General features: G+C 40.6%; 93 protein-coding genes (1 of these 93 running past the window's edge). All 93 read left to right on the top strand.

The window, feature by feature from the left end; all coding sequences use genetic code 11:
* Positions 1 to 74, top strand: the final stretch of a protein-coding gene (sdaAB, locus tag LC091_RS06555) for an L-serine ammonia-lyase, iron-sulfur-dependent subunit beta (protein ID WP_226681234.1). It extends 589 nt beyond the left edge of the window; only the last 74 of its 663 coding nucleotides appear in the window; its start codon lies off the left edge, out of view; its stop codon occupies positions 72 to 74.
* A 60-nt stretch (positions 75 to 134) separates the two neighbouring features.
* The gene (sdaAA, locus tag LC091_RS06560) at positions 135 to 1,022 is read left to right on the top strand and encodes an L-serine ammonia-lyase, iron-sulfur-dependent, subunit alpha (RefSeq protein WP_226681236.1); all 888 of its coding nucleotides are present in this window, start codon (positions 135 to 137) and stop codon (positions 1,020 to 1,022) included.
* Positions 1,015 to 3,063, top strand: coding sequence for an ATP-dependent DNA helicase RecG (gene recG, locus LC091_RS06565; RefSeq protein WP_226681238.1), 2,049 nt, complete (start codon positions 1,015 to 1,017; stop codon positions 3,061 to 3,063). Before sdaAA ends, recG begins: the two co-directional genes overlap by 8 nt.
* Positions 3,064 to 3,620: 557 nt before the next feature.
* The gene (gene fapR, locus LC091_RS06570) at positions 3,621 to 4,187 is read left to right on the top strand and encodes a transcription factor FapR (protein ID WP_010193141.1); all 567 of its coding nucleotides are present in this window, start codon (positions 3,621 to 3,623) and stop codon (positions 4,185 to 4,187) included.
* Positions 4,188 to 4,206: 19 nt separating this feature from the next.
* Positions 4,207 to 5,226 carry a phosphate acyltransferase PlsX gene (gene plsX / locus LC091_RS06575; protein ID WP_226681336.1) on the top strand — a complete coding sequence of 340 codons (1,020 nt, stop codon included), beginning with the start codon at positions 4,207 to 4,209 and terminating at the stop codon, positions 5,224 to 5,226.
* Positions 5,226 to 6,182 carry an ACP S-malonyltransferase gene (gene fabD / locus LC091_RS06580; protein ID WP_226681239.1) on the top strand — a complete coding sequence of 319 codons (957 nt, stop codon included), beginning with the start codon at positions 5,226 to 5,228 and terminating at the stop codon, positions 6,180 to 6,182. Before plsX ends, fabD begins: the two co-directional genes overlap by 1 nt.
* Positions 6,175 to 6,915: a 3-oxoacyl-[acyl-carrier-protein] reductase gene (gene fabG / locus LC091_RS06585; RefSeq protein WP_226681241.1), complete on the top strand. Its 741-nt coding sequence runs from the start codon at positions 6,175 to 6,177 to the stop codon at positions 6,913 to 6,915. Before fabD ends, fabG begins: the two co-directional genes overlap by 8 nt.
* Positions 6,916 to 7,130: 215 nt before the next feature.
* Positions 7,131 to 7,364 carry an acyl carrier protein gene (gene acpP, locus LC091_RS06590; RefSeq protein ID WP_010193151.1) on the top strand — a complete coding sequence of 78 codons (234 nt, stop codon included), beginning with the start codon at positions 7,131 to 7,133 and terminating at the stop codon, positions 7,362 to 7,364.
* A gap of 243 nt (positions 7,365 to 7,607) precedes the next feature.
* A complete protein-coding gene (gene rnc / locus LC091_RS06595) occupies positions 7,608 to 8,351 on the top strand; it encodes a ribonuclease III (protein ID WP_404819666.1) in 744 nt (247 codons plus the stop codon).
* A 272-nt stretch (positions 8,352 to 8,623) separates the two neighbouring features.
* Positions 8,624 to 12,190, top strand: coding sequence for a chromosome segregation protein SMC (gene smc, locus LC091_RS06600; protein ID WP_226681243.1), 3,567 nt, complete (start codon positions 8,624 to 8,626; stop codon positions 12,188 to 12,190).
* Positions 12,191 to 12,209: 19 nt separating this feature from the next.
* Positions 12,210 to 13,208, top strand: a complete 999-nt coding sequence (ftsY, locus tag LC091_RS06605) for a signal recognition particle-docking protein FtsY (protein WP_226681245.1) — start codon at positions 12,210 to 12,212, stop codon at positions 13,206 to 13,208.
* Positions 13,209 to 13,770: 562 nt separating this feature from the next.
* Positions 13,771 to 14,109 carry a putative DNA-binding protein gene (locus tag LC091_RS06610; RefSeq protein WP_226681247.1) on the top strand — a complete coding sequence of 113 codons (339 nt, stop codon included), beginning with the start codon at positions 13,771 to 13,773 and terminating at the stop codon, positions 14,107 to 14,109.
* A gap of 12 nt (positions 14,110 to 14,121) precedes the next feature.
* Positions 14,122 to 15,468: a signal recognition particle protein gene (gene ffh, locus LC091_RS06615; RefSeq protein WP_010193421.1), complete on the top strand. Its 1,347-nt coding sequence runs from the start codon at positions 14,122 to 14,124 to the stop codon at positions 15,466 to 15,468.
* A 118-nt stretch (positions 15,469 to 15,586) separates the two neighbouring features.
* Positions 15,587 to 15,859: a 30S ribosomal protein S16 gene (gene rpsP, locus LC091_RS06620; RefSeq protein WP_148986534.1), complete on the top strand. Its 273-nt coding sequence runs from the start codon at positions 15,587 to 15,589 to the stop codon at positions 15,857 to 15,859.
* 8 nt (positions 15,860 to 15,867) lie between these two features.
* Positions 15,868 to 16,098, top strand: coding sequence for a KH domain-containing protein (locus LC091_RS06625; protein WP_060665873.1), 231 nt, complete (start codon positions 15,868 to 15,870; stop codon positions 16,096 to 16,098).
* A 113-nt stretch (positions 16,099 to 16,211) separates the two neighbouring features.
* Entirely contained in the window at positions 16,212 to 16,730 is a 519-nt protein-coding gene (rimM, locus tag LC091_RS06630) for a ribosome maturation factor RimM (RefSeq protein WP_226681250.1), read from the top strand.
* A 1-nt stretch (position 16,731) separates the two neighbouring features.
* Positions 16,732 to 17,481: a tRNA (guanosine(37)-N1)-methyltransferase TrmD gene (gene trmD / locus LC091_RS06635; protein ID WP_226681252.1), complete on the top strand. Its 750-nt coding sequence runs from the start codon at positions 16,732 to 16,734 to the stop codon at positions 17,479 to 17,481.
* Positions 17,482 to 17,602: 121 nt separating this feature from the next.
* Positions 17,603 to 17,947: a 50S ribosomal protein L19 gene (gene rplS / locus LC091_RS06640; RefSeq protein ID WP_010193413.1), complete on the top strand. Its 345-nt coding sequence runs from the start codon at positions 17,603 to 17,605 to the stop codon at positions 17,945 to 17,947.
* A 164-nt stretch (positions 17,948 to 18,111) separates the two neighbouring features.
* A complete protein-coding gene (gene lepB, locus LC091_RS06645; protein WP_226681253.1) occupies positions 18,112 to 18,663 on the top strand; it encodes a signal peptidase I in 552 nt (183 codons plus the stop codon).
* 99 nt (positions 18,664 to 18,762) lie between these two features.
* A complete protein-coding gene (gene ylqF / locus LC091_RS06650; RefSeq protein ID WP_226681255.1) occupies positions 18,763 to 19,620 on the top strand; it encodes a ribosome biogenesis GTPase YlqF in 858 nt (285 codons plus the stop codon).
* Positions 19,621 to 19,674: 54 nt separating this feature from the next.
* A complete protein-coding gene (locus tag LC091_RS06655) occupies positions 19,675 to 20,445 on the top strand; it encodes a ribonuclease HII (RefSeq protein WP_226681257.1) in 771 nt (256 codons plus the stop codon).
* A gap of 12 nt (positions 20,446 to 20,457) precedes the next feature.
* Complete coding sequence (locus LC091_RS06660; protein ID WP_226681258.1) at positions 20,458 to 21,504, top strand: hypothetical protein; 1,047 nt, start codon at positions 20,458 to 20,460, stop codon at positions 21,502 to 21,504.
* On the top strand, positions 21,501 to 21,797 hold the full coding sequence (locus LC091_RS06665) for an EscU/YscU/HrcU family type III secretion system export apparatus switch protein (RefSeq protein WP_226681259.1): 297 nt from the start codon (positions 21,501 to 21,503) through the stop codon (positions 21,795 to 21,797). Before LC091_RS06660 ends, LC091_RS06665 begins: the two co-directional genes overlap by 4 nt.
* A gap of 226 nt (positions 21,798 to 22,023) precedes the next feature.
* The gene (sucC, locus tag LC091_RS06670) at positions 22,024 to 23,184 is read left to right on the top strand and encodes an ADP-forming succinate--CoA ligase subunit beta (protein ID WP_010193405.1); all 1,161 of its coding nucleotides are present in this window, start codon (positions 22,024 to 22,026) and stop codon (positions 23,182 to 23,184) included.
* Between the two features lie 18 nt (positions 23,185 to 23,202).
* On the top strand, positions 23,203 to 24,105 hold the full coding sequence (gene sucD, locus LC091_RS06675) for a succinate--CoA ligase subunit alpha (protein ID WP_148978855.1): 903 nt from the start codon (positions 23,203 to 23,205) through the stop codon (positions 24,103 to 24,105).
* Positions 24,106 to 24,182: 77 nt separating this feature from the next.
* Positions 24,183 to 25,094 (top strand): DNA-processing protein DprA, encoded by a 912-nt coding sequence (dprA, locus tag LC091_RS06680; protein WP_226681260.1) that lies wholly within the window; start codon positions 24,183 to 24,185, stop codon positions 25,092 to 25,094.
* 400 nt (positions 25,095 to 25,494) lie between these two features.
* Positions 25,495 to 27,573 (top strand): type I DNA topoisomerase, encoded by a 2,079-nt coding sequence (gene topA, locus LC091_RS06685; protein ID WP_226681261.1) that lies wholly within the window; start codon positions 25,495 to 25,497, stop codon positions 27,571 to 27,573.
* A gap of 117 nt (positions 27,574 to 27,690) precedes the next feature.
* Positions 27,691 to 28,995: an FADH(2)-oxidizing methylenetetrahydrofolate--tRNA-(uracil(54)-C(5))-methyltransferase TrmFO gene (gene trmFO, locus LC091_RS06690; protein WP_226681262.1), complete on the top strand. Its 1,305-nt coding sequence runs from the start codon at positions 27,691 to 27,693 to the stop codon at positions 28,993 to 28,995.
* A gap of 64 nt (positions 28,996 to 29,059) precedes the next feature.
* Positions 29,060 to 29,968 (top strand): tyrosine recombinase XerC, encoded by a 909-nt coding sequence (gene xerC / locus LC091_RS06695; protein WP_226681263.1) that lies wholly within the window; start codon positions 29,060 to 29,062, stop codon positions 29,966 to 29,968.
* A 22-nt stretch (positions 29,969 to 29,990) separates the two neighbouring features.
* Complete coding sequence (hslV, locus tag LC091_RS06700; RefSeq protein WP_010193398.1) at positions 29,991 to 30,533, top strand: ATP-dependent protease subunit HslV; 543 nt, start codon at positions 29,991 to 29,993, stop codon at positions 30,531 to 30,533.
* A gap of 17 nt (positions 30,534 to 30,550) precedes the next feature.
* Entirely contained in the window at positions 30,551 to 31,951 is a 1,401-nt protein-coding gene (gene hslU / locus LC091_RS06705; protein WP_226681264.1) for an HslU--HslV peptidase ATPase subunit, read from the top strand.
* Between the two features lie 25 nt (positions 31,952 to 31,976).
* Positions 31,977 to 32,756: a GTP-sensing pleiotropic transcriptional regulator CodY gene (codY, locus tag LC091_RS06710; protein WP_223493318.1), complete on the top strand. Its 780-nt coding sequence runs from the start codon at positions 31,977 to 31,979 to the stop codon at positions 32,754 to 32,756.
* An 867-nt stretch (positions 32,757 to 33,623) separates the two neighbouring features.
* Positions 33,624 to 34,013 (top strand): flagellar basal body rod protein FlgB, encoded by a 390-nt coding sequence (flgB, locus tag LC091_RS06715; RefSeq protein ID WP_226681265.1) that lies wholly within the window; start codon positions 33,624 to 33,626, stop codon positions 34,011 to 34,013.
* Positions 34,013 to 34,465: a flagellar basal body rod protein FlgC gene (gene flgC / locus LC091_RS06720; protein WP_226681266.1), complete on the top strand. Its 453-nt coding sequence runs from the start codon at positions 34,013 to 34,015 to the stop codon at positions 34,463 to 34,465. The genes flgB and flgC overlap by 1 nt, the downstream gene beginning before the upstream one ends.
* Before the next feature lie 45 nt (positions 34,466 to 34,510).
* Positions 34,511 to 34,777 carry a flagellar hook-basal body complex protein FliE gene (gene fliE / locus LC091_RS06725; RefSeq protein ID WP_404819670.1) on the top strand — a complete coding sequence of 89 codons (267 nt, stop codon included), beginning with the start codon at positions 34,511 to 34,513 and terminating at the stop codon, positions 34,775 to 34,777.
* A 110-nt stretch (positions 34,778 to 34,887) separates the two neighbouring features.
* Positions 34,888 to 36,477 carry a flagellar basal-body MS-ring/collar protein FliF gene (fliF, locus tag LC091_RS06730; RefSeq protein ID WP_226681268.1) on the top strand — a complete coding sequence of 530 codons (1,590 nt, stop codon included), beginning with the start codon at positions 34,888 to 34,890 and terminating at the stop codon, positions 36,475 to 36,477.
* An 18-nt stretch (positions 36,478 to 36,495) separates the two neighbouring features.
* Positions 36,496 to 37,515 carry a flagellar motor switch protein FliG gene (gene fliG, locus LC091_RS06735; RefSeq protein ID WP_226681269.1) on the top strand — a complete coding sequence of 340 codons (1,020 nt, stop codon included), beginning with the start codon at positions 36,496 to 36,498 and terminating at the stop codon, positions 37,513 to 37,515.
* On the top strand, positions 37,508 to 38,278 hold the full coding sequence (gene fliH, locus LC091_RS06740) for a flagellar assembly protein FliH (protein ID WP_226681270.1): 771 nt from the start codon (positions 37,508 to 37,510) through the stop codon (positions 38,276 to 38,278). The genes fliG and fliH overlap by 8 nt, the downstream gene beginning before the upstream one ends.
* 2 nt (positions 38,279 to 38,280) lie before the next feature.
* Complete coding sequence (gene fliI / locus LC091_RS06745; RefSeq protein WP_404819667.1) at positions 38,281 to 39,594, top strand: flagellar protein export ATPase FliI; 1,314 nt, start codon at positions 38,281 to 38,283, stop codon at positions 39,592 to 39,594.
* Between the two features lie 9 nt (positions 39,595 to 39,603).
* Complete coding sequence (gene fliJ / locus LC091_RS06750; protein WP_226681271.1) at positions 39,604 to 40,053, top strand: flagellar export protein FliJ; 450 nt, start codon at positions 39,604 to 39,606, stop codon at positions 40,051 to 40,053.
* Between the two features lie 7 nt (positions 40,054 to 40,060).
* Entirely contained in the window at positions 40,061 to 40,636 is a 576-nt protein-coding gene (locus LC091_RS06755) for a MotE family protein (protein ID WP_226681272.1), read from the top strand.
* 13 nt (positions 40,637 to 40,649) lie between these two features.
* Positions 40,650 to 41,855, top strand: a complete 1,206-nt coding sequence (locus LC091_RS06760; protein WP_226681273.1) for a flagellar hook-length control protein FliK — start codon at positions 40,650 to 40,652, stop codon at positions 41,853 to 41,855.
* Complete coding sequence (gene flgD, locus LC091_RS06765; protein WP_226681274.1) at positions 41,852 to 42,505, top strand: flagellar hook assembly protein FlgD; 654 nt, start codon at positions 41,852 to 41,854, stop codon at positions 42,503 to 42,505. The genes LC091_RS06760 and flgD overlap by 4 nt, the downstream gene beginning before the upstream one ends.
* A gap of 42 nt (positions 42,506 to 42,547) precedes the next feature.
* Complete coding sequence (locus LC091_RS06770; protein ID WP_226681275.1) at positions 42,548 to 44,029, top strand: flagellar hook-basal body complex protein; 1,482 nt, start codon at positions 42,548 to 42,550, stop codon at positions 44,027 to 44,029.
* A 40-nt stretch (positions 44,030 to 44,069) separates the two neighbouring features.
* On the top strand, positions 44,070 to 44,288 hold the full coding sequence (locus LC091_RS06775) for a flagellar FlbD family protein (protein WP_226681276.1): 219 nt from the start codon (positions 44,070 to 44,072) through the stop codon (positions 44,286 to 44,288).
* A complete protein-coding gene (gene fliL, locus LC091_RS06780; protein WP_226681277.1) occupies positions 44,275 to 44,706 on the top strand; it encodes a flagellar basal body-associated protein FliL in 432 nt (143 codons plus the stop codon). Before LC091_RS06775 ends, fliL begins: the two co-directional genes overlap by 14 nt.
* A gap of 38 nt (positions 44,707 to 44,744) precedes the next feature.
* Positions 44,745 to 45,743 (top strand): flagellar motor switch protein FliM, encoded by a 999-nt coding sequence (fliM, locus tag LC091_RS06785; RefSeq protein ID WP_226681278.1) that lies wholly within the window; start codon positions 44,745 to 44,747, stop codon positions 45,741 to 45,743.
* A complete protein-coding gene (gene fliY / locus LC091_RS06790) occupies positions 45,733 to 46,965 on the top strand; it encodes a flagellar motor switch phosphatase FliY (RefSeq protein WP_226681279.1) in 1,233 nt (410 codons plus the stop codon). Before fliM ends, fliY begins: the two co-directional genes overlap by 11 nt.
* 18 nt (positions 46,966 to 46,983) lie before the next feature.
* Positions 46,984 to 47,346, top strand: a complete 363-nt coding sequence (locus LC091_RS06795; RefSeq protein ID WP_226681280.1) for a response regulator — start codon at positions 46,984 to 46,986, stop codon at positions 47,344 to 47,346.
* Between the two features lie 2 nt (positions 47,347 to 47,348).
* Positions 47,349 to 48,029 carry a flagellar biosynthetic protein FliO gene (locus LC091_RS06800; protein WP_226681281.1) on the top strand — a complete coding sequence of 227 codons (681 nt, stop codon included), beginning with the start codon at positions 47,349 to 47,351 and terminating at the stop codon, positions 48,027 to 48,029.
* Positions 48,026 to 48,691, top strand: a complete 666-nt coding sequence (fliP, locus tag LC091_RS06805) for a flagellar type III secretion system pore protein FliP (RefSeq protein ID WP_226681282.1) — start codon at positions 48,026 to 48,028, stop codon at positions 48,689 to 48,691. Before LC091_RS06800 ends, fliP begins: the two co-directional genes overlap by 4 nt.
* 13 nt (positions 48,692 to 48,704) lie before the next feature.
* Complete coding sequence (fliQ, locus tag LC091_RS06810) at positions 48,705 to 48,974, top strand: flagellar biosynthesis protein FliQ (RefSeq protein ID WP_010193366.1); 270 nt, start codon at positions 48,705 to 48,707, stop codon at positions 48,972 to 48,974.
* 4 nt (positions 48,975 to 48,978) lie between these two features.
* On the top strand, positions 48,979 to 49,755 hold the full coding sequence (fliR, locus tag LC091_RS06815; RefSeq protein ID WP_226681283.1) for a flagellar biosynthetic protein FliR: 777 nt from the start codon (positions 48,979 to 48,981) through the stop codon (positions 49,753 to 49,755).
* Entirely contained in the window at positions 49,756 to 50,844 is a 1,089-nt protein-coding gene (flhB, locus tag LC091_RS06820; RefSeq protein WP_226681284.1) for a flagellar biosynthesis protein FlhB, read from the top strand.
* 30 nt (positions 50,845 to 50,874) lie between these two features.
* Complete coding sequence (flhA, locus tag LC091_RS06825) at positions 50,875 to 52,914, top strand: flagellar biosynthesis protein FlhA (RefSeq protein ID WP_226681285.1); 2,040 nt, start codon at positions 50,875 to 50,877, stop codon at positions 52,912 to 52,914.
* Entirely contained in the window at positions 52,911 to 54,050 is a 1,140-nt protein-coding gene (gene flhF, locus LC091_RS06830) for a flagellar biosynthesis protein FlhF (protein WP_226681286.1), read from the top strand. Before flhA ends, flhF begins: the two co-directional genes overlap by 4 nt.
* On the top strand, positions 54,050 to 54,931 hold the full coding sequence (locus LC091_RS06835) for a MinD/ParA family protein (protein WP_226681287.1): 882 nt from the start codon (positions 54,050 to 54,052) through the stop codon (positions 54,929 to 54,931). The genes flhF and LC091_RS06835 overlap by 1 nt, the downstream gene beginning before the upstream one ends.
* A 26-nt stretch (positions 54,932 to 54,957) precedes the next feature.
* Entirely contained in the window at positions 54,958 to 56,040 is a 1,083-nt protein-coding gene (locus LC091_RS06840; protein WP_226681288.1) for a protein-glutamate methylesterase/protein-glutamine glutaminase, read from the top strand.
* 11 nt (positions 56,041 to 56,051) lie between these two features.
* Positions 56,052 to 58,085, top strand: coding sequence for a chemotaxis protein CheA (locus LC091_RS06845; protein ID WP_226681289.1), 2,034 nt, complete (start codon positions 56,052 to 56,054; stop codon positions 58,083 to 58,085).
* 131 nt (positions 58,086 to 58,216) lie between these two features.
* On the top strand, positions 58,217 to 58,666 hold the full coding sequence (locus tag LC091_RS06850; protein ID WP_226681290.1) for a chemotaxis protein CheW: 450 nt from the start codon (positions 58,217 to 58,219) through the stop codon (positions 58,664 to 58,666).
* Between the two features lie 10 nt (positions 58,667 to 58,676).
* Positions 58,677 to 59,303, top strand: a complete 627-nt coding sequence (locus LC091_RS06855) for a chemotaxis protein CheC (RefSeq protein ID WP_226681291.1) — start codon at positions 58,677 to 58,679, stop codon at positions 59,301 to 59,303.
* Positions 59,303 to 59,803, top strand: a complete 501-nt coding sequence (locus tag LC091_RS06860; RefSeq protein WP_226681292.1) for a chemotaxis protein CheD — start codon at positions 59,303 to 59,305, stop codon at positions 59,801 to 59,803. Before LC091_RS06855 ends, LC091_RS06860 begins: the two co-directional genes overlap by 1 nt.
* 37 nt (positions 59,804 to 59,840) lie before the next feature.
* Entirely contained in the window at positions 59,841 to 60,605 is a 765-nt protein-coding gene (locus LC091_RS06865) for a FliA/WhiG family RNA polymerase sigma factor (RefSeq protein ID WP_226681293.1), read from the top strand.
* A 67-nt stretch (positions 60,606 to 60,672) separates the two neighbouring features.
* On the top strand, positions 60,673 to 61,149 hold the full coding sequence (locus tag LC091_RS06870; RefSeq protein WP_226681294.1) for a hypothetical protein: 477 nt from the start codon (positions 60,673 to 60,675) through the stop codon (positions 61,147 to 61,149).
* A 158-nt stretch (positions 61,150 to 61,307) separates the two neighbouring features.
* Complete coding sequence (rpsB, locus tag LC091_RS06875) at positions 61,308 to 62,015, top strand: 30S ribosomal protein S2 (RefSeq protein WP_060665922.1); 708 nt, start codon at positions 61,308 to 61,310, stop codon at positions 62,013 to 62,015.
* Positions 62,016 to 62,124: 109 nt separating this feature from the next.
* On the top strand, positions 62,125 to 63,006 hold the full coding sequence (gene tsf / locus LC091_RS06880; RefSeq protein WP_226681295.1) for a translation elongation factor Ts: 882 nt from the start codon (positions 62,125 to 62,127) through the stop codon (positions 63,004 to 63,006).
* Positions 63,007 to 63,259: 253 nt separating this feature from the next.
* Positions 63,260 to 63,982, top strand: a complete 723-nt coding sequence (gene pyrH / locus LC091_RS06885) for a UMP kinase (protein ID WP_169292319.1) — start codon at positions 63,260 to 63,262, stop codon at positions 63,980 to 63,982.
* A 2-nt stretch (positions 63,983 to 63,984) separates the two neighbouring features.
* The gene (gene frr / locus LC091_RS06890) at positions 63,985 to 64,542 is read left to right on the top strand and encodes a ribosome recycling factor (RefSeq protein WP_226681296.1); all 558 of its coding nucleotides are present in this window, start codon (positions 63,985 to 63,987) and stop codon (positions 64,540 to 64,542) included.
* A 130-nt stretch (positions 64,543 to 64,672) separates the two neighbouring features.
* Entirely contained in the window at positions 64,673 to 65,446 is a 774-nt protein-coding gene (locus LC091_RS06895; protein WP_226681297.1) for an isoprenyl transferase, read from the top strand.
* Positions 65,447 to 65,464: 18 nt separating this feature from the next.
* Positions 65,465 to 66,256 (top strand): phosphatidate cytidylyltransferase, encoded by a 792-nt coding sequence (locus LC091_RS06900; protein ID WP_226681298.1) that lies wholly within the window; start codon positions 65,465 to 65,467, stop codon positions 66,254 to 66,256.
* A 37-nt stretch (positions 66,257 to 66,293) separates the two neighbouring features.
* Positions 66,294 to 67,445, top strand: a complete 1,152-nt coding sequence (gene dxr / locus LC091_RS06905) for a 1-deoxy-D-xylulose-5-phosphate reductoisomerase (protein WP_226681339.1) — start codon at positions 66,294 to 66,296, stop codon at positions 67,443 to 67,445.
* A gap of 13 nt (positions 67,446 to 67,458) precedes the next feature.
* Positions 67,459 to 68,718: an RIP metalloprotease RseP gene (gene rseP, locus LC091_RS06910; RefSeq protein ID WP_226681299.1), complete on the top strand. Its 1,260-nt coding sequence runs from the start codon at positions 67,459 to 67,461 to the stop codon at positions 68,716 to 68,718.
* A 243-nt stretch (positions 68,719 to 68,961) separates the two neighbouring features.
* On the top strand, positions 68,962 to 70,647 hold the full coding sequence (locus LC091_RS06915) for a proline--tRNA ligase (protein ID WP_226681300.1): 1,686 nt from the start codon (positions 68,962 to 68,964) through the stop codon (positions 70,645 to 70,647).
* Positions 70,648 to 70,782: 135 nt separating this feature from the next.
* Complete coding sequence (locus LC091_RS06920; protein ID WP_226681301.1) at positions 70,783 to 75,084, top strand: PolC-type DNA polymerase III; 4,302 nt, start codon at positions 70,783 to 70,785, stop codon at positions 75,082 to 75,084.
* Positions 75,085 to 75,621: 537 nt separating this feature from the next.
* Complete coding sequence (rimP, locus tag LC091_RS06925) at positions 75,622 to 76,092, top strand: ribosome maturation factor RimP (protein ID WP_226681340.1); 471 nt, start codon at positions 75,622 to 75,624, stop codon at positions 76,090 to 76,092.
* A 56-nt stretch (positions 76,093 to 76,148) separates the two neighbouring features.
* The gene (gene nusA / locus LC091_RS06930; protein ID WP_226681302.1) at positions 76,149 to 77,273 is read left to right on the top strand and encodes a transcription termination factor NusA; all 1,125 of its coding nucleotides are present in this window, start codon (positions 76,149 to 76,151) and stop codon (positions 77,271 to 77,273) included.
* A gap of 22 nt (positions 77,274 to 77,295) precedes the next feature.
* Complete coding sequence (gene rnpM, locus LC091_RS06935) at positions 77,296 to 77,583, top strand: RNase P modulator RnpM (RefSeq protein WP_010193317.1); 288 nt, start codon at positions 77,296 to 77,298, stop codon at positions 77,581 to 77,583.
* Complete coding sequence (locus LC091_RS06940) at positions 77,576 to 77,875, top strand: YlxQ family RNA-binding protein (protein WP_223493355.1); 300 nt, start codon at positions 77,576 to 77,578, stop codon at positions 77,873 to 77,875. The genes rnpM and LC091_RS06940 overlap by 8 nt, the downstream gene beginning before the upstream one ends.
* A 17-nt stretch (positions 77,876 to 77,892) precedes the next feature.
* Complete coding sequence (gene infB, locus LC091_RS06945; protein WP_226681303.1) at positions 77,893 to 80,043, top strand: translation initiation factor IF-2; 2,151 nt, start codon at positions 77,893 to 77,895, stop codon at positions 80,041 to 80,043.
* Positions 80,040 to 80,318 carry a DUF503 domain-containing protein gene (locus LC091_RS06950; RefSeq protein ID WP_226681304.1) on the top strand — a complete coding sequence of 93 codons (279 nt, stop codon included), beginning with the start codon at positions 80,040 to 80,042 and terminating at the stop codon, positions 80,316 to 80,318. The genes infB and LC091_RS06950 overlap by 4 nt, the downstream gene beginning before the upstream one ends.
* Positions 80,319 to 80,331: 13 nt before the next feature.
* Positions 80,332 to 80,697: a 30S ribosome-binding factor RbfA gene (gene rbfA / locus LC091_RS06955; RefSeq protein ID WP_223493358.1), complete on the top strand. Its 366-nt coding sequence runs from the start codon at positions 80,332 to 80,334 to the stop codon at positions 80,695 to 80,697.
* 229 nt (positions 80,698 to 80,926) lie between these two features.
* Positions 80,927 to 81,838 (top strand): tRNA pseudouridine(55) synthase TruB, encoded by a 912-nt coding sequence (truB, locus tag LC091_RS06960; RefSeq protein WP_226681305.1) that lies wholly within the window; start codon positions 80,927 to 80,929, stop codon positions 81,836 to 81,838.
* 49 nt (positions 81,839 to 81,887) lie between these two features.
* On the top strand, positions 81,888 to 82,859 hold the full coding sequence (gene ribF, locus LC091_RS06965; RefSeq protein WP_226681341.1) for a bifunctional riboflavin kinase/FAD synthetase: 972 nt from the start codon (positions 81,888 to 81,890) through the stop codon (positions 82,857 to 82,859).
* A gap of 102 nt (positions 82,860 to 82,961) precedes the next feature.
* Positions 82,962 to 83,231, top strand: a complete 270-nt coding sequence (rpsO, locus tag LC091_RS06970; protein WP_010193305.1) for a 30S ribosomal protein S15 — start codon at positions 82,962 to 82,964, stop codon at positions 83,229 to 83,231.
* 276 nt (positions 83,232 to 83,507) lie between these two features.
* Positions 83,508 to 85,625 (top strand): polyribonucleotide nucleotidyltransferase, encoded by a 2,118-nt coding sequence (pnp, locus tag LC091_RS06975; protein WP_226681342.1) that lies wholly within the window; start codon positions 83,508 to 83,510, stop codon positions 85,623 to 85,625.
* Positions 85,626 to 85,769: 144 nt separating this feature from the next.
* Positions 85,770 to 86,735 (top strand): polysaccharide deacetylase family protein, encoded by a 966-nt coding sequence (locus LC091_RS06980; RefSeq protein ID WP_226681306.1) that lies wholly within the window; start codon positions 85,770 to 85,772, stop codon positions 86,733 to 86,735.
* Between the two features lie 30 nt (positions 86,736 to 86,765).
* Positions 86,766 to 88,010, top strand: a complete 1,245-nt coding sequence (locus LC091_RS06985; RefSeq protein ID WP_226681307.1) for a M16 family metallopeptidase — start codon at positions 86,766 to 86,768, stop codon at positions 88,008 to 88,010.
* 80 nt (positions 88,011 to 88,090) lie between these two features.
* The gene (locus LC091_RS06990; RefSeq protein WP_226681308.1) at positions 88,091 to 88,333 is read left to right on the top strand and encodes a YlmC/YmxH family sporulation protein; all 243 of its coding nucleotides are present in this window, start codon (positions 88,091 to 88,093) and stop codon (positions 88,331 to 88,333) included.
* 421 nt (positions 88,334 to 88,754) lie between these two features.
* Positions 88,755 to 89,651 carry a dipicolinic acid synthetase subunit A gene (dpaA, locus tag LC091_RS06995; RefSeq protein WP_226681309.1) on the top strand — a complete coding sequence of 299 codons (897 nt, stop codon included), beginning with the start codon at positions 88,755 to 88,757 and terminating at the stop codon, positions 89,649 to 89,651.
* Positions 89,652 to 89,653: 2 nt separating this feature from the next.
* Positions 89,654 to 90,253, top strand: coding sequence for a dipicolinate synthase subunit B (locus LC091_RS07000; RefSeq protein WP_010193296.1), 600 nt, complete (start codon positions 89,654 to 89,656; stop codon positions 90,251 to 90,253).
* A 152-nt stretch (positions 90,254 to 90,405) separates the two neighbouring features.
* Positions 90,406 to 91,449 carry an aspartate-semialdehyde dehydrogenase gene (asd, locus tag LC091_RS07005; protein WP_226681310.1) on the top strand — a complete coding sequence of 348 codons (1,044 nt, stop codon included), beginning with the start codon at positions 90,406 to 90,408 and terminating at the stop codon, positions 91,447 to 91,449.
* Positions 91,450 to 91,612: 163 nt separating this feature from the next.
* Entirely contained in the window at positions 91,613 to 92,884 is a 1,272-nt protein-coding gene (gene dapG / locus LC091_RS07010; RefSeq protein ID WP_226681311.1) for an aspartate kinase, read from the top strand.
* Entirely contained in the window at positions 92,877 to 93,749 is an 873-nt protein-coding gene (gene dapA, locus LC091_RS07015) for a 4-hydroxy-tetrahydrodipicolinate synthase (protein ID WP_226681312.1), read from the top strand. The genes dapG and dapA overlap by 8 nt, the downstream gene beginning before the upstream one ends.
* Positions 93,750 to 94,125 lie beyond the last annotated feature (376 nt).

The following is a 94,125-nucleotide window of genomic DNA, read 5'->3' on the forward strand; positions in this document are numbered from 1 at the left end:
ATATAGATGATGTAGTGATTCAAGAATTATCAGCACTGCCAAACATCACTCAAGTTACAAAAATTGTGGACTAGCTTTTAGAATAATAATGATAGCGCTTTCATATGATGTATAGCTCTTAAGGGGGAAAAATCATGTTTCGTAATGTTGCAGAATTGATTGAAATAGCACAAAGTAGTAACAAGAAGATTTCAGAGATAATGATTGAACAGGAAATGGAATTTACGGGTAGAACACGCGAGGAAATTTTCGAACAGATGGACAAAAACCTTACTATCATGGAGCAGGCTGTTGAGAGAGGGCTTGAAGGTGTAAGATCTGTGTCGGGTTTAACGGGCGGCGATGCGGTACTTCTTCAAAAGTATATTGAAAAAGGCAATTTCCTGACAGGTAAAAATATATTGGATGCAGTGAGTAAAGCGGTTGCTACAAATGAAGTAAATGCCGCCATGGGGACAATCTGTGCCACTCCAACGGCTGGTTCTGCCGGGGTAGTACCTGGAACACTTTTTGCCGTAAAAAACGTGCTCAACCCAACAAGAGAAGAAATGATCAACTTTTTATTCACCTCAGGAGCTTTCGGATTCGTTGTTGCCAATAATGCCTCTATCTCCGGTGCTGCTGGAGGATGTCAGGCTGAAGTGGGTTCTGCTTCAGGGATGGCAGCAGCTGCTATCGTGGAAATGGCTGGCGGGACTCCCGATCAATGTGCACAAGCAATGGCCATTACCCTAAAAAACATGTTAGGATTAGTATGTGACCCTGTTGCAGGTCTAGTTGAAGTACCATGCGTGAAGCGTAATGCAATGGGTGCAGCAAATGCAATGGTCGCAGCAGACATGGCACTTGCGGGGATTACTAGCAGGATCCCATGTGATGAAGTAATTGACGCAATGTACAAGATTGGACAGACGATGCCTACTGCACTTAAAGAAACTGCACAAGGAGGGTTGGCGGCAACACCAACTGGTCGTGAATTAGAAGCGAAAATATTTGGTGTTCCCTTACAAAAAGGTGACTAATTTATCCGAAACGACAGTAACAACCTTAAAAGGCATTGGGGAAGAAACCGCAAATTCCCTGCATGCAATGGGAATTTACTCAGTAGAAGACCTGCTGATGCATTTCCCGTACAGGTATGAAGATTATCGGCTTAGAGATATATCAGAAGTAAAACATGAAGAGAAAATAACGGTAGAAGGGAAGGTTCATGGAGAGCCTTCTCTTATGTATTTTGGCAAAAAGAAATCCAGGCTTACTTTTCGTTTTTTTGTTGGTCGTTTTTTAGTGAAGGCGGTTTGTTTCAACCGGCCATATTACAAAAATAAACTTTCCATCAACGACACCATCACCATTACAGGAAAATGGGACCAGCATCGTCAAACGATCACTGTTATGGAGATTCACTTTGGACCATTCATGAAAGAAAGTGAAGTGGAACCTGTCTACTCGGTTAAGGGGAATATTACCGTCAAGCAGATGCGTAAGTTCATCGGAAGCGCGCTGCAAACATATGGAACCGATTTGGAAAGTGCACTTCCTGTTTCTCTTTTACAAAAATACAAACTCCCATCTAAAGGTGATTCAGTAAGAGCGCTACATAACCCAGTCAATCAAGAAACGCTGAAACATGCAAGGCGGTATTTTGTTTATGAGGAATTTTTACTTTTTCAGCTGAAAATTCAGGCGTTACGAAAATATAAGCGTGAGCAAACAGAAGGACTTGTTCATGAATTTTCTAAAAGTAAGCTTCAACAATTCATCCGTACACTTCCATTTCCCCTGACAGGTGCACAAAATAGGGTGTTGGGAGAAATCTTAGGTGATATGACTTCCCCATACCGGATGAACCGCTTATTACAAGGTGATGTTGGTTCAGGAAAAACAGTGGTTGCGGCAATCTCTCTATATGGTGCCCATCTTTCTGGTTACCAAGGTGCATTGATGGTGCCAACAGAAATCCTTGCTGAACAACATGCCCAATCATTAACAAGTCTGTTCAGCGAAACCGAAGTCAACATAGAACTGTTAACAAGTTCCGTAAAAGGCAAGCGACGCAGGGAGCTCTTGGAAAGGTTGGCTAATGGTGAAATTGATATTCTTGTCGGTACGCATGCTTTAATACAAGAAGAAGTGAACTTTAAAAGACTTGGCCTGGTCATAACAGATGAGCAGCATCGCTTTGGAGTCGAACAACGTAGGGTCCTCCGCGAAAAAGGATCAAATCCGGATGTCCTGTTTATGACGGCGACGCCAATTCCGAGGACACTAGCCATTACAGCTTTTGGGGAAATGGATGTTTCCATTATCGACGAAATGCCGGCAGGTCGAAAAGCAATAGAGACTTATTGGGCCAAACATCAAATGATTGACAGGGTACTTGGCTTTGTAGAAAAGGAACTTCAAAAAGGCAGGCAAGCATATGTCATCTGCCCACTTATTGAAGAATCGGAAAAGCTTGACGTACAAAATGCGATAGATGTGCATGATATGCTTACGCATTACTACCGTGGTAAATGGAAAATCGGCTTAATGCATGGCAGGTTGAGTTCGGATGAAAAAGAAAAAGTCATGGAAGCTTTCAGTGAAAATGAAGTGCAACTCCTTGTTTCCACCACCGTTGTAGAAGTCGGGGTCAATGTTCCGAATGCGACTATGATGGTGATCTATGATGCGGAGCGCTTTGGTCTTTCCCAACTGCATCAGCTACGAGGCCGTGTTGGGCGTGGTAGTGAACAATCCTATTGCATTTTGCTTGCAGATCCCAAGTCAGAAGTTGGGAAAGAACGGATGAAAATCATGACAGAAACGAATGACGGTTTTGTGCTATCAGAGAAAGACTTGGAACTGCGAGGCCCAGGTGATTTCTTTGGCAGAAAACAAAGCGGTGTACCGGAATTTAAAGTCGCTGATATGGTTCATGATTACAGAGCCCTTGAAGTAGCGAGGCAGGATGCGCATGATCTTCTCTATTCTGATAGTTTTTGGGTGGACGGGGAGTATAAAGGCTTACGGGAAATGATTCAACACTCAGGGATTTTAGATGGTGACAAATTGGATTAATAGAGGCAGTGTGAAGCCGTTTTGCTGGCTTGCTCTGCCTTTTTGTACAAAAGATAAGAAAGTATAAAAATCGGTTGATTTCCGTTCCAGGCGCTTCGCTTGCCTGCGGGCGGTCCGGGAGCCTCCTCGGCTTCGCCTGCGGGGTCTCCCCTGTCCCTTCCTCCCGCGGGCGTCTGCGCGCCTTCCACTTCAATCAACAAGATGGCTTCATTCATTTAAGGGTTAATGAAAGTCGTCTAACTGAGTTAACTGTAAAGCACTAACCTTTCGTTCACATAAGTTCAGCTGTGGATTGGAGCAAAAGGCGAAGACTCCAGCGGGGGAGTAACGGTAGCTTGAGACCCCGCAACGAAGTGAGGAGGCTCAAGCACCGTCCCGCGGAAAGCGAAGCCATTTGCGGAAAGGAACAGCGGTGCATAATTAAGCAACTAAAAAAGACCGGGCTGTTTTTGCCGGTTTTTCTTACCATATCAGCAAATTTTGTCTTGCAATATGCTTTTTATGTATATATACTACTATTAGTACCTAGTCATAATAGTTCGGATGGTGTGTAATATATGAGACGAAACAAAAAGGAGCGCCAGTTATCTTTAAAGGATAAGATACAGGAAAACCCTTTTATAACAGATGAAGAACTTGCAGATTTTTTTCAAGTCAGCATCCAAACAGTACGATTGGATCGTCTGGAATTAAATATTCCTGAATTACGGGAGAGAATTAAAAACGTGGCTGCAAGGACGCTTGAGAAAGAAGTGAAATCCCTACCTCTTGATGAAGTGATTGGGGAAATTATTGATCTTCAATTAGACGAGAGCGCGATTTCCATTTTTGATGTTCAAAGTGAGCATGTTTTTAAGCGAAATCAAATTACTCGGGGGCATCACTTGTTTGCACAAGCCAATTCTTTGGCGGTTGCCGTCATCAATGATGAACTGGCGTTAACTGCAAAAGCTACCATTCGATTTACACGACCTGTTAAATTGGGCGAAAGAATTGTTGCAAAAGCCTTCGTTAGTAAAGTGGATAAAGAAAAAGGTAGAACAACTGTAGAAGTGAAAAGCTCTGTCGGAAGTGAAAAAGTATTCCATGGTGAGTTTGAAATGTTCCGCTCTACAAGTTCTTAATTAAAGGCAGGTTATAATGATGAGAATTGCCATTGATGCAATGGGTGGCGATCATGCACCAAAGACTATTGTAGAAGGTGTTATGAAAGCTGTTGAGAAATATAATGATGTTACGTTTACCCTTGTTGGGGATGAAAATAAAATACGACCATACTTAACGAATGAAAAACAAATAACTATTTTACATACAGAAGAGGTTATTTCAGGAGATGAGGAACCGGTTCGGGCAGTACGCCGTAAAAAGAACGCCTCTATGGTCCTGATGGCCAAAGAAGTAAAAGAGGGACGAGCAGATGCCTGTATTTCAGCAGGGAATACTGGTGCCTTAATGACGGCAGGATTATTGATTGTCGGCAGAATCAAAGGGATTGAACGCCCTGCGCTATCGCCTACTTTACCGACTGTTGACGGTAAAGGGTTTGTTATGTTGGATGTAGGTGCAAATGCAGATGCGAAACCAGAGCATTTATTCCAATATGCTCTGATGGGATCCATCTACGCAGAAAAGGTTCGCGGTGTAAAAGCTCCTCGTGTAGGTTTACTGAATGTAGGAACTGAAGATAAAAAAGGGAATGAACTGACAAAAGCTGCTTTTGAATACATTAAAGAATCCAATGCGGTACACTTTATCGGAAATGTAGAGGCAAGGGATTTGTTGAACGGAGTAGCGGATGTGGTGGTAACAGACGGGTTTACCGGAAACATCACGTTAAAAGCCATTGAAGGAACAGCCCTTTCTGTGTTTGACATGTTAAAAGAGGTTCTAACAAGTGACCTGAAAAGCAAGCTTGCAGCAGCTGTGTTGAAACCAAAACTTAAAACTATCAAAACGAAAATGGACTACTCAGAATACGGTGGGGCGGCTCTATTTGGCTTAAAGGCACCAGTTGTCAAGGCACATGGCTCTTCTGATGACAATGCTGTCTTCAATGCCATCCGTCAAACACGTGAAATGCTACAAAAAGATATGGTAGGTACCATTGCGAATACTATTGAGAAAATGGAGTTTGTGACTTCACAAGAGAACGGAGGAAAATAATGGGGAAGGTTGCATTTGTTTTTCCAGGACAAGGTTCACAGATTGTTGGGATGGCTCAAGAACTAGCCACTGAATATAAAGAAGTGCAAGCGGTGATTGATCAGGCAGACGAGAAATTAGGTTACAAACTTTCTTCCTTAATGTTTGAAGGGCCACAAGAAGAGCTTACACTGACATATAATGCCCAGCCTGCGCTCCTGACTTCAAGTATTGCTATTTTGCAACTGCTTAAACAAGCAGGCATTAGAGCAGATTATACGGCTGGACATAGCCTCGGCGAATATTCTGCTCTTGTAGCGGCAGATGCCATCAGTTTTGAAGATGCTGTCTATACGGTCCATATGCGCGGAAAATACATGGAAGAAGCAGTTCCAGCTGGTGTTGGATCCATGGCGGCAGTGCTTGGTCTTGAAGAGAGTTTACTGAAAGAAGCTTGTGAAGAAGCATCCTCGGAAGCTGGACCTGTTCAACTTGCAAACTTAAATTGTCCGGGGCAGATTGTCATATCTGGTTCCGCAGAAGGTGTGTCGCTGGCGTCTGAAAAGGCGAAGGCAAAAGGTGCTAAAAAAGTGATTCCTCTAGTAGTTAGCGGTCCTTTTCATTCCAGTTTGATGAAACCTGCAGCATCCAAGCTTGAAGATACATTGTCATCGATTTCTATCAATGAATCTACTTTTCCCGTTATTGCAAATGTGGATGCGGACGAAATGAGAAGCGCCTCAGAGATTCCTGTGAAGCTTGTGGAGCAGCTCTACTCTCCTGTTCGCTGGGAACAATCTGTAGAGAAGTTGATAGATCTTGGAGTGGATACGTTTATCGAAGTGGGCCCAGGGAAAGTGTTATCAGGTCTTATCAAGAAAGTGAATCGCAGAGCAACGACGATTCCGGTTTACGATAAAGAAACACTACAAAAAGCGATCGATCACTTTAAAAAGGAGGACTCTACAAATGCTTAAAGGAAAAACAGCCGTTGTAACTGGGGCGTCACGCGGAATTGGACGTGCCGTTGCACTTGAACTAGCAGAACATGGTGCAAATGTAGTTGTCAACTATTCTGGAAGCGAAGCAAAGGCTTATGAAGTAGTGGAAGCTATCAAAGAAATGGGTAGCGAGGCTATCGCTGTACGTTGTAATGTTGGAAGCATGGAAGACGTACAAGCAATGATGAAAGAAGCTCTCACTCAGTTCGGTACAATAGATATTCTTGTGAATAATGCCGGTATCACCCGTGATAACCTTCTTATGCGAATGAAGGAAGACGAGTGGGATGATGTGATTAACATCAATCTTAAAGGTGTGTTCAATGCTACAAAAGCAGTAACTCGCCAAATGATGAAACAACGATCAGGACGAATCATCAACATTGCATCCATCGTCGGCGTAATGGGGAATGCGGGGCAGGCAAACTATGTAGCGGCAAAAGCTGGTGTTATTGGTCTAACAAAATCAACGGCACGCGAGTTGGCTTCCCGCCATATCACCGTAAATGCAATCGCACCTGGGTTCATCACAACGGATATGACGGATAAACTAACAGAAGAAGTTAAAACGGAAATGCTCAAGCAAATCCCTCTCGCAAGATTTGGAGAAGCAAAAGACATTGCCTCTATCGTATCTTTCCTAGCATCAGAAAAAAGTGCCTACATTACCGGCCAAACCCTCCACGTAGACGGCGGAATGGTGATGTAAGTTTAAGTGATTTACCCTGATGACTGGAGTGCAAGGTGTGAGACTCCAGCGGGGGAGTAACGGTAGGTTGAGACCCCGCAGGTGAAGCCGAGGAGGCTCAAGCACCGTCCCGCGGAAAGCGAACACCTGGAACGGAAGTCAACAGGGAGTATATACAACTTTCACTAGTTTTTTAAAGCTAAATTCACTATAATACTTGAGGGGAGGTGAAAGTTATGGCAGATGTATTAGAGCGTGTAACAAAGATCATTGTTGATCGTTTAGGTGTAGACGAGTCCGAGGTGAACCTTGATTCCAAATTCAAAGACGATTTGGGTGCTGACTCTCTTGATGTAGTTGAACTAGTAATGGAACTTGAAGACGAGTTTGATATGGAAATTTCAGACGACGAAGCAGAAAACATTACAACAGTTGCCGATGCGGTAAACTACATAAAAGCAAACGCTTAATCTTTCTTGATTGTCCCACTAAGGTGGGACTTTTTGTTTTTATGGGCATAATATAACTTGAATTTCAGGATAAAAATACCTTTTAGCAACAAAAGATTACGGAATATACATTATTTCAAGCAAGTTGCTATTTGTATCCTCTAAATAATTTGTTAAAATAGTAATGTTATACAACTTTCATCATCAAAAAGAAGAACGTTGCCATCTTAGTGAAAGAAGATTGTATGTTGGAGGCTCCTTTACATGACCAGAAACAGAAGTAGAATAAATGAAATGAAAAACGAAGCAACAAAAAAGAATTTTGTTATGCTTCAAGAAAAATTAGGAGTTAAGTTTCATAATGAGAAACTTTTATATCAAGCTTTCACCCATTCATCCTATGTGAATGAGCATCGCAGAAAGCCCTACGAGGACAATGAGCGTTTGGAGTTTTTAGGTGACGCTGTTTTAGAGTTGACCATTTCTCAATTTCTATATAAAAAATACCCAATGATGAGTGAAGGTCAATTAACAAAACTAAGAGCGTCTATTGTATGTGAACCTTCTTTGGTTTCATTCGCCAATGATCTTTCGTTCGGACAATATGTACTGCTCGGTAAAGGAGAAGAAATTACAGGTGGAAGAGCGAGACCAGCACTGCTTGCCGATGTATTTGAGGCATTTATTGGCGCCTTGTATCTGGATCTTGGCTTAGATACCGTTTTCCAATTCCTTGAAAAGTATGTGTACCCTAAAATTAACGAAGGTGCTTTTTCTCATGTGATGGATTTCAAAAGTCAACTGCAAGAGATGATACAACGCAACGCGCTTGGAATAATTGAGTATGAAGTGCTCGAAGAAAAAGGCCCAGCCCACAACCGTGAATTTGTGTCAAAAGTTTCTTTGAATAAAGAAGAGATGGGTATTGGAGTCGGCCGTTCTAAAAAAGAAGCAGAACAACATGCTGCTCAATTTGCTCTGCAGAAACTAAAAAAAGTCAGAAAGTGAAGGTAGGCGATCCCTTGGTGTCTCAATATACCTTAAGGATCGCTTACTTTCTGTTACATAAAGTCCGCATAATTGTAAAAGACTTCTAGCTGTTAATTGGAGCAAAAGGCGAAGACTCCAGCGGGGGAGTAGCGACAATGTTGAGACCCCGCAGGCTTGCCGAGGAGGCACAAGGTCGCCCCGCGGAAAGCGAAGCTATTTGCGGAAATTAACAGCGGCGTACTATGGAGTCATTATTATATTAGTTTAAGAAACTAAACGAGGTGAGGAATATGTACCTCAAACGATTGGAAGTAGTTGGTTTTAAGTCGTTTGCTGAAAAAATATCCGTTGATTTCGTACCAGGTGTCACAGCCGTTGTAGGTCCGAACGGAAGCGGAAAAAGTAATATTATCGATGCCATCAGATGGGTGCTGGGAGAACAGTCAGCCAAATCCCTTCGCGGCTCCAAAATGGAAGATATCATTTTTGCCGGCAGTGATAGCAGAAGAGCGTTAAATATGGCAGAGGTTACACTGACCCTAGACAATAGTAATCGCATCTTGCCAATAGATTATATGGAAGTGAGCGTTACAAGAAGGGCGCTAAGATCTGGTGACAGTGAATTTCTGATAAATAAACAAACTTGCAGATTAAAAGACATAGTAGACCTTTTCATGGATTCCGGACTTGGAAAGGAAGCCTTTTCCATCATTAGTCAAGGGAAAGTGGAAGAGATACTGAGCAGTAAATCAGAAGAGCGTCGAAGCATTTTTGAAGAAGCAGCTGGCGTGCTTAAATACAAATCCAGAAAAAAGAAAGCGGAAAGTAAACTTATGGATACCCAAGAGAATCTTAACCGGGTATCAGATATTTTACATGAGCTGGAAGGGCAAGTGGAGCCATTAAAGATACAGGCCTCCATTGCCAAAGATTATCTGGAGAAAAAAGAAGAGCTTGAGCAGATAGAAGTAGGCGTAACGGTGCACGAAATTGAAGACCTTCATCAAAAATGGGAACAAAATTCTCAAGAAGTCAAAAACAGTACCGAAAAAGAGCTTGTACTATCTTCTGAGTTGAGTCAAAAAGAAGCAACACTTGAAAAGTATAAGGACCAAGTGGCTGCTTTGGATGAATCCATTGATTCCTTGCAACAAGCCCTTTTAGTGGCTAGTTCAGAACTGGAGAAACTGGAAGGAAGAAAAGAAGTTCTTAAAGAACGAAAAAAGAATGCTACAACAAACCGTGCCCAATTAGAAAGTTCATCGGTGGAACTTGTTGAATTTATCAATGTGCAAAAGCAAAGATTAGAAAGCGAAAAGCACCTTTTGAATACCCTTCGACAAGAGTTGGTATTAACAGAGCAACAACTCAAGGAAAAACAGGTGATAAACGAACAGTTTGACCAAAATATCGAAGGTAAAATTGACGCCTTAAAAAGTGACTATATTGAACTTTTAAACAAACAGGCATCCTTTCGCAATGAAATTTCCTATCTGGAGCAACAAGAAAAGCAAGAAGGTATGAAAGTTACCCGTCTTGATGAGGGGAACAGAAAATATGTCGACCTCAGGGCCAATACTCAACAGAAAAAAGAAAAGGTACTTTCTGATCATAAACAGGTACAAGAAGAGTTAAATCAAACGGTGGACCGCTACAGGACTGAGCAAGCTAACCTGGAACAATTTAAGCAATCCTATCAGAAGAAAGAAACTACCTTGTATCAAGCATACCAATTCTTACAGCAAACACGAGCACGAAAAGAAATGCTTGAAACCATGCAGGGGGACTTTACAGGATTTTTTCAAGGTGTTAAAGAAATACTGAAAGCTAGAGATGAGAATAAGCTTACTGGAATTAAAGGGGCTGTTGCGGAACTCATTCAAGTAAATCAGGATGTGGAAACGGCAATTGAGATTGCCCTTGGCAGTGCAACGCAACATATTGTCGTGGATAATGAGCAAAATGCAAGAACATCGATCCAATACTTGAAAAAGAACGGGTTTGGCCGAGCGACGTTCCTGCCAATGACGGTCATGAAACCTAGGACATTATCAGACTATCAAGTGAATCAGATTAATCAACACGAAGCTTTCGTAGGGATTGCCGCTTCACTTGTGGAATATGACCCTTCTTACGAAAATATCGTCAACAACCTCTTGGGTACCATTGTCATCGCGAAAGATCTAAAAGGAGCCAATGCTTTAGCGGGAATTCTTCAACACCGATACCGCATCGTAACATTAGAAGGAGATGTGGTAAACCCAGGTGGTTCTATGACTGGTGGTGCTGTTAAACAAAAATCTAATTCACTCCTAAGTCGAGGGCGTGAACTGGATTCTATTTCAGCTAAACTGGAAGAGATGGAGAATAAAACTGCCCTGCTTGAAGATCAGGTCAAAACACTTAAGAGGAAAATAGAAGAAAAAGAGTCTCAAGTTTTAGAATTAAAGGGAATTGGCGAGGAACTAAGATATAAAGAACAACAGGTTGCAAGCCTTCTTCGAGAAGTGGAACTGGAAGAGAAAAACGTCAATGAGCATTTGAGTTTATACGACTATGAAAAGCAACAACTCACCATTTCCATGACGGATGCCATCAAGAAGAAAGCAAAGCTAGATGATGAGCTGAAGACGGTGGGAAGGCAGATTGCAGCTCTGGACAAAGAGATTGCCGATCTTAATTCCCTAAGGTTGGAGCAACATGCAAACAGAGAGACTGTACAAAATGAGCTAACACAACTTAAAGTTGATTATGCGAGTAAAAAAGAAAAACTTACTAATCAATCTGAAAAAGTGGATACTATTGAAACAGATCTTGAACAAGCCTCGGAAAGATTGACTGATATTAAAGAAGACTTGTCTCTTTTACAAAGTGAAATGAATGATAATTCTTCAGGTGAACAAAAACTGGAAGTGGCTGCGGCTGAAAAGTTACAAGACAAAAATACCACCATGAAGCTAATAGCAGAACGCCGTGCAGAAAGGCTTTCTTACCACGAAAAGGTGGAACAGGAAGAGCTGGAACTGAAAGATTTAAAAAGACAGTATAAACAGCTTACTGAAGTTTTGAAGGCGGAAGAAGTGAAACTGAACCGTCTGGATGTGGAATTAGATAATAGACTTCAGCATTTAAGGGAAGAGTATATGCTATCCTTTGAAGCGGCCAAAGCAGATTATCCACTTGAGATGGAGATAGAAGAAGCGCGTAAAAAGTTAAAGCTGATCAAGCTTGCCATCGAGGAGCTTGGCACAGTCAATATCGCTGCAATTGAGGAATATGATCGAGTAAGCGAGCGATATACATTCCTAAAAGAACAAAAGGATGATCTTCAAGAAGCAAAAGACACCTTGTTCCAAGTCATCGGTGAGATGGATGAGGAAATGAAAAAGCGTTTTGAAACGACCTTCACTAATATTCGTGCACATTTTCACGATGTGTTCCGCTCGTTATTTGGAGGGGGAAGGGCAGATCTTGTGTTAACAGATCCTTCAGATATGCTAAATACAGGTGTAGATATTGTGGCACAACCGCCAGGTAAAAAACTGCAAAATCTAGGTCTCTTATCAGGAGGAGAAAGAGCGCTAACCGCAATAGCCCTGTTGTTTTCCATCCTAAAGGTAAGACCTGTACCGTTTTGCATCCTCGATGAAGTAGAAGCGGCCCTTGATGAAGCAAACGTCCACCGTTTTGCCCAATATTTAAAACAGTTCAGTGAAGAAACCCAATTCATTGTCATCACCCACCGCAAGGGAACAATGGAATTCAGTGACGTCCTTTACGGGGTTACGATGCAAGAATCCGGTGTCTCTAAATTGGTCTCAGTCCGGTTAGAAGAATCCAAAGAACTTGTTAAATAGAGAGGAAGAGAATGAGAAAATGAGTTTCTTTAAAAAATTGAAAGAAAAACTTACCACCCAAACAGATTCCGTAACAGAAAAATTCCGAGAAGGATTAACGAAAACTCGCGATTCTTTCTCTGGTAAAGTAAATGATCTTGTCGCTCGCTACCGCAAAGTGGATGAGGATTTCTTTGAAGAGTTGGAGGAAATCTTAATCGGGGCAGATGTTGGCGTTAACACCGTGATGGAATTAATTGACGAACTTAGAATGGAAGTGAAACGACGCAATATCCAAGATCCCCGTGAAGTTCAAAGTGTTATTTCTGAAAAGTTGGTGGAAATCTATCAAGCTGGAGATGACGTCTCTCCGACCATCAACTTTCAACAAGAAGGCTTAACGGTTGTTCTAGTTGTAGGGGTAAACGGGGTAGGAAAAACGACATCTATAGGAAAGATCGCTAAGAAGTTGAAAGAAGAGGGGAAAAGTGTTCTTCTTGCAGCGGGAGATACATTCCGTGCCGGTGCTATCGACCAGCTTGAAGTATGGGGCCAGCGTGTTGGTGTGGATGTGATCAAGCAATCAGAGGGTTCAGATCCAGCAGCTGTTATGTATGATGCCCTCCAAGCGGCTAAAGCTCGTAAAGTTGATGTACTGCTTTGTGATACAGCAGGTCGACTTCAAAACAAGGTCAATTTAATGAAGGAACTTGAAAAGGTGAAGCGTGTCATTGAGCGTGAGGTTCCAGGTGCACCACATGAAGTGTTGCTTGTCTTGGATGCAACGACTGGCCAGAATGCATTAAGCCAGGCGAAAATCTTTTCTGAAGCAACAAATGTTACAGGAATCGTTTTGACAAAGCTTGACGGCACTGCAAAGGGCGGAATCGTTCTTGCAATCCGGAATGAAATGAAGATTCCGGTCAAGTTTGTTGGTTTAGGTGAAAAAGCAGAAGACCTGCAAGAATTTAATGCCGAGCAATATGTGTACGGGTTATTTGCAGACATGATGGAAAAAGAAGAAGCACAAGAAAGCTAAAAACGATATCCATTACCGCCGCCCCTCAAATCAGAAGGGCGGCTTTTTAGTAGAGAAGAGTAGAGAAGATGTGAACCTGTTTATTTCCGTTCCAGGCGCTTCGCTTGCCTGCGGGCGGTCCGGGAGCCTCCTCGTCTTCGCCTGCAGGGTCTCCCCTGTCCCTTCTTCCCGCGGGCGTCTGCGCGCCTTCCGCTCCAATCAACAAAGTTACTTCATTCACCTGAGGTTCTATGAATGGGCAATTACCCGGGTTAACTGAAAAAGTGATTACCCTTCTTTTGAGTAATTTCCAGCTGTGAATTGGAGCAAATGGCGGAGACTCCAGCGGGGGAGAAACGGTAGGTTGAGACCCCGCAACGAAGTGAGGAGGCTCAAGCACCGTCCCGCGGAAAGCGAAGCCAATTGCGGAAAGGAACAGCTACGATCACCTAACCAACTATTGGTCTATTTTTTTATATTATTGCATTTCCCAAGGTCAAGAAAAAAACTTGACATTCCCTATCTCAACCTGTAAACTAAGCTATTGTAAAGGCATTTCACTTAACAAGGGAGAGTGAAGAGGATGCTTGAAAAAACAACGAGAATGAACTATCTTTATGATTTCTATCAGTCGTTGTTAACACCAAAGCAACGAAGCTATATGTCTTTGTATTACTTAGATGATCACTCCCTTGGTGAGATAGCAGAGGAATATAACATAAGTCGTCAAGCAGTGTATGATAACATAAAACGTACAGAACAGATGCTTGAGCAATATGAAGAAAAGCTTTTGTTATTTCAAAAGTTTCAAGAGCGGCAGTCGCTTTTGCAGCAGATGAAGGACGAAGCCGAAAAGGCGGAAAGTCCGCTTAACGGTAAGTCTCTTTTAGCGCTGATCGAGTCGCTTGAGAAATTAGATTAGGGGGCGGCATACATGGCATTTGAAGGTTTAGCCGACCGTTTGCAAAATACGATACAGAAGATCCGTGGAAAAGGAAAAGTAAGTGAACAAGACGTTAAAGAAATGATGCGTGAAGTTCGACTGGCTTTACTAGAAGCGGATGTTAACTTCAAAGTAGTGAAAGACTTTGTAAAACGCGTGAATGAACGTGCAGTTGGACAAGAAGTCATGAAAAGTCTTACACCCGGTCAGCAAGTAATTAAAGTGGTAAAAGAAGAACTCACCGCGCTTATGGGCGGAGAGCAAAGTAAAATCGCTGTCAGCAGCCGACCTCCAACCGTCATCATGATGGTAGGTCTACAAGGTGCTGGTAAAACGACGACAACCGGAAAGCTTGCAAACCTATTGCGCAAAAAGCACAATAGAAAGCCGCTTCTAGTTGCAGCAGATATTTACCGACCGGCAGCTATAAAACAGCTTGAAACACTTGGAAAACAACTCAGTATGCCTGTTTTCTCACTAGGAGATCAGGTAAGTCCCGTTGAAATCGCAAAGCAAGCCATCCAAAAAGCGAAAGATGAGCATCATGACTATGTGCTGATCGATACTGCCGGACGTTTGCATGTGGATGAAAACTTAATGGACGAGTTAAAGCAGGTGAAAGAAATCTCCAACCCAGATGAGATCTTCCTTGTTGTAGATGCAATGACAGGACAAGATGCTGTAAATGTAGCGCAAAGCTTCAATGAACAGCTTGGCTTGACTGGAGTTGTATTAACAAAACTTGATGGAGATACTCGAGGTGGAGCTGCATTATCTGTTAAGGCGGTAACCAATACCCCAATCAAGTATATTGGTATGGGAGAAAAATTGGATGCCATCGAACCTTTTCACCCTGAACGTATGGCCTCTCGTATTTTAGGTATGGGAGATGTGCTGACTCTAATTGAGAAAGCACAATCGAATGTAGACGAAGAGAAAGCCAAGGAGCTTGAACAGAAGCTGCGTACGATGAACTTTACGTTTGATGATTTCCTGGAACAGCTTGGCCAAGTGAGAAACATGGGGCCTCTTGATGAAATTCTTGGAATGATACCTGGAGCCAACAAGATGAAAGGCTTAAAAAATGTCCAGGTGGATGAAAAACAGATTGGTCATGTTGAGGCAATTATTCAATCGATGACTAAAGCAGAGAAAGATAATCCAGATTTGATTAATGCAAGCCGCAAAAAGCGGATAGCAAAAGGTAGCGGGCGACCTATCCAGGAAGTAAACCGTCTACTTAAACAATTTGAAGAGATGAAAAAAATGATGAAGCAGATGACAAGCATGCAAAAAGGAAAAGGCAAAAAAGGTGGCTTCAAATTTCCTTTCATGTAAGCATCCACAGCATTTTTTCTCTTAATAAATAAAGTGACAAGAAAAAACACTTTACAAACAAGTAACTACTTGTTATCATACTATCTTGTGTGAAATATTTTCGGAGGTGCTATATTAAATGGCAGTAAAAATTCGTTTAAAACGTATGGGTTCTAAAAAATCCCCATTCTATCGTATTGTAGTAGCAGATTCTCGTTCTCCTCGTGACGGACGTTTCATTGAAACAGTTGGAACTTACAACCCTGTAATGCAACCAGCTGAAGTTAAGATCAATGAAGAACTAGCTCTTAAATGGTTACAAGATGGCGCGAAGCCTTCTGACACAGTTCGTAACCTTTTCTCTAACGAAGGTATTATGGAAAAATTCCACAATGCCAAATTAGGTAAGTAAGAGGCAAAATGACAGAACTAATCCAAACAATTGTGACGTCGTTAGTAGATCATCCAGAAAATGTAGTGGTTACGGAAAAAGAAACAGGTAATGTTCTTACGTACCAACTTACTGTACATCAAGATGATTTAGGGAAAGTGATTGGCAAGCAGGGTAGAATTGCAAAAGCAATCCGGACAGTTTTGTTCGCTGCTGCTTCTCACGAGAATAAACGAGTACAATTAGAGATTATGGAGTAGGGGGAGGCTTTTATGCTTCCCCTTTTCTTTTTGATTAAATAGGTAAGAGAAACTCTTTGAGGGTACTCTATTTATATAGAAGATAAGCGTTGTTACGCGTGGAGGTGCTTAAAATGTCAAAATGGTTTAATGTAGGTAAGCTAGTGAATACACACGGAATAAAAGGTGAGGTTCGTGTCGTTTCCAGAACAGATTTTCCTGATGAACGTTATAAAAAAGGAAATCTCCTCTACTTATTCTTACCAAATGAAAAGGAACCAGTAGAAGTTAAAGTAGCAACTAGAAGAGTACATAAATCCTTCGACCTTCTCACATTTGAAGGATTCCATAATGTAAACGAAGTGGAAAAATTCAAAGGAGCCATTGTTAAGGTTCCAGAAGACCAACTAGGTGAGCTGGAAGAAGGAGAATATTACTTCCATGAAATAGTTGGCTGTAAAGTAATCCTTCAGGAAACGATGGAGGAGATAGGCACAGTTAAGGAAGTACTGACACCAGGAGCAAACGATGTCTGGGTGATTAAGGCAAAGAAAGGGAAGGACATATTAATCCCTTATATTGATCAAGTAGTAAAGAAAGTGGATGTTAAAGAGAAGACAATTATCATAGAGCCATTAGAAGGGCTGTTTTAAGATGAAGATTGATATTCTTTCCATTTTTCCGGAAATGTTTACAGGAGTACTCGGGTCCTCCATTTTGAACAAAGCTGCGGAGAAAGGAGCCGTTCAATACAGAGTGACCGATTTCAGAGAATACGCGGATAACAAACATAAGACAGTCGATGACTACCCTTATGGAGGTGGAGCTGGAATGGTGCTTAAAGCTCAACCGATCTTTGATGCCGTTTCATCCCTTACAGAGGCAAATCAAGCTGTCAAAAAGCCGAGAGTTATTCTGATGTGTCCTCAGGGTGAGCGTTACACGCAAAAGAAAGCAGAAGAACTCGCACAAGAAGAGCATCTGATATTCATTTGCGGTCATTACGAGGGCTATGACGAACGAATTAGAGAGCATGTTGTTACAGACGAGATTTCAATTGGCGATTATGTTCTTACTGGAGGGGAACTAGCTTCAATGGTCATTGTAGACAGTGTAGTTCGTTTGCTTCCAGATGTATTAGGAAAAGCGGCTTCCCATGAACAGGATAGCTTTAGTACCGGGTTACTTGAACACCCACATTATACAAGACCGGCTGATTTTCGGGGCATGAAAGTGCCAGATGTTCTTCTCTCAGGAAATCATGCACATATTGAAGAATGGCGGACAAAAGAGTCTATCAGAAGAACTTGGAACAGAAGACCAGACTTATTTGATGAGTATCCATTAACAATTCAGCAACAAGAATGGCTTAGTGAAATAAAAAAAGAGGATAAGGCATATTGATTTTATTTTTCTAATATGCTATTATACTCTTTGTGACTTAGCTATCGCTATGTCTAAAAACGATGTTCCGCTGCATCAAATAAGTATGGTATGAGCATCTGTGGAAAAGGAGCAGAAAACTATGCAAAAATTAATCCAAGATATTACTCAAGAGCAGTTGAAAACTGATCTTCCTTCTTTCCGTCCTGGTGACACTGTACGTGTTAACGTTAAGGTTGTAGAGGGAACGCGTGAGCGTATTCAGGTGTATGAAGGAGTAGTAATCAAACGTCGTGGCGGCGGAATCAGCGAAACTTTCACAGTTCGTAAGATCTCTTACGGTGTTGGAGTTGAGCGTGCATTCCCACTTCATTCCCCTAAAATTGAGGGAATTGATGTAGTTCGTCGTGGTAAAGTACGTCGTGCGAAACTTTACTACCTACGTGCATTACGTGGTAAAAAAGCGCGTATCAAAGAGATTCGATAATTCAAAGGGGGAGCTTGGAGACAAGCTCTCTTTTTTTACTAAAAAAATGGCTGCGCAATATCTATAGTTTTGTTTAAACAAAAACAAGGTATATAATTGAAGTAGAATTACATATAAATTCTCATTAAATAAGAGAACATAATGAAAACGGCGGAGGAACAGATATGGCACGTTCTAAAAATGAGCTTTGGGAATGGGTAAAAGCCTTAGCTATCGCAGTAATTCTTGCAGCAGCAATACGTTATTTCTTTTTTGCACCAATTGTGGTGGATGGTGATTCCATGATGCCGACTCTGCATAATCAGGATAGAATGATTGTGAACAAGATTGGATATCAGATTGGAGAACCGGAACGATTTGACATCGTGGTGTTCCATGCAACAGAAGATAAAGACTATATTAAACGTGTCATCGGTTTGCCGGGCGACGAAGTAGAATATCGGGATGATGTCTTGTATATCAACGGAGAAGCATATGAAGAGCCATATTTAGACAGCTATAAGGCTCAGTATCCTGATGGCCCGTTAACGGAAGATTTCACATTGGAAGAAAAGACAGGCCTTAAAGAAGTACCAGAAGGTCATCTCTTTGTAATGGGAGATAACCGCAGATTCTCAAAGGATGGCCGTCATATCGGAACAGTGCCGCAAGAAGAAGTACTAGGCAAAACCAATATTGTCTACTGGCCACTATCAGACCTAAGAATGGTAAAATAACACCTAGCCAGTTGATTGGAGCAAAAAGCGAAATCAACAGCGGTGTATAACGAAATTTAAAATATATGTTTTTTGCAAGGACTTCAGGAGGCAATTCTCATGACAATACAATGGTTTCCCGGGCATATGGCGAAAGCCCGAAGACAAGTAACAGAAAAACTTAAATTGATTGATATCGTCTATGAATTGGTAGATGCGCGAATCCCCGTTTCATCACGAAATCCAATGATCGACGAAATCATTTCCAATAAGCCAAGAATCATACTGCTTAACAAAGCAGATATGGCAGATGCTAAGATAACTCGGGAATGGCTTGACTATTTCAATCTCCCAGGTTCATCTACAAAAGCGATTGCCATTGACTCCCAAACTGGTAAAGGGATTCAACAGATTGCATCATTATCCAAAGAGCTGTTAAAAGAAAAGTTTGATAAAATGCAATCTCGCGGAATTAGACCAAGAGCAATCAGAGCTTTGATAGTGGGGATCCCCAATGTCGGAAAATCAACGCTGATTAACAGGCTGGCGAAGAAAAATATCGCTCAAACAGGAGATAGGCCTGGTGTCACAAAAGCTCAGCAATGGGTCAAAGTCGGGAAAGAATTAGAACTACTTGATACGCCTGGAATTCTCTGGCCAAAATTCGAAGATCAAGAAGTTGGCTACCGTTTAGCAACCACAGGTGCCATTAAAGATACAATCATTAATCTACAGGATATTGCTGTATTTGCTTTAAGATTTTTGACTGACGCTTATCCCGAAAGATTGAAAGAGCGTTACGGTCTTGAAGAAATACCTGAGGATATTGTCGAACTTTTTGACGCAATAGGCTCTAAACGCGGCTGTAAGATGAGTGGTGGACATATCGATTATGATAAGACCGCCGAATTGGTTATTCGTGAAATACGTTCAGAGAAACTTGGGAAAATCAGTTTAGAAAGACCAGAAAAACTTTAGAAAAAGGCTGTCATCCGTGCAGCCTTTTTCTTTTGGGAAAATGGAGTGGAAAATGTGGCAAAGCTGTCGATAAAAGAGATAGAACAAATATTAGCAAAAACGGAAAATGAGCAAGACCCTTTCATCGTTTCAATAAAGGATGATGAACGTAAAGGTGTACAAGTGCTTTTACGCAGATGGGAAAAGCGCGCACAGGAAAAACAGAAGCTTATAGATCAGTTCAAAGAGATGCAAAAGTATGAAGTTGCTCTTTGGGAGAAGGGCTCTAGGTTTATTGCGGGAATAGATGAAGTCGGTCGAGGTCCTCTGGCCGGTCCTGTAGTTGCAGCGGCGGTAATTTTGCCAGAAGAATTTCAGCTGCCCGGACTTACAGACTCAAAAAAACTCAGCCCGCAAAAAAGAGAAATTTTTTATGAATATATTAAAGAGAATGCTATTAGTTACGGAATAGGTATTGTCATGCCGAGCGATATCGATAAGGTGAATATTTACGAAGCTACAAAGCTTGCGATGATGGAAGCAGTAAATAACCTTTCTAACACACCTGATCACCTCTTAATAGATGCAATGAAACTAGACGTAGATATTGCGCAAACTTCCATCATAAAAGGGGATGCCACAAGTATATCCATCGCAGCAGCATCTGTTTTGGCTAAAGAAACAAGGGATACGTATATGAAAAACCTTGCAAATGAATTTCCTCAATATGGCTTTGATAAAAATATGGGATACGGAACCCGTGAGCATCTAATCGCTTTAGAAGAAGTAGGGGTGACCCGAGAACATCGTCGATCATTCTCACCGGTAAAGGAAATGGTTGACTAAAAGGAGTTAGCTATGAACATTTTACATTTAGGTGCTGGAATCGGAACCCCCAAAAACCAAACAACACCTATCTCTGCGGCTTCACAAACACCGCAGGAAAGCACTCAGGCGCTTATAACCCAAATAGGGGGGAAGATGCCTTCAACCTCTCTGAAAGAAGTCACAGAGGCAATAGACAGCCTTCCCCCAACACAAAATGATAAAGCAGTGGAATTGGTCAAAGTATTAGTCCAGCGAAACGGACTTACAAACCTATCTGAAAAGCTCCAAATGATGGTCACCAGTTTTTCGGACAAGGAAACGACTCTACAACATCTTGCCAAAGTGGAAACTTTTCTTGAAAAAGCAAATCTTCCAACTCCGATTCAGGAAAAACTCATAGATGTCATTCGAAACATGCAACTGCCACAAACGCTTAACACCAAAACAGAAGCATTGCAATTTATTAAACAATTACTCCCCTTACTTGGATTGAACTTTGAACAAAACTTAGGCAACTTTATTAGAGATGGCCAGCCTTTATCAGAGGCAAAATTAGAACAGTTGAAGCCATTATTATTGAATTATATGAACCAGACAACAACCCCTGAAGAAAAAACTGCCATTGGTCACCTCATTTCCAAATTAACGAGTTTTCAACTTTTAACAAGAGAAGAAGGCAACCTGCATCATGTTTTTTTACCGATTCCAGTTAACATGGAGAATGAATCAAAAGAATGGTATGTACATATAAGCTCGAAAAAAAAGAACGAGGAGCTTGATTCTGAATATTGCCGTGTAGTACTTTTGCTGGACCTCCCGCTATTTTCGTCTGTAATGGTGGACGTACTCGTTCAAAGGAAAGTGATCAGCATTTCTTTTCAACATTCTTATCCTGCACTAGAATCACTAGTGCCAAAGAGCGCCCCTTTTTTAAAGAAGAAGCTTGCTGATATAGGCTATACAATAAGTAATGTGAAAACAGAATATAAGGAAAAGGATAATACGCCTGGGATACCGTTGGATTATTTAAGGACGATATTGGCTTCACCACAGGAAGGGGTGGACATTCGGATATGAGTAAAGACATCATTAAGAGAAAAAAAGCGGTTGCCATCAAGTATGAACAGAATAAAAGTGTTGCACCTGTTGTTCAGGCAAAGGGTGCTGGCCTTGTAGCTGAAAACATTTTGGAGGAAGCAAAAAAGCATAAGATCCCCATTCAGGAAGATCAGGCTTTATTGGAAATCTTAATGGAACTAGAGTTAAATGAAACAATACCTGAAGAACTATATGAGGTGGTAGCGGAGGTCTTAGCGTATGTGTATAACCTTCATAAAGAAGAGAAAAAGAATGTGAAAGACACCACGTGAAGGTTTTTTAACATAATGAAAATAGATTGAATAATCTGTTAAATCAAGTGTCAATTTGCGAATAGGCACCTTTTCTTCGACAAAATAGGATGTCAATCTATTAATTTTTTGAAAATAGTATAATATTTTTGCAGAAAGGTAGACATTTGATGGCGCATTTAATAAAATGAAAGCGCAGTCTATTTTTAAATAATGTTCTGTTATACATAAGATTGGAGGATGGGAAATGAATATCCATGAATATCAAGGAAAAGAGATCCTCAGAAAATACGGGGTGGCTGTTCCAAATGGCCGAGTAGCGTTCACTGTTGAAGAAGCAGTAGAAGCTGCAAAAGAACTGGGAACAGAAGTTTGTGTAGTGAAGGCGCAAATTCACGCTGGAGGCCGCGGTAAAGCGGGCGGAGTGAAAGTTGCCAAGAACTTGGATGAAGTTCGTGAATATGCGGGTGAAATCCTGGGCAAAACGTTAATTACTCACCAAACGGGTCCAGAAGGTAAGGAAGTAAAACGCTTACTTATTGAAGAAGGATGCGACATCAAGAAAGAATACTATATCGGACTTGTATTAGACCGTGCAACATCCCGAGTTGTGTTAATGGCATCGGAAGAAGGCGGAACAGAAATTGAAGAAGTGGCAGAACAAACGCCAGAAAAAATCTTCAAAGAAGTGGTTGATCCTGTTGTAGGATTAACAGGTTTCCAAGCTCGTCGTATTGCATTCAACATTAACATTCCAAAAGAGTTGGTTGGACAAGCGGTTAAATTTATGATGAGCCTTTATACTGCTTTCGTCGAGAAAGATTGCTCTATCGCAGAAATCAATCCACTTGTTGTGACTGGTGACGCGAAGGTAATGGCGTTGGATGCAAAGCTTAACTTCGACTCTAATGCACTTTACCGTCACAAAGACATTTTAGAATACCGTGATCTGGAAGAAGAAGATGCAAAAGAAATCGAAGCTTCCAAATACGATTTAAGCTACATTTCACTTGATGGAAACATCGGATGTATGGTAAATGGTGCCGGACTTGCGATGGCAACTATGGATATTATCAAGCATTATGGTGGAGACCCTGCTAACTTCCTGGACGTTGGGGGCGGAGCTACTGCTGAGAAAGTAACAGAAGCTTTCAAAATTATCCTTTCTGATGATAATGTAAAAGGGATTTTCGTTAACATTTTCGGTGGAATTATGAAATGTGACATCATTGCTACAGGTGTTGTGGAAGCAGCGAAGCAAGTTGGTCTTGAAGTACCTCTAGTAGTTCGTTTGGAAGGTACAAACGTAGACTTAGGAAAACAGATTTTACGTGAGTCTGGCTTAAATATCGTTGCAGCAGAATCCATGGCTGATGGTGCACAAAAAATCGTAGCGCAAGTAGGATAAGAAAGGCAGGGGACATTCATGAGTGTATTCATTAATAAAGATACAAAAGTAATCGTACAAGGTATTACTGGTTCCACAGCGTTGTTCCATACAAAGCAAATGCTTGAGTATGGCACACAAATCGTTGGTGGTGTTACACCAGGTAAAGGCGGCACTGAAGTGGAAGGTGTACCTGTATTCAATACAGTAGAAGAAGCAGTTAAAGCTACTGGTGCAAATGCATCTGTTATTTATGTACCGGCTCCATTTGCTGCAGATGCAATTATGGAAGCGGTAGATGCAGAGCTTGACTTGGCTATTTGTATTACAGAGCATATTCCTGTACTTGATATGGTAAAAGTGAAGCGTTATATGGAAGGGAAAAAGACTCGTCTTGTTGGTCCTAACTGTCCTGGCGTTATCACTCCTGGTGAGTGCAAAATCGGTATCATGCCTGGTTATATCCATACGAAAGGCCATGTTGGGGTTGTTTCCCGTTCTGGTACATTAACGTACGAAGCGGTTCACCAACTATCTCAAGAAGGTATTGGTCAATCTACAGCTGTAGGTATCGGTGGAGACCCGGTTAATGGTACTGATTTCATTGATGTTTTAAAAGCATTCAATGAAGATGAGGACACGTATGCAGTTATCATGATCGGTGAAATCGGTGGTACAGCTGAAGAAGAAGCTGCTCTTTGGGTAAAAGAGAACATGACAAAACCTGTTGTCGGCTTCATCGGCGGACGTACTGCACCTCCTGGTAAGCGCATGGGTCACGCAGGAGCAATCATTTCTGGCGGTAAAGGTACTGCAGATGAGAAGATCCGTGTGATGAATGAGTGTGGCATTGAAGTTGCTGATACTCCATCCGTTATGGGTGAAACGCTTATCAAAGTAATCAAAGAGCAAGGCATTTACGATAAATGTAAAACTCACTAATATAATAATGGAAATGGGATAGTCGAGTCAGGCTATCCCCGTTTCCGTTTCTAAATTGAAAGAGGTGTATTGCGTATATGCAATTGGAAAAAAGAAGATTGATAACCCTGCATCATTGTCAAGATCTCACCTTAAAGACACTCCAAAACCTATTAATGAAAGATCCCACGCTTGAACGCCTTTACACCATGAAACCTTCTGATATAGCTTCTAATTTCAACACTTCACTAAAGCAAGCACAGACCATTTATCACCATATCCGCAATAATAATGTCTCACAGCTTCTTTCTATTTATAAAGAGCAAAGCATAGAACCTCTAACCATTTGGGATAAAGAGTACCCACTCCTTTTAAAAGAAATCTATGACCCGCCAGTTGTCCTATATACAAAAGGGAATAAGCAACTATTCAAATCTAGAATGCTTGGAATAGTTGGTGCCAGAATGATGACATCTTACGGTAATCACTCTTTACATAAGTTGATTCCCCCTCTTCTAAAAGAAGACTTCACTATCGTAAGCGGATTGGCAAAAGGAGTGGACATTTCCGCTCATCAATTAGCGATGGAAAGGGGAGGAAACACCATTGCTGTTTTAGGAAGTGGTTTTTTTCATATTTATCCGAAAGAACACCATTCTATTGCAGAAAAAATTGCCTCACAGCATCTACTTCTCTCCGAATATCCTCCATACACACCTCCAACAAGATGGAATTTCCCACAAAGGAATCGTATTATCAGTGGTTTAAGTGAAGGAGTAATCATAATTGAAGCGAAAGAGAAAAGCGGGTCCCTCATTACTGCAGATCAAGCAATGGAACAAGGAAGAGAGGTATTTGCTGTTCCAGGTTCCATACTTTCTGAAACCTCCAAAGGGACAAATGCACTTATCCAACAAGGAGCAAAACTTGTCATTAGTCATCATGATATTTTAGAAGAATTGAGTAGCCGTGAAATGATAAAAATAGTAAAAGAGATTACAATAAAGTGACAAATAATTAACTATTTTTGAGAGAATTTTCGTTTTTTACTTTACAAATCAAGATATGTCTATATTATTATAGGGTACAATGATATTAAAAATTGTACCCTTTTCCTATGCAAGATAGACCGTTCTAGTGAGAAAAGTTTGCAGGTACTAGTATATAAACTAGATTCTGTGTCTACATATAATACATAAGGATAACCGGGATGTTTAAAGAGGGGTAAAACTAGGAAATTACATAATTTATTGGAATTCTCTGTTTGACAAAAGGTTACATAATATTTGATAATGGTGAAGATTTATATAATAGATAAAACAAAAATGAAAATAGAAGCTAAAAACTTTGAGAAAACGCATCACCTTATTGTTTTTTCTAAGAATTTACCCTCTTGAGGAGGATTATTGAATGGCAGATTACTTAGTGATTGTGGAATCACCGGCAAAAGCAAAGACAATTGAACGATATCTAGGAAAAAAATATAAAGTGAAAGCCTCCATGGGACATGTTAGAGACTTACCCAAAAGTCAAATGGGTGTAAATGTGGATCATGAATTTGAGCCTAAATATATAACCATCAGAGGGAAAGGTCCCGTCTTGAAGGAATTGAAAACAGCTGCAAAAAAAGCAAAGAAAATATTCCTCGCGGCTGACCCGGATCGCGAAGGGGAAGCTATTGCTTGGCATCTTGCTCACAGTCTCGATATTGATATAACATCGGATTGTCGGGTTGTTTTTAATGAAATAACTAAAGATGCTATTAAGGAATCATTCAAACATCCAAGACCGATTAATCTCGATGTAGTGGACGCTCAACAGGCAAGAAGGATTTTAGATCGACTTGTGGGCTACAACATAAGCCCTTTATTATGGAAGAAAGTGAAAAAGGGATTAAGTGCAGGTCGCGTTCAATCCGTTGCTGTACGATTAGTCATTGAACGTGAGCAAGAGATAAATGCGTTTGAACCGGAAGAGTACTGGTCCATTAAAAGCAGCTTCCTTACAGGGAAATCAAAAGAATTTGAAGCAAGCTTCTATGGGGTAGATGGGAAGAAGACAGAGCTGAAATCTGAAGCAGATGTCAATGAGGTTCTAGGAAGGCTTGAGGGGAACTCCTTTGAAATAAAGAGTGTAACCAAAAAGGAGCGTAAACGTAATCCAGCGCTTCCTTTCATCACATCTTCCTTGCAACAGGAAGCTGCGCGTAAACTTAACTTCCGTGCAAAGAAAACGATGATGATGGCCCAGCAGCTCTATGAGGGAATTGAGCTTGGAAAAGAAGGTACGGTCGGTCTAATCACCTATATGCGTACGGATTCAACCCGTATTTCAGAAACCGCAAAGAAAGAAGCGGTGGAATATATCGAAAAGACATATGGCAAACAATTTGTTTCTACTGAAGAAAGAAAAGAAACAAAAAAGAGCAATGCACAAGATGCCCATGAAGCGATTCGTCCAACATCAACCATGAAGGACCCTCAGTCGATTAAAGAATACTTGTCACGTGATCAATTCCGTTTATATAAGTTGATTTGGGAGCGCTTTGTAGCAAGTCAGATGGCACCTGCCATATTGGATACGGTCAGTGTGGACTTAACGCAAAATGATGTTCAATTCCGTGCGACTGGATCTACGGTCAAGTTCGCAGGCTTCATGAAAGTATATGTGGAAGGTAACGACGATCAACAGGAAGAAAAAGAGAACCTTCTTCCTCCTTTAGAGAAAGGCGATACCGTTTTCTCCAAAGATATCGATCAAAAGCAACATTTCACCCAACCTCCACCAAGGTACACAGAGGCAAGGTTGGTACGTACCCTAGAAGAGTTGGGAATAGGAAGACCGTCAACTTATGCACCTACATTGGATACCATCCAGAAAAGAGGCTATGTAGCGCTCGATAATAAACGATTTGTTCCTACTGAGCTTGGAGAGATTGTCATCCAATTGATTCTGGAGTTCTTCCCTGAAATTATTAATGTCGAGTTTACTGCGGACCTGGAAACAAACCTGGATAATGTGGAAGATGGAAAAGTAAATTGGGTCAATATCATTGACGGCTTTTATCATGAATTCGCCAAGCGTTTAGAAAAAGCGGAAGCGGAAATGCAGGAAATTGAAATTAAAGATGAGCCAGCAGGTGAAGATTGTGAGCTTTGCGGTCACGAGATGGTCTTTAAGATGGGACGGTACGGAAAGTTCATGGCTTGCTCCAATTTCCCTGACTGCCGCAATACAAAACCTATCGTAAAAGATATCGGGGTCCCTTGTCCTAAATGTGAAAAAGGGAATATTGTGGAAAGAAAAAGTAAAAAGAAACGAATTTTCTATGGCTGTGACCAATACCCTACCTGTGAATTCTTATCATGGGATAAGCCTATTGCCAGAAAGTGTCCTAAGTGTGAATCCTTACTGGTCGAGAAAAAGCTTAAAAAGGGTGTACAGGTACAGTGTGTAGAGTGTGATTATAAAGAAGAACCACAAGGATAATCTTTACGATAGAAAATAGGGGACTGACACTTAAGTGGTTGGGTCAGCCCTTTTTCCTTTGTAAAAAAAGCTAGTGAATGCAGCAATAATTTAACAACGTTTTTGGAGGTATAAGTTATGACAAACACAGTAGTTAATGTAATTGGAGCTGGCCTTGCCGGCAGTGAAGCAGCATGGCAGCTTGCAAATAGAGGGATTCAGGTACATTTATATGAAATGCGACCAGTCAAACAAACTCCTGCCCATCATACGGATAAATTCGCAGAGCTTGTTTGCTCCAATTCCCTTCGCGCAAACAACCTGACAAATGCAGTGGGTGTGTTAAAGGAAGAGATGAGAATGCTTGACTCCGTCATTATTCGTTCAGCAGATGATTGTGCGGTCCCTGCAGGAGGTGCACTTGCTGTGGACAGGCATGAATTTGCTGCTAAAGTGACGGAGAGAGTCAAAGAACATCCTAATGTAACGGTATTTAATGAAGAAATGGAACAGATTCCACAAGGACCGACAATTATTGCAACAGGACCGTTAACGTCCAAAGCCCTTTCAGACCAGCTTCGTTCCTTAACTGGTGAAGAATATCTATATTTCTATGACGCTGCAGCTCCAATTATTGAAAAAGACAGCATCAACATGGATATTGTTTATTTAAAATCACGTTATGACAAAGGAGAAGCAGCATACTTAAATTGCCCGATGACAGAAGAGCAGTTTAATCGATTCTATGATGCATTAGTGGAAGCAGAAACCGTTCCATTAAAGGAATTTGAAAAAGAAATCTTCTTTGAAGGGTGTATGCCGATCGAAGTAATGGCAAACCGCGGAAAGAAAACGATGCTTTTTGGACCATTAAAACCGGTTGGGTTAGAAGATCCAAAAACAGACAAACGCCCATTTGCTGTCGTGCAACTCCGTCAAGATGATGCGGCAGGGACTTTGTATAATATTGTTGGTTTTCAGACACATTTAAAATGGGGACCGCAAAAAGAAGTGATTCGTCTAATTCCTGGCTTGGAAAATGCGGAAATTGTCCGATACGGTGTCATGCACCGCAATACCTTTATCAATTCTCCAAACCTGTTGAAACCAACCTATCAATTTAAAGAAAGAGATGATCTTTTCTTTGCCGGTCAAATGACAGGAGTGGAAGGATATGTGGAATCTGCAGCGTCAGGGCTTATTGCGGGGATGAATGCAGCCCGCCTTGTGCTTGGAGAGGAACCGTTGGTGTTCCCGAAAGAAACCGCAATTGGAAGTATGGCGCACTATATTACGTCTACCAACGCGAAAAACTTCCAGCCGATGAATGCAAACTTTGGGCTATTCCCAGAGCTTCCAAAGAAGATTAAAAATAAACAAGAGCGTAATGAAGCGCATGCTAGGAGAGCGTTGGAAACAATTCAGAATTTTGTAAAAAATTAATCAAATTAATTGCAAGGGCTACTAAATTGTGATAATATTTAGTAGCCCTTGTGAGGTGATAAGTATGCAAAATGTTAACGTTCCATTAATTTCTTTTCTAGAATATTTACAAATTGAAAAAAATTACTCAAAATATACTATTGTATTTTATCAGAAGGATATTGAAGATTTTTTTGATTTTATGAAAGAGGAAGCCATTTCAAGCATTAATGAAGTCACTCATACAGAAGCACGTATGTATTTAACCAGGCTGCATCAAAAGAAATACGCTCGAAAATCGGTAGCAAGGAAAACATCAAGTTTGCGAAGCTTCTATAGGTTTCTTCTCCGTGAGGAAAAAGTGGAGCAAAATCCTTTTACCAGTGTGTCCTTGCCAAAACAGGAAAAGCGGCTTCCGCAGTTTCTCTATAGCGAAGAGTTGGATAAGTTATTTGCTGTTTCAGATCTGGAAACACCACTAGGTCAGAGGAATCAAGCCATTTTGGAATTACTCTATGCAACTGGCATCCGAATTAGTGAATGTTGTCACATTCAAATTCAAGATATAGACTTTCAAGTCGGTACGATCCTTGTCACTGGAAAAGGGAATAAACAACGTTATATCCCATTTGGAAGTTTTGCACAAGATGCATTAAAGACTTATTTGGAAGACGGCCGCAAGTCACTGCTTGAAAAGCAGAAGACTCCTAATTCCACCAAGCATCTTTTTCTTAATTTCCGTGGAGGTCCACTTACTTCCCGCGGTGTAAGGCTGATACTTAATGATATGGTACAACAGGCATGTTCAACCTTACATATTAGTCCACATATGCTTCGGCATACTTTTGCCACGCATATGTTAAATGAAGGAGCAGACCTTCGTGTTGTCCAAGAATTGCTCGGACATGCCAGTTTATCATCCACCCAGATCTATACACATGTGACAAAAGAACATTTACAAAAGACGTACAATCAATTTCATCCTCGTGCATGAGGAACGAATGGAGGATCTTTTCATGTCATCATTTCATGCTACCACGATATTTGCAGTCCAACATAAAGGACAATGTGCAATGTCTGGTGACGGTCAGGTTACATTTGGAAACGCAGTTGTCATGAAGCATACAGCACGAAAAGTGCGAAAGCTTTTTAACGGAAGAATCCTTGCAGGTTTTGCAGGATCTGTGGCAGATGCATTTACTTTGTTCGAAATGTTTGAGGCGAAGCTGGAAGAATATAACGGCAATATCCAGCGCTCAGCAGTAGAGCTTGCTAAAGAATGGCGAAGTGATAAAGTGTTGAGAAAGTTGGAAGCCATGTTGATTGTAATGGATGAGTCCAGCATGTTATTAGTATCCGGAACGGGTGAAGTCATTGAGCCTGATGACGGGATACTTGCTATTGGTTCAGGTGGTAACTATGCACTCTCTGCAGGTCGTGCGTTAAAGCGATATGCAGGTGAGCATATGACGGCACGTGAGATAGCAAAAGCCTCCTTGGAAACAGCAGGCGAAATTTGCGTGTACACTAATGACAATATCATTGTAGAAGAACTATAGAAAAGGCGGTTGTGGACATGAGTACAAAATTAACCCCTAGGCAAATAGTAGATATGCTCGATCAATATATTGTAGGTCAAACAAATGCGAAAAAAGCTGTTGCAGTTGCTCTGAGAAACAGGTATAGAAGAAGTCTCCTTAAAGGCAGTCTTCGTGATGAAGTAGTCCCTAAAAACATACTGATGATCGGACCGACTGGTGTTGGAAAGACGGAAATAGCCCGCAGAATTGCCAAACTTGTTGGTGCACCTTTTATTAAAGTAGAGGCGACGAAGTTCACTGAGGTAGGTTACGTGGGCCGAGATGTTGAATCGATGGTACGTGATTTGGTGGAAACATCCGTCCGTCTTGTAAAAGAGGAAAAGATGGCGAGTGTGAAAGAAAAAGCCCTGGAAAATGCAAACAAACGCTTGGTGGAACTCCTTGTTCCAGGCAAGCAAAAAAGCGCGTCCTATAAAAACCCTCTTGAAATGTTTTTTGGAGGCAACGCTAGCTCCAATGACACAGATGAGCAGGAAAAGCAAGAAGAAGTCTCTATCAAAGAACAAAGAAGAAGAATGGCCCATCAACTTGCACTGGGAGAACTTGAAGACCGTTATGTTACGGTGGAAGTGGAAGAGCAGCAAGGGTCCATGTTTGACATGTTGCAAGGCTCGGGTATGGAACAAATGGGCATGAACATGCAGGATGCCCTTAGCAATCTTATGCCGAAGAAAAAGAAGAAAAGAAAACTAACTGTTCGTGAGGCAAGACCGGTACTTGCACATGAAGAAGCGCAAAAACTAATTGATATGGATGAAGTGACACAAGAAGCTGTTAATCGAGCAGAACAAAGTGGCATCATCTTTATTGATGAAATTGATAAAATCGCTAAAAAGAACAGCGGTTCCTCTGCAGATGTATCCCGTGAAGGGGTTCAACGTGACATCCTCCCTATTGTGGAAGGATCGACGGTAGTAACCAAATACGGCCAAGTAAAGACAGATCATGTTCTATTCATTTCGGCAGGTGCTTTTCATATCGCCAAGCCGTCTGATTTGATTCCGGAGTTGCAAGGTCGCTTTCCGATTCGTGTGGAACTGACCAAACTTTCAATAGACGATTTTGTTAGAATCTTGGTGGAACCAGATAATGCATTACTTAAACAATATACGGCATTATTGGAAACGGAAGGTATAAAAGTCGAATTTTCTGACGATGCTATTCGTAAACTAGCTGAAGTAGCGTTTCAAGTGAACCAAGATACCGATAATATCGGTGCCCGCCGTCTTCACACTATTCTAGAGAAATTGTTGGAGGACCTGTCTTTTGAGGCGCCTGATATCAATCTGGAGAAAATCGTTATCACACCGAAATATGTGGATGAAAAACTAGGAAATATCGTAAAAAATAAAGATTTAAGCCAATTTATCTTATAGAAGTAGATTTTAGGAGGAAATAAAAATGCCATTATTACAAAAAACAAGAACCATTAATGCCATGCTGCAAAGAGCAGCCGGTAAACCAGTTAACTTCAAGGAAATGTCGGAAACACTTTGCAATGTTATAGAAGCAAATGTCTTTGTATTATCCCGTCGTGGGAAGCTATTAGGCTATTCCATTAACCAACAAATTGAAAACGAGCGTATGATTAAAATGCTTGAAGACCGTCAATTCCCTGAAGAGTACACAAAGAACCTGTTCAATATATCTGAAACATCCTCTAACCTGGATGTGGATAGTGAATATACAGCTTTCCCTGTTGAGAACAAGGAATTGTTCAAATCTGGTTTAACAACTATCGTTCCTATTATCGGTGGAGGAGAGCGTCTTGGGACACTGATTCTTGCTCGTCTTCAAGAGCCATTCTCTGATGATGATTTAATCTTGGCTGAATACGGTGCGACAGTTGTAGGTATGGAGATCTTGCGTGAGAAAGCAGAAGAAATTGAAGAGGAAGCAAGAAGCAAGGCTGTTGTTCAAATGGCAATCAGCTCCCTTTCTTACAGTGAGCTTGAAGCAATTGAGCATATCTTCGAAGAGCTTGATGGTAAAGAAGGCCTTCTTGTTGCAAGTAAAATTGCCGACAGAGTAGGAATCACTCGTTCTGTAATTGTAAACGCACTAAGAAAATTAGAAAGTGCCGGTGTTATCGAATCCCGTTCACTTGGGATGAAGGGTACTTATATTAAAGTGCTAAACGACAAGTTCCTTATGGAGCTTTCCAAACTAAAATCACACTAATGTAAAGATATGAAAAAGGGTCTGACTCTTATCTGCAACACGCAGAAGAGTCAGACCCTTTTTATTTTAGGGTGAGAAAGTTTATAATCCTGTTGATTTCCGTTCCAGGCGCTTCGCTTGCCTGCGGGCGGTCCGTGAGCCTCCTCGGCTTGCAGCCTGTGGGGTCTCACCTGTCCCTTCCTCCCGCGGGCGTCTACGCGCCTTCCACTCCAATCAACTAGATGACTCCATTCACTAAATGGTTTGTTAAAAGATAATCTAATGGTGTTAACTTAAAAAGGACTAACATTTCGGTTTCGTACTATCTAGCTGTGGATTGGAGCAAATGGCGTAGACTCCAGCGGGGGAGTAACGGAAGGTTGAGACCACGCAACAATGGAAGCCACTGAAAAACTGAAATCTCATGTACTTAAATGTTTCTAGCTGGTGATTGGAGAAAAAGGCGGAGACTCCTGAGGGAGATAGCGCTAGATGGAGACCCCGCAGGCGTAGCCGAGGAGGCTCCAGCAGCACCCCTAGGAAAGCGAAGCCTTTTTCGGAAATCAACAGCGGTGTCTATACTACATCTTAATTAATAGACTTTTTCAGTGGCGTCGAAGCGTTGTGAGGAGGATCAAGCGCCGTCCCGCGGAAAGCGAAGCCGTTTGCGGAAAGGAACAGCGGCGTTTAAGTCCTTATAAGGGACTTTTCTATCCCGAAAGAATAATAGGCCTTTATACCCAATGGGTAAAATGAGTCAAATTGACGATTTTTTTTAACAATTGACACATAGACATATCGGTTACCTTAATTTACAATAAAAGCATACATACATATTTCGACAAAAGTATATAATTCGTAACAAAAGATATATTTATGGGGGTACTAATGAAGATTTTTTCGACATCAATCCAAGCATTGGAAAAAGGTATACAATATTCCAGTGCAAAACATAAAGCTATTTCACATAATATCGCAAACGTTGATACACCAAATTTCAAACGAAAAGAAGTAAAACCAAACTTTAGTGTAACTTACCAAAAGGCACTTGAAGCCAATAAAACAGATAACAGACATAGAGAATTTTCCATAAGTTCAAGTAAAGCTTTTAAAATGGATAACACATCATATTCCTACTCACATAACGGTAATAATGTCGACATAGATAAAGAAATGTCAGATTTGGCTGAAAATCAACTATATTATTACACATTGATTGATCAAATGAGTGGGAAGTTTCAATCCCTTCAAAATGTAATTAAAGGAGGAAGAGCATAATGTCCATGTTTAAAAGCATGAACATCTCAAGCTCAGCCCTCACTGCACAGAGGCTCAGAATGGATGTTATATCATCTAATATGGCAAACGTTGACTCGACCCGCGGGGAATACCGTAACGGGCAGTGGGAACCCTACAGGAGGAAGATTGTAGAGACTGCACCAAAGGAAAACAGTTTCCAATCCTATTTACAAAAAGCCTCTGGAACTGGAAGTGGTTTTGGAAGTGGAGTGAAGGTAACAAGGATTAAAGAAGATGACGCTCCTTTCCGTTTAATGTTTGACCCAGAGCACCCCGACGCAAATGAAGAAGGATATGTTCAGTTGCCGAATGTCGACCCTTTAAAAGAAATGGTTGACCTAATGAGTGCATCAAGATCCTATGAAGCAAATGTGACAGTATTTAATGCTTCAAAAGGGATTATGATGAAAACGTTGGAGCTTGGTAAATAAGTGGAGGTCGTATAGATGATTACTAAAATAGCGAATTCTAATCAAATGTTTCAGAATCTAAATAGTGTTCAGAAAACCAGTGGGGATGTGCATCAACAATTTTCCTCCTATTTGAAAGATGCACTGAACGAAGTAAACAATGCACAAGTTGCTTCCAATCAAATTACTACCAAGCTAGTCAATAACGAAGAAGTAGAGCTTCATGACGTACTGATTGCTCAGCAAAAAGCAAGTGTAGCCATGTCGCTTACGATGGAGGTAAGAAACAAAGGCGTAGAAGCATATCAGGAAATTATGAGAATGCAAGTGTAGATACATAAATAACTTTTGTCACCCAAGCGTGACTGTGATCTTACAGATAGAAAATGCGGTTATTTACTGCATAACTTTGCTGCAAGATAATAACCGGGGGAATTGGCGTAATGAAAGAGAGATTACAAGAAATAAAGACAAAAACTTTTTCCTTTTGGACTAATAGAACGAAAGCTCAAAAGACAGCAATGCTCAGTACAATTATCGTTTCCTTCTTTGCAATAGTTGCAATGGTCTACTTTCTGAATAAGACAGACATGGCTCCACTATACAAAGACTTGACCGTACAGGAAACAGGTCAAATTAAAGAAGTGCTAGACGGAAGAGGTATCCAATCACAGATAACAAATAACGGTACCGCTATCTTGGTTCCTCAACAATCGGTAGATTCATTGAAAGTAGAATTGGCAGCAGAGGGACTTCCGAAAAGCGGAAGCATCGATTATAGTTTTTTTGGAGAAAGATCAGGATTTGGAATGACAGATAATGAGTTCCGAATAATGAAGCTAGATGCGATGCAAACAGAACTCGTAAATTTGGTTAAAAGCATTGAAGGTGTGAAAAATGCTCAAGTCATGTTAAGCCTTCCAGAAGAAGGAGTATTTGTTAGGGAATCGACCCAGGAGGCATCAGCTTCCATCGTCATTGAAAACGATCCAGGGTACCAGTTTGACCAAAATAATGTAAATGCGCTCTACCATTTAGTTTCAAAGAGTATACCTAACTTATCTACCGATAATATCGTCATCATGAACCAAAACTTTGAGTATTTTGATTTAAAAAATAATCAAAGTTCGGGAAGTACATTCAATGCATCCACCCAATTGGAATTAAAGAAGGAAATTGAAAGAGACATTCAAAGACAGGTCCAGCAGATGCTCGGAATGATGATGGGGTATAACAAAGTAGTAGTTTCGGTGACAACTGACATAGACTTTACCCAGGAAGCAAGGGAAGAGAATACGGTAACACCAGTTGACCCTGAAAACATGGAAGGTATCGCAGTAAGCGTTGAACGGATTACAGAGAGTTATACAGGTAGCGAAGATAGTGCTGGTGGGGTGACAGGTACTGGTGAAGCAGATATTCCTGCATATGTAGCCGGAGGAGGCACTGGCAGTGGTGACTATGAAAGAATGGAAGAAAGAATCAATAATGAAGTCAATAGAATCAGATCTGAAATAGTAGAAAGTCCTTATAAGGTAAGAGATTTGGGTATCCAAGTCATGGTTGAGCCTCCTGTAGCTGATGATCCGCTATCAATGCAGGAAAATACGATTGATGATATTAGACAAATTTTAAGTACGATTGTCCGAACAACCATTGACAAAAATATGTTAGGGGAAGACCCTGAACTAGCTGACATTGATGAGAAAATTGTTGTTTCCGTTCAAGAGTTCAATGGAAAAGTGGAAATGGAAGAAGCAAAAGAATCTGCAATACCGACTTGGGTATATATTGCCGCAGGAATCCTCCTAGCTGTTATTCTCTTGTTATTATTCCTCCTATTCAGACGTAATGGAAAAGAGGAAGAGGAAGAAGTAATAATTACAGAAGAGGAGACGGTCCAATTCCAAGTGCCGGATATTAACAATGAAAAAGAGTCGGAAAGTTCAGCGCGCCGAAAACAACTAGAAAAAATGGCAAAAGAGAAGCCAGACGAATTTGCAAAACTTTTACGTTCATGGTTGTCGGAATAGAAGGGGAGGGAGACGAATATGGCAAAGGCAACACCGGCAAAATCCTTTTCAAATAAGCAAAAGGCAGCCATCTTATTGATCTCGCTTGGTCCGGATGTTTCGGCTTCCGTTTACAAGCATTTATCTGAAGAAGAAATTGAAAAATTAACACTTGAAATCAGCGGCGTCCGTACAGTCGATTCTCATATCAAGGAGGATGTTCTGGAGGAATTTCACCAAATCGCACTTGCTCAAGATTATATCTCTCAAGGTGGGATTGGCTACGCCAAAACCGTTTTAGAAAAAGCATTGGGCAAAGACCAGGCAACAGCTATCATCACAAGGCTAACCTCTTCTTTGCAAGTGAAACCATTTGACTTTGCAAGAAAAGCCGATGCTTCACAAATTTTGAATTTTATTCAAAACGAACACCCACAAACGATTGCGCTTGTCTTATCCTACTTGGAGCCGACAAAGTCCGGTCAAATATTATCAGAGTTACCTCAAGAATTACAGGCGGATATTGCCAAAAGGATTGCAGTCATGGACAGTACTTCACCTGAAATTATAAATGAGGTGGAGCAAATCTTGGAACGAAAGCTTTCTACTACAGTTACTCGTGATTATACAAACACTGGCGGAATTGACTCGGTTGTGGAAGTGTTAAATCAAGTGGACAGAAGTACAGAAAGAACCATCCTTGACTCCTTGGAAATTCAAGACCCTGAATTGGCAGAGGAAATCAAGAAACGTATGTTTGTCTTTGAAGACATTGTTACGCTCGATAATATGGCCATTCAGCGAGTGATACGTGATGTGGAAAATGAAGATATGATGCTTGCACTGAAGGTTGCCAGTGAAGAGGTCAAAGAAATTGTATTTAAGAATATGTCTAAACGAATGGTAGAAACGATGAAAGACGATATGGAATACATGGGCCCTGTTCGCTTAAAAGATGTGGAAGAATCTCAGTCTAGAATCGTAGGCATCATCAGAAAGCTTGAAGAAGCTGGGGAAATTGTCATTGCTCGTGGCGGAGGAGATGACATCATTGTCTAGGTTAATAAAATCTTTTTCTCTAAAAGAAGGGAATTCAGAATCTGTTTCCATAAAAGTTGCTCCTATTTTCAACAAGAAGCAAGCGGATGCAAAAGCAGAAACAGTCCTTGGTCATAGTATAGAATCCATAAATCGTGCCATCGAAAAGGCAAACCGTGAGGCCGCCGATATTTTGGAACAGGCATCCTTGGAGAAACAAACTGCTGCAAAGAAGATTGAAGAGGATAAGAAAGCCTGGGAATCAGAGAAAGAGTCTTGGATGCAAAAAGCATATGATGAAGGCCATGATCAAGGATATCAAGCAGGGGAAAAACTGGCACAAGCTTTATATGAAGAAAAGCTTAACGAGGCTAACGAAATTATTGAGCTTGCCAAACTTCATTATAATGAAAAGCTTGACAGCTCATTGGAGTCCATCGTCATGCTCAGTGTAAAAGTGGCAGAAAAGATTATTGGAACTTCCTTGGATTCAGATCCTTCATTTTTTACGAAGTTGGTTCAAACAGCTCTTAAAGAAGTCAAAGAAAAAGAAGAAATAAAAATTTATGTAAGCCCTAAACAATACCCAATTCTTGTGATGAATAAACAGATTTTGCAAAATATTATCAATAGCCAATATGAGCTTATCATTTATCCTGACTCGGAGTTGCAAGACGACGGATGCTGGATTGATTCAACTGCAGGCAGAATCGATGTATCTATTGATACTCAGTTGAAGGAGATTAAAGAACATCTTTTGCAACTTGTGAGAGTGGAGTTGTAACCATGTTGACAATAGAAGACTTGCTGCAAGAAATAGAAACAATGAGTCCATATAGACGATACGGAAAAGTAAAAAGGGTTATTGGGCTGATGATTGAGTCCAAGGGGCCAGAGAGCTCCATTGGGGATGTATGCAATATCATCATCCATAAAAAGAAAAAAAGAATCGTACAAGCAGAAGTCGTAGGATTCAGAGATGACCACGTTATCTTAATGCCATTTACTGATATTCAGGATATTGGACCAGGATGTATGGTGGAGGCCACAAATAACCCTTTAGAGATTAGAATCGGTGAAGAGTTAAGGGGGAAGGTGCTCGACGCAATGGGGAAACAGCTTAACCCAGAGGAAGAATTACCTGTCGGCTTAGGTAAGTACCCTACAGACCAAGCACCTCCAAATCCAATGACGCGTCCTTCTATTACAGAAGAGTTGGAAGTCGGAGTTAAAGTCATTGACGGCCTTCTTACAGTCGGAAAAGGTCAGAGGGTCGGAATCTTTGCTGGAAGTGGAGTTGGTAAAAGTACACTTCTTGGCATGATTGCACGAAACACACATGCTGATATTAATGTGATAGCACTAATAGGAGAACGTGGCAGGGAAGTGCGAGACTTTTTGGAACGTGACCTCGGTCCTGAAGGTTTAAAACGATCTATCGTTATAGTGGCTACATCCGATCAACCGGCCCTTATGCGTATAAAAGGCGCATATACAGCTACGGCAATTTCGGAGTATTTCCGAGATATGGGCTATAATGTCATGCTTATGATGGATTCGGTGACAAGGGTGGCAATGGCTCAGCGAGAAGTTGGATTGGCGGTTGGAGAACCTCCGACTACCAAAGGGTATACTCCTAGCGTATTTTCCATGCTGCCTAAATTATTGGAAAGAACTGGCACAAACCAGCATGGGTCCATCACGGCCTTTTACACAGTATTAGTGGATGGGGATGACATGAATGAGCCAATCGCTGATACTGTCCGGGGGATATTAGACGGCCATTTCGTGTTAGATAGAGATCTTGCAAATAAGGGCCAATACCCTGCAATTAACGTGTTAAAAAGTGTCAGTCGGGTCATGAACCATATTGTCGATAATGAACATAAAAGAGCTGCGGAATCCATGAGGGAAAAGCTTTCAAAATATTACCAAGCAGAAGACCTTATTAATATAGGGGCCTATAAGCGCGGAAGCTCCAGAGAAATTGATGATGCCATTCAATCCTACCCTGCCATCATAAACTATTTAAAACAAGAAGTTGATGATAGCTGGAAGTTTGCTGATACCAAAAAAGAACTAACAAACTTAATGAAGTAGGTGATAGGCATGTCTGTTAGAAAAGGACGTTTAGAAAAACTGTTGGTGGTGAAAAAAGCCGAAAAAGATCAGGCAAGTTCAGAGTATCAAAGTGCCATTTCACAGTTTGAAACAGAAGGGCAAGCCTTATATGAGCTTTTAAAGAAAAAAGAACAATTAGATGAAGTGTTGCAAGTTAGCCTCCAAAGGGGAATACCAATAGAATCTCTTAAACAGCAACAATTCTTCATGGGTAATTTGGAGAAAAACCTGCTTCATCAACAGAAAAAAGTTAGCCATGCTAGAGCATTCATGAATCTAAAAGAAGAAAAACTGAAAGAACAATCAGTAGAATGTAAAAAATATGAAGTGTTGGATAACAAAGAAAAACTTTATTGGAAGCAAAATGATCTTAAAGTGGAGGCAACATTTATTGACGAAATCTCCATTCTTCAATATTCGCAACACACGAATAGGTGAATAAAAAATGAAAAAAGAAAAACAAACAGAAGAAGTAGAAGAAAAATATACATTCCTGCAAAAGCTTTTGTATTTGTTTATCATTCCGCTCCTTTTCACACTTGTCATTGTACTCGGCTATTTGACGTATGAGGGGAAAAATATATTCGAAGTTGCCCAATCTTTTCTCCCAGCCAAGGAAGAAATAATTACAACGGAAAAAGGTAAAGAGGAGGAAGAAGCTTCATCATCTAAACAAAAAGACAACACGAATCCTTCACAAGAGATCATACTTTTAGAAAGGCAAATTAGTGAAAAGGAAAGGGAAATCACTAAGCTTGTTGCAAGTCTAGAAGAAGCGAATAATAAAATAGAAGATTTGGAGAAACAAAAACAAGAAATAAAATCTTCAACCAAAGAGTTGGCCAAGCTATATGAAGGAATGTCGACAAAAAAAGCCGCTCAAATTTTGGTGGAACTAGATGAAGAGATGGTACTCCTAATCTTAAATGAATTAAGCACCTCCAAAACATCTTCTATATTAGGACAACTTGAACCAGAACAGGCAGCAAGATTTACGGAACTACTAGCCGATAATGAATAGGTTTTAGAAAGGAATGAAAGAAGTGAACTTTTTTGTAACAGGTGAAGCTTCTGCTTCCGTCGGAACAAGCAAGAAAATGAGTCTAGACGGAATGAAAAAGTCAGAGCAATTAACCGAAAATGAGTCGGGCAGTTTCCGTTCCATCTTGTCTGAAAGTATCCTATCCGCTATGTTGTCAATTTCTTTGCCTGATAGTGAGAAGGTTGGAGAAGAAAATGCCGCAATGGAGAAATTGATGGAAGAAATGGATGACATCATGACATTGCAGCTTGCCATGCTTAATGAACTTCAAGAATGGCATAACATGCAGACAGATGCTGCTGATACTAAAGAACTTCCAGAAGAATACTTCCATATCTTAGAGGAAGTGATGGCGATGATGTCCCTCCTCTCCAATCTTGAGGGCAATATTCCAGGGAAAGTAGATAAACAGTTGATACAACCATTCACTCAGCTATCAGAAAAAGTGATGAGTTTTATGAAAAGTTATATGACGCCAATGGATGAAAAAACAGATTTACAAATACCTTCTAAAGAAAAGTCAAACATACAAGATCTTTTAAAAGCTATAAACTCCAAGATGGGGAAGGTAGAGCAGATGATAAGGGTAGCGATCCCGACCTTACATACACCCATACCTGATTCTCCTTCTTTAAAAACAGCTTTTACGCCTAATAATGAAACGTTTCTACAAAATGGTCCTGTGACATTGAGTATGTTACAACAACCTAAACAAACAACCGTCCAATGGGTAGTTGATACAACTTCCAATGAGGTTGCACGAGAACAGTTGATGCAAAAGCTTGAAGGTATTTTATCCAAAACAACTACAAGACTAGTAAATGGTAATCAGTCCATGACCATCAGATTAGCTCCAGAGCATCTAGGAACATTACATATAAAAATGCAGGAAACGCAGAACGGCTTAGTTACTAAACTTATTGTCCATTCCAAATCTGCTGCATCGCTTCTTGAAGGCGGGCTTGCTAATTTAAAGCAGACTCTTGCTCAGGCAAATGCGAATATGGATAAGATCGAAGTTGTGTTTTTAGATCAAGATCACAAACTACCACAACAGCATAAAGGAACAAATGAAGAAAATGCCCAACAAAGGCAAGCTTTTAAGCAGGACAAGCAACAAGACGATGCCAATCAATCTTTTGAAGATGTCCTATTAGAAGAGTTAGAAATAAAAATACCTGAAGGTGAGAGAACATGACCAATACCATTTCATCTGATCTTTACATTCAGAACCGGCCGGTGGAAACATCCAAACAGAACAATGTAATGGGAAAAGACGACTTTCTACGTCTCCTTATTGCACAATTGCAAAATCAAGATCCTTTAAATCCGATGGAAGATAGAGAATTTATTGCCCAAATGGCAAACTTTTCATCGCTTGAACAGATGGCTAACTTGAATAAGAGCATGGAAGGTTTTATAGACACCCAGAATAAAATGAATGTACTCTCCCTGCAACAGTATCTAGGCTCAGAGCTCACATGGCAGCATACGTATATGGTGGAAAACGAACCATTCGTAGAGATGAAGAACGGTAGGGTCACAAGTATCTCCATGCAAGACGGAAAGGCGAGACTTATCATGGACGATGGAAGTGACATCACAGTTGAGCAAATCACAAAAGTGAATCAGTCTGGTGATGCTTCACAAGGTGGAAATGCTCCTCTATTATCAGCAGGTCACCTTATAGGAAAGAAAGTTTCTGTCAAATTCGGAGAAGAATCCTATGAAAATGTCTTTGTTAACTCCGTACTTACCAAGGATGGGAAAATTCATTTCACCGTTACAGATGGGCGTTTGTCTGATGAAAAGATTCCGCTTGATGCCATCTATCAAATTACGCAATAAGGATAAATTGTAGAACAGAAAGCAATCTAAGGGGGAAAAAGAATGTTACGTTCCATGTATTCAAGTATCGGAGCACTAAGAAACTTTCAAACTAAACTAGATGTGATTGGTAACAATATTGCAAATGTCAATACTTATGGCTTTAAAAAAGGCAGAGCGACTTTTCAAGAAATGATGGTCCAACAATTGTCAGGTGCAAGCGGTCCTGCAGCAGGAAAAGGTGGAGTTAATGCGAAGCAAATCGGCTTAGGGTCCATGATCAGTACGATAGATACCATCCAGACTCAAGGGTCACTGCAAACTACTGCAAGACCACTTGATCTAGCCTTATCCGGAGATGGATTCTTCGCAGTAGCCTCCATTGCAGATGTTACAAGAGTGAATGTTGATAGTGACACCAATTATGGTGATAACAAGATACTAGGTGGCGCCATTAACAATGCGGTAGCAATGAACTATACAAGATCAGGGAACTTCTACCTTGATAATAACGGATACATCGTGAATTCTAATGGGATGTATTTGATCGGGGAAACAGGAGAGAAGAAGATTCCAAACGATCAAATCATGGCAGCATCTAATGCAGCATTGAATGCAGGTGAGATATTTTTTGATGAGTACAGGGACTTCAGAAATGACACAAATAAATATCTTGACCTTGCAATGAAGTTCTTGGAGGCTCAACGGACATTTGAGGATGCTGAAAAAGCGAATCTGGAATCAGGCGGAACTGATCCTCAACTTGCAGCAGCGGCGACAGCGGCAGAAACAGCAAGGAATAATGCAGCGACCCAATTCAATGATTTCAATACAGATATCTATGTTAATCAGAGAACAGCTTTCGTAACATCAGCCCAAAACATGAACAATGGAATTGATAGTTTTATAGGGCAGACTGGTGAAATTGCTTACAGAATGATTGACCCAGTTGTCCAGGACCCTACCATTCCGATACCTAACGGAGCAACAGCCAATGTCAATGATCTTTCAAATCTCGTAAGCTATGCACAATCTGTAAAGACAAGTCTAGACACAGCATATAAAACGTTTGAGAACTTTATTGCCAAAGCTGAAATGATTCAACAACCTACATGGACAGATTCATTAAGCGGCAGTCCTGGTCTAATTCAGATTCCGCCAAACGCAAGGAGCTTTAGTATCTCCGGTGATGGGAAAGTGAACTTCATCGATCAGTTCGGTGACTTAAAAGTTGCTGGTCAGTTAATGTTGGCAAAGTTTCCAAATGATGCTGGTTTAGAAAGAATCGGAGAAAATTTATTCCAACAATCCAACAACTCGGGGACAATGGATAAAAATGGAGACGGCATTCAACTAGAGGAGATGTTCAGACCTGGTGACGATGGTGCTGCATCCATTATTTCTGGCACACTCGAAATGTCCAATGTGGACTTATCTGAGGAGTTTACGGAGATGATCACAGCTCAGAGAGGATTCCAAGCGAACACGAGAATCATCACGACATCAGATGAAATTCTTCAAGAGCTTGTCAATCTGAAGCGATAAAGGGGGAAGGGCTGAGTTGGAATAACTTAGCCCGACTGAAATGGTAAAGCTAACAAAGCTCAACGGGAGGCCTTTTGCGCTCAATGTATGGTTGATTGAGCAGGTAGAGGAAACACCTGATACCATGATTACCTTAAATAATGGTAAAAAGGTGATAGTCAAAGAGAGAATGGAAGAAGTGGTTCTGCGTTGCAAAGAGTTCTTTGCTCACATGCATCATGGGTCACATTTGGAGGGTAAAAAAGATGTTTCGCAATAAATTACTTAATATCATGATCATTATCCTTCTTGGTATATCACTTATAGGAGTAATCGCATTGGTTACTGTGGATAAATTCTATGCGGATGATTCAACTGAAGAGCCCACCATTGATGAAATCATCAAGCACTCCGTTGATTTTGATGAAATGACAATGAACTTGCAAAGCGGTGGCTATATACGTTTGAAGATGAAGGTCCAAACAGATAGTAAAAAAGCGACGGAAGAACTATTGAAAAGAGATTTTCAGGTTCAAAACATCGTGATTCACCAAATTGCCAGCAAAACTGCATCTGATTTTGAAGGTGAAAAAGGTCTGACTCAACTGGAAGAGGAAATCAAACAAAAAATCAATGAAGTGATGCAGGACGGAGAAATCGTGAAAGTATATACTACCTCCTTTCTCCTTCAAAATTAATCACCCATGAGATCCATGTAAATTAGGAGGTGGTGGATATGTCGACAGAAGTAATGTCACAAAGTGAAATCGATGCGCTACTTTCAGCCTTATCAACAGGGGAAATGAACGCCGAGGAGCTAAAAAAAGAAAATCAGGAGAAAAAAGTTAAGGTTTATGACTTTAAAAGGGCACTTCGGTTTTCCAAAGATCAAATCAGAAACTTAACAAGAATTCATGAAAACTTTGCTAGATTATTAACGACCTATTTTTCTGCTCAACTGCGAACTTACATACAGATAAGTGTTGCATCTGTAGATCAACTGCCTTATGAAGAATTCATTCGTTCGATACCTAAAATGACCATTCTGAATGTATTTGAAGTGGCGCCACTTGAAGGAAGGGTAGTTCTTGAAATAAACCCAACTATTGCGTATGCAATGCTTGACAGGCAACTTGGAGGCAAGGGGACAGGCGTTAACAAGGTGGACAGCTTAACAGAAATAGAAACGAAACTTATGACAACACTTTTTGAGGGAGCCATTGAGAATTTCGGCGAAGCTTGGGATACGATAGCCGATATTCAACCTTTTCTTTCAGATCTAGAAGTGAACCCACAGTTTTTGCAATTAGTTTCTCCGAATGAAACAGTAATCGTCATATCGATGAATATTACTATCGGTGAAGTAACAGGGATGATCAATATATGTATTCCCCATGTAGTTTTGGAGCCGGTTATCCCAAAATTATCTGCTCACTATTGGATGGAAGAGAAAAACAAAGTGAGGCAGGATCATGAGATAGCAACTCTAGAAAAAGCGATCAGGGCCACTGCATTAACGGTTACGACGGAATTGGGGAACTCAGAAATATCTTTTTCAGATCTATTGAACATAACAATTGGTGATGTACTTCCATTACAACAGAAGATAGATGAGCCTATAGTAGTCAAAGTGGACAATAAACCTAGTTTTTATGGACAGGTCGGCCAGGTAAAGAAAAATATGGCCGTACAGATTTTAGAAAAAATCAAGGAGGGTTACGAGGATGATGAGTGATGGAATGTTATCTCAAGATGAGATAGATGCGTTGCTTCGAGGTACAGATAGCAACAATGAAGAACCCCTCTTTGTTGATCTTAATATTGAAGAATATCTATCTACAATGGAGCAGGATGCGCTTGGTGAAATTGGCAATATATCGTTTGGCAGTTCCGCAACCGCTTTATCCACTTTATTGAATCAGAAAGTTCAAATTACAACACCAAAGGTCACTTTGGTAGAAAAAAGCAGGCTGGAAAGTGAATTTCCAGATCCTTATGTAGCAATACGAGTTAGTTACACAGAAGGTTTTTCCGGATCTAACATACTAGTAGTCGAACAAAGGGACGCTGCCATCATTGCAGACTTGATGCTTGGAGGAACAGGGGAAAACCCTCAAAATGAATTTGATGAAATTCACTTGAGTGCCGTCCATGAAGCAATGAATCAGATGATGGGCTCTGCCGCTACTTCGATGTCGACGGTGTTCGAAAAAAAGATTGATATTTCTCCGCCTTCTGTTATGTTAATCGATTTTAAAGCAGGTGATGGGACTGCTGAGATGCCGGAAGATGAATTATTAATCAAAGTGGCATTCTCCATTAAGATTGGCAAGTTAATCGATTCATCCATCATGCAAATACTTCCCTATCACTTCGCAAAGAAATTAGTGGAAGAACTACTGCACCGTGACGATGAAACCAGTCAAACTTCACACGTTATCGAAGAAATAGAAACACCAAGAAGTCAAGTGAGTGAGTCTTCCTATGAACAACGTAATCAAGCCCAAACGGCTTCCACTCCAGATTACTATCAAAGAGATGAAGAGCGTACCGTAGCAGAAACTCCAATAAAAGAACATGCCTATGCAGGCGGACATGAAAGACCTAGCAATCCTGCACCAAGACCTCAGCAAGCAGTCAATGTGCAACCTGCAGTCTTCACGAACTTTGAAGAAACAACAGTGGAAGAATCGGAACCAAATAACTTAAGTATGCTCTTGGATATACCTCTTCAGGTTACGGTGGAACTAGGAAGAACGAAGCGTTCTGTCAAAGACATCCTTGAATTGTCAACGGGCTCCATTATTGAACTGGATAAGCTTGCAGGAGAACCGGTGGATATTCTTGTGAATAATAAACTTATCGCTCAAGGTGAAGTGGTAGTGATAGATGAGAGTTTTGGAGTAAGAGTAACAGATATTGTAAGTCAAACAGATAGAATTAGAAAACTTCGATAGATCCTAGGAGGAAATAACATGAGTAAAAGAATTTTAATAGTTGATGATGCGGCATTTATGAGAATGATGATAAAGGATATTCTGACGAAAAACGGCTATGACGTTGTTGGTGAAGCAGCGGATGGCATGCAAGCGGTGGAAAAATACAAAGAACACCACCCAGATCTAGTTACCATGGATATTACTATGCCTGAAATGGATGGAATCACTGCCCTAAAAGAAATCAAAGAGATCAATCCGAATGCAAAAGTCATTATGTGTTCTGCAATGGGACAACAAGCAATGGTTATTGATGCAATCCAGGCGGGTGCGAAAGACTTCATCGTAAAACCTTTCCAAGCGGATCGAGTGATTGAAGCTATCCACAAAACTCTTTCATAGAGGTGTCTGTTTTGTATGCCAACAAGATATTACGTAGTTTACTAGTTGTGGTTTTTCTATTTTCATTGCCGATGACAGGCTTTGCAGATAAGAAAGAAGGTCTGAATGATAGTGTTTATAACCAAATACAAGACCAAAAACCACAAACTGACCAAACAGAAGGAGAACTAAACACTCCTTCTGAAGGTGAAAAGGATATTTTGGAGCAAAAGCCGCCATCTGTTTCCTTTTTTGATTTTATTAAAATGATATTCGCCCTGCTATTTGTATTGGCCTTGCTCTATGGAGCGTTGAAGCTAATCAATAGCAGAAATAAGCTAGACAGTGGCCGTTCGGTTGAAAATATTGGAGGGACGAACCTCGGAAACAACAAATCTCTTCAACTTGTTAAAGTGGGAAACAGTGTATTGGTTGTCGGGGTGGGGGACTCCATCAATCTACTGAAAGAAATAACAGATGAGCAAGAACGGGAACAACTGATTCAGTCCTACAGAGAACGTTCAGAGAATATGACAATCAATTCCGATAAGCTTACAGGTCTGGTGGAAAAGTTTAAAGGAATGCAGAAAACAAAAAGCCAATCAAGCTTTTCTTCTCTTTTACAAGATCAATTAGGTCAGTTATCTAAAGATCGAAAAAAGAAGTTGACTGAAATGGATGATAAAAAGGAGTATGGGCAATGACGGAATTCATGGAACTGTTTAGTGGAAATGAAGCGTCAACTGTCTCCACATCCGTACAGCTATTATTATTACTTACTATTTTCTCTTTAGCGCCAGCGATACTAATTTTGATGACGAGTTTTACGAGGATAATTATTGTATTATCGTTTGTCCGGACATCACTTGCCACCCAGTCGATGCCGCCTAACCAAGTTTTAATAGGTCTTGCATTGTTTTTGACTTTCTTTATTATGGCACCAACATTTTCACAAGTGAACGATCAGGCGTTACAGCCTCTTTTCAATGAAGAAATTACACTTGAAGAGGCATATGAAAAGGCGAGCATCCCTTTAAAGGAATTTATGAGCAAACATACGAGACAAAAGGACCTGGCATTATTTATCGATTATGCAGGAATGGAAAGACCTGAAAGCATTGAAGATATACCTCTTACCGTTCTAGTCCCTGCGTTTGCGATCAGCGAATTAAAAACCGCCTTTCAGATCGGCTTTATGATCTTTATTCCCTTCCTTGTCATTGACATGGTTGTCGCAAGTGTTTTGATGAGTATGGGTATGATGATGTTACCGCCTGTTATGATTTCCTTGCCTTTCAAGATTTTATTGTTTGTCCTTGTGGATGGTTGGTATTTAATCGTGAAATCTTTATTGCAAACATTTTGAATGAGGTGTAAAAATGAGCCCGGAATTTGTAATATCTATGGCAGAACGAGGAGTATATACGATTCTATTAATTAGCGCACCTCTTCTGATACTCGCTTTGGTCGTGGGCTTAATTGTAAGTATCTTTCAAGCAACTACCCAGATCCAAGAGCAAACACTTGCTTTTATACCAAAAATTGTAGCGGTATTAGTGGGATTGGTTGTTTTTGGACCATGGATGCTGTCCAACATGCTTTCCTATGCTTTGGAAATCTTCAATAATATTCACCGGTATGTGAGTTAATCGCATGTTAGAATGGGTGAACTATTTTCCGGCATTTTTATTGGTTTTAACAAGAGTGACGGCCTTTTTTGTTACCCTTCCACTCTTTTCTTATCGGAATGTACCTTCCACTTTTAAAGTGGGTCTCGGTTTTTTCTTTGCACTTGTCATGTCTTTCTCATTAGACCTCCCCGTCATCGGAATTGATGGGACATATATTATGTTGGTCATAAAAGAGTTGATGGTGGGATTGCTGATAGGTCTGGTCGCATATATCGTCTTATCTGCCATTCAAATAGCTGGTGGATTCATCGACTTTCAAATGGGCTTTGCGATTGCAAATGTAATTGATCCGCAAACAGGCATTCAGAGTCCAATCATGGGTCAATTTTTCTACACATTCGCTTTATTGCTCCTATTGGCTGTTAACGGACACCATTTAATGATGGATGGTATTTTTTACAGCTATGAACTCATAGCCGTCACGCAAGCTTGGATACCACTAGGGGAAGCACAAGTGTTTGAATTTGTCCTAAAAACGATCAACACCATGTTTGTCATTGCTCTTCAACTAGCTATCCCAATAGTTGGTGTTCTCTTTTTAGTTGATGTGGCATTGGGAATCGTCGCTAGGACTGTTCCGCAGCTTAATGTTTTTGTGGTGGGTCTTCCTTTGAAGATAGGGGTAAGTTTTATTACGATCATATTTTCACTCACCATCCTTTTCACCCTGTTTTATAAGCTCTTTGAACTCATGCTTTATACCATGAGAGGCTTAATGGAATTGCTTGGAGGTATCTAGATGACAAATTGGGTTAGGTTAGACCTGCAGTATTTCAGTGGTGAAAAGACGGAGAAAGCGACACCGAAAAAGAAGCAGGATACAAGGAAAAAAGGGCAGGTTGCCAAAAGTGCAGATGTGAATACTTCCTTCGTATTAATTGCAGTTTTCTTATGTCTGTTTGCAATTGGCCCTTGGATGAAGGTAGAGATCTTAAAGCTGTTTGAACATTCCTTCCGTGTTTATCTGCTCGAGGAAGTGACGGTCCAAAAAGTTCATATGATTTTTGTGGAATTAATTATGCAATTAATTTGGATAGTCGGACCTATCATGCTTGCTGCTTTCCTTGGGGCAGTTATAGCAAATTATCTTCAAGTAGGACCGTTATTTTCGACAGAAGCGATACATATGAAACTAAATAAGCTAGATCCCATACAAGGATTCAAAAGGATCTATTCCGTTAGAGCGATAGTCGAATTTGTTAAGTCTATGCTGAAAATTGTTTTTGTAGGGGTTATCACTTTTTCTATTTTGTGGATGAGTATGGAAGAAGTGCTGATTCTTTCTCAAAAGAACTTGCATGAAGCGTTTGCCTTCTTAGGGAATTTGACAGTGAGAATGGGGTTATTTGCAGGTGGAGCATTATTGTTTTTATCCATTTTCGATTATTTATATCAAAAGTATGATTATGAAAAGAACATCCGAATGTCCAAGCACGATGTAAAGGATGAGTACAAAAAAGCGGAAGGAGATCCGCTGATTAAATCAAAAATCAAGCAAAAACAACGGGAAATGGCGATGCAGAGGATGATGCAGGATGTTCCTGGGGCAGATGTTATCATTACAAACCCGACCCATTATGCGATTGCATTGAAATATGATGAATCAAAAGGTGATGCACCGATCGTGCTTGCAAAAGGCGTAGATTATGTCGCCAAAAAGATAAAAGAAAAGGCAAAAGAGCATAACATCGTCACAGTGGAAAATAAACCGTTAGCCCGGTCCCTTTATAGCCAAGCCGAAATAGGAGATGCCATTCCTGAAGAATTCTTCCAGGCGGTTGCAGAGATTCTGGCCTATGTTTACCGGTTACAAAATCAAGTGAAATGATGGTTGAAAGAAAAGGAGAGATAGAAGTCTATGTCAGCTAGAGATTTATCCGTATTACTTAGTGTCATTCTGATTATTGCCATGTTAATTATTCCTTTTTATCCATGGATGCTAAGTATTTTTATCATTATTAATATCTCCCTTGCTCTGATTGTTCTATTAACAACCATGAATATACAAGAGCCGTTGCAATTCTCCATCTTTCCATCCTTGCTTTTATTACTAACACTGTACAGGTTAGGTCTAAACGTTTCTACGACAAGATCCATTCTGAGTGAAGGTACTGCGGGTACTGTTGTAGAAACGTTTGGAACATTCGTAGTAGGTGGCAACGTGGTCGTTGGACTTGTTGTTTTCATCATTCTGGTGGTTATACAGTTTGTTGTAATTACGAAAGGTGCAGAACGTGTCTCAGAGGTAGCTGCACGATTTACATTAGATGCAATGCCAGGTAAACAAATGAGTATTGATGCAGACCTGAACGCAGGGATGATTTCTGAACAAGTTGCAAAAGAGAGACGTGAAAAAATAGCAAAAGAAGCGGACTTTTACGGAGCGATGGACGGAGCCAGTAAGTTTGTAAAAGGGGACGCCATTGCGGGGATTATCATCGTGTTCATCAATGTTATCTTCGGTATTGTTATCGGAATGGCACAGATGGGTTTGAGTTTTGCTGAATCTGCTCAAAAGTTTACACTTCTTACGGTAGGGGATGGAATTGTATCTCAAATTCCAGCTCTGTTGATCGCAACTGCTACAGGGATCGTGGTGACAAGGGCGGCATCTGAGGGGAATCTTGGTGGAGATATTACGAAACAGTTGTTTGCCTATCCGCAGATGCTTTATGTTGCTGGAACCACTATATTACTTCTTGGTATTGCCACTCCGATTGGCCCTTTGTTAACGGCACCAATCGCGTCTCTTATCATCGTAGGTGGATATATGATAAGCAAAAAGCAAAAAGCAGACATTGTGGTGGAAGAGGAAACGGAAGAGGAAGTAGTGACTGATGAATTGAGGAGTCCAGACAGCGTGGTCAACCTTTTATCCGTGGACCCGGTTGAATTTGAATTCGGATATGGACTGATTCCATTGGCGGACTCCAAGCAGGGTGGAGATTTGCTAGATAGGATAGTCATGATAAGACGCCAACTAGCACTTGAGCTTGGGTTAGTCATACCTGTTGTTCGAATAAGGGATAATATTCAGCTGCAACCTAACGAATACCGTTTGAAAATAAAAGGGAATGAAGTTGCAAAAGGTGAGCTATTGCTTGATCATTATCTTGCGATGAGCCCGGGAATGGATGAGGACAGCATTGAAGGTATTGATACGATAGAACCTTCCTTTGGGCTTCCTGCAAAATGGATTAGCGAGGATATGAAGGATGAAGCAGAAATGTATGGCTATACCGTTGTAGATCCTCCTTCTGTGGTATCAACTCATATTACTGAAAAAATGAAACAACATGCCTACGAGCTTCTTGGGAGGCAAGAAACAAAACAGCTTGTCGATCATTTGAAAGAAAGCACGCCGATCTTAGTGGAAGAAGTAACACCATCGCCACTTTCCATTGGGGATGTACAGAAAGTATTAGCCAAACTTCTTAAAGAAAACGTGTCAATCAGGAATCTGCCGATTATATTTGAAACATTGGCAGACTACGGAAAGATGTCAGCAGACACAGACCTTTTAACAGAGTATGTTAGACAAGCACTAAGTAAACAGATTACCAATCAATATGCCGTTGGAAATGAGACGTTTAAGGTCGTGACATTGGCAGGCAGGGTGGAAAAACTGATTGCTGATCACATTCAACAAACAGAACATGGAAATTTCTTATCGCTTGATCCAAATGTATCAATGGAAATTGTCCAAAAAGTGGGCGAACAGATGGAACAGTTTTCTGTTTACGAGCAATCACCGATTCTATTATGTTCCCCGGCTGTCAGGATGTATGTGAAGCAAATGTTGGATCGATATATACCGCAAGTACCTGTTCTGTCTTATAACGAATTGGAAGCAAGCATAGAAGTACAAAGTATCGGGGTGGTGAATGTGGAAGGATGAAAGTAAAAAAATATAAGGCTGAGAATATGCAGCAGGCTATGCAACTGGTCCGACTTGAATTGGGAGATGATGCGGTCATACTTAATTCCAAATCAGTCAAAACGTCAAGATTTTTCGGGCTTCTTTCCAAAAAGGGAGTGGAGGTGATAGCAGCAGTGGATGAAGAACCGTCTAGCCAAACGCTGAAAACTAAAAATCCCCAGATTCAACCTGAGGGGATTCAAGCTTCCAAGCAAACGATTTCTACCTCGACATCAAGGGTAGAGCAAGATAAACTTTTTGACAGCATACAAGAAATGAAGAAAATGATGAAAAGCTTAACACAAGAAAAGCAGAGGGATCCATTGTTGCCTGATTTCTTCTTCCATTTGGAAGAAAAGCTCGTACAAAGTGAAATTAGCCCTCTACATGTTGAAGAGATGATGGATACCATATATGAAAAATGGTTGGAAAATAAAACAATGACAGATAACTCTATATTGGAATTGGTCGAAGGAGGATTGCTTCAGTCTTTGAAAGAGGTATCTTTTGATCAAGATCCTTACAAAAAGAAATTTATCTGTCTAGTAGGGCCAACAGGGGTCGGAAAAACAACGACTTTGGCAAAGTTGGCCGCCAACGCTTCCCTTAGAAAGGGGAAATCAATCGGGTTTATTACAACAGATACCTATAGGATCGCAGCAATCGAACAATTAAAGACATACGCAAGCATTCTAGAAGCGCCCATTGAAGTGTGTTATTCTGCCGAGGATTTCTTAGCTGCTAAAAACAAGCTATCCCATTTGGATGTCGTCTTTATTGATACAGCTGGAAGAAATTTTTTAAACGAACATTTTATCGAAGAATTGAAAGAAGTCTTAGATTTTAAAGAAGAAATGACGACATTCTTGGTCTTGTCCCTTACTTCCAAAATGACGGATATGAAGAAAATAGCTGACCAATTTTGGAATGTGGGGATCCATCAATTCATATTCACTAAAAAAGACGAAACAACCTCGATTAGTTCCATGTATGAGATTTCAAGATTGTATCAAAAAGGTGCGGCGTTTATAACAGATGGCCAAAATGTTCCTGAGGACCTTATTCCTTGCACGAAAGAATTGATGGTTCGCTCGATCATAGAGGAAATAGCCTAATGAATGATCAGGCAAGAGCATTAAGAGAACAAGTGAAAAGATCAAAGGAAAACCCCCATGTAGAACCCACTATAAGACAAGAAGCAAGGGCCATTGCGGTGATGAGTGGTAAAGGAGGGGTTGGCAAGTCGAATTTTTCGTTGAACTTCTCCTTATCCATGCAAAAAAAAGGCTATAATGTTTTACTTTTTGATATGGATATAGGGATGGCCAATATTGATATTCTTCTGGGAGTGACCCAAAGATACAGTATTCTGCACCTTTTTGAAAGGAACCTTTCTTTAGAAGAGATTGTTCAAAAAGGTCCAGAAGGATTATCTTACATTGCCGGTGGTTCTGGCTTAAAAGATATTTTTCATTTTGATGAACAAAAAAGGATTCATTTTCTCTCTCAGCTTCAACGATTGTCCATTCAATATGATTACATTATTTTTGATATGGGAGCAGGCGTTACAAACGAAAGCCTACAATTAATTTTATCCTGTAACGAAATAATTTTGATTTCAACATGCGAACCGACCGCCATGACAGATGCATACTCTGCATTGAAATTTATCCATAACCACGATCAGAATATACCTTTTCAATTGGTTGTCAATCGTGCAGTAAGCGCAAAACATGCCTTAAATACGGCAGTAAGGCTTCAATCTGTTTCCAAAAAATTCTTAAACAGAAGCCTTTCCCACTTGGGGTCGTTACCTGACGATAAGAATGTGACGTTAGCCGTAATGGAACAAACTCCATTTGTATTAAGATTTCCCAACAGTCATGCAAGTCGTGCTGTCCAAGATATTACATCTAACTATTTAATTGGACTTGACACTTCTGCCACCAAGAAAACCAACTCATTTATACATAAGCTTCGACGACTGTTCGGTTAGCTTTATGGGAGAGGAAGGCATGTATCATGAACAAAGTGAAAGTACTTATTACGGATGACTCCATTTTTATGCGAAAACTGTTATCGGATCTATTGGAAAAACATCCAGGAATAGAAGTAATTGCTACTGCTAAAAACGGAAAAGAAGCTATAGAGAAAATAAAAGAGTTCTCCCCAGATGTTGTGACGTTGGATGTAGAGATGCCACTGATGAATGGGTTACAGGCACTCGAAGTCATTATGAAGGAACACCCGGTTCCGACTATCATGTTATCAAGTACGACAACAGAAGGGTCCTTAAATACTATCATTGCAATGGAACAAGGTGCAGTAGATTTTGTAGCCAAACCATCCGGTGCCATTTCACTGGATATCCATAAAGTGAAAGAGGAGCTCATCAACAAAATCCTGCTTGCATCCAAGTCCAACCTCTCTCTTTTCAAGCAACCTATTAAAAAAGATAAGGAAATAGTTTCCTCTCAGAGTTTTTATAGTAAAATAGACCTATTGGAAAAGCCTAGTAATCATGTGAATACCTTGGTTTGTATCGGAACATCCACTGGAGGACCGCGTGCGTTGCAAACACTCCTTTCCGTGCTTCCTAAATCTTTTCCTGCACCGCTTTTTATTGTTCAGCATATGCCTAAGCATTTTACCAAATCACTTGCAGATAGACTTAACTCCATTTGCGATATAACAGTAGTAGAGGCTGTACATAATCAAAAAGTGGAAAAAGGGATCGCATATATCGCACCCGGAGATTTTCATATGGAAGTGATTAAACGTGCAGGAAGTCTCTTTATTCACCTTCATGAAGCTCCTCCTATAAAAGGCCATCGTCCTTCTGTAGACACATTGTTCCGTTCTATTGGGAATCTTGCAACCTATCAAAAAGTTGCTGTGATCTTAACAGGGATGGGGAATGATGGAACAGACGGATTAAGGTATTTAAAGGAGAACGAGAAAGAAAAGACCTTGGCACTTGCTGAGTCAGAAGAGTCATGTATTGTATATGGAATGCCAAGGGCCGCCATACACTCAGGTATGGTGGATGAAGTACATCATTTAAAACATATGTCAAAGAGAATTAACCAATACATTTTGTCTTAGGGGTGCAATGAATGGACTTAAATCAATATTTAGATATTTTTCTTGAAGAGAGTAAAGAACATTTGCAAACTATCAATAATCAGCTATTAGAGTTGGAGAAACACCCTGCAAACATCGAGATTGTTAACGAGATCTTCAGATCTGCGCACACCCTCAAAGGTATGTCTGCCACGATGGGTTATGAAGATCTGGCCAGCCTTACTCATCAGATGGAAAACGTTCTTGATCTTATTCGCAACGAAAAATTAACTGTTACCACCAACCTGTTAGATATTGTATTTCGTTCTGTTGAATACCTAGAGGAAATGGTGCTTTCTATCTCAGAAGGTGGAGACGGAAAGAAAGATGTTAAAGAAGTGGTGTCCCTTTTAATTAAAATTGAAAAGGGGGAGCAATATTCCTTACCCACAATCTCTGAGGAACAAAAATCTTCCGAGCAAACATATGATTCCTATGAGATTACGATATTGCAACAATCAGAGGAACAGGGATACACTCCATATGAAGTTACAATTAGCCTCAGACAAGACTGTTTATTAAAAGCTGCCAGAGTGTTTATGGTATTTGAAGTGGTAGAAGGAATGGGAGAAGTAATCAAATCCAATCCATCCGTCGATCTATTAGAAGAAGAGAAGTTTGAAAATAGTTTCCAAATTACCATGGTATCTAAAGAAGAAGTAAGTAATATTAAAGAAAAAATAATGAAGGTATCTGAACTCGAAAAGGTAAGTGTTAACAAGCTTGATACACACCTTCTTGCAGCCTTAGAAGGTGAAAGTGCTGAAGAAGTTGCAGTAGAAGAAATAAAATCTGCACAAGTAGAAGTGGCTCCCACAACGGCAGTATTGGAAAAAAAGGAAGAGAAGACAACTCCAGTCAAAGGAACACCGGGATCCAATAAAACAATCAGGGTTAGCATTGACCGATTAGACGGATTGATGAACCTGTTTGAAGAGCTTGTTATAGACAGAGGAAGGTTAGAACAAATCTCTAAGGATTTGAATGAACCTGAATTAGTTGAAACGGTGGAAAGAATGTCCCGGATCTCTAATGATTTACAAAATATTATATTAAACATGCGTATGGTCCCAATTGAAACAGTCTTTAACCGCTTCCCTAGAATGGTAAGACAATTGGCCAGAGATCTAGGGAAAAAGGTGGATATTGATATTATCGGGGCGGAAACAGAACTTGACAGAACCGTGATGGATGAAATAGGAGACCCTCTTGTTCATTTATTGCGAAACGCCATTGACCATGGAATTGAAACACCTGAGGTCAGGACCCGAAATGGAAAGACAGAAGAAGGAAAAATAACACTAAAAGCTTATCATAGCGGAAATCATGTGTTTATTGAAATCATGGATAATGGCGCTGGTATTTCCAAAGAAAAGGTTCTTAACAAAGCCATCAGTAAAGGAGTCATTTCTCAACAAGAAGGGGAAAGATTGAGTGAACAAGAAGTATATCAACTTATCCTTTCTTCTGGATTTTCTACTGCAGAAGTGATTTCCGATATATCCGGCCGCGGCGTAGGACTAGATGTTGTGAAAAACACAATTGAGTCATTAGGCGGAAAAATCACCATTGATTCTCTTGAAGGATCAGGGACAACTTTTTCCATCCAACTACCGTTAACCCTATCTATTATCTCCGTTTTATTAACGGAAATAGAGAACGAAAAATATGCGATTCCACTATCTTCTATTATAGAGACTGCCATTATTAAAAAAGAAGAAATCTTAACTGCACATAACCAGGAAGTCATTGATTTCAGGGGGAAAATCGTACCGGTAGTTTACTTGAAAAAAGTTTTCGATGTGCAAAAGCAGCAGGTAGAACCGCCAGACTTCTATTCACTTGTCTTGGTGAAAAAAGGTGAAAAAATTGCCGCATTAGTAGTAGATTCCTTCATAGGACAACAAGAAGTAGTACTGAAGGGACTAGGACAATACCTGAACTCTACCTTTGCCATCAGCGGAGCAACCATCCTCGGAGACGGACAAGTAGCCCTAATCATAGACTGTAACGCCTTGATCAAATAAAGACCTTAGCTGTTGATTGGAGCAAAAGGCGAAGACTCCAGCAGCGCCTCTAGGAAAGCGAAGCCATTTGCGGAGATCAACAGCGGTGTCAAACGAAACCACTTATTAAATAAGAACAGGAGGTAACAATTATGGAGGCAACAGAAAAGAAATTAAAGCTAATAGTATTCGAACTTCAAAAAGAAGAATACGCCATACCAGTCCAACAAGTACGTTCCATAGAAAAACTACTGCCGATCACACGTGTTCCCAACGTCCCTCCCCATATAAAAGGAGTCATCAACCTAAGGGGAGTCATCACTCCAATAGTAGACTTGCGAGCAAGGTTCGGCCTCGAGGTAAAACTAGAATCAGACTCTTCACGTATCATCATCACCGTATTAGATGAACATGAAGTAGGATTTATTGTAGATGCAGCCAATGACGTAATCGATATCACAGAGGGGCAAATAGAACCTGCTCCGGAAGTAGTAGGCTCTGTAGAGAATAAATACGTTCAAGGTGTAGTGAAAATCGACAAAAGGCTTTTCGTATGTCTAGATCTAAACGAAATCCTACAGCTAGATCAATCCAAGGATTGAGGCCGTAAAGATGAATAATAAAGATAAATTAAATGAATTAGATCTATTAAAAGAACTGGGAAACATAGGGGCTGGCAATGCAGCAACGGCATTATCCCAGCTCCTTAATAAAGAGATACACATGAATGTCCCGTTAGCTAAAATTGTTTCTTTTAATGAGATGATGGAATTGATGGGAGGTTCAGACAGACCAGTCGCAGCTGTCTTTCTTAGAATGGAAGGTGAATTATCGGGAAGCTTATTCTTTGTTCTGTCCATGGAAGATGCCACCAAGTTGATTAACCAACTCATACCTGAAAAGAAAATAAGTGTAGAGGAACTTGCCTCACATGAACTTGGACTTTCCGCTTTACAAGAGTTAGGAAATATAATTTCTGCACATTATTTAACAGCGCTATCTGAGTGTATAGGGCTTGCGGTCACACCTTCTGTACCGCAAGTAACCATTGATATGGTCGGTGCAATAGTCGTCACTGGACTTTTGGAAATTTCCCAAGTCAGTGATCACTCCATTTTCATCGACACAGAATTGACAGATACAACAGATAACCAGATAGAGAAGACGAAAGGCCATTTTTTCCTGATCCCTTATCCGGATTCATTTGAAAAAATATTGGCAGCTTTGGGTGAAAAATAATGACTAGTGTAGAATCAGTCGTTAAAGTTGGTATTGCAGAAATGGGTATAGTGAAGTCTCCTCAACTGATTCGAACTGCCGGACTTGGTTCATGTGTAGGAGTTGTAATTTATGACACTTCTACCAAAATTGCTGGAATGGTCCATATCATGCTTCCAGATTCAAACCTGACGAGACAGGCTCCTATTAATGCAGATAAATATGCAGATACAGGAATTCTACATCTAGTTGACAATCTTCTTCTTAAAGGAATGAAATCATATAGCATGAAAGCCAAAATTGCCGGCGGAGCACAGATGTTCCAGTTCAGCAGTGCTAGCACGGACATGATGAGGATCGGACCAAGAAATGTAGAAGCGGTAAAGGAGAAGCTTGCCGCCTTACATATTCCATTAATCAGTGAGGACTGTGGAGGAAACAATGGAAGAACGATTGAATTTAATCCTGAAAACGGGAAGTTAATGATAAAAACCGTTAATAAAGGAGTATGTTACATTTAACTGCTTTCGGTCTTAGGAGTATATAAGGAGGAAAGCCATGACTACTTCAACTTCAAATAAAGATTCCGCCTATTGGGATCTCTGGAAAACAAAAAAAGATCCGGACGCCGGAGACTTTTTAGTGAAAAAATATATGCCTCTTGTACATTACCATGTTCAGCGAATATCAACTGGCCTCCCTAAAAGTGTGAAAAGGGAAGAATTGAAAAGCCTGGCATTTGTGGGCCTGTTTGATGCAATTGAAAAATTTGACCCGTCACGGGACTTGAAGTTTGATACATATGCTTCTTTCAGAATTAGAGGGTCTATTATAGATGGATTGCGAAAAGAGGATTGGCTCCCAAGAAGTGTAAGAGAAAAGGCAAAGAGAATTGAATCCACTTTAGAAAAACTGGAACAGAAACTGATGAGGAATGCCACTTTGGAAGAAGTTGCCGCACAACTTGAAATGCCGGAGGAAGAAGTTTCCGCCGTCATGCATGAAGTCTTTTATTCAAACATACTGTCCATGGATGAGATGCCAAAAGAAAATGAAGAACAATCGCATGGTGCATATGTTCTTAAAGACGAAAAGATTATTTCTCCAGAAGAAGAATTAATAAAATCAGAACTCATCCAACTTCTAGGGGAACAGATTGAGAATCTGACTGAAAACGAGCAAATCGTTATCAGCTTGTTTTATAAAGAAGAGCTTACTTTGACAGAGATTGGACAAGTATTGGGGCTTACAACATCCCGCATTTCCCAAATACATTCCAAAGCTATTTTCAAACTAAGGAAACAATTAAATCCAATACTGTAACATGCGTGTTTGACCGCCTGCTTTCCAGATCTGGACAGCAGGCAAATGATAAAAGGGTTGTGAAGACATGTTAATAATTTTTACTGTTGTAAATTTCGCACTCATTCTACTTGCGATTTTTTTTATTGTTTTACTTTACATCAAACTTTCCAAAGTTCAACAACTGGAACAAGAATATCGTACCCTCATCCAAGATGCAGAGGATACCATCACAAGTTATGTATTGGAGCTTAAAGAAGAAAACAACACCTTTTTGCAAAAATTGTCTAATCCAAATCCTAGTACCTCTCAAATAGATAAACATGAAAGCATTGACACTAGGGAAGATGACCTTACCGAGGCAGATTTGAAGGACCTATTAACGCAAGAAAACGTCAGAGATGATGACACGGAAACCTTGAGGGAAGAGAAACCATTCGAGGAATGGAACTTTAAAGATCAGGTGAAATATCTAAGTGGAAGTGGACTTTCTTCCTCTCAAATTGCCAAAAAACTTAACAGAGGGAAAACGGAAGTAGAATTACTGTTGAAATTTCGACAATGAAACCTATTTAAAACTTGATTGTCAAAAGTGATTATGATATATTTATTTTCGGTGTTATAAATTCACACGTTTGCCGATCTGAGCATTGGTGCTGATTCGTCAGTTTTGCTTGGAGATGACGTTGACGGAGGAAAAAAAACCATTAGGAGGAATATAACATGTCAGTAATTTCTATGAAACAATTACTAGAAGCTGGTGTACACTTCGGTCACCAAACTCGTCGCTGGAACCCAAAAATGAAGAGATACATCTTCACTGAGCGTAACGGCATCTACATCATCGACCTTCAGAAAACTGTTAAAAAGGTTGAAGAAGCTTACAACTTCGTTAAAGAACTTGCAGGTAACGGCGGAACAGTATTATTCGTTGGTACTAAAAAGCAAGCTCAAGATTCTGTGAAGGAAGAAGCAGAACGTTCTGGAATGTACTATGTTAACCAACGTTGGTTAGGTGGAACATTAACTAACTTTGAAACAATCCAAAAGCGTATCTCCCGTCTTAAAGCTATTGAAAAAATGCAAGAAGACGGTACTTTCGAAGTACTTCCTAAGAAAGAAGTTGTAATGTTGAAGAAAGAGCTTGAGCGTCTTGAGAAATTCTTAGGCGGAATCAAGGACATGAAAGGTCTTCCTGATGCATTGTTCATCATCGACCCACGCAAAGAGCGTATCGCTGTTGCAGAAGCAAGAAAATTAAACATCCCTATCGTTGGTATCGTTGACACTAACTGTGATCCAGACGAAATCGATGTTGTAATCCCTGCAAACGATGATGCTATTCGCGCGGTTAAACTATTAACTGGTAAAATGGCAGACGCTATCTTAGAAGCTAAACAAGGCGAAGAGACAGCTACAACTACTGCATAATTTGATTTAAGAAAAGGTGATAAGAGGGGAAAGCCTTTTATCACTTTTTTTTGGAAAATATGACATTCGCAATAAAAAATATTTACATATCCTAAGGAGGAAATGAACAATGGCTGTTACTGCACAAATGGTAAAAGAATTACGTGAAAAAACTGGCGCTGGTATGATGGATTGCAAAAAAGCGTTAACTGAAACAAACGGAGACATGGAAAAAGCAATCGATTTCTTGCGTGAAAAAGGGATTGCTAAAGCTGCAAAGAAAACAGATCGTATTGCTGCTGAAGGTCTAACTGCTATCGTAACAAAAGGAAACGAAGCGGTTATCCTTGAAGTGAACTCTGAGACTGACTTTGTTGCTAAAAACGAAGGCTTCAAAACGCTTGTAAATGAATTAGGTGAATTCCTAATCTCCAACAAGCCTGAGTCTGTTGAAGTTGCTCTTGAAGCAAAAATGGACAACGGTGTTGCAGTTTCTGAGCACATCAACTCTGCAATTGCTAAAATCGGAGAGAAATTGACTCTTCGTCGTTATACAATCGTTACAAAAACTGACGCAGACGCATTCGGTGCATACTTGCACATGGGCGGACGTATCGGTGTATTAACTCTTCTTGAAGGCACTACTGATGAAGCTGCTGCAAAAGACGTTGCTATGCACATCGCTGCGATCAACCCTAAATACATCTCTCGTGACGAAGTTTCTCAAGAAGAAGCAGACCGCGAGCGCAAAGTACTAACTGAACAAGCTCTAAACGAAGGTAAGCCAGAAAACATCGTAGCTAAAATGGTAGAAGGCCGTCTTGGAAAATACTTCGAAGATATCTGCCTACTTGACCAAACTTTCGTTAAGAACCCTGACATGAAAGTACGTCAATTCGTAGAAAGCAAAGGCGCTACTGTTAAATCCTTCATCCGTTACGAAGTTGGAGAAGGAATCGAAAAACGCCAAGACAACTTTGCTGAAGAAGTAATGAGCCAAGTTAAAAAATAAGAGGAACAACATATATAAAAGGGGAACACAATTTGTGTTCCTCTTTTTGAAAGGATAGGCTTGATATTTCTCAAACCTATTTCCCTGTTGAATGAAGTGCAAGGTTGTAAGACTCCGAAGGGAGGTAGCGGTAGGTTGAGATCCCGCAACGAAGTGAGGAGGCTCAAGCACCGCCCCTCGGAAAGCGAACACTTGGAACGGAAGGAAACAGGAGTAAACGAAAATCTCAACCCTTTTATTAATGGAGGTTACTATGGCTCAAGCTAAATATCAACGTATCGTATTAAAACTAAGCGGAGAAGCTCTTGCAGGTGAACAAGGCTTCGGAATCAACCCAACTGTCATCAAATCCGTATCTCAACAAGTAAAAGAACTAACCGAACTAGGCGTAGAAGTAGCAGTTGTTGTAGGCGGCGGAAACATCTGGAGAGGAAAAGTCGGCAGTGAAATGGGTATGGACCGTGCATCAGCAGATTACATGGGCATGCTTGCAACTGTAATGAACTCCTTAGCACTACAAGATAGTCTAGAAAACTCTGGTGTGCAAACACGAGTTCAAACATCTATTGAAATGCGTCAAGTTGCTGAACCTTACATTAGAAGAAAAGCTATTCGTCACTTAGAGAAAAAACGTGTAGTCATCTTCGCAGCAGGAACAGGAAACCCATACTTCTCCACAGATACTACTGCAGCGTTGCGTGCAGCAGAAATCGAAGCAGATGTCATCTTAATGGCTAAGAACAATGTGGATGGAGTGTACAGTGCAGATCCTACTATCGACGCGACTGCAACTAAGTATGACACATTATCTTACCTAGATGTATTACGTGAGGGACTAGCTGTTATGGACTCTACTGCGTCTTCACTATGTATGGACAATGATATCCCAATTATCGTTTTCTCCATCATGGAAGAAGGGAACATTAAGCGAGTAGTATTAGGTGAAAATATCGGAACGATTGTGAGGGGGAAATAATTATGGCAAATCAAGTTATTACTCAAACAAAAGACAGAATGGAAAAAGCGGTACAAGCTTACTCCAGAGAATTAGCGACAATCCGTGCTGGCCGTGCGAGTGCAGCATTACTAGATAAAGTAACAGTTGACTATTACGGGGCTCCAACTCCAGTCAATCAGTTGGCTTCTTTAAACGTACCTGAAGCAAGACTGCTTGTGGTACAACCTTATGATAAAACATCATTAGGTGATATTGAAAAAGCGATCATCAAGGCAGACCTTGGATTAAACCCATCCAATGATGGTACGGTAATCCGTATCTCCATCCCTGCATTGACAGAAGAGCGCCGTAAAGATCTAGTGAAACAAATTAAGAAAATTTCTGAAGAAGCGAAAGTCGGTATCCGCAATATTCGCCGTGATGGAAATGATGATTTGAAGAAACTAGAAAAGAACGGTGAAATTACGGAAGACGAGTTACGCGGCTATACGGATGACATTCAGAAGCAGACGGATGCGTTCATCGCTAAGATTGATTCCGTTACAAAAGAAAAAGAAAAAGAAATCATGGAAGTATAAGCGATTTACATGTAAAATAGAAAGATGGAAAGACCCTCTAATGTTTACAGGGGGTTTTTTTGTTAATACTGTTACTATAAATGGATAGCTCCCTATAGGTACGTCTGTTTATTTTTAATGGAGGATTTTTATGCTGAAGAAAATACAAGAGTGGAGAGGCAAAGAAACCTCTAAATCGCTTAGCTTAAAAGAAGAAATAATGAACCATCCCATCCCAGAGCATATCGCCATCATCATGGACGGCAATGGAAGATGGGCAAAAAAGCGTGCAATGCCGAGAATTGCCGGACATCATGAAGGAATGAAAACCGTAAGGAAAATCACCAAGGCTGCCAATAGCCTGGGGGTAAAAGTTCTGACTATGTATGCTTTCTCAACTGAAAATTGGAAAAGGCCGAAACTCGAAGTCGATTTTCTGATGAAATTGCCAGAAGAGTTCCTTGGTACATTTCTACCTGAACTAATGGAAGAGAATGTACAAGTTCGACTTATGGGAAATAAGGCTGATCTTCCAGAACACACGCTTAGAGCTGTTAATAATGCAATGGAGAAAACAAAGGATAACACTGGACTTATTCTTAACTTTGCATTAAATTATGGGGGACGCGATGAAATTCTTCGTGCCGTAAAGGATGTAGCTGCCGATATCAAAGATAACGCACTTACAACCGATCAATTAACAGAAGAGATGTTCTCGGAATATCTTTTCAGCAATTTATTACCAGATCCAGATCTTTTAATACGTACAAGCGGTGAAATACGATTAAGCAATTTTATGCTGTGGCAATTGGCGTATGCAGAATTTTATTTTACAGATGTACTATGGCCTGACTTTGAAGAAAACGATTTATACGAAGCAATTAATAGTTTTCAAATGCGCGGGAGAAGATTTGGTGGTATATAAGAAGGTGTTGGACATACAATGAAACAAAGAATTATAACAGCTGTTATTGCAGCGGCAGTATTTTTACCAATCGTTATTTACGGAAAGCTCCCATTTGTTGTCTTTATCTATTTTCTGGCAACAGTCGGACTTTTTGAAGCTATGAGAATGAAGCGTATGTCTATGGCAAGTGTACCTGGAGTGCTGTCATTGTTACTTTTATGGTTTTTGATGATACCTTCAACTATGTTTGAGGCGGATTCGCAGATACTCTCAAAAATGGACTTTATCCTGCTTATCACGCTTTTGCTATTATCGTACACTGTTTTATCTAAGAATAAATTCACTTTCGATGATGTCGGTTTCTTAATGATTTCGACCATTTATGTGGGATTAGGTTTTTATTATTTCATTGAAATAAGAGACCTTGCGCTAGCGTTCGTTTTCTTTGCATTATTCGTCATATGGACGACAGATTCAGGAGCATATTTTATTGGAAAATCAATGGGGAAAACGAAGTTATGGCCAGAGATCAGTCCAAATAAAACAGTAGAAGGATCTCTTGGTGGAGTAATTTGTGCAATTGTTGTCGCATTAATTTTCCACTTTGTTGTTGATTTTGACCACTCGCTCTTCATCACCATTGTTATTGCAAGCCTTTTATCCATTTTTGGACAAATTGGTGATTTGGTGGAATCTGCTCTGAAAAGGCATTACAAAATTAAAGATTCAGGTTCTATTTTACCTGGTCATGGCGGGATATTAGATCGCTTTGATAGCCTTCTTTTTGTATTGCCGCTATTGCATTTTATACATATCTTTCTTTTCTGACACATTGTAGGAGAAGGTTTTGGAGAGGTGAGTGTTGGTGAGGAAAATAAGTTTATTGGGAGCATCAGGCTCAATAGGTATACAAACAATTGAAGTATTAAGACAGCATAGTGAGCAATTTAAGCTAATGGCTTTTAGTGTTGGTAGTAATGTCAAAGTCGCACAAGAATTGATTCAAGAATTCTCACCACTTGTCGTTTCCGTACAAACAAAAGAAGATTGTGAAGCGTTAAAGAGTCAATTCGCTTCTACAAATACCAAGTTTGTTTATGGAGAAGAAGGTTTAATTGAAGTAGCTACCCTTAACGAAGTGGATGTGTTGGTTAATGCGGTGATGGGAAGCGTTGGACTTGTTCCCACCTTGCATGCTATCGAACATAAAAAGGTGATTGCACTCGCTAACAAGGAAACTCTTGTCACAGCTGGTCACATCGTGATGGAGGCAGCCAGAAAGCATCAAGTTCCTATCCTTCCTGTCGACAGCGAACATTCTGCTATTTACCAATGTCTTCAAGGGGAAAAGGATAAAAACATCGAAACCATCATTCTCACTGCATCAGGTGGAAGCTTTCGAGACCGTACGAGACAACAGCTGGAAGGTGTCACACGGGAAGATGCACTTAATCATCCAAACTGGTCTATGGGTGCGAAAATAACCATAGATTCTGCTACTATGATGAACAAAGGATTAGAAGTCATAGAAGCTCATTGGCTGTTTGATATACCTTATGAAGATATACAAGTGGTTTTGCATAGGGAAAGCGTCATTCATTCAATGGTGGAGTTTCATGATACAAGTATTATAGCCCAGCTTGGAACACCTGATATGAGGGTTCCCATCCAGTATGCACTGACATATCCGGATAGACTCCCTCATCCAACAGGTAAGAGATTGAACTTTATGGAAATGGGTAAGCTCCATTTCGAAAAAATGGATTTTGACCGTTTCCGATGCTTACAATTCGCATTTGATGCAGGAAAGGCTGGGGGGACCATGCCAACTGTGTTAAATGCAGCAAATGAGATCGCTGTCGATGCTTTTCTTAATGGCAGAATGGAATTTCTTACCATAGAAACATTTATTGAAAAGGCAATGTCCAGGCATTCCATTCAGGTAAATCCAGATTTACAGACGATCAGGGAAGTGGATTTGGAAACAAGAAACTATGTTCGTTCACTAATAGATTAGAGGTGGAAATCTAGTGAATACTGTAATCGCGTTTATAATCATTTTTGGCGTACTTGTTTTCGTCCATGAACTTGGACATCTTGTATTTGCCAAAAGAGCCGGTATACTATGCCGCGAGTTTGCTATTGGCTTTGGCCCGAAAGTGTTTTCTTTCAAGAAGAATGAAACAGTCTATACAATAAGACTACTTCCTATTGGTGGTTTTGTTCGTATGGCCGGGGAAGATCCTGAAACCATTGAAATTAAGCCGGGCTATCATATTGGCCTCCTGTTCAATTCAAAAGGAGAAGTCAACAAAGTAGTTGTCAATAATAAAGATAAACACCCTGATGCAAAAATCATTGAGGTTGAACATGCAGACCTTGAAAAGGAACTTGTCATCAGAGGGTATGAATTGAATGAAGAGGAAGTTCTAAAGGAATATAAGGTAAGCGAGGAATCGTATTTTGTCATGGATGGGCAGGAAATTCAAAACGCCCCTTATAACAGACAATTTGGATCAAAGACATTAGGTCAACGTACGATGGCTATTTTTGCTGGACCTATGATGAACTTTGTTCTAGCCTTTTTCATCTTTACTTTCCTTGGAATGGTACAAGGCTACCCTATCAACGAATCTGTTATCGGTGAATTGACTCCGGATGGAGCGGCACAGGCTGCTGGTCTGCAACAAGGTGACAAAGTGGTAGCAATTGATGATACAGAAGTTTCGACCTGGGAAGAGGTTGTGAAAATCATTCAGGTAAACCCTGGTGAGGAACTTGATTTCTTAATCGAAAGAAACGGACAATCCGAAACGATCGCTATTACGCCTAAACCAGAAACCATTGAAGGCGAGACTCGCGGGATTATCGGAGTTTACATGCCGATGGAACAGTCTTTCTGGGGCTCTTTCCCTAAAGCCGCCTCTGAGACTTATAATTGGTCAAAAGAGATCGTGGTGGGGTTAGGTAAATTGATCACGGGTCAATTCTCCCTAGATATGCTATCTGGACCTGTTGGTATTTATAAATCGACGGAAGTTGTTGCTGAATCCGGCGTGTTCCTATTGATGAGATGGGCTGCGGTCCTTAGTATCAACTTAGGTATAATCAATCTTCTGCCAATTCCGGCACTGGACGGCGGAAGACTGATGTTCTTCGCAGCAGAAGCAGTCAGAGGCAAACCTGTTGACCGCCATAAAGAAGGACTTGTCCACTTTATCGGCTTTGCCCTGTTAATGTTGTTGATGCTTGTTGTAACATGGAATGACATTCAGAAATTCTTCCTGTAAAATAGAAACATAAGCACATGGACTTGCATCATGAAATGTGATGCAAGTTTTCTTTTTCAACTCCCTGATGACCTTCGTTCCAGGTGTTCGCTTTCCGCGGGACGGTGCTTGAGCCTCCTCACTTCGTTGCGGGGTCTCAACCTACCGTTACTCCCCCGCAGGAGTCTCTCACCTTGCACTTCAGTCATCAGGGGAAAATTGCAAATTACATAAATTTTATAGAAATGGTTATGGGGTGTAGAAATGAAACAAAGTAACATGCTGATTCCAACACTAAGAGAAGTACCTGCAGACGCAGAAGTCAAAAGCCACCAACTACTGCTAAGAGCAGGATATATCCGCCAAAACACAAGCGGCATCTACAGTTTTCTGCCACTAGGTAAAAAAGTGTTAAAGAAAGTAGAAGACATTGTCAGAGAAGAAATGGAAAATGCAGGTGCTGTGGAATTGCTTATGCCAGCTATGCAAGCAGCTGAACTATGGAAAGAATCTGGAAGATGGTACTCCTACGGTCCAGAACTAATGAGACTGAACGACCGCCATAACCGCGAATTCGCACTTGGTGCAACACATGAGGAAGTAATAACGACACTTGTAAGAGATGAAGTAAAGTCCTATAAAAAACTTCCATTATCTCTTTATCAAATTCAAACAAAATTCCGTGACGAAAAACGCCCGCGCTTCGGCCTTCTAAGAGGACGCGAATTCCTTATGAAGGATGCCTATTCGTTCCATGCAAATGCAGAATCACTAGATGAAACATACGAAAAGATGTTCACAGCCTATTCCAACATCTTCACAAGACTTGGCCTTAACTTCCGTGCAGTTATTGCAGACTCGGGAGCAATGGGTGGTAAGGACACACATGAGTTTATGGTCCTATCTGAAATCGGTGAAGACACCATAGCTTATTCTACAGAATCTTCCTTTGCGGCTAATATTGAAATGGCTCCGGTCGTAGCTAATTATGAAAAGAAATCTGAAGCAGCACGTGGAATGGAAAAGGTGAATACACCTGACCAAAAGACCATTGAGGAAGTGGCAAGTTTCTTACAGATGGAGAAATCCGACTTAATCAAATCCATCGTCTTTAAAGTAGATGATAAATTTGTACTTGTCTTAGCAAGAGGAGATCACGAAATAAATGATGTAAAGGTCAAAAACTTCTACCAAGCATCTGTTGTAGAGACTGCAACAGCTGAAGAAGTTCAAAAGGTGATGGGCTGTTCAGTTGGCTCACTAGGTCCAATAGGAGTACCTGAATCTGTTGAAATCATTGCAGATACAGCTGTTGAATATTTAGTCAATGCTGTAACAGGTGCAAACGAGGAAGGCGTTCATAATATTAACGTTAATCCAGGTAGAGATTTTAGCGCTGAATATACGGACCTGCGATTCATTGAAGAAGGGGATCTTTCTCCTGATGGACAAGGTGTCATTAAATTTGCAAAAGGTATTGAGGTAGGACATATCTTCAAGCTTGGTACACGTTATAGTGAAGCAATGGGAGCGAACTTCCTTGATGAGAATGGAAGAAACCAGCCGATGATCATGGGTTGTTATGGTATTGGTGTTTCTCGTGTGCTTGCCGCAATCGTAGAACAATACCATGATGATAACGGAATTGTCTGGCCAAAAGCGGTAACCCCTTTTGATGTTCACGTCATTCCTGTAAATATGAAAAATGATGCACAAGCTTCCTTGGCAGAGGAAATCTACTCTGAATTAAAAAATTCAGGAATGGCTGTTCTGATGGATGATCGCCAAGAACGTCCGGGTGTGAAATTTGCTGACGCTGATTTGATTGGACTTCCTGTTCGAATAACAGTCGGTAAAAAAGCTGAGGAAAAAGTCGTTGAAGTCAAATGGAGACAAACAGGCGAAATGGAAGAACTATCTGTGGACGAATTAATACAAAAACTTCGCTGAAATATAGTACAATAGATATGCGCTTTAAATGAAGGTACCCCATACTGGCGGTACCTTCCATTATGTCGAAAATAGATTATTAAACATCGATGATCAACTATGCAAGGGAAAGGGGACAGAACTTTGCTTGACCAGATGTCTCAAGAAAAAAAAGATAGATTGCGGTTATTGCTTCAACAGCTCGAATTGACAAGTGATGATATTTTTCCTTACTTTGCAGAAGCTGGAATTGAAAAACTTACAGTAGAAAAAACAACAAAACGTTGGCACTTTCATTTCGTTTTGGAAAAAATCCTCCCAGCTAAAGTATATATGCTCTTTTATGAAAAATTGACGAAAAGCTTTGCACACATCGCTAATGTATCCTTCACAGTTACGGTTCAGGACCGTTCCTTTGAAGATTCCTATATTGCCGACTATTGGCCAATCTGTTTAAAAGAGTTACAAGGTGGTTCTCCGCCGCTCATGATGTTGTTAAACGGGCAAACACCTGCACTGCAAGGCAACAAACTTATGCTTAAAGCAAGAAATGAAGCGGAAGCCATTGCCGTTAAGAAAAAGCTGAGTTCAACCATATGCTCCGTTTATGAAGGTTTCGGATTTCCTACTTTCATCTTAGACACAACCCTATCTCATTCTGAGGAAGAATATCAGCAGTTTGTGGAACAAAAACAACAAGAAGATAAACAAAAAGCATTAGCTGCTGTAACAGAAATGCAGAAAAAAGAATCATCTAAAGATGAAGTATCCGTTAGTGGACCGGTTATGATCGGATACACCATAAAAGATGATGCGGAAATTAAAACATTAGCCGAAATCGTGGAAGAGGAAAGACGTGTTGCCGTTCAGGGGTACGTTTTTGATGCGGAGACAAAAGAGCTTCGAAGCGGAAGAACATTGCTAACTTTTAAAATTACGGACTACACTAATTCTATCATGGTGAAGATGTTCTCTCGGGATAAAGAAGATGTACCTTTATTACAAGCAGTCAAAAAGGGTATGTGGCTGAAAGTAAGAGGAAGCATACAAAATGATACATTTGTACGTGACCTTGTTATGATGGCAAATGATATTAATGAATTTCATGGAAAAGAAGTGCTAGACACTGCACCTGAAGGGGAGAAAAGGGTGGAATTACACTTGCATACCCCGATGAGTACGATGGATGCCGTTAGCTCCATATCTTCCTTAGTCGCACAAGCAAAAAAATGGGGGCATGAAGCCATTGCGGTTACAGACCATGCTGTTGCTCAAGCCTATCCGGAAGCATATGCAGCAGGGAAAAAGAATGGTGTGAAAATATTGTACGGGCTTGAGGCTAACCTTGTCGACGACGGAGTACCAATCGCCTATAACCCTGCACACCGTAATCTTGCAGATGAAACCTATGTAGTGTTTGACGTGGAAACAACAGGGCTATCTGCAATGTACGATACAATAATTGAGCTTGCGGCAGTCAAAGTGAAGGGCGGCGAGATTATTGATAGATTCGAATCCTTTGCCAACCCGCACCATGCACTCTCCGCAACCACTATTAACTTGACCGGCATTACTGATGATATGGTACAAGATGCACCGGAAGTCGGAGATGTGTTAAAACGATTTTCTGAGTGGATGCAAGATGATATTTTAGTAGCGCATAATGCAAGCTTTGATATGGGCTTTTTGAATATCGGTTTTCAACGTATTGGGTTAGGGAAGGCAAAGAATCCTGTCATTGACACATTGGAGTTGGGTCGACTTCTATTCCCGTCGTTAAAAAATCACCGTTTAAATACGTTATGTAAAAAGTTTGATATAGAACTAACCCAGCATCACCGTGCAATATATGACGCAGAGGCAACAGGTTATCTGTTAGTCAAAATGCTAAAAGATGCATTTGAAAAAGGAATCACGTTTCATGACGAATTGAACGATCATTCCGGTACCACAGATGCATACAAACGTGCTAGACCATCTCATGTTACATTGCTTGCAGTTAATGAAATTGGTCTGAAAAATATATTTAAAATAGTTTCCATCTCACATATGAATTACTTTTTCCGTGTTCCGCGTATTCCAAGATCCCAGCTGCAAAAGCTTCGTGAAGGAATAATTGTCGGTACAGCCTGTGATAAAGGTGAAGTATTTGAAGGGATGATGCAAAAATCCCCAGATGAAGTAGAGGGAATTGCCGAATTCTATGACTATATCGAAGTTCAGCCACCAAGCAATTATGCACATTTATTGGAGCTTGAATTAGTTAGAGATGAAAAAGCACTAAAAGAGATCATTACCAACATTGTCAAACTTGGTGAAAAACTTGAAAAACCTGTCGTGGCAACAGGTAATGTACATTATTTAAAAGAAACAGATAAAATCCACCGAGAAATTTTGGTTCGTTCGCAATCAGGTGCCAATCCGTTGAACAGACATCAACTGCCAGATGTTCACTTTAAAACAACAGATGAAATGCTTGCTGCTTTCTCTTTCCTTGGAGAAGAAAAAGCAAAAGAAATTGTAGTATCCAACACCCAAAAGGTTGCGGGAATGATTGAAGAAATTAAACCGATCAAAGATGACCTTTATACTCCTAAAATCGAAGGGGCAGATGAAGAAATCCGCGAGATGAGTTACTCCAGGGCAAGAAGCATCTATGGCGACGATCTTCCAGAGATTGTTGAGAAGCGGATTGAAAAAGAATTAAAGAGTATTATCGGTCATGGTTTCGCAGTTATCTATTTGATTTCCCAGAAGCTCGTGAAAAAGTCACTAGATGATGGCTACCTCGTAGGTTCACGTGGTTCCGTTGGATCGTCCTTTGTAGCAACCATGACGGAAATTACTGAGGTAAATCCTTTGCCTCCTCACTATGTTTGCCCATCTTGTAAAAAATCGGAGTTCTTTGATGATGGTTCAGTAGGCTCTGGATTTGACCTGCCTGATAAAGATTGCCCGGATTGTGGCGAAGCATTTACGAAAGACGGCCATGATATCCCATTCGAAACTTTCCTTGGTTTTAAAGGGGATAAGGTACCCGATATCGATTTGAACTTCTCAGGGGAATATCAGCCGAGAGCCCATAACTATACTAAAGTACTGTTTGGAGAAGATTATGTTTTCAGGGCAGGAACCATTGGTACAGTGGCTGATAAAACGGCATATGGTTATGTAAAAGGATATGCCAATGACCGCAATTTATTATTGCGCGGGGCTGAAGTGGACAGACTTTCAGCAGGATGCACCGGGGTAAGAAGGTCGACTGGACAGCATCCAGGCGGAATTATCGTTGTTCCCGATTATATGGATATTTTTGATTTCTCTCCAATCCAATATCCTGCAGATGATCAATCATCAGAATGGAAAACGACACATTTTGATTTCCACTCTATTCATGATAACTTACTTAAGCTTGATATCCTTGGACACGATGACCCAACCGTAATTAGGATGCTTCAAGACCTTAGTGGAATTGATCCAAAGACCATCCCTACAGATGATCCATATGTGATGAAGATCTTCAGTGGTACGGAATCACTTGGCGTGACAGAAGAACAAATCATGTGTAAAACAGGAACCCTCGGGATACCTGAGTTTGGTACCAGGTTTGTTAGACAGATGCTTGAAGATACAAAACCATCAACTTTCTCTGAATTAGTGCAAATCTCAGGACTATCTCATGGTACAGATGTTTGGCTAGGGAATGCTCAAGAGCTTATTCACAATAAGACTTGTACACTAAGTGAAGTTATCGGATGTCGTGATGACATCATGGTTTACCTCATCTATAAAGGGCTTGATCCTTCCATGGCCTTTAAGATCATGGAATCCGTTCGTAAAGGAAAAGGTTTATCCGATGAGTTTAAAGAGGAAATGATCAAAAACGATGTGCCCGCTTGGTATATTGACTCTTGTTTGAAAATAAAATACATGTTCCCGAAAGCCCATGCAGCGGCTTATGTGCTTATGGCAGTTCGTATCGCATATTTCAAAGTGCACTTCCCATTAATGTACTATGCTGCATACTTTACCGTTCGAGCAGATGACTTTGATATTGATACAATGGTAAAAGGTTCTGCAGCCATCCGTAAGGTAGTAGAAGAAATCAATGCAAAGGGCTTAGAAGCCTCACCTAAAGAAAAGTCCTTACTCACCGTTATGGAATTGGCATTAGAAATGAGTGAACGAGGATACTCCTTCAAGAAGGTCGACTTATATAAATCAAGCGCCACTGATTTCTTAATCGAGGGTGATTCCCTGATCCCGCCATTCAACTCCATTCCGGGACTTGGAACAAACGCAGCAATTAACATTGTTAACTCAAGAAAAGATGGAGAGTTTTTATCCAAAGAAGACCTGCAACAAAGAGGTAGAATCTCCAAAACTATCTTAGAGTACCTAGACAACCACGGCTGCCTTACAGGCCTGCCAGACCAAAACCAACTATCTTTATTCTAATGTTTATGGGACACGACTGGTTTATTCAATCCACCCTGTTGACTGAAGTGGAAGATATGAGACTCCTCGAAAATGCTAGCGCATTTTCTTCGTGCGATGAATCGCTGCCGAAGCCTCCCTTGTCCTGAGGGAGATAGTGGTAGCTTGAGACCCCGCAGCGCAGCGAGGAGGCTCAAGCACCGCCCCTAGGAAAGCTAACATCTGCAACGAAAGGAAACAGGGAGTATTTCTGGATCTAAAATGCCGTGAACCCCTGAAAACACTAGAAAGATTTGCATATTTCATACGGATATGATATATTTACATTGGAAATGCTATATACAGGTAATTAGCAGAGAGTGGGGAAACCCACTCTTTCGTATTGTATTCCCATTTTTTCTGGCAACCTTGTTTCTTCATGACAATGAGAAAAAAGGGAATGTTAGATTTTCGTATCAGCTTTACATAAGCTTGCTTGTTTATGATTCCCTGCTTACCGGCAGGGTCTTTTGTTCAGATTTTAAACACATCGTCTCGCGCTTGCGAAGGAGGAAAATGATGAGCAAAAATGTTACAGAAACGGTGGAAGCACTAGCTCTTCCAATCGTAAAAGAAATGAATGTAGAATTAGTGGATATTGAATATGTAAAAGAAGGGTCCTCTTGGTTTTTACGTGTATTCGTCGATAAAGAAGGCGGTATCGACATCGAGGATTGTGGGACAGTAAGTGAAAAGTTAAGTGAAAAGCTTGATGAACTAGATCCTATTCCTCATAACTATTTCCTGGAAGTTTCCTCTCCTGGTGCTGAGCGCCCTCTAAAGAAGAAGGAAGACATCGAGAAATCGATCGGTAAATATGTCAACATTAAAACGTATGAACCTATCGACGGCTTGAAGTCATTTGAAGGTGATCTTCTGGATTTTGATGGAGAAACAATCAAAATCTCCATGACAATAAAAACACGTAAAAAGGAAGTTTCCATTCCATATCCAAAAGTAGCGAAAGCACGTTTGGCCGTCAGGTTCTAATAAACCAGACAAAATAAAATTATGAATCATAGGTATTTTAAGGGGGACATGGTTGTATGAGCAGCGAGTTATTTGATGCTTTAACCCTGATGGAAAAGGAAAAGGGCATTAGCAAAGATGTAATTATTGAAGCGATTGAGGCTGCACTTATATCTGCTTACAAAAGAAACTTTAATCAAGCACAAAATGTACGAGTAGATATGAACCTGGAAACAGGAACAATGCGCGTATATGCAAGAAAAAACGTAGTAGATGAGGTATTTGATTCTCGTCTAGAGATTTCCGTTCAAGAAGCACGTCAAATCAATCCGAATTATCAAGAAAATGATGTGATTGAGATTGAAGTGACGCCTAAGGACTTCGGTCGTATTGCAGCGCAAACAGCAAAGCAAGTAGTAACGCAACGAGTAAGAGAAGCAGAACGAGGAGTAATCTATTCCGAATATATCGAACGTGAAGAAGATATTATGACAGGAATCGTTCAACGACTAGACTCTAAATTCATCTATGTGAGCCTTGGGAAAATTGAGGCATTGTTGCCAGTTAATGAGCAAATGCCTAATGAACATTACAAGCCTCATGATAGAATTAAAGTGTTCCTTACAAAAGTGGAAAAAACCACAAAAGGTCCACAAATTTTTGTTTCACGTTCTCATCCAGGGCTTTTAAAGCGCCTTTTTGAACTTGAAGTTCCAGAAATTTATGATGGCACCGTTGAAATTAAGTCTGTAGCTCGTGAAGCTGGAGACCGTTCAAAGATTTCCGTTCACTGTGACAACCCTGAAGTTGATCCAGTAGGAGCTTGTGTTGGACCAAAAGGACAAAGGGTGCAAGCAATTGTGAATGAATTAAAAGGAGAGAAAATTGACATCGTTCGATGGTCAAAAGATCCAGTCGAGTTCGTTGCAAATGCATTAAGTCCTTCTAAAGTACTGGAAGTTCAAGTTAATGAAGAAGAAAAGGCAACAACAGTCATCGTACCTGATTATCAACTTTCTTTAGCAATTGGTAAACGTGGACAAAACGCGAGACTGGCTGCTAAGTTAACAGGTTGGAAAATTGACATCAAGAGTGAATCCGAAGCGGAAGAACTAGGAATTTACCCAAGTCTTTCTCTTTCCAAAAACGATACAGAAGATTTGGATGATGAATTCTACGATGACGACAATTTTGAAGACTGATTTTTAAAAGAAGGTGAATCAGGTGAACAATCGCAAAAAGGTCCCAATGCGCAAATGTGTGGCAAGTCAAGAACTGAAGCCGAAAAAGGAATTGATTCGTATCGTCCGTTCTAAAGAAGGCGAAGTTTCGATTGACCCTACAGGGAAAAAATCAGGCCGAGGGGCATATCTTGCAAGAAACAAGGAGAGCATCCTCCTTGCAAAAAAGAAAAACATCCTAGCCCGTCACCTGGAAGTAGCGATTGATGATTCATTGTATGATGAATTGCTTCAGCTGGTAGAAACGGAGAATAACTCAACACATGAATAATCAATGGCTATCCATTGTCGGTCTTGCTACAAGGGCAAGAAAGACCATAACAGGGGAAGAACTTGTCATTAAAGAAGTGAGGGCAGGAAAGGCAAAGTTGGTTCTATTGGCCAGCGATGCTTCTGCTAACACGATGAAAAAATTACAAGATAAATGTACGTACTATAACGTACCGATCAGAACGGTAGACGATCGGTATGAGTTAGGTCGAGCGATAGGAAAAGATGCGAGAGTTTCGGTCGCCATTCTTGATGAAGGGTTCGCCAAAAAACTACTCACCATGCTCGATTAATCTTTGGGGGTGAATGTATGACGAAATTACGCGTGTACGAATACGCAAAGCAAAAGAACGTATCAAGTAAAGATGTCATTACAAAACTAAAAGAAATGAATATTGAGGTATCAAACCATATGGCAACATTAGACGACGACACGATCCAAAAATTGAACGGCACAAATAAAACGGAAGCACCAAAGAAAGCAGCACCACAAAATACTGCTTCTGCACCTAAGAAACAAAATAACAACCAATCTCAAGGTGGCAACCAAGGTGGAAAAGGGAAAAACTCTTCTGCACCTAAAAAGCCATTTAACAATAGCAATAACAATAACCCCTCTAAAGGGAAAAAGAAACAAAACAATAAACAAAACCAAAACCGCGGACAACATCAAGCTCCGCCACAACCTGTGAAGAAAAAAGAAACACCTTCTAAAATCACATTCACTGGTTCCCTTACAGTAGGAGAACTGGCGAACAAGCTAAACAAAGAGCCTTCTGAAATCATCAAAAAGCTCTTGATGCTTGGAGTTATGGCTACGATCAACCAGGATCTTGATAAAGATTCCATCGAGTTGATTGCTGGCGAGTACAATGTAGAAGTGGAAGAGGAAATTATCTTTGAAGTAACCGATTTTGAAGGCTACGACTCTGAAGATACAGAAGAAGTAATGGAAGAGCGCCCACCAGTTGTTACAATTATGGGTCACGTTGACCATGGTAAAACAACGCTTCTTGATTCTATCCGCAATACAAAGGTTACTGCAGGTGAAGCTGGTGGAATCACACAGCACATCGGTGCATACCAAGTAGAAGTGGAACAAGGTAAAAAAATCACATTCCTTGATACTCCTGGACATGCTGCGTTTACAACAATGCGTTCCCGCGGAGCCCAAGTAACAGATATTACCATTCTAGTAGTTGCTGCAGATGACGGGGTAATGCCTCAGACAGTGGAAGCAATCAACCATGCTAAAGCTGCAGATGTACCAATCATTGTAGCGGTAAACAAAATGGATAAAGAAGCTGCCAATCCTGACCGTGTTATGCAGGAATTAACAGAGCACGGCCTTGTGTCAGAAGCTTGGGGTGGAGATACTATCTTTGTACCACTTTCCGCTTTAAGTGGAGAAGGTATTGATACATTGCTTGAAATGATTCTTCTTGTTTCTGAAGTAGAGGAATATAAAGCTAATCCTAAACGTGCTGCACAGGGTACAGTAATTGAAGCTCAGCTTGATAAAGGTAGAGGTTCTGTTGCGACTCTTCTAGTTCAAAAAGGTACGCTACGTGTTGGAGATCCAATCGTAGTAGGTAACACGTTTGGTCGTGTTCGTGCAATGGTCAACGATCTTGGACGTCGCGTGAAAGAAGCGGGACCATCTACACCGGTTGAAATCACTGGATTAAATGAAGTACCACAAGCTGGAGACAACTTTATGGTATTTGCTGATGAGAAAACGGCTCGTAACGTCGGAGAAGCGCGTGCTCAAAAGCAACTTCAAGAACAACGCAGTGAAAAAACACGTGTAACTCTTGATGACCTGTTCGAGCAAATCAAGCAAGGTGAAATGAAAGAAATAAACTTGATCGTAAAAGCTGACGTTCAAGGTTCTGTAGAAGCTATGGCTGCTTCCCTGCAGAAAATTGACGTAGAAGGCGCAAAAGTTAAAATTATTCACACTGGCGTTGGTGCCATTACTGAATCTGATATAATCCTAGCTTCTGCATCCAATGCGATTGTCATTGGTTTCAACGTTCGACCTGATGCAGGTGCGAAACGTACTGCGGATGCTGAAAGTGTTGATATTCGTCTTCACCGTATCATCTATAAAGCGATTGAAGAAATTGAAGCGGCAATGAAAGGTATGCTTGATCCTGAATTCGAAGAGAAAGTAATCGGTCAAGTAGAAGTTCGTCAAACATTCAAAGTTTCAAAAGTTGGTACTATCGCTGGTGCATACGTAACAGAAGGTAAAATCACTCGTGATTCCAGCATTCGTTTAATTCGTGACGGAATCGTTATTTTTGAAGGGGAACTTGATACACTCAAGCGTTTCAAAGATGATGTAAAAGAAGTAGCGACAAACTACGAATGTGGTGTAACAATTAAAAACTTTAACGATATCAAAGAAGGCGACATCATCGAAGCTTACGTAATGCAAGAAATCGAAAGAAAATGATCGGATATTTAGAGTGTGACTGTATGATCTATGATGCTCAATCTTTGAAGGAAAAAAGGGCAGTCCTTCAGCGCGTAATGACAAGGCTGAAGCAAAGGTTTAATATTTCCATCTCAGAGATTGATCATCAGGACGTATGGCAACGGACGAAGATAGGAATTGTATCCATTTCTTCCTCCAAATCCATCACCGAGAAAGAATTGCAAAAAGTGCTCGACTATCTGGATTCCTTTCCAGAGATGGAACGGGCAGAAACTTCGCTTGATTGGCTTTAAAGGGGTGAAAGGTATGACACTCAGATCAAACAGAGTTGGAGAGCAAATGAAAAAAGAGCTATCCGATATCATTGGTCGTAAAATCAAAGACCCTCGTGTAGGCTTTGTAACAGTAACGGATGTACAGGTTACTGGAGATCTTCAACAAGCCAAGGTTTTTATCTCTGTGCTTGGAGACGATGAGAAAAGACAAGACACATTGATTGGCTTGGCAAAAGCTAAAGGCTTTATCCGCAGTGAAATTGGACGAAGAATTCGCCTAAGAAAAACTCCAGAGCTTTTCTTCGAATTTGACGAATCCATTGCTTACGGTAACCACATCGAAAGCCTGATTCATGAATTAAATAAAAAAGACTCTGATTCAGATGATGAAGAGTAAAAGAAAAAGGATAGGCAGCACTTGTCTATCCTTTTTGTTGACTCAAATGATATTTCGCATTGACTCCCTGTTGATTTACGTTCCAGGTGTTCGCTTTCCGCGGGACGGTGCTTGAGCCTCCTCACTTCGTTGCGGGGTCTCAACCTACCGTTATCCCCCGCAGGAGTCTCACACCTTGCACTTCAATCTACAGGGTATTACATATAATAAAATGAAAGGGGTGGCCTAAATGGATGGCATTTTAATTTTAAACAAACCAAAAGGCTTCACTTCACATGACTGCGTATTTAAAGTGAGAAAAATACTAAAGACAAAAAAAGTCGGCCACACCGGGACACTAGACCCAGAAGTAACCGGGGTCCTTCCTATCTGTATTGGCAGGGCAACCAAAGTAGTGGAATTCCTCACAGCAGAACAAAAAACATACGTGGCTGAAGTAACCATCGGCACCGCAACTACGACAGAAGATCAAACAGGGGAAGTCGTGGAAGAAAAACGGGTAGAAAATCCGATATCAAAAGAAAAAATACTTTCCGTTCTTCAAGACCTAAAAGGAGAAATTGAACAAACACCTCCCATGTACTCCGCTGTAAAAATTAAAGGGAAAAAACTTTATGAATATGCGAGAGAAGGGAAGGTTATCGAAAGACCTTCAAGGAAAATAACCATCCATGATATTTTCCTCACAAGCGATATTACATATGAAGAAGAAAAAGGGCAGGTTCGTTTTTCTTTTCAAGTTAACTGTAGTAAAGGTACCTATGTAAGAACTCTTGCTGTACAAATAGGCGAGCTTCTAGGTTATCCTGCCCACATGTCCTATTTGACCAGAATTTCCTCTGGAGACTTTACCATCGATCAAGCAATTACTTTAGAACAGTTAAGTGAGCTTACAGAACAAGGGTTGGTTCAAGAGAAACTGTTGCCTATGGAAAAAGCACTGAGTTCATTGCCTAAGTTGGAGATTAGTGATAAAGTAGCAGAGAAAGTGTATAATGGCGCGGTTTTGCCGTATCCGGAAAATATTGATGAATCGAATGAATATTTTAGTGTATTCCATGATGAAAAATGCTTGGCCATCTATATGAAACATCCATCAAAGCCAGGCCTCATGAAACCAAAGAAAGTTTTTCATAATTAATTGGTGCATGCAGGTCCTGGATGATTAATTAAGATTTAGGTGATAAATGATGAAAGTTGTGTATTTGGAGCATCCCCATTCCCTTACAAAAGAAAAATGTATCCCTGCTACAGTGGCTCTCGGTTTTTTCGATGGCATCCATCTGGGGCATCAAAAAGTGATTAAGAGTGCGCTGTCTAAAGCAAAAGAGCTAGGGGTTGCAAGTGCCGTCATGACGTTAGATCCGCATCCTTCCGTCGTGCTGAGGAAAACTGTCCAACATGTCCGCTACATAACTCCACTTTCTGAAAAGATTAGGTTGCTTGCTTCTTTAGGGGTGGACATTCTTTATGTGGTCAAATTTGACATGTCTTTTGCGTCGCTAGTACCGCAGGACTTTGTAGATCAATACATTATTGGTCTGAACATCAAACATGTAGTAGCTGGATTTGATTATTCCTATGGCAGTCTCGGCAAGGGGACAATGGAGACACTGCCTTTTCATTCCAGACAACAATTTGATCAGACAGTAGTGGAGAAATATACCACAAATGATTTGAAAGTAAGTTCGACTTTTATTAGAGAGCAGTTAAAGGAAGGGAAAGTGGCCGAACTGCCGAATACTTTAGGTCGTTATTATCAAATACGGGGAAAAGTTGGGCATGGAGAAAAGAGGGGCCGGACAATCGGATTTCCCACTGCGAATGTGGTGCTTGATGATGATTATGTGATACCTAAGACAGGAGTATACACGGTCCGTATGCACGTGAACGACAGCTGGGTCAATGGTGTGTGCAATGTCGGCTATAAACCGACTTTCCACGAGCAGGAAACAGAAAACCTACCGTCCATAGAAGTACACCTTTTGGATTTCGATCAGCAAATCTATGGAGCTGAGGTAATAATAGAATGGCATAATTGTATAAGGGAAGAAAAGAAGTTTTCGGGTGTTGATGCACTTGTGGGTCAGATTAGAAAAGACAAGGGAATTGCCGAAGACTATTTTCAAAAAAACCTACACGATACTTGCTTTTTGACTTAAAAAGAGGTATGCTATTAAACGTACTAAAACCATTGCTTGGCAAGTCGAATCACCAACGCTTGCTCGGTAATAGGGGTTTTTACTATTAAGGAGGTGAATAGGATGGCTATTACACAAGAGCGTAAGCAAGAACTTATCAACGAGTTCAGAACTCACGAATCTGACACTGGATCTCCAGAAGTTCAGATCGCTGTCCTAACAGAACAGATCAACAACCTGAACGAGCATTTACGTACTCACAAGAAAGATCACCACTCACGTCGTGGTCTATTGAAAATGGTTGGTAAGCGTCGTAACTTACTTACTTACCTACGTAACAAAGATGTAACTCGTTACCGTGAACTAATCAACAAATTAGGTTTACGTCGATAAGTTTGTCAGAAAAAGCGGGAGAATTCCCGCTTTTTTATTAGTATTTTAGAAGTTATTTTTCAAAAATTGCTTAAAGTTAACCCAAAAAGCGATTTTTTTCCTATACATGCTGGAATTCTATTGATATGTAGTAGTTATTTCGTTCATACTATACATAATACTAAAACTTATTTTCACATAGACTGTTCTACTATTTAAACTGCAGTTCGTTGTATGGATGCAGGTATGAGAAGAAGGTCAATACATATGAAAGCTAGAGAGGGGTTAAACGAACTCATGAGACAAGATAAACAAGTCTTTTCTATCGACTGGGCTGGAAGAAACCTGACGGTAGAAGTAGGACAATTAGCAAAGCAAGCAAACGGAGCAGTAATGGTTCGCTACGGAGATACGGCTGTGCTTAGCACTGCAACCGCTTCAAAAGAACCGAAGAAATTAGATTTCTTTCCATTAACAGTTAACTATGAAGAAAGATTATACGCAGTAGGTAAAATTCCAGGTGGATTCATCAAAAGAGAGGGACGTCCAAGTGAGAAGGCTGTTTTGGCTAGCCGCTTGATTGACCGTCCAATTCGTCCGCTTTTTGCTGATGGTTTCCGTAACGAAGTACAAGTAATCAGCATCGTGATGAGTGTGGATCAAAACTGTTCATCCGAGATGGCAGCGATGTTCGGTTCTTCTTTGGCGCTTTCTGTTTCTGATATTCCTTTCCAAGGTCCAATCGCAGGTGTAACAGTAGGAAGAATCAACGACGAGTTCGTTATTAATCCTAATGTTGAACAGCTTGAAAAGAGTGATATTAACTTGGTTGTAGCAGGAACAAAGGATGCAATCAACATGGTTGAAGCTGGTGCTGATGAAGTTCCGGAAGAAGTAATGTTAGAAGCAATCATGTTTGGTCATAACGAAATCAAACGTTTAATTGCTTTCCAAGAAGAAATTGTACAAGCAGTAGGGAAAGAGAAAACAGAAGTTACTCTTTATGAAGTGGATAAAAATCTTGAACATGAAATCCGTGCACTTGCTGAAGAGAAAATGACAAAAGCTGTTCAAGTCTTTGAAAAACACGCTCGTGAAGCTGCAATCAAAGAAGTGAAGTCAGAGGTTGTTGCACGTTATGAAGAGCAAGAAGTAGAAGCTGATGTGTTGAAACAAGTTAATGAAATCTTAAGCATGCTAGTGAAAGAAGAAGTAAGACGCCTCATTACAGAAGATAAAGTACGCCCTGATGGACGTAAAAGCGACGAGATCCGTCCACTTGCTTCTGAAGTCGGCCTATTGCCTCGTACTCACGGTTCTGGTCTGTTTACTCGTGGACAAACGCAAGCACTGAGCATTTGTACTTTAGGTGCACTTGGTGACGTACAGATCCTTGACGGATTGGGCATTGAAGAAGAGAAACGTTTCATGCATCACTATAACTTCCCATTATTCAGTGTCGGGGAAACAGGACCAATGAGAGGACCTGGACGTCGTGAAATTGGACATGGTGCTCTTGGTGAGCGTGCCCTTGAACCGGTTATTCCTTCCGAGAAAGACTTCCCGTACACAGTTCGTCTAGTATCTGAAGTTCTTGAGTCCAATGGTTCTACTTCTCAAGCAAGTATTTGTGCAAGCACACTTGCTATGATGGATGCAGGTGTACCTATTAAAGCTCCTGTAGCCGGTATTGCAATGGGACTAATTAAAAAGGGCGAGCACTATACGGTTCTTTCCGATATTCAAGGAATGGAAGATCACCTTGGAGATATGGACTTTAAAGTTGCTGGTACAGCAAAAGGTGTAACAGCACTACAAATGGATATTAAAATTGAAGGTCTTTCTCGTGCTATCTTAGAAGAAGCACTTCAACAGGCTAAAATTGGACGTATGCATATTCTAGATTCTATGCTTGCTACAATTGATGAGTCTCGTAAAGAGCTTTCTCCGTATGCACCGAAAATCTTGATGATGAGCATCAATCCTGATAAGATCCGTGATGTAATTGGACCTAGCGGTAAACAAATCAATAAGATTATTGAAGAAACCGGAGTTAAGATTGACATCGAACAAGATGGAACGGTATTTATTTCTTCCATTAATATGGAGATGAATGACAAAGCGAAGAAAATCATCGAAGATATCGTACGTGAAGTCCAAGTGGGCGAAATTTACATGGGTAAAGTAAAACGTATTGAAAAGTTCGGTGCATTTGTTGAGCTATTCAGTGGAAAAGATGGACTTGTCCACATTTCCGAACTTGCAGAAGAACGCGTGAAACAAGTGGAAGATGTTGTGAAACTTGGAGAAGAAGTTCTTGTTAAAGTAATGGAAATTGACAAACAAGGAAGAGTGAATCTTTCCAGAAAAGTATTACTTAAAGAGAAAAAAGAAAAAAACGAACAAATGTCCTAATAATGAAGCCTGGTTTGACCGCCGGGCTTTTTGTGGTACCTCCCCATTGAAAATTGCCTCGTGGGGAAGGTGTTTTTCCTCTTTATTCTTTGTTCTACCTTGTCCACTCCCTACATAAATTTTAAGTAGGAAGGGGTGGGTGGAATGAAAAGAAGTACGTTTCAATTGTTGGCATTTGTTATTATTGCATTTTTTACATATAACACGGTGAGTCATCCATTTCAGGGTGATATAGCTGCTATACTTTCTAAAGATATAGCAGAAGTTGCCCAGAAAAAGGATGCACTTTATGTGGAAATTGAACAAAAGGCGGCTACTTATGAAGTGGCCCCGCAAGACGCCAAGATAGATAAGGTCTGGAAGGCTCAGCCCGGACTTAACGGTTTAAAGGTAAATCTTGAAGCTTCATATAAAAACATGAAGAAGAGCGGTGAGTTTGACGAGAAGAAGCTTGTTATGAAGCAAATTCCACCGCAAGTTCATCTTTCTGACTTGCCTCCTTCGCCGGTTTACCGAGGTCACCCTGAAAAGCCTATGGTGTCGTTCTTGATAAATGTGGCTTGGGGAAATGAGCATATACCAGGGATGCTAGAAACATTGAAAAATCATGGAGTGCAAGCAACCTTTTTTCTTGAAGGAAGATGGGTTAAAGAAAACCCTTCGATGGCTAAAATGATAATAGATGCAGGACATGAAGTAGGGAATCATTCTTACACACACCCTAATATGAAAACATTGGGAAGTACAGCAGTCAGGGAACAGCTTTTAAAGACAAATGAAGTCATTGAGGCGATCTCCGGGAGTAAAGTCACTTGGTTTGCCCCTCCAAGTGGAAGCTACCGTGACGAGGTTGTAAACATCGCTCATGAGATGAAGCTAGGTACAATCATGTGGAGTGTTGATACCATTGATTGGCAGAAGCCGTCTCCCGATGTGCTCGTTAACAGAGTGATGGGGAAAATTCATCCCGGAGCAATGGTTCTTATGCATCCTACACCATCAACTGCAAACAGCTTGGAGACTCTTATTACATCCATTAAAGAAAAAGGGCTCGAACTAGGAACGGTTACTTCTCTTTTAAGTGAAGAAAGGATCGTTCATCACAACTAGATTTGGCAAACTTGAATAGGAGGATTATCGTTGCTTACTAAACATACATGTTCAAATGGAGTAAGAATTGTATTAGAAAACATTCCACATGTCCGCTCGGTTGCGATCGGCGTTTGGATTGGAACAGGTTCACGAAATGAGGACAATTTAAACAACGGAGTATCTCATTTCCTCGAGCATATGTTCTTTAAAGGAACAGAAACAAAAAATGCACGTGAAATTGCTGAAGCTTTCGATTCTATCGGAGGGCAGGTAAATGCATTCACTTCTAAGGAATATACTTGTTATTATGCAAAAGTGATGGATGAGCACTCTTCCTATGCACTTGGAGTATTAGCAGATATGTTTTTCCATTCAATTTTCGATGAAGAAGAATTGAAAAAGGAAAAAAATGTGGTATACGAGGAAATCAAAATGTATGAAGATGCTCCAGACGATATTGTTCATGACGTTTTGGCAAGAGCATCGTATGGTAACCATCCTCTAGGCTATCCGATATTAGGGACAGAAGAAACTTTATCCGCTTTTAACGGAAATACATTGCGCGAATATATGAAGGAAACGTATACTCCTGACAATGTAGTTATCTCTGTTGCTGGTAATATCGATGAGTCTTTTGTAAAAGAAATTGAAAACCTATTTGGAAGTTATGAAACTGGTCACTCTAAGCGTGAGTATGTAAAACCTTCCTTTGAAACCGGACGAATTGCCAAAAAGAAAACGACCGAACAAGCTCATCTCTGCATTGGTTACGACGGGCTTCAAATCGGAGATAAAGATATTTACAATCTTATTGTATTGAACAATGTACTTGGCGGAAGCATGAGCAGTCGTCTCTTCCAGGATGTCAGAGAGGAACGCGGCCTTGCGTATTCTGTCTATTCTTATCACTCCACCTTCCAAGACAATGGTATGCTTACCATTTATGGTGGAACTGGCAGCAACCAGTTAGATCTTCTGTTTGAAACTATTCAACAGACGCTTAACACTTTGAAACGTGACGGAATTACCCAAAAAGAGCTTGTCAACAGTAAGGAACAAATAAAAGGTAGCCTTATGTTGAGTCTTGAGAGTACAAACAGTCGTATGAGCAGAAATGGTAAGAACGAGCTTCTTCTCGGAAGACACCGTTCCCTTGATGATATCTTAGAAAGAATTAATAGTATCACAGAGGAATCAGTAAATAACTTGGCAACCAAAATTTTCACAGATGAGTATTCAGTTGCTTTGATCAGTCCTAGCGGCGAAATGCCTAAATCGATTCAAGAAAAATAATATTCATGCCTGCCATTTTCTAATGGCAGGTTTTTTTTGGGACGTCTTCTAATATAGATAATATAGGAGGTGTTTTTCTTATGAGATTAAGTGAAATGAGTGGAAAGGAAATTGTTGATGTGAAACGGGCAGAACGTCTCGGCATACTTGGTCATACAGATCTTGAAATCAATGAAAATACCGGTGAGATCCGTTCGCTCATCATTCCTTCATTGAAATGGTTCGGGTTAAAGAAGGAAGGCAGTGACATTCGTGTGCCGTGGAATCACATTAAAAAGATTGGCACGGATATGATTATTATTGACATACCGGAAGAAGAATGACCGACTCGGCGTGAGCTGGGTCTTTTTTTGTTTGTGGCGCTCTATATGCCCGAACGATAGGAATTACAGGTCTTCGGTAGTATAGAAGCGCTCTATATGCCCGAACGGCAGGAATCATGAGGTCTTCGGTAGTATAGAAGCGTTCTATATGCCCGAACGGCAGGAATCATGAGGTCTTCGGTAGTATAATGCCCACTTAATACGCCAAAACATAAAGAAATCATCCCACCTTCAGGCATATAGTTCAGAAAACCTCCAATCTAACTATCCACATCCCACCGAATAACATTCCCCTTGCAAACTCTTTCCTTTCTCCTTTGATTCAAGCACAGATTTTCCTTAGGTTACATAAGATGTGGAAGTAAGAAAAACTTGAGCCAGATTTACAAACTTTCACGAAGTAGAAGAAGGTGAACGATATATGCTGACCGGTTTGCACATAGCTGTCATTGGCGGTGATGCAAGGCAGCTGGAAGTGATACGTAAGCTTATTGAGCTAGACGCGAAGCTTTCGCTTGTAGGATTTGACCAATTAGATCACGGCTTTACAGGTGCTTCAAAGGAGCAGATGAATGAAGTAGATTTTACGACTGTCAATGCTATTATCCTCCCTGTTCCCGGTACAAATTTAGAGGGGCAGGTTGATACCATTTTTTCTAACGAAAAGATTGTGTTAACGGAGGAGATAGTCAAGAACACGCCAGAGCACTGTACCATTTATTCGGGTATCACTAATCCCTATTTGAATCAATTGGTGGCAAGTACAAACAGGAAGTTGGTTCAATTGTTTGATCGTGATGATGTTGCCATCTATAATGCAATTCCGACAGTGGAAGGTACCATTATGATGGTTATTCAACATACAGATATTACGATCCATAACTCCAGAGTAGCGGTTTTAGGTTTAGGAAGAGTCGGTATGAGCGTAGCACGTACTTTTGCCGCACTCGGTGCTAATGTCCGTGTAGGCGCTAGAAAATCCGAACATATTGCACGTATCTTTGAGATGGGCGTAACTCCATTTTATTTAAACGAATTGGCTGACAATGTTACAGATGTAGATGTCTGCATCAATACTATTCCACACCTTATCGTAACATCGGATGTAATCTCCAAAATGCCTGCTCATACACTCATTATCGACCTGGCATCAAAACCTGGGGGTACGGATTTCCGATATGCCGAAAAAAGAGGAATTAAAGCTTTATTAGCTCCAGGACTTCCAGGAATTGTTGCTCCCAAAACTGCGGGGCAGATCGTGGCGAATGTCTTGTCACAATTACTTAAAGAAGAAATGGAAGGGAGAAAGGGGAAATAACCATGCAATTAAAAGGTAAACGGCTAGGTTTTGGTTTAACGGGCTCTCATTGTACGTATGATGCCGTCATTCCAGAAATACAGAAGCTGCTTGATGCGGGTGCAGAAGTGAGGCCTGTAGTTACTTCGACCGTTCAACATACTAATACCAGATTCGGTCAAGGGGAAGATTGGATTAAACTGATAGAAGATATGACAGGATTTAAAGTGATTGATTCCATTGTAAAAGCAGAGCCGCTTGGACCAAAAATTCCATTAGATTGTATGATCATTGCCCCTTTAACTGGGAACTCAATGAGTAAATTAGCAAATGCGCTTACAGATTCACCTGTACTAATGGCTGCAAAGGCAACACTGCGGAATCATAATCCGGTTGTGTTAGGGATATCAACAAATGATGCGCTTGGACTAAACGGATTAAACTTGATGAGATTAATGGCAACCAAAAACATATATTTTATTCCTTACGGGCAAGATGCACCAGACAAAAAACCAAACTCCATGGTGGCAAGAATGAGTATGCTCATGCCCACTGTGGAGCATGCATTAGAGCATAAGCAAATACAACCAGTCATCGTGGAAAGATACAAAGACGATTTATAATAAAATTTGCTTAGAAGAGAAGAAAAGTAAGAATTTCTTCTCTTCTTTATTTCAGTAATATGATAAAATAAAAAACTATATATGAATATTTATTCTGAAAGCTCAGATAAACAATAACAGAGCTATTTTTAAAATGGAGAGGTGCTTAATAGATGAGTGGTTTACATGTAGCAGTAGTAGGCGCAACAGGAGCAGTAGGACAGCAGATGCTTCATACATTAGAAGAAAGAAATTTCCCTATCAAGAAGCTTACGCTATTATCTTCGGAGCGCTCTGCAGGTAAAAAGGTATTATTTAAAGGGGAAGAAGTTACAATTGAAGTGGCAACACCTGACAAATTTGAGGGTGTTCATATAGCATTATTCAGTGCAGGAGGAAGTGTTTCCAAAGAGCTTGCACCTGAAGCGGCAAAGCGAGGAGCAATAGTGGTTGATAATACTAGTTTCTTCCGCATGGATCCAAATGTCCCATTGGTGGTTCCAGAAGTAAATGAAGAAGACATCAAATCCCATAATGGCATTATAGCCAACCCGAATTGCTCAACTATCCAAATGGTCGTTGCATTAGAGCCGATTCGTCAATCATATGGTCTTACTAAGGTAATAGTCAGCACATATCAAGCTGTATCAGGAGCAGGTGCGGCGGCAATTGATGAGCTGGAGTCTCAATCACAGGCAATTCTAAACAAAGAAGCTTTCACTCCAAGCATTCTACCTGTTAAAGGTGATAAGAAGCATTATCAAATTGCATTCAATGCGATTCCACAGATTGATAAGTTTGAAGAGAACGGTTTTACTTTTGAAGAATTAAAAATGATCAATGAAACCAAAAAAATCATGCATGACCAAAACCTACAGGTTGCTGCGACATGTGTACGCCTTCCGGTTGTAACAGGACATTCCGAGTCTGTATATATTGAAGTAGAAGACGAAAATGTGACTGTTCAAGATATGAAAGCGTTGCTCGAAAAGGCTCCTGGCGTTGTGCTGCAAGACAATCCGGCAGAGCAGGTCTATCCAATGCCTGCTGAATGTGTGGGCTCTAACGACGTGTTTGTCGGTAGAATCAGGAAGGACCTGGATAACAAAAAAGGTTTCCATTTATGGATTGTATCTGACAACTTGCTAAAAGGCGCAGCCTGGAATTCCGTGCAAATTGCTGAGAGTTTAGTGAAACTTGGTGTCATCAACCGATAATAAGATAGTGAAAAGGTCTTTATAAGACCTTTTCTTTTCGGAAGAAAGTCCGGTTTCGTTCCAACGCCATTCTTGAACAGGGTCCCTTTTACAAGGGTACTATTTTCATCACATCTTTCGTATGTATTAAGGATGTTTCTAAACCGCGATGAGGTGTCAATATATGAAAATAATAGTTCAAAAATTTGGTGGAACGTCTGTAAGGGATGAAACCAGTAGACATGCTGCAATTAAACATATAAAAAAGGCCGTGAATGATGGATACAAAGTGGTCGTTGTTGTATCCGCAATGGGAAGAAAAGGAGAACCGTACGCAACAGACACTCTCTTGAACCTTGTGGAAAAAGGGAAGAACAATGTGTCAAAGCGTGAAATAGATATGCTTTTATCTTGTGGAGAAATTATCTCTTCCATTGTTTTCAGTAGTCTGTTGCAAAAAGAAGGAATTTCCGCAACAGCATTAAATGGTCCACAGGCTGGATTTCGAACTAATAATGACCACACAAACGCCCGTATTATTGAAATGAAATGTGAAAGACTTCTTGAAATGCTAGAATTGCATCAAGTGGTGGTTGTGGCAGGATTTCAAGGGGAAACGAAGAACGGGGATATTTCTACCATTGGGCGTGGAGGAAGTGATACTTCAGCTGCCGCATTGGGTGCAGCCCTACATGCAGAATGGATTGATATTTTTACAGATGTGGAAGGGGTCATGACTGCAGATCCGCGAATTGTCAAAGATGCTTCTCCATTACCTGTTGTCACCTATAACGAAATATGTAACATGGCATACCAGGGTGCTAAAGTAATCCATCCACGTGCCGTGGAAATTGCGATGCAAGCAAAGATACCAATCCGTATCAGGTCGACTTATTCCAACTCAACAGGGACATTAGTCACCTCCCTTGATAGAATGGGGAAAGGTGCTGACGTGAAGGACCGCTTGATTACAGGAATAGCCCATGTACCGAATGTCACACAAATAAAGGTCTTTGCAAAAGAAGGGAATTATGGCATACAAACCGAAGTCTTTCGAGCAATGGCCAATGAACAGATAAGCGTAGACTTTTTCAATATCTCACCTACAAGTGTCGTTTATACTGTCACAGATGAGATGAGTGAAAAAGCGATAAATGTATTGCGAAAGTTGGGGTATGAGCCGAAAGTAAACCGCCACTGTGCAAAAGTTGCAACAGTTGGAGCAGGAATGACAGGCGTGCCCGGGGTAACTTCAAAAATAGTGACCGCACTGTCGGAACTAGGCATACAAATTCTACAATCCGCAGATAGTCACACTACAATCTGGGTACTTGTAAAACAAGAAGATATGATTAAAGCGGTGAATGCTTTACACAAGGCTTTTAATCTTGCAAAAAAACAAATAACGATCTTACACCCAACCGCAGAAGAAGGAGAGAAAACAGTTCATGATTAACTTTGGTAAAGTATCAACAGCTATGGTAACCCCTTTTGATAATAAAGGGAACATAGACTTTGAAAAAACAACACAATTGATTAACTATTTGATTAAAAACGGAACGGATTCCGTTGTTGTAGCCGGAACAACAGGAGAATCTCCTACCCTATCAACAGAAGAAAAGCTTGCCCTTTTCTCCCATGTAGTGAAAGTTGTCGATGGCAGAATTCCTGTGATCGCAGGAACTGGTAGCAATAATACCCGTGCTTCTATTGACCTGACGAAAAAAGCGGAGGCTGCAGGTGTTGATGCTATCATGTTAGTGGCACCGTATTATAATAAGCCTAGTCAAGAAGGTCTTTATCAGCACTTTAGTACAATCGCTTCCGAAACTTCATTGCCTGTTATGCTATACAACATACCTGGCAGGTCAGTTGTTAATATGTCGGTTGAAACGATTGTTCGTCTATCTGCTATTGACAATATCGTTGCAGTCAAAGAAGCAAGCGGAAATCTGGATGCCATGACGGAAATCATTGCAAATACACCGGATGAATTTGTCCTATACAGTGGCGATGACGGGTTAACCTTGCCGGTGCTTTCAATTGGAGGAAATGGTGTGGTTTCCGTAGCCTCCCATGTTTTAGGAAATCAAATGCAAGAAATGATTCGTTCTTTTGAAGCAGGGGAGATTGCAAGTGCAGCTAAACAGCACCAATCGTTGCTGCCTGTCATGAAGGGATTATTCAGTGCACCAAGCCCTTCACCAGTTAAGACAGCCTTGCAATTAAAAGGGTTGGATGTTGGCGGTGTCAGACTACCATTGGTGCCGCTAACAGAAGAAGAAAGAAACACGTTAACGAAACTTATAGAAACTGTGTAATATGCGAAAGAACCAAAGCTTGTTAGGAAGCTTTGGTTCTTTTTGTTGTTCGTGGAACTTTAAAATAGTGGAATGCTGGGTTCGTGGGGGTGAAGACCTGGAGTGACGAGGAATCAGGAGTAGAGAGGTCCTCATTGCCGTTATGAAGACCTGAGTGACGAGGAATCAGGAGTAGAAAGGTCCTCATCACCGTTATGAAGACTTGAGTGACGAGGAAAAAGGAGTAGAGAGGTCCTCATTGCCGTTATGAAGACCTGAGTGACGAGGAATCAGGAGTAGAGAGGTCCTCATTGCCGTTATGAAGACCTGAGTGACGAGGAATCAGGAGTAGAAAGGTCCTCATCACCGTTATGAAGACTTGAGTGACGAGGAAAAA

The organism is Sutcliffiella horikoshii (assembly GCF_020524325.1).
GTDB classification, from domain to species: Bacteria; Bacillota; Bacilli; order Bacillales; family Bacillaceae_I; genus Sutcliffiella_A; species Sutcliffiella_A horikoshii_D.

Excerpts from the sequence above, each read along its gene's own strand:
- rpsP (WP_148986534.1), top strand. The coding sequence starts at position 15,587 with ATGGCAGTAAAAATTCGTTTAAAACGTATGGGTTCTAAAAAATCCCCA.
- codY (WP_223493318.1), top strand. The coding sequence starts at position 31,977 with ATGCCATTATTACAAAAAACAAGAACCATTAATGCCATGCTGCAAAGA.
- asd (WP_226681310.1), top strand. The coding sequence starts at position 90,406 with ATGAGTGGTTTACATGTAGCAGTAGTAGGCGCAACAGGAGCAGTAGGA.
- topA (WP_226681261.1), top strand. The coding sequence starts at position 25,495 with ATGGCAGATTACTTAGTGATTGTGGAATCACCGGCAAAAGCAAAGACA.
- LC091_RS06835 (WP_226681287.1), top strand. The coding sequence starts at position 54,050 with ATGAATGATCAGGCAAGAGCATTAAGAGAACAAGTGAAAAGATCAAAG.
- flgB (WP_226681265.1), top strand. The coding sequence starts at position 33,624 with ATGAAGATTTTTTCGACATCAATCCAAGCATTGGAAAAAGGTATACAA.
- LC091_RS06775 (WP_226681276.1), top strand. The coding sequence starts at position 44,070 with ATGGTAAAGCTAACAAAGCTCAACGGGAGGCCTTTTGCGCTCAATGTA.
- fliJ (WP_226681271.1), top strand. The coding sequence starts at position 39,604 with ATGTCTGTTAGAAAAGGACGTTTAGAAAAACTGTTGGTGGTGAAAAAA.
- dprA (WP_226681260.1), top strand. The coding sequence starts at position 24,183 with ATGCAATTGGAAAAAAGAAGATTGATAACCCTGCATCATTGTCAAGAT.
- LC091_RS06860 (WP_226681292.1), top strand. The coding sequence starts at position 59,303 with ATGACTAGTGTAGAATCAGTCGTTAAAGTTGGTATTGCAGAAATGGGT.
- LC091_RS06660 (WP_226681258.1), top strand. The coding sequence starts at position 20,458 with ATGAACATTTTACATTTAGGTGCTGGAATCGGAACCCCCAAAAACCAA.
- fliE (WP_404819670.1), top strand. The coding sequence starts at position 34,511 with ATGTTTCAGAATCTAAATAGTGTTCAGAAAACCAGTGGGGATGTGCAT.
- frr (WP_226681296.1), top strand. The coding sequence starts at position 63,985 with ATGGCAAATCAAGTTATTACTCAAACAAAAGACAGAATGGAAAAAGCG.
- LC091_RS07000 (WP_010193296.1), top strand. The coding sequence starts at position 89,654 with ATGCAATTAAAAGGTAAACGGCTAGGTTTTGGTTTAACGGGCTCTCAT.
- LC091_RS06950 (WP_226681304.1), top strand. The coding sequence starts at position 80,040 with ATGATCGGATATTTAGAGTGTGACTGTATGATCTATGATGCTCAATCT.
- rimP (WP_226681340.1), top strand. The coding sequence starts at position 75,622 with ATGAGCAAAAATGTTACAGAAACGGTGGAAGCACTAGCTCTTCCAATC.
- LC091_RS06980 (WP_226681306.1), top strand. The coding sequence starts at position 85,770 with ATGAAAAGAAGTACGTTTCAATTGTTGGCATTTGTTATTATTGCATTT.
- truB (WP_226681305.1), top strand. The coding sequence starts at position 80,927 with ATGGATGGCATTTTAATTTTAAACAAACCAAAAGGCTTCACTTCACAT.
- sucC (WP_010193405.1), top strand. The coding sequence starts at position 22,024 with ATGAATATCCATGAATATCAAGGAAAAGAGATCCTCAGAAAATACGGG.
- fliR (WP_226681283.1), top strand. The coding sequence starts at position 48,979 with ATGTTAGAATGGGTGAACTATTTTCCGGCATTTTTATTGGTTTTAACA.
- rpsB (WP_060665922.1), top strand. The coding sequence starts at position 61,308 with ATGTCAGTAATTTCTATGAAACAATTACTAGAAGCTGGTGTACACTTC.
- ribF (WP_226681341.1), top strand. The coding sequence starts at position 81,888 with ATGAAAGTTGTGTATTTGGAGCATCCCCATTCCCTTACAAAAGAAAAA.
- tsf (WP_226681295.1), top strand. The coding sequence starts at position 62,125 with ATGGCTGTTACTGCACAAATGGTAAAAGAATTACGTGAAAAAACTGGC.
- LC091_RS06895 (WP_226681297.1), top strand. The coding sequence starts at position 64,673 with ATGCTGAAGAAAATACAAGAGTGGAGAGGCAAAGAAACCTCTAAATCG.
- rbfA (WP_223493358.1), top strand. The coding sequence starts at position 80,332 with ATGACACTCAGATCAAACAGAGTTGGAGAGCAAATGAAAAAAGAGCTA.
- xerC (WP_226681263.1), top strand. The coding sequence starts at position 29,060 with ATGCAAAATGTTAACGTTCCATTAATTTCTTTTCTAGAATATTTACAA.
- ffh (WP_010193421.1), top strand. The coding sequence starts at position 14,122 with ATGGCATTTGAAGGTTTAGCCGACCGTTTGCAAAATACGATACAGAAG.
- fabG (WP_226681241.1), top strand. The coding sequence starts at position 6,175 with ATGCTTAAAGGAAAAACAGCCGTTGTAACTGGGGCGTCACGCGGAATT.
- plsX (WP_226681336.1), top strand. The coding sequence starts at position 4,207 with ATGAGAATTGCCATTGATGCAATGGGTGGCGATCATGCACCAAAGACT.
- pnp (WP_226681342.1), top strand. The coding sequence starts at position 83,508 with ATGAGACAAGATAAACAAGTCTTTTCTATCGACTGGGCTGGAAGAAAC.
- dapA (WP_226681312.1), top strand. The coding sequence starts at position 92,877 with ATGATTAACTTTGGTAAAGTATCAACAGCTATGGTAACCCCTTTTGAT.
- LC091_RS06610 (WP_226681247.1), top strand. The coding sequence starts at position 13,771 with ATGCTTGAAAAAACAACGAGAATGAACTATCTTTATGATTTCTATCAG.
- fliF (WP_226681268.1), top strand. The coding sequence starts at position 34,888 with ATGAAAGAGAGATTACAAGAAATAAAGACAAAAACTTTTTCCTTTTGG.
- hslV (WP_010193398.1), top strand. The coding sequence starts at position 29,991 with ATGTCATCATTTCATGCTACCACGATATTTGCAGTCCAACATAAAGGA.
- fliP (WP_226681282.1), top strand. The coding sequence starts at position 48,026 with ATGACGGAATTCATGGAACTGTTTAGTGGAAATGAAGCGTCAACTGTC.
- LC091_RS06625 (WP_060665873.1), top strand. The coding sequence starts at position 15,868 with ATGACAGAACTAATCCAAACAATTGTGACGTCGTTAGTAGATCATCCA.
- rplS (WP_010193413.1), top strand. The coding sequence starts at position 17,603 with ATGCAAAAATTAATCCAAGATATTACTCAAGAGCAGTTGAAAACTGAT.
- LC091_RS06665 (WP_226681259.1), top strand. The coding sequence starts at position 21,501 with ATGAGTAAAGACATCATTAAGAGAAAAAAAGCGGTTGCCATCAAGTAT.
- fliM (WP_226681278.1), top strand. The coding sequence starts at position 44,745 with ATGTCGACAGAAGTAATGTCACAAAGTGAAATCGATGCGCTACTTTCA.
- fabD (WP_226681239.1), top strand. The coding sequence starts at position 5,226 with ATGGGGAAGGTTGCATTTGTTTTTCCAGGACAAGGTTCACAGATTGTT.
- LC091_RS06760 (WP_226681273.1), top strand. The coding sequence starts at position 40,650 with ATGAAAGAAGTGAACTTTTTTGTAACAGGTGAAGCTTCTGCTTCCGTC.
- nusA (WP_226681302.1), top strand. The coding sequence starts at position 76,149 with ATGAGCAGCGAGTTATTTGATGCTTTAACCCTGATGGAAAAGGAAAAG.
- sucD (WP_148978855.1), top strand. The coding sequence starts at position 23,203 with ATGAGTGTATTCATTAATAAAGATACAAAAGTAATCGTACAAGGTATT.
- fliY (WP_226681279.1), top strand. The coding sequence starts at position 45,733 with ATGATGAGTGATGGAATGTTATCTCAAGATGAGATAGATGCGTTGCTT.
- infB (WP_226681303.1), top strand. The coding sequence starts at position 77,893 with ATGACGAAATTACGCGTGTACGAATACGCAAAGCAAAAGAACGTATCA.
- fliG (WP_226681269.1), top strand. The coding sequence starts at position 36,496 with ATGGCAAAGGCAACACCGGCAAAATCCTTTTCAAATAAGCAAAAGGCA.
- LC091_RS06840 (WP_226681288.1), top strand. The coding sequence starts at position 54,958 with ATGAACAAAGTGAAAGTACTTATTACGGATGACTCCATTTTTATGCGA.
- LC091_RS06920 (WP_226681301.1), top strand. The coding sequence starts at position 70,783 with ATGTCTCAAGAAAAAAAAGATAGATTGCGGTTATTGCTTCAACAGCTC.
- smc (WP_226681243.1), top strand. The coding sequence starts at position 8,624 with ATGTACCTCAAACGATTGGAAGTAGTTGGTTTTAAGTCGTTTGCTGAA.
- fapR (WP_010193141.1), top strand. The coding sequence starts at position 3,621 with ATGAGACGAAACAAAAAGGAGCGCCAGTTATCTTTAAAGGATAAGATA.
- fliQ (WP_010193366.1), top strand. The coding sequence starts at position 48,705 with ATGAGCCCGGAATTTGTAATATCTATGGCAGAACGAGGAGTATATACG.
- fliL (WP_226681277.1), top strand. The coding sequence starts at position 44,275 with ATGTTTCGCAATAAATTACTTAATATCATGATCATTATCCTTCTTGGT.
- flhF (WP_226681286.1), top strand. The coding sequence starts at position 52,911 with ATGAAAGTAAAAAAATATAAGGCTGAGAATATGCAGCAGGCTATGCAA.
- ftsY (WP_226681245.1), top strand. The coding sequence starts at position 12,210 with ATGAGTTTCTTTAAAAAATTGAAAGAAAAACTTACCACCCAAACAGAT.
- LC091_RS06900 (WP_226681298.1), top strand. The coding sequence starts at position 65,465 with ATGAAACAAAGAATTATAACAGCTGTTATTGCAGCGGCAGTATTTTTA.
- lepB (WP_226681253.1), top strand. The coding sequence starts at position 18,112 with ATGGCACGTTCTAAAAATGAGCTTTGGGAATGGGTAAAAGCCTTAGCT.
- LC091_RS06855 (WP_226681291.1), top strand. The coding sequence starts at position 58,677 with ATGAATAATAAAGATAAATTAAATGAATTAGATCTATTAAAAGAACTG.
- LC091_RS06870 (WP_226681294.1), top strand. The coding sequence starts at position 60,673 with ATGTTAATAATTTTTACTGTTGTAAATTTCGCACTCATTCTACTTGCG.
- LC091_RS06795 (WP_226681280.1), top strand. The coding sequence starts at position 46,984 with ATGAGTAAAAGAATTTTAATAGTTGATGATGCGGCATTTATGAGAATG.
- flhA (WP_226681285.1), top strand. The coding sequence starts at position 50,875 with ATGTCAGCTAGAGATTTATCCGTATTACTTAGTGTCATTCTGATTATT.
- LC091_RS06850 (WP_226681290.1), top strand. The coding sequence starts at position 58,217 with ATGGAGGCAACAGAAAAGAAATTAAAGCTAATAGTATTCGAACTTCAA.
- trmFO (WP_226681262.1), top strand. The coding sequence starts at position 27,691 with ATGACAAACACAGTAGTTAATGTAATTGGAGCTGGCCTTGCCGGCAGT.
- dpaA (WP_226681309.1), top strand. The coding sequence starts at position 88,755 with ATGCTGACCGGTTTGCACATAGCTGTCATTGGCGGTGATGCAAGGCAG.
- acpP (WP_010193151.1), top strand. The coding sequence starts at position 7,131 with ATGGCAGATGTATTAGAGCGTGTAACAAAGATCATTGTTGATCGTTTA.
- hslU (WP_226681264.1), top strand. The coding sequence starts at position 30,551 with ATGAGTACAAAATTAACCCCTAGGCAAATAGTAGATATGCTCGATCAA.
- rnc (WP_404819666.1), top strand. The coding sequence starts at position 7,608 with ATGACCAGAAACAGAAGTAGAATAAATGAAATGAAAAACGAAGCAACA.
- LC091_RS06990 (WP_226681308.1), top strand. The coding sequence starts at position 88,091 with ATGAGATTAAGTGAAATGAGTGGAAAGGAAATTGTTGATGTGAAACGG.
- fliI (WP_404819667.1), top strand. The coding sequence starts at position 38,281 with ATGTTGACAATAGAAGACTTGCTGCAAGAAATAGAAACAATGAGTCCA.
- flhB (WP_226681284.1), top strand. The coding sequence starts at position 49,756 with ATGACAAATTGGGTTAGGTTAGACCTGCAGTATTTCAGTGGTGAAAAG.
- LC091_RS06755 (WP_226681272.1), top strand. The coding sequence starts at position 40,061 with ATGAAAAAAGAAAAACAAACAGAAGAAGTAGAAGAAAAATATACATTC.
- dapG (WP_226681311.1), top strand. The coding sequence starts at position 91,613 with ATGAAAATAATAGTTCAAAAATTTGGTGGAACGTCTGTAAGGGATGAA.
- LC091_RS06865 (WP_226681293.1), top strand. The coding sequence starts at position 59,841 with ATGACTACTTCAACTTCAAATAAAGATTCCGCCTATTGGGATCTCTGG.
- flgC (WP_226681266.1), top strand. The coding sequence starts at position 34,013 with ATGTCCATGTTTAAAAGCATGAACATCTCAAGCTCAGCCCTCACTGCA.
- pyrH (WP_169292319.1), top strand. The coding sequence starts at position 63,260 with ATGGCTCAAGCTAAATATCAACGTATCGTATTAAAACTAAGCGGAGAA.
- LC091_RS06770 (WP_226681275.1), top strand. The coding sequence starts at position 42,548 with ATGTTACGTTCCATGTATTCAAGTATCGGAGCACTAAGAAACTTTCAA.
- trmD (WP_226681252.1), top strand. The coding sequence starts at position 16,732 with ATGAAGATTGATATTCTTTCCATTTTTCCGGAAATGTTTACAGGAGTA.
- LC091_RS06940 (WP_223493355.1), top strand. The coding sequence starts at position 77,576 with ATGAATAATCAATGGCTATCCATTGTCGGTCTTGCTACAAGGGCAAGA.
- ylqF (WP_226681255.1), top strand. The coding sequence starts at position 18,763 with ATGACAATACAATGGTTTCCCGGGCATATGGCGAAAGCCCGAAGACAA.
- LC091_RS06915 (WP_226681300.1), top strand. The coding sequence starts at position 68,962 with ATGAAACAAAGTAACATGCTGATTCCAACACTAAGAGAAGTACCTGCA.
- sdaAA (WP_226681236.1), top strand. The coding sequence starts at position 135 with ATGTTTCGTAATGTTGCAGAATTGATTGAAATAGCACAAAGTAGTAAC.
- rimM (WP_226681250.1), top strand. The coding sequence starts at position 16,212 with ATGTCAAAATGGTTTAATGTAGGTAAGCTAGTGAATACACACGGAATA.
- LC091_RS06845 (WP_226681289.1), top strand. The coding sequence starts at position 56,052 with ATGGACTTAAATCAATATTTAGATATTTTTCTTGAAGAGAGTAAAGAA.
- flgD (WP_226681274.1), top strand. The coding sequence starts at position 41,852 with ATGACCAATACCATTTCATCTGATCTTTACATTCAGAACCGGCCGGTG.
- rpsO (WP_010193305.1), top strand. The coding sequence starts at position 82,962 with ATGGCTATTACACAAGAGCGTAAGCAAGAACTTATCAACGAGTTCAGA.